Annotated in this window: 80 protein-coding genes (2 of these 80 running past the window's edge); 47 read left to right on the top strand and 33 right to left on the bottom strand. The window is 51.0% G+C overall.

Annotation, left to right across the window (positions count from 1 at the left end):
* From metE to HGH92_RS19945, 3 genes are all read left to right on the top strand, one after another.
* Nucleotides 1–1677: the 3' portion of a 5-methyltetrahydropteroyltriglutamate--homocysteine S-methyltransferase gene (metE, locus tag HGH92_RS19955; RefSeq protein ID WP_168872514.1), read on the top strand. It extends 648 nt beyond the left edge of the window; only the last 1677 of its 2325 coding nucleotides appear in the window; its start codon lies beyond the left edge, outside the window; the stop codon is at nt 1675–1677.
* Between the two features lie 203 nt (nt 1678–1880).
* Entirely contained in the window at nt 1881–2267 is a 387-nt protein-coding gene (locus HGH92_RS19950) for a VOC family protein (RefSeq protein ID WP_168872513.1), read from the top strand.
* A 139-nt stretch (nt 2268–2406) separates the two neighbouring features.
* On the top strand, nt 2407–4857 hold the full coding sequence (locus HGH92_RS19945; RefSeq protein ID WP_168872512.1) for a TonB-dependent receptor: 2451 nt from the start codon (nt 2407–2409) through the stop codon (nt 4855–4857).
* A gap of 61 nt (nt 4858–4918) precedes the next feature.
* Here HGH92_RS19945 and HGH92_RS19940 read toward each other — a convergent pair whose 3' ends face one another.
* Nucleotides 4919–5818 (bottom strand): Nif3-like dinuclear metal center hexameric protein, encoded by a 900-nt coding sequence (locus HGH92_RS19940; RefSeq protein ID WP_168872511.1) that lies wholly within the window; start codon nt 5816–5818, stop codon nt 4919–4921.
* A 264-nt stretch (nt 5819–6082) separates the two neighbouring features.
* On the opposite strand from HGH92_RS19940, the gene HGH92_RS19935 reads away from it, so the two are divergent.
* From HGH92_RS19935 to HGH92_RS19900, 8 genes are all read left to right on the top strand, one after another.
* Nucleotides 6083–6652, top strand: a complete 570-nt coding sequence (locus tag HGH92_RS19935) for an RNA polymerase sigma-70 factor (RefSeq protein ID WP_168872510.1) — start codon at nt 6083–6085, stop codon at nt 6650–6652.
* A gap of 137 nt (nt 6653–6789) precedes the next feature.
* Nucleotides 6790–7779, top strand: coding sequence for a FecR family protein (locus tag HGH92_RS19930; RefSeq protein WP_168872509.1), 990 nt, complete (start codon nt 6790–6792; stop codon nt 7777–7779).
* Nucleotides 7780–7826: 47 nt separating this feature from the next.
* A complete protein-coding gene (locus tag HGH92_RS19925) occupies nt 7827–11246 on the top strand; it encodes a SusC/RagA family TonB-linked outer membrane protein (protein WP_168872508.1) in 3420 nt (1139 codons plus the stop codon).
* A gap of 10 nt (nt 11247–11256) precedes the next feature.
* Nucleotides 11257–12717, top strand: a complete 1461-nt coding sequence (locus HGH92_RS19920; protein ID WP_168872507.1) for a SusD/RagB family nutrient-binding outer membrane lipoprotein — start codon at nt 11257–11259, stop codon at nt 12715–12717.
* A gap of 11 nt (nt 12718–12728) precedes the next feature.
* Nucleotides 12729–13958, top strand: coding sequence for an alkaline phosphatase family protein (locus tag HGH92_RS19915; RefSeq protein WP_168872506.1), 1230 nt, complete (start codon nt 12729–12731; stop codon nt 13956–13958).
* A 340-nt stretch (nt 13959–14298) separates the two neighbouring features.
* Nucleotides 14299–15360 carry a ribosome small subunit-dependent GTPase A gene (rsgA, locus tag HGH92_RS19910; protein WP_168872505.1) on the top strand — a complete coding sequence of 354 codons (1062 nt, stop codon included), beginning with the start codon at nt 14299–14301 and terminating at the stop codon, nt 15358–15360.
* 122 nt (nt 15361–15482) lie between these two features.
* Nucleotides 15483–16427 (top strand): SDR family NAD(P)-dependent oxidoreductase, encoded by a 945-nt coding sequence (locus HGH92_RS19905; RefSeq protein WP_168872504.1) that lies wholly within the window; start codon nt 15483–15485, stop codon nt 16425–16427.
* A 9-nt stretch (nt 16428–16436) separates the two neighbouring features.
* The gene (locus HGH92_RS19900; RefSeq protein ID WP_168872503.1) at nt 16437–17309 is read left to right on the top strand and encodes a helix-turn-helix domain-containing protein; all 873 of its coding nucleotides are present in this window, start codon (nt 16437–16439) and stop codon (nt 17307–17309) included.
* Between the two features lie 3 nt (nt 17310–17312).
* On the opposite strand, the gene HGH92_RS19895 is transcribed toward HGH92_RS19900, so the two are convergent.
* On the bottom strand, nt 17313–17744 hold the full coding sequence (locus HGH92_RS19895; protein ID WP_168872502.1) for an SRPBCC family protein: 432 nt from the start codon (nt 17742–17744) through the stop codon (nt 17313–17315).
* 226 nt (nt 17745–17970) lie between these two features.
* Between HGH92_RS19895 and HGH92_RS19890 the strand changes: the two genes are divergently transcribed.
* Nucleotides 17971–22296, top strand: a complete 4326-nt coding sequence (locus tag HGH92_RS19890) for a hypothetical protein (protein WP_168872501.1) — start codon at nt 17971–17973, stop codon at nt 22294–22296.
* A gap of 64 nt (nt 22297–22360) precedes the next feature.
* Here the strand turns inward: HGH92_RS19890 and HGH92_RS19885 are convergent, their stop codons facing one another.
* The 5 genes from HGH92_RS19885 to HGH92_RS19865 all read right to left on the bottom strand — a co-directional run bounded on the left by HGH92_RS19885 (nt 22361) and on the right by HGH92_RS19865 (nt 30493).
* Nucleotides 22361–23821 (bottom strand): redoxin domain-containing protein, encoded by a 1461-nt coding sequence (locus HGH92_RS19885; protein ID WP_168872500.1) that lies wholly within the window; start codon nt 23819–23821, stop codon nt 22361–22363.
* Nucleotides 23822–23841: 20 nt separating this feature from the next.
* A complete protein-coding gene (locus tag HGH92_RS19880; protein ID WP_168872499.1) occupies nt 23842–25272 on the bottom strand; it encodes a RagB/SusD family nutrient uptake outer membrane protein in 1431 nt (476 codons plus the stop codon).
* A 12-nt stretch (nt 25273–25284) separates the two neighbouring features.
* A complete protein-coding gene (locus tag HGH92_RS19875; RefSeq protein ID WP_168872498.1) occupies nt 25285–28596 on the bottom strand; it encodes a TonB-dependent receptor in 3312 nt (1103 codons plus the stop codon).
* Nucleotides 28597–28690: 94 nt separating this feature from the next.
* Nucleotides 28691–29824, bottom strand: a complete 1134-nt coding sequence (locus HGH92_RS19870; protein ID WP_168872497.1) for a FecR family protein — start codon at nt 29822–29824, stop codon at nt 28691–28693.
* Between the two features lie 81 nt (nt 29825–29905).
* Nucleotides 29906–30493: an RNA polymerase sigma-70 factor gene (locus HGH92_RS19865; protein WP_168872496.1), complete on the bottom strand. Its 588-nt coding sequence runs from the start codon at nt 30491–30493 to the stop codon at nt 29906–29908.
* A 115-nt stretch (nt 30494–30608) separates the two neighbouring features.
* On the opposite strand from HGH92_RS19865, the gene HGH92_RS19860 reads away from it, so the two are divergent.
* Nucleotides 30609–31451, top strand: coding sequence for an alpha/beta fold hydrolase (locus HGH92_RS19860; RefSeq protein WP_168872495.1), 843 nt, complete (start codon nt 30609–30611; stop codon nt 31449–31451).
* Nucleotides 31452–31455: 4 nt separating this feature from the next.
* Here the strand turns inward: HGH92_RS19860 and HGH92_RS19855 are convergent, their stop codons facing one another.
* The 3 genes from HGH92_RS19855 to HGH92_RS19845 all read right to left on the bottom strand — a co-directional run bounded on the left by HGH92_RS19855 (nt 31456) and on the right by HGH92_RS19845 (nt 35163).
* The gene (locus HGH92_RS19855; protein ID WP_168872494.1) at nt 31456–32976 is read right to left on the bottom strand and encodes an FAD-dependent oxidoreductase; all 1521 of its coding nucleotides are present in this window, start codon (nt 32974–32976) and stop codon (nt 31456–31458) included.
* Nucleotides 32977–33033: 57 nt separating this feature from the next.
* The gene (locus tag HGH92_RS19850; protein ID WP_168872493.1) at nt 33034–34371 is read right to left on the bottom strand and encodes a hypothetical protein; all 1338 of its coding nucleotides are present in this window, start codon (nt 34369–34371) and stop codon (nt 33034–33036) included.
* 96 nt (nt 34372–34467) lie between these two features.
* Entirely contained in the window at nt 34468–35163 is a 696-nt protein-coding gene (locus HGH92_RS19845; protein ID WP_168872492.1) for a DUF4304 domain-containing protein, read from the bottom strand.
* A gap of 73 nt (nt 35164–35236) precedes the next feature.
* Between HGH92_RS19845 and HGH92_RS19840 the strand changes: the two genes are divergently transcribed.
* The 11 genes from HGH92_RS19840 to HGH92_RS19790 all read left to right on the top strand — a co-directional run bounded on the left by HGH92_RS19840 (nt 35237) and on the right by HGH92_RS19790 (nt 49256).
* Complete coding sequence (locus HGH92_RS19840) at nt 35237–35662, top strand: hypothetical protein (protein ID WP_168872491.1); 426 nt, start codon at nt 35237–35239, stop codon at nt 35660–35662.
* Between the two features lie 67 nt (nt 35663–35729).
* Nucleotides 35730–36065, top strand: a complete 336-nt coding sequence (locus HGH92_RS19835; protein ID WP_168872490.1) for a hypothetical protein — start codon at nt 35730–35732, stop codon at nt 36063–36065.
* Between the two features lie 57 nt (nt 36066–36122).
* Complete coding sequence (locus tag HGH92_RS19830) at nt 36123–36833, top strand: ABC transporter ATP-binding protein (protein WP_168872489.1); 711 nt, start codon at nt 36123–36125, stop codon at nt 36831–36833.
* A gap of 13 nt (nt 36834–36846) precedes the next feature.
* Complete coding sequence (locus HGH92_RS19825; RefSeq protein ID WP_168872488.1) at nt 36847–38226, top strand: DUF3526 domain-containing protein; 1380 nt, start codon at nt 36847–36849, stop codon at nt 38224–38226.
* On the top strand, nt 38210–39655 hold the full coding sequence (locus tag HGH92_RS19820) for a DUF3526 domain-containing protein (RefSeq protein ID WP_168872487.1): 1446 nt from the start codon (nt 38210–38212) through the stop codon (nt 39653–39655). The genes HGH92_RS19825 and HGH92_RS19820 overlap by 17 nt, the downstream gene beginning before the upstream one ends.
* A 2-nt stretch (nt 39656–39657) precedes the next feature.
* Nucleotides 39658–41790, top strand: coding sequence for a TonB-dependent siderophore receptor (locus HGH92_RS19815; RefSeq protein WP_168872486.1), 2133 nt, complete (start codon nt 39658–39660; stop codon nt 41788–41790).
* Between the two features lie 77 nt (nt 41791–41867).
* Nucleotides 41868–42050 carry a pinensin family lanthipeptide gene (locus tag HGH92_RS19810; protein WP_168872485.1) on the top strand — a complete coding sequence of 61 codons (183 nt, stop codon included), beginning with the start codon at nt 41868–41870 and terminating at the stop codon, nt 42048–42050.
* Nucleotides 42051–42857: 807 nt separating this feature from the next.
* Entirely contained in the window at nt 42858–46025 is a 3168-nt protein-coding gene (locus HGH92_RS19805) for a SusC/RagA family TonB-linked outer membrane protein (RefSeq protein WP_168872484.1), read from the top strand.
* Between the two features lie 18 nt (nt 46026–46043).
* Nucleotides 46044–47549 (top strand): RagB/SusD family nutrient uptake outer membrane protein, encoded by a 1506-nt coding sequence (locus HGH92_RS19800; protein ID WP_168872483.1) that lies wholly within the window; start codon nt 46044–46046, stop codon nt 47547–47549.
* Between the two features lie 18 nt (nt 47550–47567).
* Nucleotides 47568–48260 carry a fasciclin domain-containing protein gene (locus HGH92_RS19795; RefSeq protein ID WP_168872482.1) on the top strand — a complete coding sequence of 231 codons (693 nt, stop codon included), beginning with the start codon at nt 47568–47570 and terminating at the stop codon, nt 48258–48260.
* Between the two features lie 9 nt (nt 48261–48269).
* A complete protein-coding gene (locus HGH92_RS19790; protein WP_168872481.1) occupies nt 48270–49256 on the top strand; it encodes a DUF5007 domain-containing protein in 987 nt (328 codons plus the stop codon).
* A gap of 51 nt (nt 49257–49307) precedes the next feature.
* On the opposite strand, the gene HGH92_RS19785 is transcribed toward HGH92_RS19790, so the two are convergent.
* The 4 genes from HGH92_RS19785 to HGH92_RS19770 are packed head-to-tail and all read right to left on the bottom strand — an operon-like array spanning nt 49308 to nt 56746.
* Nucleotides 49308–51140: a lanthionine synthetase LanC family protein gene (locus HGH92_RS19785; protein WP_168872480.1), complete on the bottom strand. Its 1833-nt coding sequence runs from the start codon at nt 51138–51140 to the stop codon at nt 49308–49310.
* Nucleotides 51124–51990 (bottom strand): thiopeptide-type bacteriocin biosynthesis protein, encoded by an 867-nt coding sequence (locus HGH92_RS19780; RefSeq protein ID WP_168872479.1) that lies wholly within the window; start codon nt 51988–51990, stop codon nt 51124–51126. Before HGH92_RS19780 ends, HGH92_RS19785 begins: the two co-directional genes overlap by 17 nt.
* A gap of 3 nt (nt 51991–51993) precedes the next feature.
* On the bottom strand, nt 51994–54528 hold the full coding sequence (locus tag HGH92_RS19775; protein WP_168872478.1) for a lantibiotic dehydratase: 2535 nt from the start codon (nt 54526–54528) through the stop codon (nt 51994–51996).
* A 7-nt stretch (nt 54529–54535) separates the two neighbouring features.
* Nucleotides 54536–56746: a peptidase domain-containing ABC transporter gene (locus tag HGH92_RS19770; protein ID WP_168872477.1), complete on the bottom strand. Its 2211-nt coding sequence runs from the start codon at nt 56744–56746 to the stop codon at nt 54536–54538.
* Between the two features lie 194 nt (nt 56747–56940).
* Here HGH92_RS19770 and HGH92_RS19765 point away from each other — a divergent pair, with 194 nt between their 5' ends.
* The gene (locus HGH92_RS19765; protein WP_168872476.1) at nt 56941–58434 is read left to right on the top strand and encodes a T9SS type A sorting domain-containing protein; all 1494 of its coding nucleotides are present in this window, start codon (nt 56941–56943) and stop codon (nt 58432–58434) included.
* A 46-nt stretch (nt 58435–58480) separates the two neighbouring features.
* On the opposite strand, the gene HGH92_RS19760 is transcribed toward HGH92_RS19765, so the two are convergent.
* On the bottom strand, nt 58481–59755 hold the full coding sequence (locus HGH92_RS19760; RefSeq protein WP_168872475.1) for a PQQ-binding-like beta-propeller repeat protein: 1275 nt from the start codon (nt 59753–59755) through the stop codon (nt 58481–58483).
* Nucleotides 59756–59854: 99 nt separating this feature from the next.
* On the opposite strand from HGH92_RS19760, the gene HGH92_RS19755 reads away from it, so the two are divergent.
* On the top strand, nt 59855–60238 hold the full coding sequence (locus HGH92_RS19755; protein ID WP_168872474.1) for a 5-carboxymethyl-2-hydroxymuconate Delta-isomerase: 384 nt from the start codon (nt 59855–59857) through the stop codon (nt 60236–60238).
* Nucleotides 60239–60277: 39 nt separating this feature from the next.
* On the opposite strand, the gene HGH92_RS19750 is transcribed toward HGH92_RS19755, so the two are convergent.
* The 9 genes from HGH92_RS19750 to HGH92_RS19710 all read right to left on the bottom strand — a co-directional run bounded on the left by HGH92_RS19750 (nt 60278) and on the right by HGH92_RS19710 (nt 78975).
* Entirely contained in the window at nt 60278–61690 is a 1413-nt protein-coding gene (locus HGH92_RS19750) for a SusD/RagB family nutrient-binding outer membrane lipoprotein (RefSeq protein ID WP_168872473.1), read from the bottom strand.
* 21 nt (nt 61691–61711) lie between these two features.
* On the bottom strand, nt 61712–64777 hold the full coding sequence (locus HGH92_RS19745; RefSeq protein ID WP_168872472.1) for a SusC/RagA family TonB-linked outer membrane protein: 3066 nt from the start codon (nt 64775–64777) through the stop codon (nt 61712–61714).
* Between the two features lie 458 nt (nt 64778–65235).
* Nucleotides 65236–67515 (bottom strand): FAD-dependent oxidoreductase, encoded by a 2280-nt coding sequence (locus tag HGH92_RS19740; protein ID WP_168872471.1) that lies wholly within the window; start codon nt 67513–67515, stop codon nt 65236–65238.
* A 143-nt stretch (nt 67516–67658) separates the two neighbouring features.
* Nucleotides 67659–69083, bottom strand: a complete 1425-nt coding sequence (locus tag HGH92_RS19735) for an SGNH/GDSL hydrolase family protein (protein ID WP_168872470.1) — start codon at nt 69081–69083, stop codon at nt 67659–67661.
* Entirely contained in the window at nt 69073–71673 is a 2601-nt protein-coding gene (locus tag HGH92_RS19730) for a glycerophosphoryl diester phosphodiesterase (RefSeq protein WP_168872469.1), read from the bottom strand. The genes HGH92_RS19735 and HGH92_RS19730 overlap by 11 nt, the downstream gene beginning before the upstream one ends.
* A 5-nt stretch (nt 71674–71678) precedes the next feature.
* Nucleotides 71679–73391, bottom strand: a complete 1713-nt coding sequence (locus HGH92_RS19725; protein WP_168872468.1) for a sodium:solute symporter family protein — start codon at nt 73389–73391, stop codon at nt 71679–71681.
* On the bottom strand, nt 73391–74278 hold the full coding sequence (locus tag HGH92_RS19720; RefSeq protein ID WP_168872467.1) for a DUF5017 domain-containing protein: 888 nt from the start codon (nt 74276–74278) through the stop codon (nt 73391–73393). Before HGH92_RS19720 ends, HGH92_RS19725 begins: the two co-directional genes overlap by 1 nt.
* Nucleotides 74279–74281: 3 nt before the next feature.
* Complete coding sequence (locus tag HGH92_RS19715; protein ID WP_168872466.1) at nt 74282–75868, bottom strand: RagB/SusD family nutrient uptake outer membrane protein; 1587 nt, start codon at nt 75866–75868, stop codon at nt 74282–74284.
* 20 nt (nt 75869–75888) lie between these two features.
* Nucleotides 75889–78975: a SusC/RagA family TonB-linked outer membrane protein gene (locus tag HGH92_RS19710; protein ID WP_211092678.1), complete on the bottom strand. Its 3087-nt coding sequence runs from the start codon at nt 78973–78975 to the stop codon at nt 75889–75891.
* A gap of 331 nt (nt 78976–79306) precedes the next feature.
* Here HGH92_RS19710 and HGH92_RS19705 point away from each other — a divergent pair, with 331 nt between their 5' ends.
* Together HGH92_RS19705 and HGH92_RS19700 are read left to right on the top strand one after the other, a co-directional pair.
* Nucleotides 79307–80320 carry a LacI family DNA-binding transcriptional regulator gene (locus tag HGH92_RS19705; protein ID WP_168872464.1) on the top strand — a complete coding sequence of 338 codons (1014 nt, stop codon included), beginning with the start codon at nt 79307–79309 and terminating at the stop codon, nt 80318–80320.
* Nucleotides 80321–80465: 145 nt separating this feature from the next.
* The gene (locus tag HGH92_RS19700) at nt 80466–82568 is read left to right on the top strand and encodes a right-handed parallel beta-helix repeat-containing protein (protein ID WP_168872463.1); all 2103 of its coding nucleotides are present in this window, start codon (nt 80466–80468) and stop codon (nt 82566–82568) included.
* A gap of 89 nt (nt 82569–82657) precedes the next feature.
* On the opposite strand, the gene HGH92_RS19695 is transcribed toward HGH92_RS19700, so the two are convergent.
* Both HGH92_RS19695 and HGH92_RS19690 read right to left on the bottom strand, forming a co-directional pair.
* Nucleotides 82658–83122, bottom strand: a complete 465-nt coding sequence (locus HGH92_RS19695) for an SRPBCC domain-containing protein (RefSeq protein ID WP_168872462.1) — start codon at nt 83120–83122, stop codon at nt 82658–82660.
* 10 nt (nt 83123–83132) lie between these two features.
* Nucleotides 83133–83459, bottom strand: a complete 327-nt coding sequence (locus HGH92_RS19690; RefSeq protein WP_168872461.1) for an ArsR/SmtB family transcription factor — start codon at nt 83457–83459, stop codon at nt 83133–83135.
* 551 nt (nt 83460–84010) lie between these two features.
* On the opposite strand from HGH92_RS19690, the gene HGH92_RS19685 reads away from it, so the two are divergent.
* The 4 genes from HGH92_RS19685 to HGH92_RS19670 are packed head-to-tail and all read left to right on the top strand — an operon-like array spanning nt 84011 to nt 89896.
* Nucleotides 84011–84397, top strand: coding sequence for a response regulator transcription factor (locus HGH92_RS19685; protein ID WP_168872460.1), 387 nt, complete (start codon nt 84011–84013; stop codon nt 84395–84397).
* A gap of 17 nt (nt 84398–84414) precedes the next feature.
* Nucleotides 84415–85563, top strand: a complete 1149-nt coding sequence (locus tag HGH92_RS19680) for a HEAT repeat domain-containing protein (RefSeq protein WP_168872459.1) — start codon at nt 84415–84417, stop codon at nt 85561–85563.
* A 2-nt stretch (nt 85564–85565) separates the two neighbouring features.
* Nucleotides 85566–87014 carry a glycosyltransferase family 2 protein gene (locus HGH92_RS19675; protein WP_168872458.1) on the top strand — a complete coding sequence of 483 codons (1449 nt, stop codon included), beginning with the start codon at nt 85566–85568 and terminating at the stop codon, nt 87012–87014.
* Between the two features lie 5 nt (nt 87015–87019).
* Nucleotides 87020–89896 (top strand): tetratricopeptide repeat protein, encoded by a 2877-nt coding sequence (locus tag HGH92_RS19670; RefSeq protein WP_168872457.1) that lies wholly within the window; start codon nt 87020–87022, stop codon nt 89894–89896.
* 144 nt (nt 89897–90040) lie between these two features.
* On the opposite strand, the gene HGH92_RS19665 is transcribed toward HGH92_RS19670, so the two are convergent.
* Nucleotides 90041–90796, bottom strand: coding sequence for an SDR family oxidoreductase (locus tag HGH92_RS19665; RefSeq protein ID WP_247654983.1), 756 nt, complete (start codon nt 90794–90796; stop codon nt 90041–90043).
* A gap of 170 nt (nt 90797–90966) precedes the next feature.
* Between HGH92_RS19665 and HGH92_RS19660 the strand changes: the two genes are divergently transcribed.
* From HGH92_RS19660 to HGH92_RS19635, 6 genes are all read left to right on the top strand, one after another.
* Nucleotides 90967–92433 carry a hypothetical protein gene (locus HGH92_RS19660; RefSeq protein ID WP_168872456.1) on the top strand — a complete coding sequence of 489 codons (1467 nt, stop codon included), beginning with the start codon at nt 90967–90969 and terminating at the stop codon, nt 92431–92433.
* A 64-nt stretch (nt 92434–92497) separates the two neighbouring features.
* Nucleotides 92498–93547 carry a glycoside hydrolase family 5 protein gene (locus HGH92_RS19655; RefSeq protein ID WP_168872455.1) on the top strand — a complete coding sequence of 350 codons (1050 nt, stop codon included), beginning with the start codon at nt 92498–92500 and terminating at the stop codon, nt 93545–93547.
* Between the two features lie 169 nt (nt 93548–93716).
* Nucleotides 93717–93917 (top strand): hypothetical protein, encoded by a 201-nt coding sequence (locus tag HGH92_RS19650; protein WP_168872454.1) that lies wholly within the window; start codon nt 93717–93719, stop codon nt 93915–93917.
* Between the two features lie 55 nt (nt 93918–93972).
* Nucleotides 93973–94170, top strand: coding sequence for a class I lanthipeptide (locus tag HGH92_RS19645; RefSeq protein ID WP_168872453.1), 198 nt, complete (start codon nt 93973–93975; stop codon nt 94168–94170).
* Between the two features lie 60 nt (nt 94171–94230).
* On the top strand, nt 94231–95433 hold the full coding sequence (locus HGH92_RS19640; protein WP_168872452.1) for a lanthionine synthetase LanC family protein: 1203 nt from the start codon (nt 94231–94233) through the stop codon (nt 95431–95433).
* A gap of 88 nt (nt 95434–95521) precedes the next feature.
* Nucleotides 95522–96970: an amino acid permease gene (locus tag HGH92_RS19635; RefSeq protein ID WP_211092677.1), complete on the top strand. Its 1449-nt coding sequence runs from the start codon at nt 95522–95524 to the stop codon at nt 96968–96970.
* A gap of 84 nt (nt 96971–97054) precedes the next feature.
* Here HGH92_RS19635 and HGH92_RS19630 read toward each other — a convergent pair whose 3' ends face one another.
* The 4 genes from HGH92_RS19630 to HGH92_RS19615 form a co-directional block, all read right to left on the bottom strand.
* On the bottom strand, nt 97055–98539 hold the full coding sequence (locus HGH92_RS19630) for a LamG-like jellyroll fold domain-containing protein (protein ID WP_168872451.1): 1485 nt from the start codon (nt 98537–98539) through the stop codon (nt 97055–97057).
* Nucleotides 98540–98602: 63 nt separating this feature from the next.
* A complete protein-coding gene (locus HGH92_RS19625) occupies nt 98603–99079 on the bottom strand; it encodes a YbaK/EbsC family protein (RefSeq protein WP_168872450.1) in 477 nt (158 codons plus the stop codon).
* Between the two features lie 62 nt (nt 99080–99141).
* Nucleotides 99142–101535, bottom strand: coding sequence for a phosphoenolpyruvate synthase (gene ppsA, locus HGH92_RS19620; protein ID WP_168872449.1), 2394 nt, complete (start codon nt 101533–101535; stop codon nt 99142–99144).
* Between the two features lie 12 nt (nt 101536–101547).
* Entirely contained in the window at nt 101548–102390 is an 843-nt protein-coding gene (locus HGH92_RS19615; RefSeq protein WP_168872448.1) for a universal stress protein, read from the bottom strand.
* Between the two features lie 197 nt (nt 102391–102587).
* On the opposite strand from HGH92_RS19615, the gene HGH92_RS19610 reads away from it, so the two are divergent.
* From HGH92_RS19610 to HGH92_RS19580, 7 genes are all read left to right on the top strand, one after another.
* Nucleotides 102588–103079, top strand: a complete 492-nt coding sequence (locus HGH92_RS19610) for a hypothetical protein (RefSeq protein ID WP_168872447.1) — start codon at nt 102588–102590, stop codon at nt 103077–103079.
* A gap of 98 nt (nt 103080–103177) precedes the next feature.
* Nucleotides 103178–104260: a linear amide C-N hydrolase gene (locus tag HGH92_RS19605; protein WP_168872446.1), complete on the top strand. Its 1083-nt coding sequence runs from the start codon at nt 103178–103180 to the stop codon at nt 104258–104260.
* Nucleotides 104261–104466: 206 nt separating this feature from the next.
* A complete protein-coding gene (locus tag HGH92_RS19600; protein ID WP_168872445.1) occupies nt 104467–105345 on the top strand; it encodes an AraC family transcriptional regulator in 879 nt (292 codons plus the stop codon).
* A gap of 242 nt (nt 105346–105587) precedes the next feature.
* A complete protein-coding gene (locus HGH92_RS19595; RefSeq protein WP_168872444.1) occupies nt 105588–106610 on the top strand; it encodes an efflux RND transporter periplasmic adaptor subunit in 1023 nt (340 codons plus the stop codon).
* Nucleotides 106611–106644: 34 nt separating this feature from the next.
* Nucleotides 106645–109764 (top strand): efflux RND transporter permease subunit, encoded by a 3120-nt coding sequence (locus HGH92_RS19590; protein WP_211092676.1) that lies wholly within the window; start codon nt 106645–106647, stop codon nt 109762–109764.
* A gap of 48 nt (nt 109765–109812) precedes the next feature.
* On the top strand, nt 109813–111096 hold the full coding sequence (locus tag HGH92_RS19585; RefSeq protein ID WP_168872443.1) for a TolC family protein: 1284 nt from the start codon (nt 109813–109815) through the stop codon (nt 111094–111096).
* A 19-nt stretch (nt 111097–111115) separates the two neighbouring features.
* Entirely contained in the window at nt 111116–111715 is a 600-nt protein-coding gene (locus HGH92_RS19580) for a TetR/AcrR family transcriptional regulator (protein WP_168872442.1), read from the top strand.
* A gap of 79 nt (nt 111716–111794) precedes the next feature.
* On the opposite strand, the gene HGH92_RS19575 is transcribed toward HGH92_RS19580, so the two are convergent.
* Together HGH92_RS19575 and HGH92_RS19570 are read right to left on the bottom strand one after the other, a co-directional pair.
* Entirely contained in the window at nt 111795–112418 is a 624-nt protein-coding gene (locus HGH92_RS19575) for a hypothetical protein (RefSeq protein ID WP_211092675.1), read from the bottom strand.
* Between the two features lie 376 nt (nt 112419–112794).
* Nucleotides 112795–113046 (bottom strand): hypothetical protein, encoded by a 252-nt coding sequence (locus HGH92_RS19570; protein ID WP_168872441.1) that lies wholly within the window; start codon nt 113044–113046, stop codon nt 112795–112797.
* A gap of 644 nt (nt 113047–113690) precedes the next feature.
* Here HGH92_RS19570 and HGH92_RS19565 point away from each other — a divergent pair.
* Complete coding sequence (locus HGH92_RS19565) at nt 113691–114941, top strand: TolC family protein (protein WP_168872440.1); 1251 nt, start codon at nt 113691–113693, stop codon at nt 114939–114941.
* Nucleotides 114942–114949: 8 nt separating this feature from the next.
* Nucleotides 114950–115343, top strand: the beginning of a protein-coding gene (locus HGH92_RS19560) for an efflux RND transporter periplasmic adaptor subunit (protein ID WP_168872439.1). Its footprint extends 662 nt past the window's final position; only the first 394 of its 1056 coding nucleotides appear in the window; it begins with the start codon at nt 114950–114952; its stop codon lies beyond the right edge, outside the window.

Below are 115343 nucleotides of genomic sequence, written 5' to 3'. Positions count from 1 at the left end.
AATCTGGCAGAAAAAGAAAGACAGGTGTTCAGCAGTGCCTATCACAACATAAAAGCGGCTTTCCCCGACCTGCATATCATATTGGCAAGCTATTTTGAATGTTATGGTGATAATCTTCCTACAGTCCTTCAACTGCCTGTTGACATCCTGCACCTTGATCTGGTGAGATGTCCGAGCCAACTGGGGGATATCCTTGCGTCCCCGTTACTGTCCGATACGATGCAACTGTCACTGGGACTGGTAGACGGAAGGAATATCTGGATCAATGACTACCGTCATTCCCTGTCACAGATATCGCAAGCCAGCAGTAAGCTCGGGGCCGGCAGGATATGGATCGCCCCTTCCTGTTCCCTGCTGCACTCCCCTTGTGACCTCAGCCTGGAGAGCCAGGAAAATACCCTGACGCCAGAAATCAAACAGTGGCTGGCCTTCGCCAAACAGAAAATCGAGGAAGTGGTAACATTACGGCAGTTGGCCTCCGCATCACCGGCAGCAGCCGCAACAGCCGGGCTGGAAGCAAATATCAGGGCTATAGAAAGCAGGAAAACATCTCCCCTGGTCCACGACCACAACGTAAAACAACGCACCGCTAAAATAACAGATGCCGATGCCCGCCGGCAGCACATCTTTGCAGAACGCAGGATACAGCAGCGGGCCGCGTTAAAACTGCCGCTGTTTCCCACTACCACCATCGGCTCTTTCCCACAGACCAAAGAAATACGCACCTGGCGCGCCGCACTCAAAAAACAGGAAATCACCCCGGAGCAGTACGATGCCCTGCTGAAAACAGAGACAGAGAAAGCTATCCGCTGGCAGGAAGAAATTGGCATCGATGTGCTGGTACATGGTGAATTTGAGCGTAACGATATGGTGGAATACTTCGGAGAACAGCTGTCAGGCTTCGTTTTCACAGAGAACGGCTGGGTGCAGAGTTATGGCTCCCGCTGTGTGAAACCACCGATCATCTATGGTGACGTACACCGCGAAACACCCATGACCGTGTACTGGTCCAGCTACGCCCAGTCGCTGACCCACAAACTGGTGAAAGGCATGCTGACCGGCCCGGTGACCATTCTTCAATGGAGTTTTGTCCGTAATGACCAGCCCCGCAGTGAAACCTGCACGCAGATTGCCTTAGCGATCAGGGATGAGGTGACAGACCTGGAAAAAGCCGGCATCAGGGTGATACAGATCGATGAACCGGCCATCCGCGAAGGACTGCCGTTAAGAAAAGAAAACTGGCAGGAGTATCTCCAGTGGGCCGTGCGCGCGTTTCGTATAGCCGCCAGCGGTGTAAAAGATGAAACACAGGTGCACACGCATATGTGTTATTCAGAGTTCAATGATATCATTCAACATATTGCCGATATGGATGCCGACGTGATCACCATCGAGTGTTCCCGTTCGCAGATGGAGCTGCTGGACGCATTCGCCGCCTTCCGCTATCCAAACGAGATCGGGCCCGGCGTATATGACATCCACTCTCCGCGGGTGCCTGCGGTAGATGAAATGACCGCGCTCATGGAAAAAGCCAGGGCTGTTATCCCGGCAGACCAGCTGTGGGTAAACCCCGACTGCGGCCTGAAGACACGTCACTGGGACGAAACACGGAAAGCGCTGATTGCCATGGTGGCCACGGCGCACGAGCTGCGCAAAACAGTAACAGCAGCAGTGTAACTTATGTTTTCATTTACTACCAGTTAACAACAAAGGACCGCTTTAGAGTGGTCCTTTTGTTTTGCGCTACACCGGACTCAGCATTCATGCAACCAGTCGGAAACAACCCGAAAAAGGTCGCAAAACACCACCCTTACGGATAAACTGATGGGCTATCTTTGAAGCTCGTTCAACAAAAAACATTTACCTTAAATCCATTAGTTATGAAACCAAAAAAAATCTGGGCCAATTTCGGCGTTCAGGATTTAGACCGGACCACAGCCTTCTATAAAGAACTTGGCTTTAAACACAATGGCGCATCAGATCAACTGACCAGCTTCTTCTTCGGCGATGACAATTTTGTGATCCATTTCTTTTTGAAGGATGTACTGGAACCTGCCATGAAGGGACCTATCATTGACACCAAAGCAGGGAATGAAATTATATTCACCATTTCCGCTGGTAGCAGAGACGAGGTAGACAGCTGGGAAAAAGAAATACGGCAGGCCGGCGGCACCATCGTCTCCCCGCCGGAAGCATTTGGACAGGGTTACTACGGTTTCGTGTTTGCCGACCCAGATGGTCATAAATTCAATGTGTTCCTTATGTAGGCAGCTATGCAACAGTGTTTCTCCCGGATTCTTTACCCGGGAGAAACAGGATTAATTTCCTGATCGCGTAAATTATTTTTCCTGATCCGACATCAACCGGCGGCCGGCAGTTCCCATTTTTGTGAAAAATTACAAAAGTATGGAACGCCGCTATGGCATTATATCTACGATAGTCACACAAGTATTGCTGCTATTATTTGTATTGCATGCATCTGCCCATGATCCGGAAACAGAAAAGACAGGCGGAATACGCGGTAAAGTACTCACTTCCGACGCACGCCCCGCAGCGGAAGTAATGATCGTGCTGGCAGAAGCCAATATCACCACCACTACCCAGACAGACGGTTCTTTTGCATTCCGCCACGTAACACCCGGCAACTATCACCTGCTGGTATCCGTGGCCGGTTACAGCACCATTACCAGGGAGGTGACGGTAGAACAAGGCAAGACCGCTACTGTTTCCCTTACGCTGGAAGCCTCCAGCAAGGCTTTGCAGGAGGTAGTCGTTACCGGCAGTCACCATAAACTATCCCGTAGCAACACCTATGATGTCGCTAAAATACCGCTTAAAAATATAGAGAACCCGCAGGTATATACCACAATCACGAAGGACCTGTTACAACAACAACAGGTATTTTCCGTAGATGATGCCATGCAAAACGCCACCGGCGTTACCAAGATGTGGGACGCCACCGGCCGCGGCGGCGATGGCGGCGGCTATTACAGCATGCGTGGTTTTGTAGTACAGAGCCAGCTGCGCAACGGTATAGCCGGCAACGTTACCTCCCGCATTGACGCCTCCAACCTGGAAAGGATTGAAGTCATCAAAGGGCCTTCGGCCACCCTGTTTGGCAGCACGCTGACCAGCTACGGCGGATTGATCAACCGCGTCACTAAAAAGCCGTATGATCATTTTGGCGGCGAAGTGGGCTTTGCGGCAGGCAGCTTCGGCTTCAACCGCTTCAGCGCCGATATCAACACACCCCTCGATAAAAACCGGGACGTGCTGATGCGCGTAAACGCCGCCTATAACTACGAAGGCTCCTTCCAGGACTACGGCTTCAGCAGAAACGTGGCCATAGCCCCCAGCCTTAGTTACCGTGTGAATGACCGCCTCTCCTTCAACTTCGACGCCGAATATATGGCCGGCCAGAACACCGGCCTCAGTGCGTTCTTTTTTTCTTCCGGACAACCCATCGCCAAACTGGGCACCAACCGGGCCGACGAGCTGAACATCGACTACAAACGCGCCTATGCGATGAATGACCTGTACCAGACATCCCGCAACACCAATTTATTCGGACAGATGACTTACCGCCTCTCTTCACAATGGAGCATGCAAACAAATGTTACGTCTACCAGCAGCTATTCTGACGGGCCTTCGCCCTATTTTTACCTGCTCACAGACGCAGAAGTGAAGAACGACCCCAACGCCACAGGCAACGGTTACATCTCCCGTAACGACCAGTTTACCAACAACAGCCACGATAACGTGATAGAAATACAACACAACTTCAACGGCGACTTTAACATCGGCAGCCTGAGAAACCGTTTCGTGGGCGGGATTGACTTTTTCCATCATAACTCCAACCAGTTCTTCGGCGGCAATACCTACGATACCATCTATGCAAAAGGCGATATCCCCACCTACCGGGATTTCAACCGCAGGAACCTGGACAAAGTATACGACACCAAAGGACTGGCGTTCACTTTCCCTTCACATTATATCGTGAACACTTACAGCGCCTACGTTTCCGACGTGCTGAACATTACCGACAACCTGCTGGTACAAGCCGGCCTGCGGATAGATTACTTCGACAACAAAGGAAATTACAACGACGTCAGTGGAAAATACGAGAACGGCTATACGCAAACGGCACTGTCTCCTAAGTTTGGTATCGTATATCAACCGGTAAAAGACAAGGTATCTCTCTTTGCCAACTATCAGAACGGGTTCACCAATAAGCCCACTTCCAACCCTTCCGGCAAACCTTTCAAACCGGAGCAGGCCAACCAGCTGGAAGGCGGCGTGAAGGTATCACTGCTCAACGATATGATCACCGGTACCATCAGCTATTATGATATCCAGGTGAAAGACATTATCCGCCCGAGCAATGTCCCCAACGTATCTATCCAGGACGGGACACAGTACAGCAAAGGCGTGGAAGTGGAAATCATTGCACATCCCGCACGCGGACTGGACGTGGTGGCAGGTTATGCCTATAATGACGCCAAATACGAAAAGACGGAGAAAAACCTGGAGGGACTGCGTCCGGCAACCGCCGGCTCCCCTACTGTGGCCAACCTGTGGGTGAGCTACCGCATTCAGCAGGGCGCTGTAAAAGGTCTGGGCTTCGGTGTAGGCGGCAACTACGCCAGCGATAACAAAGTGGTGAACGACAGGGCGCTGGGATATTTTTACCTGCCGGCATATACGGTCCTCAACGGCAGTATCTTCTACGAGAACGACCGTTTCCGTTTTGGCGTCAAATTAAATAACATCACCAACAAAGAATACTGGATCGGTTATTCTACCGTGAACCCGCAGAAGACGCGGAACTTCAGCGGCAGCATAGCTTTCAAATTCTGATGCCAGCCATTTGACCTGTATTGCCTTCGGCCGCGTTTAGCAGCTGAAGGCAAATTTATTTTCAGGCAAAAGATAAAGAACTGCCCGGATGAACGTGGGTGGCCTTCACCCCGGGGAAATGCTGTTTCATCCAGTCGGCCATAAAAATGGAACCCGGCTCTTCGCTGGCGATATGCCCCATCAGCACCAGTGACAACTTATCCCCTTTGGCGCGGGCGTCGCGCACGTATTCCGCCGTTTCCCATTCCGAGATTTCACCGCAGCAAACCACGTCAGGTTTGTATTTGCCGATCGCTTCTATCTGCGTTTTGCCGCCGTAGGCGCCCGGCAGCACCAGTATTTTCTGGCAACGCTGTTGCAGGTCGCCCACATAACGCATGGCCGGCACGTTCAGCTTCTTTTTAAAGAACGCTATCAGGCTTCCCAGCGACTGTGGGGCGGACAGGTGGTATACAGGTTCCCCTTTTACGGCCAGCTGCTGCCAGCCTAAAGCATCTTCGAGCCCTTTGCTGACCCCATCGGGGCGTATGGAATGTACGTAGTCATGATTGCGCCATACCGCAATCCCGTGTTTATCCAGCAAGTCTTTTTTATATTGATAGACATCATCCTGTTGCAGCCAGCTGACGTCATCGAGGTGATTATAAAAGGTAGGTTCATGGGCGATGATGAAATTGGCTTTCAGATCGATTGCTTTTCTGATGACCTCGATAGTAGCGAACATGGTAGTGACGACGCCCGTCACCTTTGTATCGCGGGAGCCGGCTTTCAGCGTATCCACCGTATTGGGAATAGCGCCGGAAGGTATTTGTGCAATAAAGGCATCGATGATCTGTCCTACGGTAGGAGGTTCCACAGCAAAAGTCCAGCCTTTGAGGGGACTGGCCGCCAGTACGGCTGATCCTGCGAAGACGGCGCCGGATGAAAGGAACATTCTCCGGCTGATTCCAGTTGATTTCATAACGCTGTCGTTTGGACTTAAAATAGCCAAAAAATGCCGCCCAACAAAGCTCCCCGGTGAGAATGCCCGGCCACAAGATAAAAAGGGGCGGATAAATTTTTCCCGGCAGATTATTCTTTTTTATACTAACTTGATCCCCGGTTAATTCTCCAAAAGCCAGGAAGCACCGAAAAATCACCAGAATCGCAGTAAACGTTTTGATTTTTTTATTGATCCTTAATATTCCGGTAATAAATAGTTCTGATTTTTGTAACTCATATTGTCATGAGTCAACTTGGAGTGGAATGTATATCTAAAATAAAAGATGGGGATGCTATCGCGTTTCAGGAGCTGTTCTATGCCTACAAGGACGCTCTTTTCGGATATGCCTGTAAGTTATGCCGCTCGCCCGAAATGGCCGAAGAGGCAGTACAGGAGGTATTCATGAAAATATGGATCAACCGGCAACAGCTCGACCCGTCCCTTTCTATCCGGGCCTATCTGCATACGGCCGTCAGGCACTGTATTTTCAATATTCTGAAGAAAGCCGCGCTGGATGCAAATCTCCGTCAGTCGGTATTCCATCACCAGCCCCTTGCCGCCAATACCACCGAAGACGCCGTGTATGCCGCAGACCTGCAGCGGGTAAAAAGCAGGGTGCTGGACATGCTGCCCCCACAACGTAAGCTCATCTTCTGCCTCAGCCGGATAGAAGGCCTGTCCCACGAGGAAATAGCCCTCCGTCTGGGCATCTCCAAAAACACGGTCAAAGACCAGATTGTAAAAGCCAGCCGTTTTCTGCGCCAGCAGATAGAACATTTGGCTATCTTTTTATTTGTTTATTTTTTCCTTTGATTGACGGATTTTCAGATTTCCTGATGTTAGCGTTTCAGAAAAGGGAGCATCCAATAGCCAAATAAAAAATAAAAAAATTTCCCTGTCGGATCGTCCTTTCCTTTTTTTCAATTGTATCATATAATAAAGCATACCGAATGTACCCGGACCCGGCATATATAAAAGCGTTGTTTATTAAGCATGCGAATGGTTCTATTACTCCACAGGAAACGGCCGAGCTGATCGCGTTTCTTCAGCAGGAAGATAATGAAGACCTGTTACCGCTGCCTGATGAGATAGCTGATATACCGGCCCCTGCTATGGACAACGCAGCTACCGCGCGGGTGTTGCAGCAGCTTGCTGCCGTAACAGCTCCCGCAGCACAGCCGGCACGACGCCGCAACTTACTGCGCAGGGTCATTACCGTTAGCGCCGCCGCAGCGGCCGTGGCCGCGGCAGTAGTGCTGTTGTACCGTCCCGGTGGACAAAAACCTGCGCTGGCGACCGTGGCCACCGGTTACGGCAGTATGAAAAAAGTAACGCTGCCCGATGGCACGACCGTCACCCTGAACGCCAACTCCACGTTGCAATACGACAGTACCGGATGGCAACCAGGCTCCCGGGAAGTATGGATAAACGGCCAGGCTTTCTTTGAAGTAGCACCCGATGCAGCCGGAAAATTTATGGTGCATGCAGGTGATAAACTGGCCGTACAGGTACTGGGCACCCGCTTTAATGTAGCCGCCCGGACCAAAGGCGTACAGGTGGTGCTGAACAGCGGCAAAGTAAAAGTAGGCCTGCCTGATAACAACAACGAACACACGCTGGTGCTGCAGCCGGGAGAAATGGCATATTACAATGCCGGTGACGGCCAACTGTCACGGCAACACGCAGATACCCTGCAGCTGACTTCCTGGAAAGACAATCAGAAAGTCTTCCGGGACGCCACACTGGCTGATATAGCCGCCTTTATTGAAGAACAATTTGGCGCAAAGGTCACCTTTGCCGCACCACAACTGTCGCATTTACAATTTACCGGCACCACGCCCGTCAACGATTTGGACGTGCTGCTGAATATTCTTACCAAATCACTTGATATCAGGATCGATAAACACAACAACCAGGTAACGATGATGCTGGCCAGATGATCGTTACCGCCTAAACGAACCCGGGACTTTTATTAAAACGCATTGTTATGCAACGAAAACTACTTATACATCATAAGGTAGTAGGGATCTTATTGTGCCTGATGCCCGCTGTGCCATTTACCACGCAAGCACAGGACGTCGCAGCAAAAGGAACCGTCAGACTCGCACGCGAAACCTATCTGTTGTCTGAGGTATTCCCTGTACTGGAAAATACACATAAAGTCAAATTCAGCTACAACAGCGCTATCCTCGCCGGTAAATCCGTCAGCGCGCAACAGTTCCGGAAAATGGAACAGGCGGACGTCGCCACCGGCCTGCCTGTCCTGTTGCGCCCTTACGGCCTCACCTGTGAGCCGATACAAGGCAACTACTACGCGGTAAAACCACTGCCATTTAACGGTTACGCCCAAACGCAGGTGACCGTAAAAGGTGTGGTCACCGATGCCAAAGACAACAGCCCGCTGCCCGGCGCTATCATCTCCGTAAAAGGAAAAACAAAGGGGGCCAACACCAACGCGACAGGCCACTACACCCTCGCCGGTGTGGAAGAAGGCGATATACTGCGCTTTTCCCTGGTGGGTTACAAACCACAGGAAATACCGGTGAACGGCCGCACGCAGATCGATATCTCCCTGCAACAGGACGTAGCCGGACTAAGTGAAGTGGTGGTGACCGCCCTCGGCATCCAGAAAGAAAAGAAATCGCTGGGCTATGCGGTACAAAGCGTCAAAGGCGACAACATGACAAAAGCCCGGGAACCAAACCTGATAGGCTCTCTTACCGGTCGTGTAGCCGGTCTCGTGATACGCAACTCCACCGATATGTTCCGCGATGCCAGCATACAGCTGCGCGGCCAGAAACCGCTGATCGTGATCGACGGTATCCCGGACCAGACAGCCGATATGTGGAAAGTGAACCCTGATGACGTAGAAAGCATCAACGTGCTCAAAGGCACTTCCGCCTCTGCCTTGTACGGTTCCATCGGCCAGTTCGGCGCACTGATGATCACCACCAAGAGAGGCAAGGGAAAAGAACTGTCAGTTGATGTGAACTCCTCTACCATGTTCCAGCCTTCTTTTATCCGTATCCCTGACGTGCAGACCACCTATGGCAACGGCGCCAAAGGCAAATACGCCTACGTGGACGGCTCCGGTGGCGGCACCGAAGGCTCCGGCTGGATATGGGGCCCCAAGCTGGACCAGAAAGATCCTTCCACGCCAAGCGGCTACTGGGAAACACCACAGTATAACAGCCCCGTAGACCCGGCCACCGGTAAACTGGTGCCCCTCCCCTTCGTCTCCCGCGGACGCAACAACGTACACAATTTCTTCCGGACAGGTGTTATTTCCACCAATAGCCTGAGCATCACCCAATCCAGCGACAAAGGCAATTTCAGGGCTTCCGCCTCACACATCTATCAGCTGGGCGTAGTACCCAATACACAACTCAATAACAGCTCCTTCAGCATCGCCGGTAACTATAACCTCACCGACAGGCTGAATGTAGACGCCCGTATCACCTATAACCGCCAGTACTCCGACAACTATCCGACTGTCGGTTACGGTCCTACGAACTACCTGTACAACCTCGTACTGTGGACCGGCTCCGACGTGGATATCCGCGACCTGCGCAATTACTGGGAACCGGGAAAGGAAAAACTGCAACAACGCAACTACAACACCTCCTGGTACAACAACCCCTATTTCCAGGCGTATGAACTGCTGACAGGCTATTATAAGAACAACACCTTCGGTTCCATGACGCTGGATTACAAGATCAACCGCGATTTCAGCGTAAAACTGCGGTCCGGCGTCAACGCCTTCGGACTGGTAGAAGATACAAAGGAACCGGCCAGCTACATCGGCTACAGCAGCAAGTCCCGCGGCAACTACGTGTCCCGCGCCCAAAACTACTTCGATATCGTGACAGACCTGATCGGCCGCTATGAACATTCCTTCAGCAAAAACTTCGCTGTACATGCCGAAGTGGGCGGTTCCAATTACTACCGCAACGACAAATACCAACGCAGCACCACCGACGGCCTTACCATCCCGGGCTTTTATAACCTGTCCAATTCCGCCAATCCCATCCTGGGCACCAACTTCATCGAAGAAAGAAGGACCAGCAGCATCTATGGTTTTGTGGACCTGGAGTTTATGCATGCTTTTTATCTGTCGCTTACCGGTCGCAATGACAAGATCTCTACCCTGCCTATCAACAACAATTCCTTCTTCTATCCTTCCGTATCAGGATCGGTGGTATTGTCTGAGCTGATGAAAATGCCGAAATGGGTCTCCTACCTGAAAGCCAGAGGCTCCTGGTCGCAGGTGTCCAGTGGCGTGCTCGCCACTGTGGCCAACGATTATACCTACTCGCACCTGTCTACCTACGACAAGGGCATCAAATGGAATGGCGTGCCTTCACTGAACTTCAGCGATATGCTGCGTAATCCCAATATACACCCGCAAACCACCAGCGCCTGGGAAACCGGCGTGGAAACCAAACTGTTTGATAATCGTTTAGGCCTCGATGTTACCTACTACCGTGCCCGCGACTATAACAATATCGTGAAACTGCCCGTAGCCATCAGCAGTGGTTATGGTTCCTACCTGGTGAACGGCAACCAGTTCCTGCGTACCGGCTGGGAGTTCATGCTTACCGGAACGCCTGTACGTAATACAGGTTTCCGTTGGGACGTGATGGTGAACTTCAGCAAATACAAAAGAGTATTAAAGGAGATCTATGGCGGCGCTGCCGAACTGGATAAAATCAGGGTAGGCGAACGCATGGACCGTATATTCGACAACGTATATGAGCATGACCCGTCAGGCAATATCGTATATGAAAGCAACGGTTTCCCCAAGAGCGATCCTTACAAGCGTTACATCGGCAATTCCGATCCGGACTGGACGTACGGCATGGAAAACACGTTCCGCTACAAACAGTTTACGCTGCGCTTCCTGGTGGACGGCCGTATCGGCGGGCTGATATACTCCACTACCAACGCCAAAATGTGGTGGGGCGGCACGCATCCCGGCACCGTCAATTCCTTCCGGGATGATGCCAACGCCGGTAAAAACACCTATGTAGGCCCCGGCGTGATTGTTACCTCCGGAGACATCCAGTACGACGCGGACGGCAATATCATCTCCGACAGCCGCAAGTTCGCCCCCAATACCAAAGCAGTGAACTATATCGACTATATGATCAACACCAGCAACAATGCCAACACCAACAACAACTACTACTCCCAGACTTTTCTGAAGCTGCGTGAAGTGAACTTCACCTGGCAGCTGCCCGGTAAATGGATGAGCAGAACGTTTATCAGAGACGCCTCTGTATCGCTTGTTGGCCGCAACCTGTTGTTGTTCTCCAAATTACCCAACGTTGATCCGGACACCGGGAAAGATGATTTACAGACACCATCATCCCGCAGCATGGGCTTCAACCTGAATTTAAAGTTCTAATCACAGAATCATGCGTACATCATCAATTATCATATTTTGTTTACTGGCAACAGCTTTCAGCAGTTGCAAGAAGTTTGAGTACTTCCAGACAGACCCGAACAAACCCACGCAGGCCACACCCGAACTGCTGCTGACCAATATAGAAACCGCCGCCTTTAATGACATCAGCACTTCGGGCGCATTCGCCTCCCGTTACCTGGTGAACACAGACGGAATAGACTCGTACCAGTATTACAACTGGCAACGGTCCGGCTTTGGTGAGTTTGGCAGCCTTCGCCAGGTGGTGAAGATGGAAGAAGAAGCCACCCGGATCAATCAGCCCGTTTACCTGGCGCTCGGTAAATTTTTCCGTGCCTGGTTTTTCATGAAACTGACGCTGGCCTTCGGCGATGTGCCTTATAGCGAGGCGCTGAAGGGGTCTTCAGAGATGTTCACGCCGGCATACGACCGGCAGGAAGACATCTTCCTGAATATCCTCAATGACCTCAAAGCTGCCGGCGACCAACTCGCATCAGCCGACGGCGATATCCGGGGCGATGTTATTTACGGCGGTAAAAAAGAACAGTGGAAACGCCTGATCAACAGCTTCTCCCTTCGGATATTAATGAGCCTGTCGCAGAAAGAAGGCAATGCCAAACTGAAAGTGAAGGAACGTTTTGCCGAGATCGTGAACAACCCGGCCAAATATCCGCTGCTGAGCGGCAGCGCCGACAACGGACAGCTGGTGTTCGCGGACCTGCAGGACAACCGCTATCCTTACTATAACAACAACAGCATGCAGACAGCTTTCTACCTGGAAGAGAATTTTGTCAACCTGCTGAAACAGTACCAAGATCCGCGGTTGTTCCGCTTTGCACAGAAAGCCACCAAATTCGCAGGGCTGCCGGACAACGACTTTAACGCTTACGGCGGGGCCAAAGGCAGCGCCACTATCGATGAGAACAACAGTCGCGTAGTAAACGGCGAAGTGTCCAAGATTGCCAAACGTTATTACAATGACCCTGTCAATGAGCCCAGCGTAGTGCTCGGATACCCTGAACTTCAGTTTGTACTGGCAGAAGCCGTGGTACGTGGCTGGATCAGCGGCGATGCCAGCGATTATTATAAAAAAGGCATACAGGCATCCATGGAATTTTGTAAAATAGCACCGGCAGATATTACGGCGTATCTTGCACAGCCGTCCGTACAGCTGGTATCCGGAAAAGAGCTGGAAGGTATTTTCAATCAGAAATATATCAGCTTCTTTATGAACTCCGGCTGGCAGGTGTTTTATGAACAGCGCCGTACAGGACTGCCGGTATTTGATGTTTCCGGCAACGGGGTGCTGAACAATAAAAAGGTGCCCAAACGCTGGATGTATCCTGAAACAGAACTTAATCTCAACAGGCAGCACGTAAGCGATGCCATCACCCGGCAATACCCGCAAGGTGATAACATCAACGGCGTTATGTGGTTGCTCGTAAAAGAATAAAAACGTGGCCCATGTTAAAAGCATTTATTTTTTCTATCGTTACTTTCTCCTGCACCACGCTGATAGTACAGGCACAAAAAAAGAAAGCCCTGTTTATTATCGTGGACGGTATCCCGGCGGATGTCATTGAAAAACAGCCGACGCCTAATCTGCGCGCCATCGCCAGGGTAGGTGGCTACACCCGCGCTTATGTAGGCGGTGAGAAAGACGGGTACTCCCAGACGCCCACCATCTCCGCAGTAGGCTATAACAGCCTGCTTACCGGCACCTGGGTAAACAAACACAATGTATGGGACAATGATATCGCAGCACAGAATTACAGCTACGGCAGCATCTTCCGCTTTTTCAAACAGGCATACCCGCAGAAGAAAACCGCTGTCTTCTCCTCCTGGCTCGACAACCGCACCAAACTGGTGGGTGACGGCCTGCCGCAAACCGGTAACCTGAAAATAGATTACCATGTGGACGGACTGGAGAAAGACACCGTTCGCTTCCCGCATGACAAAGACAGCTGGTACATGCACCTGATCGATGAAGCCGTAGTGGACAGCGCTGCAGACTATATCCGCAAACAGGCGCCTGACCTGTCATGGGTATACCTCGAATACACCGACGATATGGGACATCGTTATGGCGACAGTGAAAAATTCTATAACGCTATCAATATGATGGACGCCCAGGTAGGCCGCATCTGGAACGCGCTCGAATACCGCCGCAAAAACTTCGGCGAAGACTGGCAGCTGTTCATCACCACAGACCATGGCCGTACCGCCAGCAACGGCAAAGGCCACGGCGGACAGTCCGACCGCGAACGCACCACCTGGATGGTCACCAATGCCAAAGGCCTGAACGATTACTTCAGGACCGGTCAGCCAGGCATCGTGGACATTCTGCCAACCATGGCCCGTTTCCTCCAAATCAACATCCCACAGGCAGATGCCCGCGAACTGGACGGCGCGCCGCTGACAGGAAAAGTATCCCTGACACAGCCCGGCGCCACGCTGAACAATGACGCCCTGCACCTTACCTGGAAAGCCCGCGAAAAGAAAGGCAACGTGAAAGTATGGGTGACCACCACCAACAACTTCAAAACCGGCGGACAGGACACCTACAAACTGCTCGGCGAAGTGCCGCTACAGCAGGAACATGCCGAAATAAGCGTGAAAGACATGCCTTCCGGATTTTATAAAGTGGTGATGGAAGGGCCGGATAATACGGTTAACCGATGGGTAGGGAAATAGTGATGAATTCTTTTTTGCAACGGGGGACGTCTCAAAACTGAGACGTCCTCTTCTGTTTTAGGTATATTGATCTGATGTTGAACCCTTTCAGTCCTCTTCCGGGGACGGTCCGGACGTATTGCAACCGAAAACCAGTTTACAATTTAATATTTTCCTATCTTTGTGTCTTATGACACGCCAATCAACATATCACCTCTTGTCGATCATTGTTGCCTAACGCAGGCCCACAAAGCATTCCCGCTTTAATACTCCCCGGCTACCTGCGTTAAAAGTCTTCAATTAATTTATTGAAACAGGATTGCTATGCCTATCCGCATATGCAAGACAAAATTGTTATACCATGCCGATACTACAATTGTACGGTTGGAATGAGCATTTTATGCGTCATTTTGAAACAAACACATCTCAGGACCTCGAAGCTGCGAGAGTGCTGTCCATACAAGGATTTAAACATCTGCTGATCACCGAAACCGGCAACCTGGACGCGCAACTCGCCGGCGCACTTATCAACAGCTGTGAGCCTGAAGCCTATCCCAAAGCAGGCGATTGGGTGCTGGTGAAACGTTACGACGAGGAGGGCATCATTATCGGTACGCTGCCGCGCATCAACGAGCTTAGTCGTAAAGCCCCCGGTACGCAAAGCACTCGCCAGGTGCTCGCTGCTAACATCGATGCCGCGTTTATTGTGCAGGGGCTCGACCAAAATTATAATGCTATGCGTTTGCAACGTTACCTGCAACAGGTGGTGCAATGCAATATTTCGCCTATTGTCATTCTCAATAAAGCTGATCTCGTACCTGATGCGGAAAGGTACCGGCAAGCGGTACAGGAGCTGGGATACAACTGCCCGGTGGTGCTCACCAGCGCGCTGGATGAGGCACAGCAAAAAGAGTGGAGCAGTCAATACCTCGTGCCCCGGCACACCTACATCCTGCTGGGATCTTCAGGCGTAGGCAAAAGCACGCTGCTCAACAACCTGCTTGGCTACAGGCTACAGGAAGAAGGCGCCACCAGCAGCGCCAACAACAAAGGAAAACATACCACCACCGCCCGCCATCTTGTACTGCTTCCCAATGGCAGCATGATCATCGACTCGCCGGGAATGCGCGAGTTCGGCGTTACAGAAGAGAGCGAAGGCAAAGGCATACATCACCCACTGATAGATGAGCTGGCACAGCAATGCCGGTTTGGCGACTGCACCCATCAACACGAGCCAGGGTGCGCCGTCATAGCAGCTGTCCACCATGGTACATTGCCGGAGCCGGTATACCGCAGCTACCTGAAACTATTGCGTGAGCAATACCATTTCAAGACCAGTGAAGCAGACAGGAGGCGAAATGAAAAGCAGTTCTCCAAAATAGCCAGGCAGGTAGGTAAGCACCGCAAGGACAGCAAATATTGACGCTGTTTCCAAAAATCAAAGAAGCTGTCTCAAATCACTTTTGAGACAGCTTCTTTGTTTCCCATAACTATTGGTTTGATTTCCACAATTTTTCCCTTTCCCGATATCTTAATTTTGCGCAAATGGAAACCATACAACAACCCATCAGCTCTCCCTTCAACGCGGAAACCACCGCAGCAGCGGTAGCAGCTGGCCATGATTTACGCGGAAAAACAGCGATTGTCACCGGCGGTAATTCCGGTATCGGGCTGGAAATAGCCAGGGTATTAAGCCATGCAGGGGCGCAGGTGATCGTCGGCGCACGGGACGCGGGCAAAGCCACTGATGTACTGCAACAGCTGCGCAACGTTGCCTTTATTCCGCTGGACCTGGCTGATCCGGACAGTGTAGACAGCTTCGCGGAGCAGTTCCTTGTCCAATACGGTAAACCCGATTACCTATTCAACAACGCAGGCTTGTTCAACGTCCCGTCTTTTCAAACGGACAAACGGGGATATGAGCTGCAATTCGGGGTCAACCATCTCGGTCACTTTCAGTTGACCGGCAGGCTATGGCCAGCACTGAAACAGGCCGGCGCTGCAAGGATCATCAACACTTCTTCCATCGGGCACCGGCATATGGCGTGGCAACCCGATGACATCAACTTTGAAAAACATCCATTTGACACCAGGAAGGCCTATGGGCAGTCGAAAACCGCCAACGTGCTGTTTACCCTTGCGTTGGACCGTATTGGTCAACCGCATGGCGTCCGGGCCTTCGCCGTACATCCCGGCGCTGTGGCCACTGATATTTTCCGGTATATGAGCCGGGAGGAATACCGCAGGTGGGCGGAACCGGTCAAAGCGTTTAAAACGCCGCAGCAGGGCGCCGCCACGTTAGCCTGGTGCGCACTTAGTCCCCTGCTGGCCGGCATCGGAGGTGTTTATTGTGAAGACTGCAACATCGCAGAGCGTGTGCCCGCTGACGTTACCGTACCCTACGGCGTCCGGCCTCATGCGCTGGACCCTATACAGGCTGCCGCCTTATGGCAATTGAGTGAACATATTACAGGTGTCAGATTTTCGTAACTTAGGTACATGAAGTCACCGGAACAAATAGGACAGTTTTTCAGCAGAAGAAATCAACCGTATTCAGACTTACAGGACTTTTATGTTTTTTATGTGGGGGATGACCACCCGGGCGTTCCTTCACCTTTCGTTCGGCGTAACTATTATAAAATTTCGCTGATACTGGAAGGCGAAGTCCGGATCATGTATGCAGACCGCACCATCACGGTAAAAGACAAAGCTATCCTGTTCAGCAATCCGATGATCCCCTATTCCTGGAAACGTATTTCTGACAAGTTGCGTTACTATTTCTGTTTATTTACCGATTCCTTTGTGTACAATCTGGCGGCATCCACCGTCTTCAATATCAGGGGCGATCATGTACTGCTTCCGGATGAAGCCACCGCAGAGAAATTGGTCTTCATTTTTGAAATGATGATCAAAGAGCAGGAAGGGCACTATCAACAAAAAAATGATGTCATCAGGCATTATATTCAGTTGCTGCACCATGAAGCCGTGAAGATCACGTCCCCTGCCACCTGGCAGCTGCATAACTCAGCAAACAGGATCACCACACTGTTCCTGGAACTGCTGACCAAACAATGCGCCATTACCACCGTGCATGAGCAGGTACAGCTAAAAACCGCAACTGCTTTTGCAACACAGCTGTCTATACATGTGAACTACCTGAACAGGGCCGTTAAATCTGTCACCGGCAAAACCACCACCCAGGTGATCGCAGACCATCTCCTGAAGGAAGCCAAAACCCTGCTGCGCACCACGGACTGGAGTATCAGCGAGATAGCGTACTGTCTTGGCTTTGGACACCCTTCCAACTTCACTGTTTTTTTCCGGAAAATGAGCGGACAGAACCCGCATGATTTCCGGGGAACCAATCAATAGCGCTTATTCAAATTTGCTCTGGTCGGGATAAGGCTGCCCTTTCCCTGTCTGGCACAATCGTTTCAAGCTTCTCAAAAATATGGCCCAATCGTAGGTGCAGACAGCATAAGTCGGCGAATAGACTTTCCATCCATCATGATGAAAGAACAAGGTCGTGCCGAGGTTATGCGGCTCCAGGTCAAAGGTGATAGTCGTACCAATCCATTCATCCACAGCTTTGAGGCATTCCCATTTTACCTGTTTGGATGGCTCCAGCACCACCACCTTCATCTCTTTTGCATAGTCATCAAACGCAAAGCGTGCGATGCTGCCAATTTCCGGCTTTGCAACGGTGTCCGGTGTCCACCAGCCGGCAAGTCCTTCCTGTGTGGAAAGCGCCTTGTAAACTTGTTCCGGAGAAGCTTTAATGACTAGTCTGTGCCAAATATTGACCATCGTTATTGTTTTTGTTGAATAACAAATTTAACTGCTTGTTGTTGGTTATAAGAGATGTAAAAGAGACATTCTTGCAGGGTGATCCTGCCACTCGTCCGCTTGATAAAAAAATTCTCTATTTATCTCAAAAGCATACCATTCTCTTGCTGGCATTGTGTTATACAAGTAATCACAGCTGTTGCAAAGACAGCATTATTAAGAAAAAATTTAAATTATTTTTTTGTCTATGTCATTATCAATAGGTCAGCTTAGAAAATTATTAAAGCAGGACGATCGGTTTAACCCATTCTCAACATTATTTGATGGCGAAACACTTAGGAAGGCAGCGGGCAAACACGAAGACCAGGAACCCAAAGCGAAACATTTGCTCCACTATGTTTTACTGGCCAACGAGCTTTACAAAGAGTTAAGCGCCGGCATATATCGGGATTTCGAGAAACTTGGACTCAACAAAGATGGCTTGAGGGCATTCTTTTTCGCGTATTTTAATAAAATGCATCTGCAATGCTGCTCGCAGCTAAGCACACTTCAGGAGAAAGGTGCTGGCATTCAGGACCTCAGCATTATGGGAAAGGCGTTTGTATTTGAAGACGAAAATGGGCAAGCGCATGACGCGAGTGCTGTTATGGAAAACCATGTCGACCTGCTGGCATTGATACTACAGTTCATCGCGCAATGGCCGGGTCCCGCTGTAACAGATGGGGAAAAGAAGCACACCTCATTTGATAGTCACAAGATACTGGAAGCTGCTGGTGTCATCCTGGTTTTTAAAGAAATGATTTATTACAGACTGATGTTCGATCAATATTACATCATCTGGGGAGAGGGTAAAAAAATCACCCTTAAATCAGAAGATCTTCAGGTAGAACTAGTCAGAAAAACAGGGCTTATCCGAAACAGTACTCAGGTGATCCATCGCACAATTGAAATAGCATTGACGGAGAAATCCACGTACGAACCTCTCCTCTCGCTACTGGGCGCTGTAGCACCGGAAGGAGAAATTACCATCCAACCAGGATACTTGACAGACAGTCCGCAGAGAATTGCCATACAGATAGCACTGGAAGAATACCGTTACATCGATGATATGCCGTTGCCAGCCGTTGAAGGCGTTACACTTCGTCAACTAGGCACCATTTTTTTAACTTTGTTGAATCTCACCGCACATGTGAACACCGTTGCCGGCGAAGATCAAATCCCTCTTTATTATGACAAAGCAACGCTCGTCAAAGAACTAGCAACATTGCATGACCTTACGGAGGCCGCTGTCAACAGGTTTATTGAACTGCTCACCGCAGATTTGGAGCAACCGTACTTCTGGCGGTATCCATTTTATCTGATCGGCGATAAATTATTCATACACCTGACTACGCTCACCCAACCCAATATAACGCTCTATTTTGATAACTGGTTAAGAACAGGAGGCCTCTCAGAACAAATGATCAGACGTGCTTTTAAAGAATTTCTCATCAAAACACTGAACAAGAACACGCGACACCGGTTTGAGCATATACCGCTAGATGATAAAGAGCACTTCAACGACAACATTCTGTTTGAATTAGATTCCTGCGCGCTTTTAATAGAAGTCTTTACTTTCGACTTCACTGTTAAAGAACAAGAATACGAACATACTTTACAGCATCTGGCCGCCACTGCAGAAACATTGAAGGAAAAAACCGTATTGCTGGATGGCCAGCGTAAGTCCAATTCAAAAATAATAACATGCATTCTTACTAACCACCCGATATATTCAGGATTAAATCTCAATGACGTACCGATTGTAGATTACCGTCTTATCAATAACTATGTGAAGATAGGAGAATATAACAGCATGGCACTTCATCAGGGATCTGTAAATCTCGCTGCTAAAGCGATTGCTGCTATACCGTACTACAAAAACGCAGAGGAATTCAGTAACAATCTGGAGTTCTTTATTCAGTCTCCGACGCCTGTCATGATAAATCAAAATAAAATAAAACGTCTCACCGCCAATATAACACCACTGGCCACCAGGGAAATGGAGATCCTGCTGGAAACATTGGACCTAATGAACGATGATGAACTAAAGCAGCAAAACTCCGATACCGTTGACTGGGGGCTCTACTATAAACATTACATTTCACAGGAAAGGAACAAAGAGGCAGTAGATAATACTATCCAGTTTCACCTTTCCACCCTTTTCCACAAAACAGCACGGGCAGGATATATTCCTCCCGGCCAGCGGGAACAGCTGCTGGACGCAGTAATCAAATCAAGGTCCACCGGCATCAGCCACCTCAATCGGTATATTACCGAAAATCTGAATAAAATCGATTTAGACATCTCCGAGGACGATAAAACATTTGATGTACCACCGGAGGTTAATGGCACCAATATTACAGCGCTGCTTAAACGGGTGGAGGAATATCTGCAATATCAGATCTGTCTACCGGAAGTCAGATTACCGGAACTATTTACTCCCACTGAAGAAAAAGTACTTATCTCTTTTGCTGTATTCTGCGTACAAACCCAAAACTACCAGCAACTAAATTCTACAGAAATTCAGTACCTATTCCTATCGTTGGCCATTTTATATGGGCTGCGTGACAGACAGCCTACAATGGAAACGTTTTACAACTGTTGTGCAACCACCGTTATGTTGCTGAACTACTCTCATATGCATGAAAAAGCCAGGAATCTCTCTGAAGAGGTGTTGCAGATTGCGGTTACCCACCACCAGCATGCATATGCCTGGAATATCCTTTTTCATTGTTATACCATGCAGGAAAATATATATCAGGCCGCCATGTATGGTTGCCTCTACTTCACTGCACTGATGACATTTGAAAAAATATCCTATAGTCTGATGATAAACGGTTACTCCCATTTCCTTATTTATCTCAGAAATTTTGATCACTACGAAGAAGCCGTCACTTTTTTTAAATGGCTGAATCAATTAAAGCTCAAAGATATCGACAGATATAAGATAACAGGCATCTATTTCAACTTATTGCTAAAAAACGTTCATACCCACCCCGAAGCGCTTTCTGAAATATACATCTACCTGGATCAAGAGGTATACGCTATTGTCCGTTCAGGCATAGCACTCGCTCCCTGGCTCGCTATCCTTTACCAGATCTCTAAGCTCAGCGAACAAGGATACTGCTCTTCACACGAAAAGGTACCTGTCTTAATCAACATTCTGGAAGAGGCTTGCGAGCAGGATGAGCTGGATGCATTAAGAGACAAAATATACGGTGCTGAGGAAAGATCCAAATCTGTTTTTATTGAAGGTCTGATGCATACCATGGAAACCAGGAACGTTCAGGACTATACCTTCGAAGCCGCCCACATTACCTATCTGGCCAATCATATGATCCGCTATTGTCTGAAGACGGGAGATACGGAAGGCATATTATTATCCGGACTGGTTTTAAATGATCCTACGTTTTCCTATCCGGAAAAAGAACGACAGATGGGTAAAGTGTCAGTTGATTTCAATCCGGACCCGGAACTGAAATCCCGGCTTAATCACTATCAGTACTATGTTCTTTCCATGTTAACTTTAAAAAATGAACAATTACTATTATGGTTACTGAAGATTGATTCCGAGATTATTTGTCTGACAATAGACTCCAACAAACATATTGTCACTTATCGGCTTCCCAAATGGGACCTGGAAAAACTCACCCAATGGACATTCCACATCAGAAAATTCCACTTCAATGCCGATAAAATAAGGGACTACGATCTGGCAGAACAGGAAAAAGACTACGCAAAAACCGTTCAATTTTTTGCTTTCGCATCATTGCCAGAGCTACCTGCCTCCTGCACAGAAGTGTTGGTTTGCTTTAGTACTGACCTGGCTTCTATGCCGCATAACCTGCTAATAACAGGTAATCAGTTTGCCGGAAAGAAGTACGGACTCTGTAATATCATGTCTATCGAGAACCTGCTGCAGCACCATCGTACGGTAACGCTGTACAGTAACTGTACCATGGCGGCCTGGATACCCTCTGATGACGGCAATCATACCATCGCATGGGGACTGAGCCAGCTGGAACCTGTATTGCAACAATATGTTGCTGCAGTAACTACCACCCGTTATCCAGATATTCCCTTACACGCAGATATCAATATATTTCTGGCACATGGTATACGGGAATTCAACGGATTTAAAGTAGTATCAACCGGTGATAATCCGGAAAACATTATTGTGAATCCATCCAAAGTATTTGGGAAAGGGAGAATAGCAGTTTTATTTATCTGCAATTCCGGATCCTCTATGGAGGAAATGTATGGGCATCAAATCGTTTCTTTCAGTGGCGACCTGCTGAAGGCTGGCTATGACGCCGTAGTGGCTCCTTATTGGCCGTACGATGTCACCATGTCGCGCAACTGGTTACAGGCCTTTATCAATAGCCTGTATGAGGGCTATAATATCAACGAAAGCGTCTATCTCGCAAACCAAAAGCTTTCTACATATGATCCCGAAACATCGCAGGTGTTCTACGCACCTCAGGGCTGCCTGGCAATGCATCTGTATGGCAATCCCAATATCATCATAAAATAACAATGCAAAAGGCCCGGGAAATCCCGGGCCTTTCAGCATTCACGCTTTATCGCACCATCAACAGTCACTGGTTCGCCAGCGTCACCATCGCAGATACCTCCGCAACGGCTGCATCGTCCCCGCCGCTGAAGCCGGTGAACCGAAAACGGATATCACCCTTTCCGTCGATCACGAACTTGGTGGGTATGCCCTGTACTTTATAGCTGTCCACCACTTTGTTAATACCGGTGGCCGGATCTTTCAGGTCCATCAACACCTGGAAAGGATAACCATTACCGGTAATGAACTTTTTGGCACTCGCCGCGGCGTTCTCCTCTTTTTCCCAGGTATGCACAAACAGGAACTTTACATTCGGATCGTTCTTATATTTCTCCATGGCCTTTTTCATGGCCGGGAAAGAGGCTTTGCAGGGGCCGCACCAGGTGGCCCAGAAATCCAGCACGACGGTCTTTCCCTTATAGTCTGACAGCGATACAGTATTGCCGTCCACATCTTTCAGGGTGAATCCCGGCGCCGGTACCTTGATGATCTGTTTGGCGAATTCCGCCTTCATTTTGTCATCAAGACCGCCTTTCAGGGAGTCTATGTATTTCTCCAGCTGGTTGTCGCCACGCACTTTAGCATAGGTCTCTGCCAGTAACCCTCTGCTGCCCGCATTCAGCTGGCCTTGTGCAGCCACTTCGCTGAGGCGTACAAAAGCTTGTTGGTAGTCACCTTTGGCGATCAGCACTTTAGCATACATCTCATTCACCTGGGGGCGGACAGGCGTCTCCGCCTGTTCGGCGCGTTTCAGGTACACCAGCGCCGAATCATATTCTTTGTCGTTAAACAACAACTGCGCATAGGAACTGAGATAGCCGGGATACCCGGTGGCCGCGAACATGGCGCCTTCCTCATTTTTACGGGTGGTTTTGAATTCATAGGCGTCTTCGACTGCTTTTTTCAGCAGCACCTTAGCTTCCGCCGTATGACCGTGTTTGAGAATGCGTGCCGCTGTACCGGCCCATCCCTGCCCTTTCCAGAAGGGCGACATGATACTGTTGGCATATTCCAATGCTTTAGGCAGATTATCAGCGTCTGCATATGCCGTACCTATGCTATTAGCGGCGTAGTCATACACGATCATGTCCTTGCTTCGTTTATCCGGCGGGAATTTTTTAAGCCATGCTTTATAGAGCGCTTCTTTCTTCACCGGATCATTTTCATTATAGATGACTTCCACTGCGTTGTTGCGTGCTACAACCCCGGTGGGGAATTGTTTCGCGGCCACCTGCTGAATGGAATCGCTCACATTATTTTTTTTCAGCTGATAGAAGAAACGGGCGGCTGTAAGCCAGTCTGTTTCTTTTTTGCTTTTGGTCAATGCATACATTTTATCTGTCAGCAGTGCTTTATCTGCTTCGTCGCCTTTGGCAAGGCGGCTATAGTAGCGTACCAGCGAGTCGGCGCTGATCTTTGCCTGGCCGCTTGACTGACCGGCGGTCAGCAGGCAGCCACCAAGCAGGATTGGGAATACTTTCTTCATATAACAGGGTTGGTTTGATGTTAATTGTTATATCCGGGATTCTGTGTCAGCGCCGGGTTAGACACGCGTTGGGCGTCCGGGATGGGATACAGCACGTCTGTGCTTGTCCAGGTAGCAGGCCGCATACCGCCAATCACTTCATCAGCACGGGTTTTACCACCTCCGGAAACAGCCGGCGTACGTTTCAGGTCAAACCAGCGATGCCCCCATTCCCCGAACAGTTCCGCTTTCCTTTCTTTTTCGATGGCAAGCAACAGGTTGGCCAGTGAGATACTGTTGTCCAGTGCAGGCAGACCTGCCTTGTCACGGATGGCGTTCACGTCTGCGATGGCGCCGGGTATATTGCCCAGCTGCGCGCGTGCTTCCGCTCTGATGAGGTATTGTTCCGCCAGCCGCAGTATTACGCTGTATTCATTGCCCATGGTGCTGCCGGTGGCCAGTACCCGCAGTTTGTATTTGGTGATGACTTTGTAATTCTGTCCACCGATGTCCGTAGCCGCCACCCAGGCGGCTTTACGCTTATCGCCGGCTTCCATTGAGTTATACAGTGTATCCGTCAGCGTTACAGCCGGGACAGTACCTGCGGCGGCGGCGTAACTGCCGCCCTGCGCATCCCGGTTGGTCATGTAAATGGAAAGTCCTGTCAACGTTGCCAACTGCCAGATCACTTCATTGCTGCTGTTGCTGAAAGTAGTGTTCAGATCTTTATTGAGGCTGTATATGCCTGAATTGATCACGGCACTGGCAGCGGCTTCTGCTTTGGCCCAGTCTCTCTGGTAGAGGTAGGCCCTTGCCAGCAGGGCGTTCGCCGTCTGCCGGTTGATCCTCGTTCTCTGTGTGGCGGGATAAGCGTCGGTCAACAGTCCCTGTGCTTCGTTCAGATCGGTGATGAGCTGTGTCCATACCTGTGATGCCGGCGTACGTGCCAGCGTGGCATTGCCCAACGGATCATCCTTCAGCGGCAGCGGCACGTCATTGAACATACTCACGAGATAACCATAGATAAAAGCTCTCCACACTTTTGTTTCTCCCAATAACTGATTTTTGACCGCGGGAGAAAGCGCTGTACTGCGGTTAAGCCCATCCATCATGGCATTGGCCTGCGAAATGGTACCATAGGCCCCATACCATAGGTTGGGCACCAGTGTATTCGTGACCGTGATACTGTTCGTTTTAAACTCATCATACGCCGGACTGGAAACATTGTTCTGCAGCTCGTTCGCTGACAGGCCCGGCAACTCGCTCATGGGGAACATCCACTCCCGTATGGCCGAAGTATTATAGATGCCCACCACGGCACTGGTAGCAGTGGCTTCAGAGGCAAAAGCCTGGTCAAGTCCCACCTGCGTGGTAGGTGGACCTATCTCCACCAGTTTTTTGCAGGAAGAAAAAACACCACCTGTCAGTAACAGGGACAGCAACACTTTTTTATGAATATTAAAAGACAACATAACAATCAGGTTTTAGAATGAACAGTTAACACCAAACACAATCGTTCTCAGCGGCGGCATCGCGATCATGCCGGTACCAAGGCCCGGAGGGCCGCCAGGCACACTGGTTTCAGGGTCATAGATGTATTTGTTCTTCATCCAGGTGAACAGGTTCTGCCCTTCCGCATATGCTTTCAGGTTGGCGATATTGGCTTTCTTCAGCCATGCTTTCGGAAAGGAATAACTGAGGGAAGCAGAACGCAGTTTCAGGTAACTGGCATCTCCCCATAAAGCGGTGGAACTGCCGTACTGCGTATAGCCGAGATAAGCCGGCGTGCCCGGTGTGGTAGTGGCGGCAGGGTAAGTGGCGATGTCGCCGGGTTGCCGCCATCTGTCGAGCACGGAAGTGTTCTGGTTGCTCCTGCTGCTGCCGATAGGTGTACTGATATTTTTGGTACTGCCTTTCCGGTGGTGGAACTGTAGGAAGAAACTAAAATCCCAGTTCTTATACGAAAAGGTATTGTTCATCCCACCGAAGAAAGGATTGCCCGGAGGGATGACCTGCCGGTCGTTATTAAAATCGATCGACCCGTCACCGTTCAGGTCCGCGTATTGCGGGATACCGGTTTTAGGGTCATAACCGGTATAGAGATATCTTCTCACCATGTCTATCGGTTGACCGACCAGATAGCTGCTGGCATAGAAAGATTTTTCGATACCGGGGAAATCTATCAGCTTGTTGCGGTAGAACGTCACGTTGAAATCAGTCGTCCATCCGAAGTTCCAGGCTTTGAGGTTCAGCGTGGTAAGCTCCAGTTCCACGCCGCTGTTCTGCACCAGTGCAGGCATGTTCACCGTGTAACTGTTGTAGCCTGACTGTGTAGGCAACGCGGCAGACAGCAGCTGGTCAGTGGACCGGTTACGGTAATAATCTCCGGTGAATTTAATTCTGTCTTGCAGAAAGCCCAGTTCCAGCCCGACTTCCAGCTTACGGGTAGTTTCCCATTTGATACCAGGATTGGGCAGCGTAGCACGAAATAAGGCAGTCCCGCCCTGATATGGTCCGGCTGAAGATAACAGCGGCAGATACAGATAGTTGTTGATCTGATCATTGCCGGTGGTGCCGAAGCTGGCGCGCAACTTACCGAAATTCAGCCAGGGCAGGTTGTCCTGTACAAATGATTCTTCGGAGAACAACCAAGCGGCGCCTACTGCGCCGAAATTGCCCATTGCGTAGTCTGGCCCGAAGCGGGAAGAGGCATCGCGGCGGAAGGTCACGTTCAACAGGTATTTCTTTTTATAGTCGTAATTAACACGACCGAACAGCGACGCAAAACGATAATCGAAATACGAACTGGAATTCAGTACCAGCATACCGGCTCCAGTGAGGGAGCCCAGCAGCGCTTCGCTGCTATAGCTTCTGCCATCGATGCTTTGACCGGTAGAAAGGCTGCGTTGGTAAGTGCCGCCCACCATCAGGTTGATCCGGCCCTGTTTCCCTTCCATGGTGTAGTCCAGCGTAGGTTCCACGATATAGTTCTGTGAGCGTGTATTCGCAAACGTAGCCGACGACTGCGGATTATTGACCGGGTTCTGGGTGGATGCCGGCAGCGGGTTCACCTGGTCCAGCGTGGTGTTCGTATAGCCGAGGCTCACTTTAAAATTCAGGTCTTTGATAATAGAATACCGCAGGCTGGCGTTTGTCATCAGATTGCCGGTAGTGCTGGTATAACGGCGTTGCATCAATGCCACCGGGTTGCTAAATCCACTGGACCACAGCAGTTTGCCGGTACTGTCATACAAAGGCATGTTGGGCGGCAGGTTGTACATCGATATAAGGTCTGAGCCCGGCAATACCGTTTTGTCATTGGAGTAATTGGCCGTGATGGCTGCGTAGAATTTATCGTTCGCGGAGCGGTGGTCAACAGACAGGCGGCTGGTGAAGCGCTGGCTGTTGAAGTCACCTGGGTATACCGTCGTTTCCTTGTGATAGCCGCCGCTGAACAGGAAATGCGTTTTCCCTTCGCCGCCGGACACAGAAGCCTGCGCGTCAGTAGAGCGCGCAGTGCCGCCAACGAGGAAACGTTGCCAGTCGGTATAAGCGTTCTTGTCCCATACGGTGAGCTCCGGCGCATTTACGGTAGTGGGCGTGGCGCCGTCGTTTTTGAACGCTTCCCTTCTCAGGTCGAGGTACTGCTGCGTGTTCATCATAGGAATGAAGCGGTTGACCTTGCCCCATCCCGTATATACGTTTACGTTAGCCCTTGTTTTACCTGACTTCCCTTTTTTGGTGGTGATAAGGATAACACCGTTGGCGCCTCTGGCGCCGTAGATAGCCGTTGCATCAGCATCTTTGAGGATGTCCATTCTTTCGATGTCATCGGGGTTGATCATACTGAAAGGGCTGATGCCGCCGTTGGCCCCGGTGGTACCGAGTGAATTGAGATTATCTGTAGGCGGATAAGCGCCGCTGAAATTAGTATACGGTACACCATCTATCACATACAGCGGGATCGTACCGGAGTTCATAGAGCCTTGGCCGCGGATCTGCACTACCGCAGCGCTGCCTGGCAGGCCGTTCTGCTGTGTGATCTGCACACCGGGAATGCGGCCTGGCAGCGCCGCCAGCGGATTGGACACCGGTTGCATGTCAATATCCTTCGCGGTAATGCTGCTCACTGCGCCCGTGTTCATTCTGCGGGTAGTGGTACCGTAGCCGATCACTACGGCTTCATCGAGCGATTTCAGTTGCTCTTGCAGCACTATGTTTAGCGTAGTACGGCCGTTGACCGCAATCCGTTGCGCCTCGTAGGAAAGATAAGACACTACCACTACGGCGTTAGCCGGCACCCGGTTGATGGCATACTCGCCATTGTCGTTGGTCATGGCGCCGAAAGGGGTACCCGGTATTACCACGGATACAGCCGGAAGCGGGTTTCCTTTGGCGTCCGTGACCCTGCCACGGACAGTAATCCCCCCTTCCGCTGCTCCGGATTCGTTGGCTGGCGCGCTTTTCAAGCGTATGGCAATAAATTTTCCCGACAACGAATACGTGAATGGTTGGTTATTGAAAAGCATTTTCAGCACGTCATTCAGTTCCTGATTTTCCACAGTGATGTTGACAGGTGCAGCCTGACTAAGCTGGTTTTTTCCATAGATAAAGCTATATCCTGTTTGTTTTTCGATTTCCCGGAAGGCTTTTTCCAGCGAACCGGATTTCATGCTGATGGTCACTTTCTGTGCAAACAGCTGTGTAGTCATCAGCAGGGAGGCTGCCAGCAGGCAGGTCCTGTAGTAATTGACTCCCGAAAGGCATAGCGCTCTGATTAGCTTTCTGACAAGCATATCGTTTGGTTGATTTTTGGTAAATAATAAAATACACTCCCACCCTGTAAGATGGCCGGTCTTACAGGACAGTACAAAAGGACTGGTGTATGATCTACTTTATTACGGTTACTTTCCGTCCTTCAATTTTGAAATGCACGAGATTGGTCATCTCCAGCAGGTTCAGTAATCGGGATACCGGAACATCCCTCGGAATTTTAGCAACAAAGGCATCTTTAACATCTGTCTGATAGACGACGTCAATATCATAATATCGTTGTAACTCTGACATGATAGCGGTGATGTCAGCGCCATTAAAATAAAACATCCCGTCTTTCCAGGCAGTGGCCTGTTGCAGGTCGGCAGGGGAAAGCTGCACGGCGCCTTTTGTGTTGACGGCCGCCTGCTCACCCGGGTGCAGCAGCTGCGAGGCCTTGCCGGTATTGACTTTCACTGCGCCGCTAAGAAGGGCCACCTGCATATCGCTGCTATCGCGGAAGGCGCGTACGTTAAAGGTGGTGCCCAATACATCGATGGTGGTATTATTGGTGGTGGATGTTACACTGAAAGGCTGGTTGCTGTTGCGGGCCACTTCAAAATAAGCCTGTCCGGACACAAACACTTCCCGTTTGCCGCCATAAAAGGCCGTGGGGTATGTCAACACAGCACCCGCGTCCAGCCATACTTTGGTGCCGTCTGCCAGTATCACGGTGAGGGGCCTGCTTCCCGGCGGCAGCTGTAAGGTATTAAAGCTGCCGGCGTTGTCTGTGCCGGCATATACGATCTGACCGCTGGCATTTTTAGAGACCTGTACCTGTCCCTGCACGGCCAGCATACCGTTGCCTGCGCTGTCCAGCTGTATCTGCCGGCCGTTGCCCAATGTCAGTACAGCATGGTTGCCGGCCGGCGCCGGAATATCATTCCGGAAGCGGAGAGCCTGCGGTTGTAGCGGGCCCGCTTGCCGATGTTGCAGGAAATAATACCCGCTTCCCATCAGCAAGGCCACTACCGCAGCCGCGGCCCATTTATACCAGTATACTTTTTTCGCGGGACGACGGCGGTCAAGCACAGGTTGTAACCGCTGACGGATCAACTCCTCCAGCTGCTGCCTGTTGCCCAGCACCAACTCGTCCCAGTCGCCCTGCTCCTGAAAAGCGTTGAACAACTGGTTGTATTGCATCATCTCCGCGTCTGTAGCCGTACCGGATGCAATTTTTTCCGCTAATAATATGGCTTCCTCTTTTCTCATATATAGCCCGTCCTATACATAGGCACTTGCAAAAACACACACCCTTAAAAACAACTCAATTTTTTTTTTGAGATGGGCAAATTAATGACAGGTCACGATGGGAAGTAGTAACAAGGCGAGCAGGTGAGGGTCCACGGCTGCCCGGATGCGCTTCAGCGCGATGGTCTTTTGCGCTTCGACAGTTTTGATAGAAATATTCAATAAATCAGCTATCTGTTGATTTGTTAGCTGGCCATCCCGGCTCAGGAGAAAAATCTCCCGGCACTTTTCGGGAAGGCTGTTCACCACCTGCGTGATGATCACTTTCAGGTCATTCAGCTCCAGGAAGTCCTGCGGGCCGGGCGTTTCCGGCAGCGACAGGCCAGCCAGCGCGGTATAAAACTCGTCCCGGATTTTGCCGGAACGGATGTAATTGGCCACTTTAAAGCGGACAGCACTCCGCAGATATGAAGGAACAGTCTGTATTTCCAGCTCTTCCCGCTTTTCCCACAGCCAGGCAAAAATATCCTGTACAATGTCCATACAGGCATTCTGATCGCGCAGCAGGTAAAAAGCGGCCTGATACATGCCAGACCAGTGGCGGGAGTAAAGCAGATCAAAGGCCGCCACCTCTCCCCTCTTCAGCAGACTTATCAGCTCCAAATCACTATAGGCATCACTCCTTATCAAATTATTCCTTTTTTCAGGCACTAAAATAAAAAAAGCCCGCTAATTATTCACGTGTCTGTCAACAACCGGCAGGACAACGGCGTAAATTTTGTCGCAGCTTTTCTAAAGCGATTTTATGTTTGAACATCTGCATGTTAGTGTAAACGGCCGGGATATGCATGTGGTGGCGGCGGGGGAAAAATCATCACCCGCTGTGATGTTATTGCACGGCTATCCACAATCATGGTCTGCTTTTGAAGAAGTTATGAAACTGTTGTCAACCGATTACTACGTATTGGCCGTTGACCTTCCGGGCATTGGCAGCTCTGCGGACATAGGCGACTATTGCAAAAAGGCCATCGCTGCACATCTGGCCAAACTAATAACGTCGCTGGGTTTGTCACGCGTGGTACTGGCGGGACATGATATTGGCGGCATGGTCACCTTCTCTATGCTCCGTCATTTTCCACACCTGCTGGATGCCGCTGTTATTATGAGCACCGCTATCCCCGGCGTGGCGCCCTGGGAGGAAACAAAACGCAATCCCTATATCTGGCACTTTGCTTTCTTTGCAGTGCCTGATTTACCAGAAGCCATGATTGCCGGTCATGAACCGCAGTTGTGCAATTATTTCTATGATACCCTGGCTTACAACAAAGCTGCTATTACTCCGGAAAAAAGGCAACAATACGCCGGCATATATACCACACCAACTGCCCTGCACACGAGCCTTGGCTGGTACAGGGCATTTCCGGAAGATGAAAAAGAGCTGGCGCCTGTTCGTCCGATGGACGTTCCGGTGTTATATATCAGAGGCAACAAGGAACCAGGCATGGTTTCATCCTATATAGATGGTCTTCAAAAAAGTGGTTGCCTCAAGGCAACCAGCACATTGATTGAAAACAGCGGACATTTTACCCCTGAGGAAAATCCCTCAGGCGTTGCCCATGCCATCAGTTCGTGGCTGAAAGGGAGATAATTATTCAACCGATATCATGCGGATCGAGGTTTCTGCTGGTGGGAGCATTCAATACCTGCCCGTCTATACCGTAACGTGCACCGTGACAGGGGCAGTCCCACGATTTTTCTGCCTGGTTCCAGTGGACTTCACATCCCAGGTGTGTACAAATGGGATCTACCGCATGTAAGGCGCCCTGCTCATCTTTATACAAGGCGATCTTTGACCCTTCGTAACTGACCAGCTTTCCTTCTCCCGGCGCCAGTCCTGCGAGCTGCTCCAGCTTTTCTGCCGGCAGCAGCCGGCTGGCCAGCTGTTTGATCACGTCCGCGTTATGTGGCACAAAGGTGTTGAAGCCTGCTATGGGCTTGATACGGCTGGGATCAAACAGTTTGACGTATTCACTGTGAAGCCCCAGCATCAATCTCTTTAGCAACAACGCCGCAGCGGTGCCATATACCATACCGTTGCCACCAAAGCCGGTGGCCACATATATTTCACCGGTTTGTCCCGGCAGGCGGCCGATGTACGGCAGGCCATCTGCCGGCTCATAATATTGTGCCGACCAACGGTAACGGATATCTTCAATATTAAATGCCTCCCGCAGATGTGCTTCCAGCTTACGGAAGCAGGCCTCTGTATTTTCCTGATGCCCTGTTTTATGATCTTCCCCTCCTGCGATCAGGTAAGGCTGTCCGTCCATCACCTGTGTTCTGTAGTAATGAAAAGGCTGTTGCATATCGTAGCTCAGGTCTTCCGGATAATTGTTGTCAGCCAGGGTGGCCGCCAACACATAACTGCGGTAGGGCACGCAGCGCAGATGCAGCAGGTTTACCCCCGGCGGAATATGGGTAGCATATACGAACTGCCTGCAGCGGAATGCGCCCAGCGTGGTAACGATCAGCATGGGATCATTATCCTGGACAGCTGTTACACGGCACTGTTGCAGGATAGTACCGCCAATATGTTCAAAAGCGGCGGCCATACGCTGTATATAAGGCAACGGGCTGAATTTGGCCTGGCCCGTCACTTTAACAGCCTTCCGGAATGAAAACGGCACCGGTATTGTCGCTGCGCCTGACACATCCAGTCCGGCCAGTAGCATAGCTTCGGCAGTGTCTTTCAGCGCGGCCTCTTCCTTTTCCGTTTGGGCAAACAGATACGCATCTGCGTATTCAAATCCACACCGGATATCGAACCGGTCAATATGATGTTGTATCAGCTGAATGGCTTCGGCCGTGGCTTCTTTTACCTGCCGCGCCCCTTCTTTGCCGAAATGCTGTTGTATCGTATTATATGGTACATCTACCAGCGTATTCAGGTGGGCGGTGGTGCCGCCGGTAGTACCATAACCGAGGTTGGCGGCTTCTATCAACAGGCAGTTCTTACCGGCATTCTGCAGCAAAAAAGCGGTAGTGATCCCCGTTATACCGCCCCCTGCAATAATGACGTCATAAGTCTGCTGAGGGTCGGCCCGGTTGATTACATTATACCCTCCGGCATAATCCTGCCAGAGGCTGACAGTATGTGCATCGCGTAGTATCATGACCTTGCTGTTTTTATTAAAGGAGACTAAATTTTATGCCACCCGGGAGAATAATGGTCATAGCTTCATCAGGTCAGGATATATTCTCACATATACTTCGCCGGCCATCGGATTAATCCCATATAGGCTGTGCAGCGCTTTCTCATTAAAAAACACAGAGCATTGCGCGCCAACGGCCAGTCGTGTATGCGCTACCCGTAGCAGGTCATAACTAACGCCAGCGGTCAGTGCATGTACGGTAAACAATTGGTCAGCACCATACTGCGCCGGATCAAGATTCAGTTCCTCTGTTGATTTTTCTACCCATTCGTACCGGGTATAAACCGCAGTACGTTTCATATTCACGGCGCCTTCCAGGAGAACGGCATTTTCTCCCGGATGACTTTTGATTTTATTCAATCCCCAAAGGCCGGTTATATTCAGATGGTTATGTTGCGCGAAAGGCAGACTGAAAACAGCGGATGCCGTAGTGCGGTCAATATCTTCCTCCGGATGCAGCAGCTCCGGGCTCCTGATATGTCCATGTGACACCTGCAGCGCCCAGTTACGGGAAGGGTTATACGAAATACGGCCGCTCCACGAATCAAACCGCATCTTATCAAAGTTGTACCGGTTTTCATCCGGTTCCCTGCCGGTGAACACGCTGCCTTCCAGCTTAAAATCGTATAACCGGAAGCCCAGGGTAGCCACGCCGAAGGTGATGTGTGTGCCATCATTCCAGTGGTGACTGATGGGCGCGTCCGGGTTATTCATAGCGGAAGGCCGGTGCATAAACGCCACCGACCCCAGTGCAGGTTCACCCGGGTAACCGAAACTGGCATATATATCTGCATGTTTTGAAAGCGCATAGGCGTACCCGACAGACAGTCCGGAGAAAAGATCATGCGGATGCTGCCGGTCTACCAGCGGCTGACCTTTCCAACTCTCGCCCGACTGGAACAACAGCGGATAACCGGCCCCGCCTTCAGTGAGCCGGTCCAGGGAAACCATCACTTCATAGTGGAACAGACCTTTTTTACCAACGTTTCGTTGCGCCATGAGCATGAACCAGTTGGGCGCATCGAACTTATCGCCGCCACGGTCCCCTTTACGGCCGATATCCTGGTAGGTGTACCGCAGGAAAACATTGCCGTGTACCATGTACATCCATTTACGGGAATGGAACATATAGCCATACATGGGAGATGCGTCCGGCAGCCAGGAAGAACCGGAGCCATTCCTGTTCATGGGCAGATTCCTTGAAAAAGCATGGCTCATGGGCATTGACATATGCTCCATTCCATCCTTTTTCCCGGTAGAGTCCTTCATTTGCGCCATATTATGATGCTCATGCTGGGCAGTAACCGGCAAACAAAAGAAGCAAACACAGGCTGTCACCAAGAGGAAGGTTTTCATTACAGGCGCTTTTACCTGAACATCTCACAATAACAATGCCTCGCCACGGCCCTGTTACGAGCCCTGGCAGAAAAAGCGGCCATATGCTTTTGGCTGCTATGTATTTATTGTAAGGTGATTGCGATAAGCCGCCCGCATGGTGCTATCCGTTATATTTTTATTGACCGGCGGTTTCTGTGCGGCCATTTCCTCATAAACGCGTTTAGCCCCCGCTGTTAGTTTCTGTTGACGGAGATAGTTATCAAAGGCTGCCTGCGCCAGCTCCTGCGAACCGAAGCAACAGAGAAAATCTATGGGGAGGTTCTGGTGACGGGCATCAAAATGTGCATTAAAAGCCACGCCATTGGCTACCATGTCCTGCACTGCCAGGCCCGTATCCTCAAACTTATCGAACAACGGTAACGCATAAGTGATAATCAGCTCACATAACTGAGGGATTACATTCTCCTGGTTGCTGACAGCCATGTTCCAGTCCTGGTTCTTGTTTTTCAGTGGCGTCAGGTTCTCCAGGCGGGTGGCGAATATCATACCGGTGGCGTCTTTATCCTGATGCTGCTGTATTTGCCACTTTTTCAGTTCGCCGGAAGCGATGGTCAGATAAGGCCAGAGGGTAACGCCTCCGCTCCAGTTTTTAACGCTCGACTGAAAATGAATATCGAAATACACTTTTTTATTACGGGTGGTTTTTCTCAGTGTCTGCGCTTTCTGCATGGGCTTAAAGCCGTATGCGGACAGTCGCTCCGCGATCTTCGTACAGGCTGACAGAAATATTTCCCTGGTATTTGTCTCCATCGTTATTAATAAAAGTTGGGGGCTGTTTATATAAAAATACAGTAAAATCAACATAAAAAACTATATTGATAACATGACCATCTACACCACACTGCTTGACCAGACATTTGCTGAAACCATCCCTTTGGAAAACGTAACGGCCGTATTCAGCCGTCTTCGCCAGAAAGACCTGCAGGAAACCAACAGCGGTTATTTTGAATACCTGATGGACGAAGGCGCTGCCATCATCCTTTTCTTTATTATGCGGACGCCTGACGAAATTTCTTTCAGGTATGACTATAATGTCCCTGATGCCCGGCAGGGCACCTGTTGGTATAGCGTTACAGACACACATGATCGTAGCATCACAGATGCGGGCGATGAGCAATATGTGCCACAGGCGTCATTCGTAGACATGCCGGCCGCACTGGAAATTATTACACAGTTCTTTCAACGGCCGGAAGAAAAGCCGGCCCGTGTCAACTGGATGCCTGCCGATTTTTTCGAATGGCCGTATTAAATATCCCGGAGAATATATTTTTTGCAACATTGTTTCATTTCTGAAATACATATCCTATATTTGCTGCATGCACCCAAAACCATTTCACATCACCCGCAGATTACTGGCCTTCTTCCTGATGGCCCTGCTGGTTTTTGTGCAGATGGTAAAACTGCTCCATCACCATCCGGCTACCGGCCAGGGTTATACGACGTTCCATCACGGGCTGAACGACCAGCATATACAGGCATCTCATGCCTGCGACATCTGTGACTTTCAGCTGGCCAAAGATGCGACTGTTCCTGATGTCGTTTCTTCTCCACCGCTACTATCCACTCCATACATTACCTTCTCTTTCATTACAGCAAACTGGTACCCTGGCGCACAGCAAGTGCAGGCCGGCAGAGGTCCTCCTTCAGCGTGATTTACACTGAAGACCACTTTCCTATTCTGTTTCATTTTACCCGTATCGCTGTAACTTATGCTGCAAGCTATTGCGTTGACCAAAACATTTGGCCGGCATACCGCGCTGCACGCGCTCGACCTGTCTGTAGCCAAAGGTGAAATTTTCTGCCTGCTGGGACCTAACGGTGCCGGCAAAACCACCACCATCAGTTGTTTCCTGGGGTTCCTGACGCCCACGTCCGGAGAGGCGCTGGTAAACGGGATACCGGTATACGGCCGGCCACAGGAAGCACGGCGGCACCTCGCTTATATACCTGAGACCGTTACCCTCTACCCTTACCTGAGCGGGCTGGAGAACCTCACCTTTTTCCATTCGCTCACGGGTGAACAGCTTCCGAAAGATGCCGCCATCAAATTATTGCTGGACGCAGGCTTGCAGGAGTCAGCCCTTCATAGGCCGGTACAAAGTTATTCCAAGGGTATGCGGCAGAAAGTAGGCATCGCCATAGCCACTGCTAAAAACGCCGGCGCCCTGCTGCTGGACGAACCCACCTCCGGGCTGGACCCCGGCGCCAGCAATGAGTTCTCCGCATTGCTGCGGCGCTTCAGCCAGGAAGGCCGTGCCGTATTAATGGCAACCCATGATATCTACCGCGCCAAAGAAGTCGCCACCCGTATCGGTATTATGCGGGACGGCCATCTGCTGACCATCATGGACGCTGCGGCCACAGATCACTATACACTGGAAAACAGCTACATGGAATTTATGGAAACATCCACCTGGTAACAAACATTCCGATATGTTCAGCATAATTGCCATCAAAGAATGGCACATGGTGTCGCGTAATTACACCATGGCCATCACCCTGTTGTCTGCACTGGTGCTATCCGGTATCGCCGCCGCCGGCTCCCGCCTGCTGTACCGGCAGGAGGAGCAACAGCGTGAAGCTGCCAACCGGCAGTTCCGGCAGCAGTGGGAACAGTTGCGCGCCGATGATCCACACAGTGCCGCGCATTTCGGTACGTATATTTTCAAACCGCTCACTCCTCTGAGCCGGTTCGATAATGGACTGGACCCGTTCACCGGCAACGCCATGCGCATTGAAGCGCATGTACAGCACAACATGGCCACGCCGCCACTGCAGCCTGCTGATCTTTACCTGCGCTTTGGCGCGCTTACACCCGCAACGGTGCTGCAACTGTTTTTTCCGTTGTTTCTTTTCTTCCTGTGTTTCAACAGTTATACACAGGAGAAAAACAGCGGCACGCTGCGGTTACAGCTGGTACAGGGCGCCACTCTCCGCAGCATTATACACGGCAAGGCACTGCTATACCTAAGCGTGATGGCCGTTATGCTGTCACTCTCCATGTTGCTGTATTTCCCGATGATGGCCAGCGGCAGCGCTTGGCCGCACATATTACTATTGGTGGTTAGTTATGGCTGCTATGCCGGCATCTTTGTGTTGCTCGGCCTCTGGCTCTCTACAGTGGCCCGCCACGCCGGACAGTCGTTGTTACTGTTATGTGGCATCTGGTTATGCTGGCATATCCTGCTGCCCCGGCTGGCGGCTGCTACGGGAGAAGCGCTTTATCCGCTGCCATCCCAACCGGCAGTACAGGAAAAAATTGATCGGGCCATCAAATCGGGCATCGACGGCAACGATCCCAGAGATGCCCGTACCGCCCGCCTGGAACAGGCCACGCTACAGCAGTACAAAGTCAGCAGCATCGATCAGCTGCCCATAAATTTTGACGCTGTCCGGCTACAGGCAGACGAAGACTATGCGCAACGGGTATACGAAAAATATGCTGCCATGACTGACAGTCTGATACGGCTACAAAACAGCGTACAGCACAACCTGGCACTGGCAGATCCGTATCTCGCCATCCGTAGTATTTCCATGGCGCTGTGCGGCACCGACTATGAGCATCAGTATCATTTCAATCAGGCTGCAACACAGTACCGCAATATGTTCATCCGCCGGCTGAACAATGCCATGGCCTATGGCGGACAACAAGGCCATCAGCTGTACGGGCAGATGCCGGTTTTCCAATACCAGCCTCCGGCCACTGCACAGGTATTGCGAAAGCAGTGGTTGCCCGCCTTGTCTTTACTGTTATGGTTGATGATCACTATTTCACTTTTAAACCGTTCTGCCAGACATGCACCGATTCAATAAATATCTGTCCGTAGCGCAACAGGAATGGCGCTTATTATGCCGCACCAGGCTGCTGCCGGTAGTGGCGGCCATCCTGTTGCCCGCTGCAGTGGCGGCACTGTATTATGGTCATCATGTGTCTGCAAAACAACACGCGGCAGTGGACAGTCTGCAACAATATTATCAACAACAGCTGACCATGTTGCGCACACAGCTACATGCCGACACCAGCACGCCACAGGGCAAAGCCGCCTACATAGCCGCGAGCTGGCCTGTTGTGGCCGATCACAAGCTGCATGCCGTAGCATGGTATCCACCGGCGCCGGCAGCGGCATTGTCTGTCGGCATGAGCGACCTTGCCAAATATTATTATCCCATAGCTGTGAAAAGCAGCTATGCGCCTGCGGAAGAAAAAATCAGTAACCCGTTGCAACTGGCCACCGGCAATTTTGATACTGCCTTCCTGGTGATTTACCTGATGCCGTTACTATCAATCTGTATGAGCTGTCATCTGCTGTCACAGGAAAAAGAGCAAGGCACCTTGTCCCTGTTGATGGTGCAGCATGGCGCACTCACAGGCTTGCTCCTGCTACGGTTGCTGATACGGTACCTCATCCTGTTGTCAGGCATGCTGTTAACCGGAACGGTCGGCATGGCATTATCTGCCGCTACACATGGTTTTCCCTGGCTGGAGTGGGCTGCCTGGATGGGCATTACCGCCACCTGGTTATCGTTCTGGATGGGCCTCATCTGGTTTGTCATTGCATGGAACCGGCATACTACCACCAACCTGGTATTGCTTTTCAGCCTTTGGCTGTTACTGTTGATTGTATTGCCTGCGGGTTTCAGGTTGATGACCACCCGGCCACAGACCAATGATACCGCCGCCAATGCCGCCGTGCAGCGACAACTGGAATGGGACACCTGGGACCTTCCCAAACGGCAGCTGCTGGACAGCTTCTACCAGGCTTATCCTCAATACCGCAATGCGCAGGCCTACGATACCGGCGTACACAGCTCCCGCCATGCGGTAGCCTATTATTCGCTGGTAGACCAGCGCATGCAGCGCATTATAGCTACACAGGAGGTCAACAGGCATAAAGCCCAACAAACGCTGGCTGCTGCTGTAAGATATAACCCGGCCGTATACACGCAATGGCTGCTCAACAGTATCGCCCGCACAGATATCGCTGACTATGATCATTTCCGGGAAGAAACCCGCCGCTTCCGCGAGCAATGGAAACAGTTCTTCTACCAACGGCATTTTCAAGATAGACAGCTCACAGATGCCGACTACCAGTCGTTGCCGGTTTATATCCCGTCATATGATCCTGAAAGCCCCGCCCACTGGAGAAACGGCATGTTGTACCTGTTGGCGCTGACAGCCGCCGGGCTGGGCTCCGGGACACTGGTACTAAAAAGAAAATTGAATGATCTCAATAAAATATGAACATGCATAAAACATTACCTGCATTGATAGGTCTGAGTGCTATTTCCCTGTACAGTTATGGCCAGCATGATACCGACAGCCTGCGTAAACAACGGTTGCGGGAAATTATCGTACTGGATAAAAAGAAAACCATGAAAGCAGACAGCATGGCGTCCACTTTGCGACTGGAAGGCCGCCTGCTGGAGACGCCCCAAAATATCACCAGTGTGACCAGTGAACTGGTCCGCGAACAAGGCGGCCTGGAAATGAAAGACATCGCCCGTAATGCCAGTGGTGTAAAAATGAGTTACAACAGCTCTGTATTCGACGCTTCCACTACCATTATGGTCAGAGGTTTCGGTGCCATCACCTATGTTAACGGCATGCCGCAACGCAGCACCATGGGCGCGCTTATAGACGATGCCGCCATGATAGAACGGGTAGACTTTATCAAAGGCCCTGCCGGTTTCCTGCTCTCTTCCGGGGAGCCGGGCGGCAGCATTAATATCACCACTAAAACGCCCGGCCCGCAGCGTATCCGCCAGATAGAAGCCGCCGGTGGCAGCTTCGGGCTGCTGCGTGTGTCCGCCGACGTGGGTTCGGCTGTGCAGGCAAAAGGTTTTTCTTATCGCATCAATGCCGCCTATCAACAACAACAGAGCTTCCAGGATTTTATCAAAACCAGGAAATACATCGCTTCACCGGCCATACAATATAACTTCAAGCCCGGCACCTTCCTGCTGGCAGAGTATAACCTCATACGCATGACCGCCGACGGCGGCAGCAGCGTCACCCAAACAGGTACCGACGCTGATGTGCTGCAACACCGCATCGGCAACAATTACGCCGGCGATCCCAACCTGCCGCAATCCTATACCATGTCGCAAAGCGTGCGGCTGATGTTCGCGCATCGCTTTAACAACCGCTGGAAATTGACCATTCAGTCCAAATACACCGCCACGCCAAGCGCTACATGGTCGTTGCTTTCAGACAACTACTCCCCCGTCAACTTTGACAATACCAATATCACCAGGCGTATGTCACAGTATAGTAACGTCAACGGACGAGTGGCCGCCACACAGGCTTATATCAACGGCACATTCAACACAGGCCGCGTTGTCAGTCATCAGCTGGTGGCGGGCATCGACTATAACTATAGTAAAGATGATTTTTCCGTTGCCTATGGCCGGTACAAATTTACATTCGACCGTAACCATCCGCAGTACGGCTTACCCAAAGACAGCGTAGCCGAGCTGGGCAAACCAAGACTGATCGTCAGAGAAAATAACTGGTGGTCAGCCTTTGTTTACAATACCACCCGCGTACATCAACACTGGCTCTTCAACTATGGTGGCCGTTTCACCTTTAACATGCCCGTTACCACCAACGCTAAAACACCACTGCGAAATGAAACCGCTTTCTCCCCAAGGCTGGGCATCACCCGCCTGTTCGGTGAAAACACCAGCGTATATGCCGTATATGACCAGTCGTTCATTCCACAGGCCGGCGCCGACTTTGCCGGCAATAACTTCAAATCGTTGCGTGGCAACAGCTTCGAAGTGGGCGCTAAACGCGAATGGTTTCAGCGTAAGCTGATCACTACGCTGGCAGGCTACCATATCATCAAAAACAACCTGTTGGTATCCGATCTGCAACATCCCGGTTTCAGCCGGCAGATAGGACAAGCCACCAGTACAGGTGTGGAAGCGGATATCATCGGACGGTTGTCCGACCGTCTCACAATATCTGCCAATTACGCCTATACGTACGCGATCACCAGCAAAGATACCCGCCCGGAAAATGAAGGCACCAGGCTGGCCTTCACCCCGGAACAGATGATCAACACCTGGGTGCAGTATGCCATCCCGGTAACACCGAAGGCACGCCTGAGCATCAGCGCCGGACAAAGCACCGTTACCCGTACCGCCACCTATACACCGGACGTATACCTGAAAGGCTATACGAAACTGGACGCAGGCGTCGCCTGGGATGCCGGCCGCTGGTATGTGCGCGTGATCGCAGATAATCTCACCAACAAAAGATATTTCTCCAGTGGCGACATCCTCATCGGCTCTATTCATGAAGGCGTAAAAAGTTACTACTACATAGAAGGAGCGCCGGTTTCATTCAAAGCCTTCGCAGGCGTGAGACTATAGCCACCTAAGATATTGCGCAATAAGGGGATAAGCCGAAACCCCATAACAGTAGGCATCACTATCAAAAACACTATTTTATGAAAGATCAATCCATCAATCTCCAGTTGAGCATCGACGACCTGAAAATTGACAGCTTCGTCACCAGCCTTGACAACGAAATGAACATGCGCCTTGCCGGTGGCCTCGCGGGCCAGAGCCACCCAACGCATACCCTGCAGACAGATGACGAGGGCCATCTGTGCACCACTATCATCTGCTAAGGTTATACGAGCAGAAAAGTAAGAAGGCTGGACCAAAAGCAGATGCTGCTTTTGGTCAGCCTTCTTTTTTTGCTCCAAAAAAGCACAATATTTGCATACTCTTTACCAATAACTGCAAGATAATTTAAGGCTTTGTAAACAAATTGTCAGAAAACAATCCAACGCAGCCTCCGTAGGGATTTAAGCCCTAATTTACTAGACAAATTGAAAGCCGTTACACAACGAATGAAAGCATGAGCTATTGAAGTAAACTGAACATTGAAAAAACGTTGTAATTCTATCCTTGATTTGTTAGTCGCGGGCCTCGTGTAGTCAGCTTCTTATTTTTTATGTCAACCAAAATTTAAAATTGATTTAACCGTACTGCTCACTTAACACTGATAACATATTGTTCTGAAAATCTTTTTCCGTGCCCGGAATCAAGCTGTCTTTTCCCTGAAAAGGAAAGGAGATACGGCTGCTTCATGCACAGGACCTAACCGCTAAATAGTGAAACACAGGTTATGCACAGGTCGTGCGTAACATCTTCCCATCAACCAAAAATCGATAACATGTCTACACTTCTTTTCCAGGACCACATCCGTGGCAGCTAAGCCGTATCTGCACGGCATGCAGATGTAATTTTTATGAACGATAGTTTGCTACCCCTTGCCCTGTCACCACGGGGCCTGGCCGTTTATTGCCCGCTGCGTTCATAAAATCCTTCACCTGACAAGCCTGTTTGTATACAGGCAAAAGGCGCTGCTATAGCAGGGCCAGGCCGTGCCATGCCTATTATCAACCACTTTCATCAAAAAAAACATTACAATGATCAAGCGACTTTTACATGCTTTCAGTTTGTTGTGTCTCGCGCTATCAGTGCAGGCGCAAGACCTGAAGATAACGGGTATCGTCAGGGACGAAACCGGCTCACCGCTTCCGGGAGTTACCATCATTGAGAAAGGCCTTTCTTCCAATGGCACCACCTCCGCAAGCAATGGTATCTTTACCATCACCTTAAAGGGACCATCCAAAACACTTCAATTCTCTTTTGTTGGTTATTTGTCACGCGAAATCAATGTCAGCAATAAGAACAATGTAAACATCACCCTGTCGGCAGATTCAAAATCACTCAAAGACGTAGTGGTGATCGGCTACCAGGAAGTATCGCGGAAGAAAAACACTGCAGCCATTTCCAGCGTAAAGGGCGATGTGATCAAAGACATACCTGCGCCCAGCTTTGACATGTTACTGCAGGGCCGTGTTGCCGGCGTAAACGTGCAGAACTTTTCCGGCGAACCGGGAGTTCGCAATACTTTTGTGGTAAGGGGCAACACCTCCGTGCTCAGAGGCTATGATGCCGCCAGGGCCGTCAGTTCCCCGCTCTTCGTGATCGACGGCATCCCCACCACTACCGACGACATCAGCCAGATGACATATGGCCAGGGCACCAATACCAACCTGCTGGCCGGCCTGAACCCAAACGACATAGAATCCATTGACGTACTGAAAGACGCTTCTGCCGCCGCCATATATGGTTCCAGGGGCTCCAACGGCGTAATTATCATTAAAACAAGAAAAGCACATGCCGGAAAAGCACAATTCAATTTCAGCACCTACCATGGCGTGTCAGAACAACGTAAGCTCACCGAACTGGTGACCGGGGCGGAAGAACGAAGAATGAAACTGGATGTGCTCAACCAGTACAACCAATGGGAAGACAATTACAAACTGCCGCAGATGCTTACCGACAGCCTCAATCCAACCTTCAACAACAACACCGACTGGCAAGGGCTTTTCTATCAGCGAGGCATGATCCACAATTATGACATGTCTATCTCCGGCGGCACAGAGCTGGTCAACTACCGCGTGAGCCTCGGTCACTACAACGAAGAAGGCATCCTGAAAAATACCGGGTTCAAAAGATACAGCATGATCTCCAACGTAAGCATACAGATCACGCCCAAACTCAGTAACCGCACCATCTTCCGGTTATACAGAACAGACCGGCCGCGCTCTGTCAATGAACGTACCGGCGGTAACTTCTCCTTCAGCAGCGACGCACTGCCCTCATCCTTCTACAAACTCACCGATGCCGGTGAAGAGTTCCTGGTGGGCAACGGCCGCAAGATGGACAAGAACATCAACAACAGCCTGCAGCTGAGCACAGTCTTTAACTATGCCGTGCTGCCATCACTGATGTTCAATACCACCGTATCATACGAGGCCTCCAATTCCAACCGTGATTACTATTCACCCAGCGTAGTGAGAGACAACGGTTTCGGCTTTGCCTCTTCCTTTGCAGACAAATCCGAACACCTCACCGTCTTTAACACCCTTGAATACACGAAAAAGCTGGGCCAGCATACGGTGAACCTGATCGGTGGCCAGAACATGGAGTACAATGCTTACCGCAATACTTATGCAGATGCAGACTTCATTGCGAGCGACTATGTCAATACCGTTAACACGGCCAACAAAAATTTCAGCACCGCCAGTTCCGCGTTCCAGGAATACGGTCTTCAGAGCCTCTTTGCAAGGATGAACTATGACTTCAAAGGTAGATACCTGCTGTCTGCCGTTTTTAATGCCGATGCCTCTTCCAAGTTTGGCAAAAACAACCGCTGGGGCTATTTCCCTTCTGTATCGGCAGGCTGGATCATCAGTGATGAAGCATTTATGCAAAGCAGCAGCAACTGGCTCAGTTACCTGAAAATACGCGGCAGCTATGGCATTACCGGAAGTCAGCCGCAGGACAACTACCTCGGCTACAACACTTACACGGTAAATGCCGCCAAATTCGGCGATAAGAGCAACTCACCCGCCACCACCTACAACGGAGGCTCCGTGATCATCCCTAACTATTCAAGCGGCATCGCGCAGAAAAACCTTTCCTGGGAACAATCCATCCAAAGCAACATCGGACTGGAGGCCACTTTCTTCAAAGACCGCATCCGCCTCACCGTAGACGCCTATTCCCGTGGCACCAGCCGCGGTTTCTTCGACTACAAACTGCCGATCTACAGCGGCTATGACCTCGCCAAGACAAATGCCATCGGCATCCGCAATGCCGGCGTGGAACTGATGATCAACAGTAAAAACCTGTCAGAGAAAAGCGCGGTACAATGGTTCACCGACTTCAATATTTCCTACAACCAGAACGTGATCACCAGCCTGCCTAACGGCGGCAGAAGCCTTATTGTGTCGTATAACGGCGGCGCCTATGGTTTTGACTATCTGCTTGACGTAGGTAAACCCGTTAACCAGATGTTCGTGTTTGAAAACAGGGGCGTTTATTCCAAAGATTCCGATGTGCCCTTTAACCTCCTTACAGGGCAGCCGTTGAAAAACGTGGTGGGCGTGGCTTACAAGGCCGGCGACCCGATCATCGTGGACCAGGTAGGCAACTTCAATATCAAAGGCCCCATGGACCAGATCGTGGGCGGCGATCCCAACCCAAAATATACCGGTGGTATTAATAATACCATTTCCTATAAAGGGTTTTCATTTTCGTTCTTTCTCACTTTCACCCTCGGACGCCAGATATTGAACTCCTATATGATCCGCCGTTATGTCAACCTGTTCGACGGCAGTGGCGACGATGGCGAAACCAAGCTGGCCAAAGGCGCGCTCTTCGACCTGAGCAAGGTGAACTACTGGAAAAAGCCGGGAGATATCGCTGATATTCCCTCGCTCTCCCTGCGTTCAGCCGACCGGGACTATCACTACGCCTGGCTGGATGGCTCCACCATGTATATCCAGAACGGCTCCTACTGCCGTCTGAAGAACATCAGCGTTAACTACTCCTTTAATCCGCGGGTACTGAAAACACTAAGGCTCAACCGGCTCCGTGTATACGGCATCATGGATAACGTGTTCACGCTGCAGCGGTCCTCCATTCCGGATGCGGAAGCCGTAAATGCCTATGGCATTTATGACGGCGACGGGTACCCTATCCCGACAAAATTCACACTGGGAATTGATCTGGGCTTTTAACGTTAAAAACTAAAAGATATGAAACGAATACATATAATTGTCTGCCTTCTGTGCATGGCCAGCATGCTGGGGATGTCCTGTAAAAAAGTGCTGGAACTGAATCCCCGGGAAACACCGTCCAGCGGTGTTTATTGGCAGAATGAAAACGATGCGCTGGCCGGCCTGCTCGGCGGCTACTCGCTCCTCCGCGATGCACTCACCGATGAAAACCGCTACTACGTATACGGCGATGTTCCGTGTAACACGTTCCTCATCACCTATGGCAGTGACTACGCCATACACCAGTTGCGTGACGGCTCCTTTGATGGTTCCTACTACGGTTACCTGGAAAACCTTCAGGACTGGACACCCTTCTACAAAGCGATCGCACAGGCCAATCTGCTGATCAAAAAAATACCGGCCATTCCTGTCAGTGCATTTAAAGTACAGGACAGAAAAAACTATTTTCTCGGCGAAGCATACTACCTCCGTGCATTCAACTATTTCTTCATTTCGAAGGTATGGGGAGATGTGCCGCTTGTTACTGAGGCCGTAGAAGATGTGTCGGAAGCTAAAAACTATGGCCGTGAGGCCCAGCAGAAAGTGCTGGAACAAGCCATCGCCGACCTGGAACAGGCCAAAAAACTATTGCCGGTAACGACAGAAAACACCGGTGACCGCGGCATCAGGGCCAGCCTTGCCACCGCCCTGGCACTGGAAGCACACATCTATGCCTGGATGGGCAACTATGCCAAATGTGAAGAGAACACCCGTGAGATCGTGAACAATCCCGGCAAATTTAACCTCACGTTCATCACCGACTCCGCCACCTACGTGAAGATGACCCTCGGACATTCCACGGAGAGCATCTTCGAAATCAATATCAACTACAATCAGAATGAAGGCTCCAAAAAAGGTATCGCCGAAAGAACGCTGTACGACCCGTTCCTGGCTACCCGTAAACCAGTAAATACCGATGATGTTCCCTGGCTCGTGAATATGGAGACTATCGACAAAATCTATGACCGCTTCGGTAGCGACACCACCGATCTGCGTTTCAAAGTATGGTACTATGCGCTTGATGGCAGATGGCCCATGCTCAGGAAATATTCCAGCGTCATCTATAAAGATGGCGACATCAAACGGGACCCCTGGTTTTCCAATAATATCCTGGTCTCCCGTTTGTCAGATATTATACTGCTCCGCGCAGAAGCGCTCTTCAAACTGGGTGATGAACCGGGCGCACGCGCACTGGTGGACAAGATCCGGCAACGCGCCGGAGTAACGCCAACCGACCCGTCCCTCACCGGTGACGACCTCTTTACTTTCATCGTATACGAAAGAGTAAGAGAGTTATATGCCGAAGGACAGACCTACTGGGACCTCTGCCGCACTAAAAAGCTGGGGGACTTCAACGACAAACTCTCCGGCTCATTCACCCAGGGAAACGCCAACTACGGCAGGACCTACTGGCCTATCAACAGGGACATCTTCAAAGACAACCCTCTGATGAAACAAACACCTTACTGGAACGGAAGACTGTAACCATCTAAAAAAAAGATCATGAAAAAGATCACCCACTATATCTTTCTTGGCTGTATACTGCTGGTGGCATTCCAGTCCTGCAAAAAGGATTATATCGTTGGCGGGAACCTTCATTCCGCCAAATTCAACGGAAGTACGTACGAATACCTCCATACTAACCACCTGTTTGATACGCTTATCCTCCTGATTGACAAGACAGGATTAAAAGACGAAGTAAATGCCAACAATACCACTTTCTTTGCTCCGACCAACTATTGCATTAATAATTATGTAAAAAAAGTGGTACAGACTAGGCTGCAATTGCAGACCGGCGATGAAAACCTGGTATTCAACTTCGACCAGCTGGATTTTCCCGGCCTGAAAGACTCCCTGCGGGCTTATATCTTCCAGGGAAACATTACGCGTGACTCCCTGAATAAGTACGGGACCATGTATTCGGCCAAAGACGGAGAACAACGCCTCATCACCCTGGAGGAAGACCCCAGCAATACATATGTGAACGCCGGCTTCACGGAACGTCCGAAATATATTTATATCACCAAAATCTTTGGCACCAGGGACCCGGTAGATCCGGACTCGCTGGCCGCTTTGCCGGAATCACAGCGGGATGTAAAAGACATCATCCAGTCGTCTGGCATCATTACCAACAATGGGGTGGTGCATGTAATAGGCAACTCCCATATTTTCACTTTCGCCAAGCAACCAAAATAAAGTCAGACTATGAAATCAATCCAACGCATATACGAAAAAGGACTGCTGATACTGCTGGTCATCGCAGCGTTCATGTCCTGCAAAAAAATCGTCCCCGGCTATATCAGCGATCAGATCAGATACGTGGACGACACTTTCCGTGTACCCAAAGGCACCTACTTTACCGCAGATGCACGTTCTTTCCAGGGCGATGGCACCAGCTATCCGCTAAGCGTAAAGCTGGTCGACATCCGTGACCTCGCCACCGGTAAATCCATTAAGGCCTTTACCGATTCACAGGAAATACTGGTATTTACCAAACTGTTCGATCCCAACAGGGACACTACTGTGGAGCAATTGAATGCTATCCGGACCAAACAGCGCGTTCCACCTTTGCAGATAGTAGAGAAATCGGGCCAGCTGATCATTAACAATGGCTCTATCAATATTCCCAATGGCAACTATACTTTCGATATCAGCGTGGCCAACGAAAGAGGCATCAAGATATTCAAGAATATATCCGTGATTCAATTGTACCTGCTGGAGTTCCAGGACATCAGCAAAGGCTGCGCCTGGTTCAAGAACAATACCACCACCAGCGGCGATATCGGTTCACCGGATATGACGTACAAAAAATTATCCAACGATGGTTTCCGGGTGATCCTGAAAGTCACGGACAAAAACGGCACGCCGTTTAACCCGAAAGCAGGAGAGCTTATCAAACGTGGCGACAGGCCGTTATTTGAAAGCTACTCGCGCTTCCACCCGGTACAGTATACCGATTCCAGCATGATCTGTGATTTTGAGGTAACTCCTTTCCCGCTGAAGGAAGTTACGGGATACGGATACCTCATGTATTACAGGATACCGAGCGACTTTGTGAAAATAGATCCGGGCGTAGCCCCTACCACCGATCCTGTCTATAGCGTAAACCCCCGGTTTTCGTTCAGACTGTTTGTCCCGGGCACTTATGAAGTGACCGTTAAGGTGCCCAAAGTCACCAGGAAGAGCGTCTAATAACTGAAAAAGGCCGCCCCGGAAGTAGTTTTTACTTTCGGGGCGGCCACTTCAGCTAACCGGTTGAATGAAACCCTGCCGCCGCATGGAGAGCGTTTGTGCCACGAGCGCCGACAATGCCTGCTCCCGGTCGGCCGTATTAAAACAGCGGAGTAATATTTCTTCCAGCGTGTAACCTCCCTGAAGATGATCAAAAATGGCAGCTGTCAGTTTACCAACAGGATAAACCGCCACACCATATTCGTAAGCCTGTAGCAGATAATAATACTCCCCCGCCTCGCCGGATCTTTCCTGTTGGTCCCACTGCCATTGTGTACGGCACAACAGCACTTGTTCCACAACCGTCCACTTTAGCTGCAACACCTTATCCGGAGCAGCTTCCGGCAGACCCCCGAAAATTTCTTTCCGCCTCGTGTAATATAACAGTCCTTTATGTTCCCGCCACAAGGAAGTCAGCTGCTGCTCAAACGCAAAACAGTCCGTCACCCGCACACGGCTTTCTCCCGGCAGCGTATTTATAGCATGCTGTAGATGATCTTCCAGGGTATTTATGTTTTCTGTATCCGGCAATGTCCACCCATGTGTTTTCAACAGTGCAAACGTATGAGGATAGTACCTGGCAAACAGCTGCTGTTTGACTGCGCCAGGCGCATACAAAGGACTTGCCTGCCGGTTAATACCGATGACCGGATGCAGTACCGCATCCTCGTTATAGGGCATCAATACAGATGCCAGCAAATACCCTACGCCGGCAAGGCCGGAGAACAGTCCAGGGTCCTGCATCATCGTAGGCACGTAGCTGTTATAAGTGCCGTGCACCTCCCGGTAACGAACAGCTGCTGACGCTATTACCTGCGCTGTTTGCCGCAATGCCGGCCTTCCCAATACTTGCGCTGCCTGCAACAGCAGCAAAACAATACCACCGTAGCCACTGCACAGCGTGAAGTCACCGCGTTGCAGCAACTGTGCGTCTTTCAGTGACCGTTGCAGGGCATCCTCCACCTGTTGCAGATACTCTGGCCGGGACGTTTGCCTGTGCGCGAACAATCGGGCAACACCAATGCCTGCTGCGCCATGGGCCCAGGTATTCGTATCAGCGGCATCTTCCCGGAAACGCCGGATGTCCCAGTGGAAAAAGTCTTCCCGCTCCAGGCAGGTACTGGTCAGGCGTAGGTCCAGCCAGTTGCCGGCGGCGGCGTCATAGTACTGCATTTCATATTCCAGTGCCTGTTCCGCCAGATATTGCAATCCTTCGTCCCTGAAGTATGCACCCACCTGCATCAGTGCATAAGCGATGCCGGAAGCGCCATGGGAGAAACCGGTCAGGCTGTCATAACTCATCTTCACATGGCCCCATCTCCATCCTTTCAGCGCCGGCCGTGCCTGTTGGATCAGTTTGTCCGTCAGCGACCGGATGACCGGCAGCAGCGTTTCTTCCTGCGTATATGCATGCAGGTAAGTGAGCATAAACATATTGCCGGCATGGCCGCTCAGCCAGTCGTCCTGCAATACGCCCTCTGATATGTCATCTTTGAAATGCGCTGTCAGTTCCAGCGCGCGGTCCAGGTAACGCTGATATGTAGTGGCTTCGTACATTTTGACACACAGGTACAACAGTCCTGTGGCGCCGGTGTACAGCGTATAGTACTGTTGTTGCAATACCTTTGGATGCCAGAGCAGTGTATCCGATGCTGTTATACAAACGTCCAGGTAATGCTGTTGTTTGTAATAGTCATATAGCCGCAGATAAAAAAGGATAATACCGGCGCTGCCGTTGAACAGGTCCGTCTTTTCGGCGATGGTTTCCTTTTGCAGGCCAGGCAGTACCAGTTGTGCAATACGGGCCAATTCCGTTTCTATGATCTTTTTATCCGGGGATTCCATAGATATGTTCCAGGCATTTACAGGTGAAATACATAATATAGGCTTCATCAAGATTGGAAACACCGAGACGGTTGTGCCCCATGTGCAGGAAACTGCCCGCCACGGCTGCCAGTTGTTCATCTCCGAAGCCTTGCTGCCGGTACTGTGCAAAAACATCACGATTGCCTTCTGTAAAGGTTTGTAATGCCGGTGGCGCGTTTCCCTGCTCCATTCCCTGCCATAGCTCCGCTGCGGCAGGTGCCAACACCGGGGCATAAGCCAGAAACTTTTCGTGCATTCGTTGCAGGTAATGGTCATGCTGTTGTTGCCGGTCTTGTTCCGGAAGAAACAGCCGCGGCAGCCACGCGGCTATAAAACGGCGACAGACTTGCAGCGTGTGCAAGGGCGTCAGTTGCAATGCCTGCAACAGCGCCAGGTTCAACCGGATGGCCTGCATCAGGGCGCCAGCCGGGTTGAGCGACTGTAACACACAGGCCGAAGAAAGATGAAACTGCTGTTCTGCCAGCGGCACCGTGTATACGTTACCGTAACGCCCTGTCTCCGGCACATAGGGTATGTACTGCCAGGAATCATTCGGCAGCAGCCGTTGCGATGGGTAAGCACTATCCTGCCGGCTGGATGGATAAGCGGCAAAATAAGCCCGGGCCTGATCCTCCAGTAAGCGCTTTATTTCCGTTTGCCGTTCATCGGCTACGTGTAACCGCAGGCGTATATGCGGCCCGCCCTCCCAATAACGAATAAAGAAATAAGGACAGCCCGCCTGCTGCACTGCCGGCGTGACCAGCAGTTGCAGCAGCCTGTCATGGTCACCGCCATGGAAAAAGTGTACAGACAGCCAGGTACTTTGCATAAGTTAGTATTTATACCAGTGAAGCATATGTTCTGTTACCGTACCGCTTTGGGAAGCATCCGGGAGTACTTCTTCCAGGTAGAGGTATTCACCTGCCCGCGAAAGCATCTTCCTAAAAACATTCACCAACAAGGGCTGCGCGAAACTGATATATTGTGGTTTATAATCATCCCGTTGCAGCTGTCCTTTGGCGGCTGTAGCCGGTATATATGGCGATTTCAGAAAAACAAACACCTGCTGCGGCAGCTGTTGCGCTACCAGCCAGCATTGCAAACGGAGGAAATAGTCTGCTTCCGTTTCTGTATTGGCCTGGACCGGAATGGCCGTTTTAGTGATCAACCAGCCTTTTCTTCTCAATACCAACCGGTCTTCGAAAACGATACGCGGCAGCAGCTGCACCGGGCCTGCTGCGCCGGACAACGAAGTATATCGTCGGTCCGACGCCGCAATAAAACTCCGGAGCGGCACTCTTGGTTCCGGATTAAAATGCGCCAGCAGCCGGTAAAAATGTGACCGGTTGTAAAAAGATTCCAGGCACAGGTCAAATGCGTACACCCGTTTTCCGGTGATGGCATGCCTTAGCTCCAACTGTGCTGATGCAGGTTCATACCGCACAATGATATCCTTCAGGGATACACGCTTTTCTGCGGGATAGTTGTTGCTGCCGCCGGGTATAGTGATTTCGTGGTGCAGCAGCGGCGGATGGATATTGGCGTTAAAAACAGAGCCATCGTTCAGTTCCAGCATCATATCCCCGGGATGTAGTGCCGTATTCCATGTTTTAAAATCCGCGATGGCAATGGGACCGAAGAGATGCAAAAAACGGCCGGCCACTTTGCCCATGCCCGGCAACAAGGCATTTACCACGCCCATCAACGGGGCGGCATCATCCGGACGGAAAAACTGCACAAACATACCACGGGCTACGGGCACAGTGCTGTCTACAGGCTGGCCGGTAATGTCAACCTGTTCTTTACCTATGGAGAGCTGCATTGTTTCCGGTATATCCATGACCGTTATCCTGCCGGTATTGGGTTGCTCCTTTTTTACCTGCAGATAATAAGCCTGATAAAAGTTTGTCACCGGCACTTGTTGCGCCGTATCATACTGTTGCAGGAAAAAATCACACATGCGGTTTCTTTCTTCCTGTAGCAGGTCAAAAGGCGCCAACAACGCACATAATCTCTCCGCCTTTGCCACCAGCGTTTCCGCGTCGGCAGGTAAGACAGCTGTCTGCCTGGTACAAGTATCTTCATAAAAAATATCAGACGGCTGAAAACTTCTGGGCGTAAAATGATGGACCGCAAAAGCAGTAGCGGCTGAAGGCATAGTAGCTACATCCGGCAGTGCTGCCTCATCTTTCAACCGTTCCAGTACCGCATTGAGCATGGTGGCGGTGGTATCCAGCAATTGAGCACGGCCGGCCGCGTTGGCAGCCGCATAGCTGTGCCGGCTGGCTTGCAATGATCGCAGCAGGTCCTGTAATGCATCGACAGACGCATGTTGTTGCGGACTATTTGCCAGGAAATTAATGCATGCATGGTCCCATTCGGGATCAATACCCGAGCAACCGATGCCCAGCTCCAACAACCCGCTGGCAGATAGCTTCAGCAGGAAATCCTTGATCTGGCCACGTGCGGTGCCGGGCATTTCCGTGGCGAGCGTGTCAATGAGGGTAGCCAGCCGGCATGGGGTTTTCAGCCGGTGAAACAGCCACAGGGCCACACTGCGGGCAGGCAGGCTTTGAAACGCTTCCACGTTAAAATAATTCACCAGGAAATGCAGGTGTGTTTCGTTCACTGTGGCAGTATCGTTCAGTTTCACCTCCATGACCTCGTTGAGCACCGGATGATGTACCAGCAGGCTGCGCAGGTAGGTGAATAAACTGTTATTGAGCCGGATGCTGCTGATCACGGTATCCGGCAAAGTGGCGGGCGACTGCTGCAACGTGGCAATGCCGGTATAGGTAAACGTACTGAAAGGAGATGTTTTAGCCGCCATGCGGGTGATATAACGGAGCAGGCTATATTCATTTTTCAGTTCCCTGGCCCTGAAGGCCGCAGGGTCGGCGGCAGCAAAATTGTTCAGCTGCGCATACAGCACCGGGCTGGAAAGTAACACGCCTTTCCTCAGCGCTTCCTCCCGAGACCAGGCCTGTAGTTGCCGCCGGTGTTGTTGCAGCTGTGCATGGTAATGCACCTGCCAGTCGGCATGCTGCTGTTGCCGTTGATGCAGTAACCGGCAATAGTGCTGCAGCGGCGCTTGTAGGTCCGCCGGCATTTCTTCCGGTGGCTTACGGCCGTTGAAGACGGCACGTTTCCATCGCAGCAGCAGTTGACGGGCATTATCATCTGCGGCAGCCTGTATGGCAGTGTACAACAGTTCACACAGGTGTGACTGATACTGCCGGAAATCCTGCTCCAGTGTCATGGCAGCAGATAGACGTGTATTCACCTCCGTTATATCCATATCTTTTAACGAGGTGAATGCCATACCCGCATAACGGACCAGTGCGTGAGGAAAAAGTTTCAGTGTCATGTAACGTTTATTTTCCCAGCTCCAGCTGGTTTTTTACCAATTGATAATAGGCCCCGCCGCTGGCCGACAGTCCGGCGTGGGTGCCGCTTTCCACGATAGCGCCTTTGTCCATCACCAGTATCTGGTCGGCATGTTTAACGGTGCTCAGGCGATGTGCCACGACTATGACGGTCTTGCCGGCAAAGAACTGTTCCAGGTTACGGAGGATAGCGCGCTCGTTGTGCGCATCGAGGGAGTTGGTGGCTTCGTCCAGGAGCACGATGGAAGGATTGCGGTAGATAAGCCGTGCCAGCAGGAGGCGTTGTGTTTGTCCTTCACTGAGGCCGTAGCCGTCTTTCCCGATCATTGTTTCATAGCCAAAAGGCAGCGATGCGAAGAAGTCGTGTATGCAGGCCATGCGGCATGCTTCGTATAGCCGTTCATAGTCTTTTTTCGTATCACCCGCGAAGATGTTGCCGGCAATCGTATCGCGGAACACGTGACCGTCCTGCATCACCACGCCGCAGTGCCTGCGCCAGGAGCGGGCGGAGAGCTCTTCCAGCGGTTCATCTCCCAGGAGTATCGTTCCTTCCTGTGGTGAATAGAATTTCAGCAGCAGTTTCAGCAGCGTGGTTTTACCGCTGCCGCTCATGCCTACAATGGCGGTCACCTTACCGGCAGGGACCAACAAACTGATGTTACGCAGCACCCAGGGAGAATGCCGGTGACCATAACGGAAAGAGAGGTTATGCAGGCGTATATCCTTTCCTGTTATATCGGCGGAAGGAAGCTGTTTTAACTGCGGCGTATCTTCTTCCGCTTCGTGGTGTACTTCCGCCATCCGACGGAGGCTGAAGCGGGTGTTCTGCATGGCGCGGATAAAATCCGTAAGCTGCGATACCGGTGCGCTTAGCTGGCCACAGGTATAGGTTACCGCCAGCATGGCCCCCAGCGTCAACTGACCGTTGACTACCAGCAGGGCCGCGAAGCAGGTCACCAGTACGTTGCGTGTTTCGTTGATCAACAACGACACGCCTTGCACCAGCTGGTCCAGCCGCAGGCTTTCCAGCTTTACGGCAATGGCCTGTTCCTGGATATCCTCCCACTGCCCTGTTTTTTTGGCCTCGCTGCCGGTAAGTTTTATCTCCTGCATGGCGCCAAACATTTCCAGCAGCATGTCCTGGTTGGCCGCCAATATGCCAAAGCGTTTCTGGTCCAGCCGCCCGCGCCGCCCGCGGAAGGCATGGTTCCATAATATGCCTGCCGCGCCGCCCAGCATAAACAAGGCAAACACCTGCCAGTGATAATAGAGCAACATGCTGCCCAGCACCAGTATCGTTACCACTGACAAGGCAAAGCCGACCAGTGATACCGTCAGAAAGTCTTCCACCCGCTGGTTGTCTGTCACCCGTTGCATGTTATCTCCTGCCTGGCGGTTATCGAAAAAAGAGAGCGGCAAGCGCAGGAGCTTATGCAGGAAGTCTTTCAGCATGGCCGTGCTAACCCGGGCGCCTATCCGCAGCAACAGCCTCGCGCGGACAAATTCCGCCAGCATACGGCCCAGGAACAGCGCCAGCTGGCCGGTACAGATCAATAGTATCAGCGATATCTGCTGATTACGGACACCCTTGTCTACAATGGCCTGTGTCAACAGCGGCGTGAGCACAGCGAAGCCACTGGCCAGCAGTAATGTCAGCAATACCGGCAATAGGTTCTTTCGGTGCAATTGCAGATAGGGCCAGAGAGAACGTAATGACGCTTTTGTTTCCTCCACCGGCGGCGCTGTATAAAATGCCGGTGTGGGTTCCAGGAAGAGCGCGCGGCCATAGCCGGTGCCGGCATCTGATTGCCAGGCCGCCATGAATTCCGGCAGCGAGTAACGGCTTTGCCGCCCCAGCGCCGGGTCTGCGATATATACAGCCGTCTCCGTGATACGGTACAGCACCACAAAATGTTGTTTGTTCCAGTGCAGGATACAGGGCAACGGCGCTTTTTTGGCCAATACCGTAAAAGGTAACTCCGCGGGTAATGTCTTCAACCCCAGCTCCTCAGCTGCAGCCATCATGTCCGCAAAAGTGACGCCCTGCCGTGATATGCGGCAGGCGTTGCGGAGGTACTGCAACGGGTATACGCGGCCGTGACGGGCCGCTATCATCTTCAGACAGGCAGGGCCGCAGTCCATGGCGTCCGACTGCCGGTAAAAAGGGAAATCATCTTTCTTAAACACTTTTTGAAACATTGTTGCAAATTTAAAGATAGAAAATAATTGCAACAATGTTTCAAAATAAGACAAATAAAAAACGCCGGCCGTGAGTCACAACCGGCGCTTGTCAACAGAGACGGGGTTTCTCGCCCGGCAGGGACGCGGTGAGATGTCTGCGTTATTTTGTACATCCAGGATAAGATATTGTAAACCATACCCTCAAAATACATATGGAAAACTATCCTCTACCCCGCTGTAGCCGCCTGCCGGCGTTGATCTTCTGTCAATTGCTTTTTATATGCTGTTTTGCCTGGTCGGATGTCCGTTCCCAGCCGACTATTCCTGTTTACCGCGAATTTGCCGTCAGTGAAACAAACCAGGTATCAGGTATTTGCCTGGGATGCGTGATAGAGAACCCTCAGGGGGCCGTGGGCAACAACACGCAGGACTATTCAACCTTTAAAATGGGACTGGCCGTGCTGGGCAGCCTGCAACAAACACTGATATTCCAGCACCGCACCATTGACCGGTTCACCAAACTCACGGTTAAAATCGGTACCGGGCACACACGGCTTTCTGTTCGCCTGCTGGGCCAATTGTACATAGAAACCCTCTCCGGCGACACCTCCAATAATGACCTCAGGCCCGTAGATGCCCAGATGCTGAAGATATGGGAAGACTCCACACAGGGAGAGCTTGAATTTATCACCTCAAAACCCTATGACCGTGTCAGGATAACATTGAACGGCGGACTGGTTGACATCAACGATGAACTGCGGATCTACTACACCGATCAGACCTACGGTGATTTCTCTCTTTGCGACGTTCCTCACTTCGCCGGCGAAATACTGTACTACTCTTTCGACGGAAATACCAACGAACTGATTTCCGGCCAGGACCTGACAAGCACGTTAGTACCCGTGTACAAAGACCATATGGTATGCGGCAGGCAGGCACTCAGTTTTTTGCCCTGTCTCGAAAATACTTTGTCACGTACACAAAATACCTGGAGCCTCGGCGACACGGCCACCGTCGGATTCTGGGCCCGTATTGACAGCCAGGCCTACTGCACCGTGCCTCCCAGGCTTCATATAGAAATACCGCCGCTGATGTTTACTGTCACCGCCGACTCCATCACCGCCTGCAAGCCGGGCGTCGGCTGTAAAACCGCTCCGCTGACCAACCTCGGAAGGTCCAACCTGTATGTGGTCACTACCAGCACTACGGCTGGCAACCAGCTACGCTTGTTTATCAACGGAACAGAGGTGCCTGTCCCCCTGGAGCCGCGCCAGGTGCAGCCCCCGGACGGTCATATAAAAGTTTCGCTGAACCAGGTACAGCTGGATGAGATGATCGCCTATAAGAAAGTGCAGTCTTTCCGTACCATCAGAAGCTGGTATTATGATAACTGCTTAAGGTGTGTAACATCGCTCATGTCTGTTGATAATGCCCGGTTAGGACACCCCGCTGAAATGCAGCAGGAAAAGAAAAACCTGCGCCTTTATCCCAACCCTACCACAGGCAGGATCAGTATCGGAGAAGACATAACCGTAAATGACCTGGACGTCTCTGTAAAAAATCCTTCAGGCACGGAAGTATACCGGACACGCATCAACGTCAGGAACATTGAACTGCCGTCGTCCCTGCCAAACGGGGTTTATATCATCACCCTGACCACAAGGGAACAGGCAGTTCAGACTTATAAAATAGTGCTTTCAAGATAACAGCAGCGGGGGCGCCACAAAGCCGTCCCCCCGTTATTTTAACCAGCTATTTTTCTTTTTGGGTTAGTTCAATAGCGTACAACCGGCCAGTAGCCGTTACTGCATATACGATGTTATTTTCTATGACAGGCGTGGTCGCAAAAGGTTCCAGCTGATACAACTTGTCCATCACCGCCACCGTGGCGGAAAACAACGCCGGGTCAGCGCCTGCGGCCAGATGGCGGAAGCGGATACGGCCCGCGCTGTCCAGGTGCTGCGCTGCCAGTTGTTTCCGGCCCGGCGTATCAAAACTATCTATCTGTTGCGGATGGTCTCTGTTCACCAGGAACAGCCGGCCTGTGAAATCACCGTAGCACAGTGCTGTGCCTGACAACGCCGGTGCCCCGAAAACGTAACCGCCGCCTTTGTGGCGATGCAGTTCTTTCCCGGTGGCGGCATCCAGGCCCACCATCAGGTAACTGTCGGACGTGCCCACATATACGTGCCCGTTAGCTACTGCTGCCGCTCCTACTATCCAGGCGTCACCGGCGCTGTACTCCCACTGTTTGCTGCCGGTGTGAAGGTCCAGCGCATACAACCGGGCGTCCCTGGCACCGATATATACTGTATTGCCGGCCACCACAGGCGCGGCCTGTATGCCTTCCAGCACATGATGGTACTTCACGTCTTCCATTGTTTTGAATTTCCACAGCAGTTTGCCCGAAGCTACCTCCAACGCGTATACGTAAGTATCCCAGCTGCCTGCCAGCACAATGCCCTGCGAACAGGCGGCGCCGCCATGTACCGGTCCGTTGGTATGAAATTTCCAGCGCAGCTTACCGCTATTTTTATCAAGGGCGTAGATGCAGCTGTCACTGCTGCCAAAGTAAACAGCCGTCTCGTCTGTAGCGGGGGAAGACAGATAAAGGTCATACTGATCTTCCATATACATGGTATCGGGCTTCATTTCCCACAGTCCTTTGGCGCCGATCATGCGTTCGCCACCGGTGCGGAATTTCCAGACCTGCTTTCCGTTACGGGCGTCAAAAGCGTAATAATGACCGTCATAACTGCCGGCAAAGACCGTGTTGCCGGACACGGTCAGCCCCGTAGCAATACCCTTCTTTACCGCAGCAGTCCATTTTACGGCGCCTGTCTTCTTGTTGACCGCGTACAGACGACCGTTCATACCCGCTACGAGTATCGATTCACCATAGACAGCAGGGGTGGCAAAAACCTTATCATCTACCTTAAAAAGCTGGCGGGAAGCGCCAAATTGATGCTGGGCAAACATGGTATGACTTACCATCATCAGCAGAAAAGCTGTTAAACAATATTTCATGAGGTTGTAGGTTGTTTATAACGTTTGGCATTTAAAATAATAAAATCCGTCAATTAAAGGCTTACCGTTAAATTTGAATATCACCAAACCATGCTTCATATGCCACATTTTGTGATAGAATGTTCCCAAAACGTACTGGACATGCAACCTGCGGAAGTTATCATGGACACCGTTTACAAGGCGGCGGAATCAACAGGTCTTTTCGCTGAAAATGATATCAAGGTACGGTTACGGCCCTACGAACTTTATCAATTGGGAACAGACAAAGACAGCTTCCTGCACATCTTTGGCAGTATCATGGGCGGACGCACCACCGCGGAACAGGCCGGTCTTTCCAGGACGATCACCAGCCAGCTGGCCCCCTTGCTGCCGGACGTGTCGTTTCTATCTGTCAACATAGATGAATTCGAGCGGGCCACCTACAGCAACAGATCACTGATTGATCCGCGCAACACAACCGGGGACCGGTTTTTCGGGCAATAAAAAGGCCGGCTAAACAGCCGGCCTTGTCCATTTTTCCTTCTAGTTATTCGTATCCCACCAGACACGATCGTTGATGGTTGCCTTTTGATCTGGTTGAGGATTGGTCAGTTCTTCTACTGCCGGGTACGGCCATCTTCTGGGAATACCCTTTGAAGTGCTGCCGGTATATGGCTTCAGCTGTGGATACCCGGTACGCCGCCAGTCGTTGTATGCTTCCGGCGACAGGAAATCAGCTATGTACTTTTCAGTGATAATCTGCTGTATCGCATTGGCAGCATCAAGCGCCGGCCTTGAAGCGATGTATGCCTGCTGCGCCGCAGGCTCTACGCCCAGCATAGACATATGGGCGGCAATGGCATCCCGGTAGACAGGTTCCGCAGCAGCAGCGCCCTGTTTGATAAACGTGGCTTCCGCTTTCAGGAACAATGCCTCGCTATATGTCATCAGAAACAGTTTCGCTGTAGCGCCGGCGTAAAAACTGTTGATAGTGGACAACATTTTCAGGTCGGACACCGGGGCGTCGTTTACATTACGGCCTACATACTCCCCGTTGCTGTTTTTAGTGGCGATGATCGGTAACCTCGGGTCCTTGCGGATCTTCAGGGAATCCACAAATGACTGGCCCAGTACCACGCCGCCGGAAGCAGCCCTGGTGATGGCATACCATGGATTGGAAGTGTTGCCGGTGCCGGGATAAGGCACGGCGGCATTGTCAATATTACCGCCAAAACCTTTCGCCAGCGCGGCGAGAGCATTGTCCGCCTGTTGGGCGGCGATATGTCCCGGGGCTTTTGTCAGCCGCAGATAATAGCGGGCCTTGAGGGTGTACACCAGCTTTCTCCACTGGTCCATATCACCCTGGTAGATGAAATCATCTTCACCCGGAGCGATCTTGCTCGCCGGCTGGTCCATGTAATACAAGGCGCTGTCCAACATCTGCTGGATAACATTGTATATCGATTCCTGGCTGTCGTATTTAGGCTTGGTCACCTGTGGCATTTTGAATGCCTCGGAATACGGAATGTTATTCCATAAGTCGGTGGTGAAGGCCAGGTTGTAGGCAAACAGGGTTTTTCCGATAGCCACGTACTGATAACGTTTCGCGGCAGTAGCCTGGTTGTTCATCACCTGCAGGTTCTGGAAGATGGTCGTGTACAGCGTATAACTCCAGGCATTATTTACATCCACACTGGTCATAAAATAAGACTCCAGGTTGGGCGATTGCTGGTTTAATGACAGGTGCTGCATCCAGTAGGAGATGACTTCGGTGCTGGAGTTGCCGGCGCCGCCCATTACCATGCTGGCGGTGGCTACTTCCACCGGTGATAACATCAACGATTCATTTACCGTCAGCGGGTTGTTCGGATCATTGTTGATATCCAGGAATTTTTTACACCCGGTGGTCAGGAGCACTGCGCAACCCATAAAGGCGAGTGTTCTAATTATTTTCATGTAGCTAGCTTTAAATATTCATTAAAAGGACACTTTCAAACCTACCACCACACTGCGGTTGGAAGGCACGTTGAAATTGGAGAAACCCTGACCGTTGCCGGCGCCGTCGAGGCTCACTTCCGGGTCAGAGCCGGTATAGTTTTTATGCAGGATGAAGTTGGTGCCGGTAACAGATAACACCAGTGAACGGAAACCTTTGTTCTTCAGCAGTGAAGCGGCAAGGTCATAGCTCAGGGACACCTGGCGCAGCTTCAGGAATGATCCGTCTTCCACACTGCTTTCGCTCACTTTGGAGTATGAGTTCCTGTAGTAGGTTTCATCCAGTTTAATGGCGACGTCGTTCGGTTTGCCGTCAGATTGTTTTACACCTGGCAATACAACTGTTTCGCCGCGGTTTTCCGTCGCTTTGGCGGTGCCATAAAAATAGAGATAGGAATTGTCGAGGTTGATCACGTCACCACCATGGCGATGGTCCAGTACAAAGGAGAAAGTAAGGCCTTTGTAGTTCAGGGAGCTGGAAACGCCGCCCAGCCATTTCGGCGTGGCATTGCCAATCGGACCGAGGTCTGTGCTGATAATAGGATATCCATTATCGTCAATGATCAGCTGATGGTTTTCATTGCGCAGGTAGTAGTTGCCATAAATCACACCATAAGGCTGGTTGGCATAGGCAAATATGCCAGGGCTGGTGAAGCCGGCAAACTGAATGTAGTTCACGCCGTCGGCCAGACTAAGCACCTTGTTGGTAATTTTTGTATAGTTGACGTTGATGTTCCAGGTAAGGTTAGCGGTTTTAACCGGCGTGATGCCCAGTGTAACCTCTACCCCTTTGTTCTGCATAGCGCCTGCATTCAGGGAAGCGCCGGTGAAGCCGGTGGCGGGCGAAACAGGTGAACCGGGCGTTAACAGGTCAGTGCTCTTTTTATCGAAGTAAGACACTTCCAGCGACGCCCTGTTACGGAAAAATTTGGTCTCCAGTCCCACTTCAAATTCTTTCAGCTTTTCGTTGCGCAGCGGGAAACCGTAGGTGCTGGTAAGCGTATAGCCGTTCTGTCCGAAGAACGGGAAGTTAGCACCCGGAGAAGCCCTGTAATAGGGATTGCTGAGGGCGTAAGGACCTACGTTATCGTTACCCACGGCGGAATAGGACACTCTTACTTTACCGAAATTGAAAACGGGATTATCTGCCATTTTCAGCGGCTCTGTAAATACGAAGCCTACGCTGGCCGATCCGTAAGGGTAAAACTGATTGTCTTTAGACAGTACGGAACTGCCGTCATAACGACCGGTGAGCGCGAGGGTCAGCATCCGTTTATATTCCAGGTTGGCCTGTGCATAGAAACCTACTTTCCGTGTGCGGTAGTAGTTATAGGCGGAAGTGACCTCTGCAAAGTTGGTGATGTTATACAGCTTCTCTACGGAGATGCCCACGCCCTGCACGTAATTATTATCGTTGTAGTTGACCAGGATGTTGTTACCCAGCAGCAGGCTGGCGAACAGGCCGTTGTTAAACTCCTTCTTAGCCTCCACCATCAGGTCATGGTTGAGCTGCTGGCTTTTGATATCGCGTTTGTACATCTGGCCGTTAACGGGTGTGCTGCCGTTGTTGCCCCATCCGATGGCGCCGGGCGCCTCGTGGTAGTCGGTAGTGGTCACATACATATCGGAACCTATCCGTTCTGTGACGGTAAGCCATGACAGCGGCGTGTAGCTGAGGGTAACCACGGGGATGATGCGATTGTTACGATCGCGCAGGCCGGTATTGTCCAGTATCCAGTAAGGGTTGTTGCGCGAGCCGCGGTATAAACGCTGCGAACCGTCTTCGTTCACGGTCGGGAACGGGTCCCAGGAGATGGGCGCGCCGTATACGGTCCACAACGGGTTCACGAAGTTGTTGCCTTCCAGGTAACGATGGTTGTCTGACTGGATATAGTTGAACTGGGTGGACAGTTGCAGGTTGTCCAGCAGTTTCACGCCATATTTCACAAACAGCGAATGACGGCTGTAATCCGTATTGGGTATGGTGCCGTTGGTCTTCAGGTAAGAATAGGACACCATATAGTTGGAACGGTCCGTATAGCCGGACACGTTAATATTGTTATCAGAGGTATGACCGGTCCTGAAAAACTCTTTTGCGGGGTCATGTTTTTTCACCGGCACGCCGTTTACCTTCAGGGTGTCAATAGCTGGTCCCCAGGAGGAGGAGTTCAGCACGCCGGCGTTACCATCGCTGTATTTGCCGTTATTGCCTTGTGCGTATTTGTCCTGGAACTTCGGCAGGATAGGATTCTGAAAGGAATAGCTGCTGCTGAAAGTCAGGTTGGGTTTTCCCTGCTGGCCTTTTCCGCTGCCGTTTTTGGTAGTGATCAACACCGCGCCCCTGGCAGCGGCAGAACCGTACAACGCGGTAGCAGCGGCGCCTTTCAGCACGGTCATGCTTTCGATGATATTAGGATCGATATCACCGCCACGGTTTACTGTACCGCCGGAATACATGGAGCCGTTAGGGTTGCCTGCTTCGCTGTTGTCCATCGGTACCCCGTCAATCACAAACAACGCCTGGTTGTTGCCCACCAGCGAAGTAGCCCCGCGTATCACGATCCTGGCAGAGCTGCCCGGCACACCACTGGAGCTGGTGACCTGCACGCCGGACACCTTACCGGCGAGGGCACTCACTACGTTGTCCTGTTTGGCGTCTACCAGCGCGGCGCCTTTTACTTCTTCAACGCTGTAGGTGAGCATCCGCTTATCACGTTTAATGCCCAACGCTGTCACCAGTACTTCGTTGATCTGACGGGAGTTTTCATCCAATGTGATATTGATCACCGCATTTTTTTCTACTTTGATCTCGGCAGTGCTGTAGCCGATGGCTGTCACCAGCAGCACATCACCCTCTTTGGCGGTGATGTGGAAGGAACCATCTGCTGTAGCTGCTGCACCGGTATTGACGCCTTTAACGCGGACAGAAGCGCCCGGCACCGGCGCCCCGTCCTTACTGGTAATTTTGCCCGATATGACCGGGGCTTGCGCATAGGCAACGGATAGCGCCAATAGCAGCAGGACTGCTATCAAAAATTGTCTTTTCATAAGTGTTATATTGATAGAATGATCAGCCGGCCATATATCCGCCGGTGCTTGTAAGCGATTTCATTGAGACAGCTATAGATCTGTTTTTTGTATACGTGAATTACCGCGTGCCGTCATTAACAGCACACCTTGTTGTGTTCTTTTAAAGCGATCAAAAAATTACCGGCACAGTTTTATACTGCCACCTGTTTTGTGGTTGATATCCTCTCGGCGCAATAACAATATTTTTCAGTTTCCTGATGATGGGTTGAAATTAGGTCACATCGGGGTAGGTGATTACATTATATTTAACCAGTTCTTTACTAAAATTAACTTGGATAAAAAAAAACCGCAAACAGCAGACATCTCTCAAAAGCAATACAGAAAAGGGTTACAGGAATAAAAAGACAGGGCTAACTATTCTAGCTACAGCAAAATAAGACAACATCTTAGCCCCGGGGCTAAGATGTTGTTAATGTTCAGGCATAGCAGCGTACCGCAAATACAGCAGCCGGAACGTCGGCGGAAGGATGGTCTATTTCCAGTATCAGCTGATCAGTAGTGAGTGGCTGTTGTAACTGTAGCTGGTTATGCGTTTGATAGTTGCCGGTCACCTCGGCCAGCACAAGACCTACGGCATTTTTTATCCGGTAGCTGCGCACGCAGAAAGGCATCACCGTTTCAGGATGTGTCATCAGCACCGATTCCATCGGATGGTCATAGTCTGCGTCAAAGAAAAGGTCGATACGGCTGATGGTCACCGGAGCATCCCAGCGTAACGTGAGCTGCGGCGCAGGGTCTGTCCAATCGGCCACCCAGGCATTGGGACTGCTGACAGGCCTGTCTGTTCCGTTGCGGATATTCTCTGCCTGAAAAAGCGGAATACCAGCTTCATATTTCAGATCAATATTATGCCCTTCCGGACGGCGCTGTGGGCACCAGAATTCAAATGCCTCCATGCCAATATCTTCGGGCGGCGTTTGTTTACCGTAGTTGGAAACCGCTTTGTTGACAGTATTAAAAACAGACAACACGCCGGTAAGCCTTTTGGTGGTACGATGTAGCTGTACCAACGGATTTTTATGGAAGATGATAAACGCGTAACCATCGTTTTCCAGTATGGTGCCGAACTGCAACCGCACACAGTTCCTTCCCGGATGCAGTGCAATAACCTGTTTCTCCAAAGTCACGTCCGGTGTATGATTACCGCTCCTGCTGGTGATACGCAGCTCCACTTCCAGTGTGGTATCTTCGGTAGCATCAGCATGAAACACTATCGGGCCGATGTCGCCTTTCGGTAAAGGCAGCAGCTGCGCCACAGACAACTGTAACGGCTGTACGAAGGATGTCCCGGGGAAACCGGTAAATACCAGTTCACTGGAAGCATGGATAGTGGCGGCTTGCACCAGGTCGTCGGTATCCCGTAGCTGCAGCCCGGGTATATGCTGGCCTGTTTGCTGCAATCGTTTTTGCAGCAGCGGCACCAGTCCTTTATAAAAAATATCACCCGGCAATACCTGCTGCTCTTTGCAGATAACCGCCGCCATGGCTGCGGCCTGTGTGGCATAGGCTGCCGTGGCCATCACACGGGTGGAGGCAAAGGCCACATGGGAAGCGCTGATGATGCGGCCGCCGAGGAACAGGTTACGGATATTACGGCTGTAGAGACTGCGGTAAGGTATCTGGTAAATGCCTTTGCTGTGCCACTGGTTACAGCCGGGCTTCTCGCTGAAAACACCATCAGCAGGGTGCAGGTCCACGGACCAGCCGCCGAAGGCCACTGCGTCTGTATGCCTGCGTTGTGCTATGATGTCCTGTTGCACCATCATATAGTCACCTTCAAAACGGCGGCTCTCTCTTTTGCCTGGTATCATACCCACCCATTCCAGGGTAAGCGTCTCGGCTTCGGGGAAGTTGCCGGAATTCTTGATATAATCCCACACGCCGTATATCACCTTCCATAATTCCCATTTGATTTTTTCCGTATCGTGTACGGTGTCCAGCCGTCCGCCATATTCTATCCACCACAGCTTACAGCCGAAATCGCCGGCGTTGAAGGATTTAAAACGGGGTATGGTGGTAATGTCTTTCAGCGCAAAAGCAGGCGGGGTGTACTTCACCGGCCGACCGGTGTCTTTGCTGTAGAAATAAAGGGAGTGTCCCAGCAGTTCACCGTATTCGGCGGAAGGCGCAAACATCTCCCCGAATTCGTCCCGGCTTTCGGCGCCCATGCGGAAAGCAGCGCCGGCCAGGAAGCCAACCACACCGTCACCGGAGGCATCGCAAAACAAGGGGGCCGTTAAGTTATAGGTAGTTTGATTTTGGCTGCAAAAGGCCTTCAGCGCATCGATGGTGACTTCGTCCTTTTTCTCCGCTGCATAAACGGCAGTGTTCAGCAACAGGGTGATATTGGGTTCCTGTGTGACTTTGTCCAGCAGGACCATATCAAAAATCACCGGATTGCCTTCCGGGTTACGGAAAGTGTTCTCCACGAGTATTTCATTTACCAGTCCGCCTTCACGGGCCCAGCGATTGTTGTTGCCCATATGGGAAGTGGCGCCCAGTATCCATAAACGTACTTCACTGCTTGCGTTGCCGCCCAGCACGGGGCGGTCTTGCACCAGCACCACTTTCAGTCCCTGCCGGGCAGCGGTGATGGCGCCGCATACGCCTGACAGTCCGCCGCCAGTGATCACCAGGTCTGCGTTGATGTCCACTGTCGGGAAAGCACGGTCTCCTGTTGTTCCGGATGTAATCATGATTCTTCAGTTATAGTTTTAGTAGTGTGCAAGTCAAATTAACAACCCGTGCCCGGCAACGGCAAACGTTGCGGCCACAAAAAATAACGGGAACATTCCCATTTACCGGGAATGTTCCCAACAAGCTGCACCGGGGTTATGCATTACCTGCCGGGTTTTCCCCGCAATAAAATCTTACCGATATAAACGACGGTATGGTCATATTTCTCCGGATGAAGCGTAATATCCTCCTGCTGCGCAGGGCCCAGTATGGTGCGTTTGTCTGCCTTATCGGCCGACAGGCGCAGGGTGACGGTATGTTTGCCCGGCGGCAGGATGATCATCTCATACTGGCCCCTGTAGCGGTTATTACAAAAACTATTGAACCGGTTGATGGTAAAGCTGCCGCTGCTGTCGGTCTCCTCCGCTCCGCTCAGAAAACGCGTCCCTTTGGAGGAGCGGCTGACCAGTTTCATTCGCCGGCCGTCTACTTCTGCTTCCAGCTGGCCCATTTCCGGACCGCCGATATCGAAGATGCCGAACATGGTGCCGGTGAAATGAAACGTGAAAGCCGCACCGGGCCGTTCAGCTGCCATCACATAAGGAAACCAGCCGTGGAACTGCTTTAGCGGCAGCTGGTCCGTAGGCGTCTTTGTAAAGCCATCGCTGAAGGTCGCTATCTGCAAGGGATCGTACATGCCTGCATCTTCCCAGTTGTCTGCCAGCAACGGCGCGGGTAACGCCGCCGGCTGTACGCTTTCTGCAGCCTGTATTTTGCGCATGCCCCTCGCTATAGCGGCGGCATATAAATTGCCACCTGCTATCACGGGATGCAGGCCATCACGGGAGTAAACGATCTTTCCGGGCACGTCTGTTGCGCTTTTCCACACCAGCTTTCCTGCCTGCAGCAGCGCGACAGGTTCCATACCGAGGTGAATGGAGGGCAACGCATAATGCGCTGCCAGTTGCTCCAGCAGCTGTATATGTTCCGGTACCCGGCCTTCAGCATAGGCTTTCGTATGCCCGATATTGACCGTATAAATCAGACAGATGTCTGTCTGTGGCGATGTTTTTCTGATCTGGCGGATAATGCCCTCCATGCCGTCAGGCCAGGCGCCGTTCACCGCAAACTCTACAAACACCAGGTCAGGCCGGTATTGCATCAGCTGGTCATACAGGCGGCAGGCCCCGAGGTCTGTTCCCGTTCCGGATACACCGGCATTGATGCCTTTCATGGCCGCAGCCGGAAACATGGACTGTATGTACCGCGCTGCCTGCGGACGGTAACACTGGCTGCCCTGCGTGATACTACCGCCAATGAAGCCGATGGTGAGCGGCTGGCCAGCTGCCGCTTTACGAAAGAAATGCGGCAGGCCGCCACGCACGGTACATTCATTATTGTTATAAAAGCCACCGGTGCTGACGAGCGGTACGGTGGCATCTCCCGGATTAAAATACAAGGGTGAAGCGCCTGCCTGAGAAGCAGCAATGAGCCGTGCCTCCTCGGCCTCTTCCCTGCCCTGGCAATACGCGGATGTCAGCAGCAGCAGGCCGCCGGAAAGTATTGTAAAAAAACGTTTATAGTTCATAGTTAATAGCAATTACACTTAGTCCATAAGGCGCTATCGCTAACGGAAACGCCTGTATTACATTGGCGGCCTGCTGTGTTCCTTTATGGAGATAAACAGCATTCTTCGGCCGCAACAGCTTACCCGGCAGCACTTTGTCATAGTTCACCCGAAGGGTATCTTTCAAAGGAAGATGACTATTGTTCAACAGCAACAGGAAAAGCTTCTTCTCTTTACGGCTGATAGCGCAGTAATAATCGAGGTAGGGACCGGCGCCCTGTAACATATCCTCGCGCAGCAACAGGTCCGCCATAGTGCCATACACCTTTCCCGGTGCGAAACCGTATGTCTGGTGCGGTCCCACCTTCGGCGTGATGAACCCATGCGGGAAAGTAACGTTACCGGCAGCACGCAGTTGTATTTCGGACAACAGATAATCGGTGATCCATCCCACCTGCCACCAGGCATGATGCGGATAGGGGCCGGCACCCTTATTCATGGCGTCCCAGTAATAAGACGCCACACTGGTAGCGCTGTCTACAAAAGCATCTCTGCCAAGGGCCGCTGCACGGGCCATGTTGAGAAACAAAGAATCGCGGGTGAGGCCAAACATCCGGACAAACAAGCCTGCGTGACTGGCCAGCGCAATAGGCCCGCGGTGGTTGGCAGAACCCATAATACCGCCGTGTTCAAAGCTCAGTCCGGCCTGACTGATTTCCCAATCTTCGCGCTGACGGCCATTCACCAGCTTTTTCTCCACAGAAGGTACCGGTTGCGTATATACGGAGGTGGTATACAATTTCGCCGTCTGGATAGCGGCGGCGCGGTACCGGGCGTCTTTGGTCGTCTCATACAGCTCCAGCAGCGCGCCTGCGCTCTGGCCTGTGGCAAAGTCGGGCACAAACCGCGCATCTCCGCATACGCCAAGGAAACAGCCTTTTTCTGTGGCGTTGGCAATGTACCAGTCCGCCCCCTTCTTTGCTGCATACAGGTATTTTTTATCACCCAACATCTTATACGCTATCAGCAAACCATAAAAAGTAGGCCGCAGGTCTTCCACTTCTGTAAACATCGGTTTACCGCTGGCATGATCGTACGCCACCGCCCAGTTACCACCAGGCCCCATCCACGCCAGCAGCCTGTCGGCCGCGGTACGCAGCGCCCTTTGCAACGTAGTATCGTGCGGGTTAAACAGCAGCACATTGCCTATGTCCATCATCATGTAATAGGTAGTCCCGATTGGCTCTACATAAGGCCCCCACTCTTCAGTGAAGCGGCGGCTTTTAGACAGGTAGTACTGGCCTGCAGCGGCGCCCTGGAAAAAACCGGGTTGCTGCTCCTGCTGCATCAGTTTAAAATTACGCGCATAAGGCAGGCGGGTACGCTGCAATACGCTGTCCTGAGTGATATTGGCCAGCATCCACATGGCACCGTAATCGGAATTTTTAAAGGCGTCTTTTTCAGCACCATATACACCGCCCAGGTAAGCCTGTGCGCCGATGTTCACCCCTTTATAGTTTTCTACCTTCCACATGGAGGTGCTGTCATCCACGAGGTAATGATGCATCCGAAGGATACGGCTGGTGAGGGACTGTTTGGTTTTCTTCAGCGACAGGGAACCGGGAAAGCGATAAATGTCATTCACCGCATGTTTATACACCGTGTACCAGTCCGCCGGCTGCAGGCTGTAACGGAATACAAAACTTACGGTATCCCCTTTTTGCAGGTAAGATCCTTTTTCACCCAGTACCGGATGGTAAGCTGTTGGTGTCAGCGCCGCTTTGCGGTTCATCAGCGAGAGGCCCAGTTGCCAGTTGCTGTTGCTGCGCTGGTCTTTCTCCCACGGATCGCGGGCGGTGCCCGGCGCCGGTATCACGGCCAGCGTCAGCTGCCCGCGGGTAGAGATAAAAGGCGCAAGTGTGGTAGCGGTCCGTTCCCGCACAATAACAGGCTTGTCCGGAATGCCCTGCATATACGCATAGGCTTTGATGAAATCTTTCTCTATATGATTACTCTGAAAATAACCGGGGATGCCCGCCCACTGCAAGTCCTGCTCTTCCATGGTGGCCAGCGTGGGCGTCGCCAGCGAATAGTAACCGGTAGCCTTCGCACGCAAAAGCATGGTTACACAGATGTCGCCGGGAAACGCAGCATCGAAGCCCCAGCGGGCAGTGAGTACAGCGGTACTGTTCTCACCGGTAAACGACAGCGAGCCGTCCACCGCTTTGGTAACGGCAGCAGGATAAAAGTGAAGCGCCGTACCGGCCGTATTCATCGGCACCGGGGACAAAGCCGATTCCCACACGGGGATGATGTACCGGTATTGCGGCTCCGGGAAAACGAGTGGTTTCCCGGATTTATCATATAGGGGCAGGGGTTTGTTGTCCGGCTTCGTTGCACTGTACAACAGCGTATATTCTCCGCTGGCATGAGGCAACGACTGCCACCGCTGTTGGCGGTTCACGGCAATATGTGCCAGCTGCCAGCCCGTGGCGCCGTTCTTCCACGACAACCGGAGCGCGCTGTTGTTCATCGTTACAACAGCTGGCTGGCCTGTAACCGCCAGTACAACTAATAGGCAGCCAATAAGGGTGAATACGGTTTTTCTCATGTCGTTTAAATACTTTCTACCGGTTCCGGTTTAGCGGTGATCTTCGTTTTTCGTGCAGCCCTCAGCGGTATGATCGATACAATGAGGACCGTAGTGGCAATGGCAGCCACCACAGTGGTGCTCTTTTGTGAGAAGAAACACAGTCCGTATAACAACAGGGCAATGAAGGCAAGCGAGAAAGCGATCACCTTTAAGCCGAACTGGTTTTGTTTTTGTATTTCGATGGCTTCTTCTGTGCTGACTTCCTGTATTTCCGCTTTGCGCTGCGCGCGATGGCGTTGCAGCCGAACGTACTCGTCGCTGGCAGCGCCCCTGCTGCGCTGGTACCATTCGTACAGCGCCAGCAACACAAAAGGCAGCCCAACGCCGAGCAGCATTTCACCGGCACGGTCAAGCTTTACGCCTGCTGTCAGCGGCAGGACCATTTTAAACACCAGGTTCACCAGTAAACTGACCATCGTAATATACAGGGTAGCCTTGCCCGTTAGCCTTCTGGAAAACAATGCCCAGATAGGCGGCGCCAGCAGCGGCCCTCCAGTGATGGCCCCAATGCTCAGCGTAAATTCCACAATGCCTCCGATATAAGGCACTATCAGCGCAATGGCAATCATACCCAGCCCGAAAAACCAGGAAGATACCCTTGCCACGCGCATCAGTGTTTTATCGGACGCACCGGGATTAATAGAACCTTTGTAGATATCGTTCGTAAAAACGGCGGACACTACATTCAATGCTGTATTGGCGGAAGCAGAGGTGGAAAAATACATGCCGGTCAGTATCAGCCCCATCAGACCTGCCGGCAGCACATGCTTGCAGATCATGAGATAGGCATTCTCCGTTTCGAGGCCATGCAGCCCCGGGTTGATGCCTTTGTACAACATCGGCGGCAACATCCACAGCACAGGGCTGATGATGTACAGCGCGGCGAAAAGATACGCCACCTTAGAGGCGGACTTCGGCGTGTCTACGCTGGTGTAACGTTGTACGAAGGTCCAGTTGCCACCGATATAGAACACATGGTACAAGGCAAACGCCAGGATGAAGCCCCAGGTATACTCGCCATTCACCACACTGAAAAAACCTTCCGGGGAAAAATGCAGAAAATGCTGTACGCCGCCTGCGGCATCAAAAGCCAGCGGGATAATGATCAGCACCGCTGCGGTCAGCACCACAAATTGAAGAATATCTGTTACCATCACGGCCCACAGGCCGCCCACGGCGGTATACGCGATCATAAAAAGCCCCAGCGCCACGGTGGAAGGCATCAGCGGCAATCCCAATGAAGCGCTTACCAGCCGTGCCACGGAATACAACACAGAGCCCTTGATCAGCAAAGACACCAGCATAAAGATATAGATGTAGGCTTTCTGCACGCGTTCTCCCAACCGCTCCCGGATGAACTCCGCCGCGGTAAGATTGCCGGTAGCTTTCCAGCGCGGCGCCAGGTACAGCCCTGTCACCAGCGCGCCAATACACATGGTCCACTGGATAGTGATGGCCACCCATCCGTATTGATAGGCAATGGAACCCCATGCTACAAAAGTGCCGGCGGAAAAGAAACTCATAAAAAGGGACAATCCGCCAATAAACCAGGGCACGGCCTCTCCGGCTGCAAAAAAGGATTTGAGGTTCCTCCCTGTCCTGGAAAAGGAAAAGCCCACCAGCATGATAAACAGGGAAAAAACTACAATAACGGCGGTATCTATGGTTGCGTTCATCAGGGTGTAATCGTTAAGGTTAGTTCTCTGGTAATATGTTTCTCTCCGTTATAACGCACGGCAGACGCCTCAAATACCACCCGGTAGGTACCCGGACGGGCAAACACATATTTATATCCCGCCAGGGTGTTGCTGATATTCTTCAAGGCCACGCCCTGGTCAGGTTTTACGGCAGTAGGGTCAAATCCTTTGGAGATCACCCAGTCTTCGTTGTCATCTGTATTTTTACTGTTGGGCATCAATAGCTGTGCCGATGTAATGGTCCACCCAAACGCCGGATTTCTGAAGTCTACCGCCTTCCAGCCTGCGGTGGCCATGGTGGCCAGCGGCGTCACTACCTTGTCCGCCGATACGCTGTTGGCGGTGAAGGTACGCACTACCCAACGGTTCTGCCCCTCTGGCTTATTGGTGTCGGCATACCGGAAAGCGATATAGATCAGCGGATGCCGGGACGAATCGGCAAATTCCTTGAGGCTGACCACCCCGGAAGGTGTATTGTCCTGCCCGGTGGAAAACACCGCTTTGGCTGACAAGTCCTTCCACGTGGCGGCTTTCACATGCTCCACATCTGCTATGCCTGTAAAATCGTTGGACACCATCAGCTGCAGATTAGGATATATCCTGCCAAACTGCACCAATGTACTGAAGTCTACCTGCAAATCATTATCTGCGGTGGTGCGGCGGCGGTATTCGTACTGCCGTCCGGGTTCGCCGGAATAAAAAGTGATATTGTCCGGATTGCCCCGGAAAACAAACGCCACGGTATCACCGGCTTTAAAGGTAGTGCCACTGGTAGTCACCTCCAGCGCCGGCGTAGTCACCTTTTCTTTGGCGCAGCCGCAAAAAGCGGCGATGATCATCAGGTATATAAAAGGTCGTATCGTCATATTTTACCAGCCGGGATTTTGAGTGATAAGACGGTTGATGGTGATTTCAGTATTAGGAACGGGGAACAGCACATTCCGCGCCGTGGTGTTCTTACCGGCGCTGCCGGCGTATTTCCAGGCAGCAGGCGCTGTGTTGTTCACTTCTGTGGCGAGGGACTGCATCTTGCTAACGTACAGGCCCCAACGAATCAGATCATGTTTGCGCATACCCTCAAAACACAGCTCCCGTGCTCTTTCGTCCTGCAACCGTTGCAGGAAGTCCGTGCTGGCCAGCCCTGCCGGCAGGTCCACCGCAGGATCTGCAGCATTCAAAGCTTTGCCATACCCCCTTCTTCTCACCTGGTTGATGGCGTTATACGCTGCGGCCACCGGGCCGCTGACGGCATTCTCCGCTTCAGCTTTCATAAGCAGCACATCGGCGTAGCGTATCACGGGGAAATTAGTGGAGTTATACAACCGGTTTTTAGGCACCTGTGTTTCATATTCCCGGCGCCATTTGCCGGCAGTGCGGTCATATACCTGCGCAGCGGTGTAAAACGATTTGGACACAACGCCTGCGGTGACCACATATTTGTAAGGCGCAATGGCCCAGTCACGGCGCTGGTCAGCGGCTTCAAACAAGTTAAACAGCCGCGCCGTAGGATGCACCGCACCGCCGGAATAACCGATATTGTCGTCCGGGCATTCAAGCCCGTTTTCGATGCCCACCCCACCGGCTATTTGCGCGGTGCCCTGCTGGTTACCGTACATCCCTATCTCCCAGAGGCACTCCTGTGGCTCATTGACATCTTTGGAATGATTGATAAAAATATTGCTGTAAGAAGGATTCAGTGAATGTTTACCTGAATTGATCACCTTATCGGCATAGGTCAGCGCATCAGCATATTTCGACACATCTTTCAACGGCTCCCCGGCCATGGTAAGATACACCCGCGCCAGCATGGCCTGTACCACGGTGGTGGTTACACGCTCATTATTTGTATAAGTGCTGATATCATTCACTAATGGCTCCGCTGCTTTCATGTCCGCCACGATGGCCGCATACACCTCGGCCACGGAAGCACGCGGCAGGTTAGACGCTGTAGGAGATGTGGTGGATGAAAGTTTCAACGGCACGCCGCCATAATTGTCTGCCAACACGAAATAAAAATACGCCCGCAGGAAAAGTGCCTGCCCCTTGATCGCGTTTCTTTTAGCTTCATCCATTTTCGGTTTGTTCACATTTTCGAGCAACAGGTTGGCACGGTCAATGCCCTGATAGGCTACCTCCCATAATTTGCCCACGTCCAGCTGCCCGGCGTCAAAGTCCAGCACACGGAGGTTATTGACCGATACATTTTTGTAAAAGAACTCATCACTGATGGACAGGAAACTGTAAAGCCCGCGGGAATACATTCTTCCGTAAGTATCGATCAACCGGTTGTACACGCCGTTCAGCGCACGGTCCAGGTCTGCATCGGTATTGAAATAGTTTTCCGGTGTCACAAAATCTTCCGGCCTGGTGTCCAGGAATTTGTTGCAGGCGCTGAACAGGGAACCTGCCAGCACGCAGCACATCACGATATATGTTTTGATATTGTCAATTTTCATCTTCACAACTTTTAAGGTCACTAAAAGGTTACGTCTAATCCGAAAGTAACCGTGCGTGCCTTGGGATAGGCCGACCAGTCAAACCCCGGTGTGAGCGCAGAATTCCGCACAGATACTTCCGGATCAAGGCCGGAGTAGTTTGTCCAGGTGAGCAGGTTCTGCGCGGAAGCATATACCCGCAGCGTCTTTATCTTCGCGGCTTTGAGTGTTTTCGCCGGCAGCGTATAGCCGAGGGCGACAGTCTTCAGCCGCAGGTAAGAACCGTCTTCTATCGTTCGGGATGAATATACCAGCGGTCCCTGCCCACCTACTTTATAGAGACTGTTGCTCTGGTTCTCCGGTGTCCAGCGGTCCGCATAAGTAGCGAACATATTCAGGAAATTGCGGGTCACGTCACCATTTTCAAATTCAATGCGGTTGGCATTGAGCAGGTCATTGCCATAGCTCCATTGCAGGAAAATGTTCAGGTCAAAATTGCGGTAGGTGAAATTGTTGGACAGCCCGCCGATATGCTTCGGATTAGGGTTCCCGATGATGGTCAGGTCATTGTTGTCCACTTTGCCGTCACCGTTGATGTCCCTGAATTTGATATAGCCAGGCTGAATACTGCTGGCAGGATTACCGTTGTTCGGCACTTCGTTTTTCAACACATAAGAGCCATCACCCAGCTTATTAAAATCACTGTACTGGTAGATGCCATCAAACAGAAAGCCATAGAATAACGCAATAGGGTGGCCGGGAACAGCGATATACGGGTAGGCATTGTTGAAATTGCCCCAGGTAATACGGCTGGCGTAGCTGGGCTCCCCTTCATTGAGCTGTAGTACCTTGTTGCGGTTAAAGGAAATATTAAAACCGGTGGACCAGCTAAAGTTCTTTCGTTGGATATTGGTACTGTTGATCGTAATTTCAAGTCCTTCGTTAGATACCTTGCCGATATTGCGGATGCCGCTGAGGTAACCCATAGAAGGCGCCAGGGTGGCGTTCAGCAGCAGGTCACGCGTATTCTTTTTATAGTAGTCGGCCGACAGGGTGATCCTGTTTTGCAGGAAACCAACGTCAACGCCTATATCTGTTTGTGCGGTGGTTTCCCATCTCAGTTCAGGATAACCGAGGTTATTGGGCACAATGCCCTGCACCGGTGAATTGCCGAAAGCATAGCCCGAATACGGGAACAGCTGCAACGCCGTGAGGTAAGCGAAATCCGGCACCCGGTTGTTGCCGGTGGTGCCATAACCTACGCGGACTTTGGCATCCGACAGCACGCGGACATTCTTCATAAACGGTTCTTCGATAATACGCCATGCCAGCGCGCCGGAGGGAAAGTAGGCCCAGCGGTTGCTGACAGGGAATTTGGAGGAACCGTCCGCCCTGAACGAAAGCGTGAGCAGGTAACGGGATTTATAACCGTAATTTACTCTTCCCAGGAAAGACATCAGCGTATTGGCAGAGCGGGCCGTAGGCGCTGCAGTAATAATCCCTTCATCGAGACCGCTCATGCCCAGCGATTCGTTAGGCACCTGGGAAGCGCTGAAGCCATAACTATACGTTTGTGTTTTCTGCATGCTCATGCCACCCATCACGTTCAGGTTATGGTCTTTGTTAAAAACACGTGCATACGTGAGCGTGTTTTCATTGAGCCAGCTGTTACGTTCCGCATTGCTCACCGAACCGTTGACGCCCAGGGCGCTGCTTTTCGCATTGCCCAGCCGGGTATTGGAATTGTTGAACACGTCTTTTCGTACAGCCTCCCGCGTAATACCGCCGCTTATGCGCAGGGTAAAGTACCTGGCCGGTTTATATTCCACATAGGCATTGCCGATCAGGGTATTGTTAAACGCCGGATTGTATTCGTTGCGGTTGGAGATAATCGGGTTCATGCGGTATTCGCTTAGCGGGTCCACATCGGGGTCAAACGGTTCATCGATCAGTGAACCGCCATTGGTGGAATCGCCGGTTACCGGGCGATAGCCCCATACGCTGTACATAAGGCTGGACGTGGGCCCTGTATTGGTGGTGGAAGCAAAGGCGCCGTATGTTTTGGTAGCGGTATAGTTAAGGTTGATGCCTGCCTTTATTTTATTGCTCACCTGCTGGTCCAGCACCATGCGGCCCTGGTAACGTTTAAATCCGCTGTTGATGATGATCCCGTCCTGATCAAGCAGGGAGCCGGACAGCGCATATTTTGTTTTATCGTTGCCGCCTCTCATAGACAGGCTGTGGTTTTGCATGAAAGCGTTGCGCAACACCTGGTCCTGCCAGTCGACGCCTTTCACATGGCGGTAGTCTTCCAGTGTTTTACCATTTTTCAGGTAGATGGGCGTATAGAGGGTACTGTTTTGTTCCAGCTGGAATTTGACGAACTCGTACGGGTCCATCATTTTTTGTTTCTTCAGATTTTGTTGGAACCCCATCCAGGTTTGATAAGAGAGTACAGGAGCGCCTGTTTTTCCTTTTTTGGTGGTGATGAGAATGACGCCGTTAGCGCCACGGGCGCCATAGATGGCGGTGGCCGATGCATCTTTCAGCACTTCAATGGAGGCGATTTCTTCGGGGTTAAAAATATTGTTGGAGGGGTTTTCCATCGGGAAACCGTCTACCACATAGAGGGGAGAATTTTCCTGGGTGACAGAGTTGTTGCCGCGGATGACGATATTGAGCGGGGCTCCCGGTTGCCCGTCGCTGGCGGAGACCTGCACCCCTGCCACACGGCCGCCGAGCGCTTCTTCAAAGGAAGGCACCGGTGCTTTGGCCATGTCCGCCATTTTCACTTCTCCAACGGAACCGGTGAGGTCTTTGCGTTTCACCGTGCCGTAACCTATTACCACCACATCGTTAAGGCCTTTCACAGCTGGCTCCAGGGTGATGTTGTAGGTTGTTCTGCCGGCAGTCAGTTTCACTTCGCGGCTGACATACCCGATGTAGGAATACAGGAGAATAGTGCCGGGAACGCTGTTTACTTTGATGTTGTAAATACCTTCTTCATTGGTAACGGCCGATATGTTACCGCCTTTAACGCGGACAGTTACGCCAGGCAGCGGCGTGCCGGAAGCTTCGGTGATTTTGCCCGTCACCGCCGGGGTTGGTTGCTGCGCAGTACTGTTCATCCAAATACAGATGATAAAAAACGGGAGTATCCAATACCCCGTTAACGTGAAACTCATTTTTTGCATTCCCCTTGCTGTTTTTTTAATGACTAGTTTTTCTGCTTCTACCGGGAAGTGGCGCTGTGGAAATAATCAGGTATAGCTTGCCCACTCATAAAGTTGTCGACAACAGTTCTTCCATACGTGTGAATTTGTTATCCAAAGATGTAAACAAACAGGCACAGATGCTACAAAAAAGGTCCGCTTTTAAATTGGGAACATTCCCAATCTATGGGAATGTTCCCAATTTAAAGGTTATTTCGTTTCTTTGGCCTCATACAATTTGCGAGTTATGAAACGACACCAGGTGACCATCGTCGACATTGCCAAAGCGCTACAGCTTTCCAAGTCAACTGTCTCCCGCGCGCTGACGGGCCATCCCAGCGTGAAAGCCGATACCCGGCAGGCGGTATTGGAGCTGGCGGAGAAAATGGACTATCAACGGAACATGCTGGCCATCAGCCTCATCACCCGGAAAACCAATACCATCGGGATAATTGTCCCTGAATTCACCAGTTCCTATTTTCCCAATGTGACCATCGGGGCACAGGAAGTGGCCAGCAAAGCAGGATACAATACCGTCATCTGCCAGTCCAACGAAAGCTATGAAACGGAAGTGGCCAACACAAAGGTGATGCTGGCCAACCAGGTAGACGGTATTCTGGTATCGCTCAGTAAAGAGACCCGGAATTTCGATCACCTGAAGATCTTCCAGCGCAAGGGTATTCCCATTGTTTTTTTTAACCGGGTATGCGATGATATGGATGTGCCTAAAGTTATCGTGGACGATTTTGAGGGCGCCTACAAGGCGGTCAGCCACCTGTTGGAAAGAGGCCGTAAAAGGATCGCGCACCTGTCGGGCCCCACCTCGCTGCGCATCAGCGAAAAGAGACTGAACGGCTACAAGGCGGCGCTGAAGAAACACAACGTACCTTATGATGAAAACCTCGTCATTCCTTACGACCTCAACACAGATATGGTGCATATCTATGTGACGCACCTGCTCAGCCTTCCACAGCCGCCGGACGCTATCTTCGCCATCAGCGACCCTACGGCCATTGAAATTATCCAGGTCATCAAAAAGAAAGGGCTCAGGGTACCGGAAGACATGGCGGTAGTAGGATTCAGCAACGACTTTGCCTCCGGCCTGATACATCCGTCGCTCACTACCGTGGCGCAACCGGTAAAAGAGATCGGCAGAACGGCCGCGCAGCTGCTGATTGACCAGATCAACCGCGACCTGTCTGACTGGAAAAGCATTATCCGTGTGCTTAAAACCGAACTGATCGTCCGCGAGTCCAGCTGATCTCTACTTTTTTGTATGGGAACATTCCCGCAGAAAGGGAATGTTCCCATACGAAAAACGTCGTGTATTTTTTGCGGGTATGCGGTGAGGAAAGAATCTTTGGAGTGATATGACCATGTCAACTGCTCACCAAAATTATTCACGTATGAAAAAGATCAGTATGTTTTTTGCCCTGTTGTTTGTTGGCTCCCAGTCCCTGTACGCGCAAACCGTTCCTGTACCCGCCACGCCGCTGAATGGCAGCTCCGGCTATATGCCCCACCCTGGTTTTACCTGGAGCGCTGTTCCCGAAGCCGGCAGTTACGATATCATGATCGCAGCCGATACCGGTTTTACCAACATACTCGCACAACGTGCAAGCTTGCCCGTTACCCGTTATGTGCCACTTCAGCCACTCCCCGCCGGGAAACTCTATTGGCGGGTCAAAGCGGTCGATGCCAGTGGCAACGGCAGCCCATGGTCTGCCCGTTACAGCTATACGGTCGCCACTATCGCCAACGTATACACGGTGCCGGACAACAGTACCTATGCCCAGGTGAAAGCTATTCTTGACACCGCCGTCAAACATACGCCGGCCACGGTGCAGTTTGCAGCCAACGGCCATTATGCCCTGGACCCCGGCGCCGCCGGCAGTTTTATGTTCTCTTACACCGGCGTCAACGATCTGATCGTCGATGGCAACCAGGCAACAATTACGGTCATGAACCACCCGGAAACAGGTTTTCTGAACTTCCGCAATTCCAACCGTATCACGGTCAAAGGGTTTACGGTTGACTGGGACCCGCTGCCCCATTCACTCCTGGACATCATCCAGGTAGATACCAGTAATCCCAATACGCTCAATGTACGGGCGAGGCTTCGCGGCGTAGCCGGACAAACATCACCCTACTACCCTGCCATCACCAATAACCCGTCGTTCACCACACACTGGTCATGGGCCTACCTGCTGGACCCTGCGCACCCCGGTGCAGTAAAACCCGGCATAGGCAATGCTTTCGGGCTGGTGCCCGGTGACGCTGCGTATATTGCCGGCACCAGTCCCGCAGAGTACAACATTGTGCATCCCGGTTCCACTTCCGGCAAATACTTCGCCACAGGCGATATCCTCACTATCCTGTGCCGCACCAATATGGGCTCGTTTATCAGCACCACCAACTGCACCGATCTCACTTTCAGCAACATCACCAACTACGCCAGCCCGATGGGATGTTACTACGCTTTTGATGGCGGGGACATGAAAGTGCTCAATTGCCATTCCGCTCTAAAAGACAATACCCGCTTCGTCTCTGCCAATGCCGACGGGGTACATTGCCGTGGCAATACCATCGGTCCTTGGGTGGAAAATTCCTCCTTTACCGGCAACGGCGACGATGGCGTGGCACTCTATAACAAAGGCATGGTGATCACTGCTAAAAACGCGACTAACAGCCTCACTGTAAAAAGCGATTACATGAACCTCAAAACAGGTGACCGCTTCGATATCTATATTCCGAAAACAGGCAATATCATCTCCCAAAACTTCACCGTCACCAGCGTACAAGCCAATACAGGACAGGGCACTTTCACCGTGCAGTTCACGCCTGCTATTGCAGACAGCAGCTATGCGGCCATGACAGATATCAATCTATCAGACCAGCAACAGAACGCACAACTATACAACAGCACTCGTCGCAATGAACTGTTTTATGTGTACAACAACCAGTTCACGGTCCGTGGCCGCGGTGTGATCCTGCGTGCTGCCAATGGTGCGGTTGACAGCAATCGTCTGTATAATTGTTCCTCTCCCGCTGTAGCCTTGTACAACGAGGCCGCACAGTGGATCAATGGCCTGTACAGCAGCAAGGTCAGTATTTTACGCAATAACATCCGTGACTGTGCCTATGATAACCTGGGTGCAGATGAAGGCGCCATTACCGTAAAATTTAAGAAGATCGTTTTACAGGGTAGCCGTTATATAGATGCCATCGCGCCTTCCCGGCCCCACCAAGGCATCCTGATCAATAATAATACAATAGAAAACTTTGCGCAGCATGGTATCACTTTGTTCAATGCCACAGGCAGCAAGGTGGGACATAATACTTTCAACAGTAATGTCAGCGGGTTTATCCAGCCGGGGCTGCATTATGGCATTTATCTGAACACGACAGACAGTTGCACCATCAGCGGGAATAACTTCTCCGCAGAAACGCGGCCATTAACAGCTGTGATACAACAGACTAATTCCACCAATGTGGTGATAGTTCCCTAATCGGCATGCCACCAAACAGCCGGGAGTGTTTAATTTCCTCCGGGTGTTTGATCTGTATTTGAGCCCCCGGCTTACGCCCCGGGGGTTATTTATTTGGCTTTCTTCCGTTGCAGATAATCATGCAGCAACCCGATCATATAAGTCCATCCTTCTTCCGTACGGTCTGCATAAGCTGACCATTTAAGGTCCATATCATGTTCCAGTTGCAGGAGGCTACCAGTGGCGGTAGGCGCAATGCGGATGGTCACCACGCTTTCCTCTGCCGGTTCAATATCTACGCCCCACGTGAATACCAGCAGGTAAGGACGTTTTACTTCCAGGTAAGCACCGATGTGGTTGAGTATCTCGTTGCCACGTTTCACCTGGTAGCTGAAGCGGCCTCCCGGGCGTGGGTCATTGGTGAGGTTCAGAATTTCCTCGTTGCGCACAGCGGGACCAAACATCCAGTGGCTGAGCATTTCTATATCCAGCCAGGCATCGAAAATAGTTTCGGCGGGCTCGTCAAAAGTCTTTTCCACCTGAACAAAAACGCGTTTTTCGGTTACTTTTTTCATATGGTTAAGCTTATTTTTTTCTGGTACGTTGTTTTTTCAGGAATTCATCCAAGGCGTCGAGGCTGTCAGCCCAGAAGTCTTTATAGGTCTTCATCCACGCCTCCACTTCCTTTAATGGCTGAGGGTTGGCGATACAATAACGTTCACGTCCCTCCTGTTTAATGATCACCATCCCGCATTCCGTCAATACCTTAATATGCCGGGAAATGGCCGGGCGGCTGATGTCGAACCGGTCCGCCACGGCGTTCAGGTTCATCTTCTTTCCTGCCAGCATATGCAGGATAGCGCGCCGGGTAGGGTCAGCGATGGCATGAAAAACATCTCGTCTCGTCTCCATAACTTGTAACAATCTTGTTACAAATCTACAGGTAACAATCTTGTTACGCAAATCTATTTCCAGGACGTGTTGTTCAGATAATACCTGCCGTTTAAAACTACCGCAGCTATTGTGCCATCGGCTTACCGGGAGGGCAAACAAGGGATAATTGTCAGGGCGGCAGGTGTGCGGCAAGAGGTTGAAAACCACGGAATGAAATGGTTGAAATATTTAATTTATTCTATTTTCAATTCATATTAATTTCTTCCCCATAGTAAACGTATTGTTAATGTTTACGTATTTGGCACAGAATATGCATATCTTTGCTAGACAAGAAGTTCGAGTTTTGAGTCACTAAAAAAATGCCATCTTTTTATTGAAGTTAACCTGCTTGTTATTACCATGAAACCTCGTTGAACCCCTTAAGAGCAAGGGATGGGCTAACTCCTGTTTTTATTTATAGTATCTAATCACTGTGCAATTGCATGCGGCTATCCATGCGATCAGGGCCGGTTATTGTCATGCAACTATCTAAAAAAAGGATTTTTTTAATCAATCAAAAACAATCACTTATGTATAGTGTTCTCTTAGTGGAAGATGATGAATTTGTTTGTAAGGCAATTGAAATCATTTTAAGAAAACAGGATTATATCATCAGTATCGCCAGAAACGGGCAAGATGCGATGCAGTATCTCCAAAAATCCAAATTTGACCTGGTTATCACAGACCTGATGTTACCATACGCCAATGGCATGGAACTGGTCAGTAAAATGCGTAACGAGCTTCATCTCGATATTCCGATATTGGTTTTATCTGCAGTTACACACGAAAAAACCATCACGGAAGGCTTCGACATCGGCGTGGATGATTATCTGAAAAAGCCGTTTAATCCGGCAGAACTTTCTTCACGAGTAAAACGTCTGATTCAACAAAAAGAAAAAAACCATTTGATTCATTAGTTATTAACTACCCCTTAATGGATACCACAACATCGCTCCGGGAGTGGTTGGACGATCTTTTCTATTATTTCGCCTACTTCCCGCTGGTGATTCAGATAGCTATCATTGTTAGCGTGCTGGCCGTTACCGGTACTATCGCGGCATATGTGTACATGATTCTTTTCCGGTGGCGAAAACAGCGCCGCGCAAAGAAAGAAAGGCCGATGCGCGAGCAGGTGAACGACCTATTGCTGGAACACATTATCTACAAGGCTGTAGGTGATCCGGACGCTCCGGTAGTATTGCCACTGGACGCATTCAGGGCGCTCCCGCTGCATAAAAAGTGGGTGGCCGGCGTACTGATCGACCAGTTGCTGGAATATCGCAATAACTTCACCGGCGATATTCCACAACTGCTCCGGCAGCTCTACCTCGACCTGGGACTGCACCACAAATCCGCGGTAGCCCTGAGGTCCGGCCAGCGTAAAGCGGTCACCAACGCCCTGGTGGAATTATCCGGCATGGGCGTGCTGCTCGAAAAAGAACATGTACTGGCCCTCACCCAGAGCCCCGACCGGTACATCCGCGAATTAGCATGTTCCTATTGGGTACAATGCTCCCCTGATGCACCGTTTGAATTTTTCAGTCATGTAAAAGAACCACTGCTGGCATGGGAACAGTTTGAACTGTTCCGGATTATTTCCCTCCGGAAAGACATCCCCATGCCCTCCTTCGCTCAATGGATCGACACACGGTACCATCCCAGTGTTATCTCTTTGTGCCTTAAGCTGGCAGCTTATTTCCAGCAGCCGGAGGCCATTCCGGCGATGATTAAAATGCTGGACACCCCCGACGAACAACTGCGGGCGCTGACCATCAACAACCTCGGCAAACTGATGGCACTGGAAGCTGAACCAATACTGGTGAAGATGTACCCCCAACAACCGGACAGTTGTAAACTGGAAATACTGAAAGCCCTGGGCCGTATCGGCTCCGGAGACTTCATTGATTTCCTCCGGCAGGAACTGGAACAGACAGAAGATTTTCTATTGATGAAACACGCCGCGCATTCCATTGTAGCACACAAAGCACTCGCCAGTGGCCTGATAGCCCGGTTACAGGAATCGCTCACCGGCACCAGGCAACAGGTACTGCAACACAGTCTGAACCCCCTGATTAAATATTAATCATGCAAACTGCGATACTCAAACACATAACCGATTTCTACGAAAGCGCGATATTCATCTATTGTGCCGGGTTATTCCTCTTTTACATCCTGCTGGCCGTGTTGTCACTCATCGCCATCCGCCGCAGCCTGTGGAAAAATAAAATAAGAGGCCAGCAAATGCTGGTGGCCTCTCCCCTGACGCCCGGCATATCGGTGATCGCACCGGCCTACAATGAAGGCGTCACCATCATCGCCAACGTACGGTCACTGCTGGCGCTCAACTACCCCCGGTTTGAGGTGGTCATCGTAAACGATGGCAGCAAAGACGATACCCTGCAAAAACTAATCGACGAATTTGAACTGACAGAAGTCAACTTCGCCTACCGTCAACAGATCCCCAGTCAGGCCGTAAAACGTTTCTTTAAATCCACCAACCCGGCTTATTCCAAATTGCTGGTGTTGGATAAGGTCAATGGCAAAAGCAAGGCCGATGCGGTGAACGCCGGCATCAACGCCTCTTCTTTCGACTATTTCCTGAATACTGACGTAGATTGTATCCTGGCCCGCGACACCCTGCTGAAACTGATCAAACCCTTCATGGACGATCCGCAAAGAGTGATTGCCACCGGCGCCCCTTTGCGTGCGGCCAACTCCTGCGATGTGGAAGCCGGCGTGATCACCCGCGTACGGGTGCCCAGGTCGTTGCTGCCCCGCTTCCAGGAAATGGAATATATCCGTTCCTACCTGCTGGGCAAAATGGGCTGGACCTTCATCAACGCCGTTCCCAACGTGTCCGGCGGCCTTGGTTTATTTGACAAGGACATCGTGATCAAATCCGGCGGTTATGATCCCGGCTCTTTCGGCGAAGACATGGACATGGTGGTACGCATGTGCCGGTACATGTGCGAACAGGACCTGCCCTACCGCATCCACTATATCCCTGAAACACTTTGCTGGACGGAAGTTCCGGCCACCTACAAAATATTCTTCCGGCAACGGGTACGCTGGGCCAGAGGCCTCGCACAAATTTTCGGCAAACACAGAAAAGTATTGTTCAACCCGAAATACAAAAAATTAGGGCTGATCATCTTCCCCTATAACTTCTTCTTTGAGCTCCTGGCCCCCCTGATCGAGTTTGCAGGTATCATCTATTACATCTACATTATAGTAAACCACCTGATCAACTGGGACTACGCGATCATTCTCCTCGTGTTTATCTATACTTTCTCGATATTGATCACTTCCCTCTCTATGTTGTGGGACCAGCTGATTTTCCGCTACTACCAAAGCTGGAAAGAAGTATGCCAGCTCTGTATTCTCGCACTGGCAGAGCCTTTCATATATCACCCGACGGTACTCTTTTGCGCCATCAGAGGATATTTTAATCAGCTCACCGGTAAAAAACATACCTGGGGAAATATGCAGCGGCAAGGATTCAATCAATCTCCAAACCTTCAAAAAACCATCTAAAGATCATGTTACAGCGGAGTGTGGAAAAGAGTTGTATTGTATTCTTCTTCTCCTTGTTATTAATATACTCAGGACTGAGCGCACAACGCAGCGGCCTCGTTTCTTCCGACGTGTTGTATAAACTTGCTTTAAAAGCACGCAACGAAGAAAAAGATTATCCCAAAGCGATTAAATTCTGTAAAAAGGCTTTGTCCCAAAGCCCGGACTATACAGACATCCGCCTCCTGCTGGGTAAATTATACCAGGAAACCGGTCAGCCCGTGGCTGCCGCCTTTGAATGGAACGCAGTACTCAGAAAAGATCCTGACAATAGTGACGCCCTGCATTCACTGGTCAACCTTTACTACAGCCAGGGCAATGCTTCCGAAGCAGCCTGTTATGTGGACATGTTGCTGGCGAAGACACCGCTCGACAAAGACCTGCTGCTCAAAAAATACGGACTGGCACAGGAAAGCGGCGATGTGGTCACACAGGCGACCACCATGGGACTGTTACGCAGCCACTATATATCAGATCCCAAAGTAGCATCCCTGCTGGAAGACTATCAGATGCAGGCCGCCCGCCGCGGCCGTAAATCCGGCGACCTGGGCGGATCTGAGAAAATGTACGCGCAGGTATTGCTGAAAGACAAAAACAATATCGAAGCATTACAGGGAATGGCCTCTATTATGGAAAGAGAAGGCCGCCCGCGGGAAGCGATCTCCTATTACAGTCAATTATCGGCCCTGCAGCCGGACAGCGCGCTGTGGCGACTGAAACGCTCTGCTATACAACTGGCCGGCGGTAACTATACCGCTGCGCTGGAAGACGCCAAATGGCTGCACAAACGCTATCCCGGTCAGGCGCTGTACAAACAACACCTGGCAGACGTATACACGGCCCTGGCACGACAGTCAGACACCACAACCGTATACACCGAACAGCTGCTGAAACTTCAGCCAGACAATAAAGCTTTATACATCCAACTGATCAATCAGGCCGATCAGCGCGGCGACTATACTGCCGCCAACGATTGGTGCAATAAAGCATTACAGGCATTTCCCGGTGATGTCGACATCCTGAGAAAACAGATCGGCATACAGGAGAAAATGCAGGACCACAGCACGGCCACCGCCACAGCCGGCAAGCTGTTGCAGCTTCATCCCGGAGCGACGCATGAGCAAATCTATACCGACCTGCAACTCTCACGCGCCAACAGGCTGGTACAAATGCAGAAACCGGAAGAAGCTGCTGCCGTCCTGCAAGCGGCCCTCAAACAAGTGCCTGGCAGGAGCGAGCTGCTGCTACTACTGGCCAATATAAAAACCGGCCTGGGTGAACCACAGACAGCCTTGTCCCTCGTTGACCAGGTGCTGGCCAAACAGCCGGCCGACACCGCTTTGCTGTTTAAAAAATCAGGCCTCCTGGAAGCCACCCAACATTACGACGAAGCGGCGGCCATCAGCGAAAGACTCATGGCCCGCTACCCCGCCGTAACACGTTACCGTCAGGCGTATATAGATCAAACCATGCTGGCAGCCAGAAATGCCATGGCACAAAAGCAATATAATACCGCAGAGCCATTACTGTTGAAAGTGTTGCAATATGCGCCGGTCAACAAGGACGCCTGGATGTACCTGATCAATATGAAAAACGGGCAGCAGCAAACGGCACAGGCACTGGATTATACCACCCGCGCATTACATCAGTTTAACAACGACTCCCTGCTGCTGCAAAAGAAATCCGCTCTGTTACAACAGGCCGGTCAGTATACCGCGGCCAGCACGATCGCTGCTGACCTGCACCGCCAGTACCCCGCAGATACCGCACTGCGGCAAATGTACCTCGACCAGCTGCTGGCATATGGTAAACAATTGCGCGAAAAACAACAATGGGACAGCGCCTGGACATTATACCAAACCGCCTATGCCCTGGCACCAGCCGATACCAACGTGCTGTACGACCTCACCGCCACCGCTACGGCCCGTAAACAGTACGACTCCGTGCTGGTATATGCCAACAAAGGCCTGGCTTTAAATGCCAGCCAGCCGGCGCTGCTGTCGCAGAAAGCCAATGCACTGGAGCAACTGCACCGCTATGCGGATGCGGCACTCGTAGCAGGACAGCTGCGTAAACTACAACCCGGTGAAAAAAAATGGCAACAATACGCAGACCACCTCAACGGCTATACGTATAAAAACCAGATCGGCGTGATCCATCTGCAATCTGTTTACAGCAGAGACCTGGAGCCGGCCAGTATCACTTCCCTGCAATACCTGCACCGTTTTCAGCGGGGCACCATCACCGGAAGGGTTAACTATGGTACCAGGGAAGCCGGCAACGGTATCCAGCTGGAAGCAGAAACCTACTATACCCACAATCCCCGGTACTATTCCTACGGATTGTTCGGATGGTCCAACTCCGACGTGTTCCCTACCGTCCGCGCCGGTTATTCCCTCTTCCGGAATTTCAATAAAGGCTGGGAAGGTGAGCTGGGTGCGCGTTACGTAAAAAGCGACAGTATCAATACTTATTCTGCCGTGGCCTCCGTAGCAAAATATTTCGGCAACTACTGGGTGAACCTGCGTGGTTTCTTCACCAACGACGAACATCAATGGTACCAGGCGTATACGCTGACCAACCGTTTTTACTTCAATGACCAGAAGGACTTCATCGCCCTGATCGGTAATATCGGCGCCTCTCCGGACGACCGCAGCCGTAACTTCCAATTCGGTAAAGTGGCAGGGTTCACCTCCACATCGCTTACCGCAGGGTTTCAGAAAACCATCCGGGCAAGGGCCACCATCGGCGCCTACGGCACCTGGACAAGGCAGCAAATACCACAGCAATCATATCTGCATCAATTTGATACCTATTTGTTATTCCTCTGGAATTTCAAATAAAGAGAAACAAAGAAAAGGAGGGCCTTCGTGCCCTCCTTACACGTATCCGTGTTAACTCATTCACTTGTATTTTACCGCTTCTTATTCCTATTAATCATCTCACAGACCGTATTCACTGTACATGATGGACAGACTGCTACCGGACTATTTCGCATTCGACAGCCCGCCGTCCACCAGTATTTCAGCGCCATGAATATATCCCGCATCAGGCGAGGCCAGGAACAAGACGGTCTTCGCTATTTCCCACGGCTCTCCGAAACGTTTATACGGTAACGTTGGTATCACACTGTCAACTGCTCCCCTGATCTCTTCAGCTGACAAACCGGTATTGTTAAAAATGTTGGTCCTGATATATCCCGGACTGATACCATTGACCCGTATACCTCTGGCGGTGCACTCCATAGAAAAGGTTTTAATGAAAGACTGCACAGCCGCTTTGGCCGCAGTGTACACAGAGAAGTGCTGTATACCAAAGGACGTTACAAAAGACGTGTTCAGGATAATGGCACCCCCGGATGTCATCATCGGCAACAGCTGCTGTACGGTAAAGAAAGTTCCCTTCACCAGTATATCGAACAACTCATCAAAATGTGCTTCGTTCACCTGTTCAATGGGGGCGAACTTTCCATATCCGGCATTAACGAACAGTACATCGACAGTAGCCGTATGTTGCCGTAGCTGCGCCGGCAGCGCAAGGATGTCTGTCATCTTTCCCGCGTCGGAGACGATGCCGGCAGCCATTGGCCCCAGTGCTGCCACTGCTTTATCTACCGTTTCCCGGCTTCTGCCTGTAATGATCACACGGGCGCCGGCCCCTATAAATTCCTGTGCGGTGGCAAAGCCCATTCCATTGGTGCCTCCTGTTATGAAGACCACCTTTCCGTTAAATTGCTGCATCATATTATCAGTAAATTATACTGCAAAGGTGCTGATGGACTCTCAGCCTGAAAACCCGATTATTGCTGTATTTCCGCAGCAGAAAGATAATAATTTCTTAACCTGCCAACCCCTCAACTGTCAGTAGGAAAGCAGTCATTGTAATTAATATTAGTAACAAATAAAGTTGTGCTATGCCCTATTTCCCTCAAACGTTCCGGCAATATGTACTGAAGAACCCTTTCAACCGCCAGTACCTAAAGATTGCGGCTATTGCCATCCTGGTACAGCTGGTGATTTTTAAGGTCCTTTATCCGTATGGTGATTTTTTTTCAGACTCCTATAGTTACATCTATGCCGCCATCCTCAAACAGGAGGTGAACCTCTGGCCTATCGGCTATACTGTTTTTCTGCGGCTCTTCCACGTGATCAGTCATTCAGATACCGCGCTGGTGGCTTTTCAGTATATACTGGCACAATGTGCTGCGCTCTACCTGTTTTTTACGGTGAGTTACTGGCTACAACCCGGAGAGCAAACAAGAAAGGTGATTTTTTATGTGTTGTTGTTCAATCCGCTGATCCTCTATATCTGCAACTATATTTCCAGCGACGGGTTGTTCCTTGCGCTGAGCCTCATCTGGTTCGCCCAGTTGTTATGGCTGATATACCGTCCTTCCTGGCTTTTGTTGCTGGCACACGCCATCATCATCGCCATAGCGTTTACCGTCCGGTACAATGCCATGTATTATCCGCTGATCACTGCGCTGGTGTTGTTGCGGTGCCGGCAGAAAATTTCCTTTAAGCTGGTGGGCATCATAGCGCCGCTGGTATTGATAGCGGGATTTATCAAATTTACAGAGCAGGCCACCCGTAAGGTGACCGGCACTGCCCAGTTCTCTGTTTTCGGTGGCTGGCAGATGGCCAACAACGCCCTGTACATGTTTCCCTACCTGAAAGATTATCCGGAGCCACCGGCAGGCTGCGAAGCATTCCATAAGGAGGTGGTACATTTCTTCCGTGATATTGTTCCTAAAGGAGGTGCAATTCCTTCTCCTATCGATGGAGCCGTTTACCTCAAACACCCCCAGGCGCCGCTAAAAAAATATATGGAGATGACCTATGGCCCGAAAGACGATTCCACCGGCGGTATTCAGTCATGGGGCAGTGTGTCGCCGGTATACGGAAAATACGGCAGTTACATGATCCGGCAACATCCCTTTTATTTTGCACGTTATTTCCTGTTGCCCAATACCCTGAATTATTTTGTGCCGCCGCTGGAGAAATTATCGGAGTATAACCTTGGTAGTTATCATGTGTCCGGCACGGCGGTATACTGGTTTCATTATCCCTCTAAAGAGTTGAGCTCAGTGGCTTCTATCAATGCCCAAAAAGCATTGTTGTTTTTCTTTCCTTTTATCTTCGGACTGTTGAACCTGGCGTTTTTGGGGTTGATCGTTAAATGGGCCGTGTCCGCCACACGCAAGGCTGCTGACCGGCCATACCGTGACAGCCTGCTGCTGGTGTTTGTAACGCTGTTGGTCAATGCAGGGTTTGGCATTCTCGCCTCTCCGATCGTTTTCCGTTACCAAGTATTCCCGATGATCCTCTGTTTCCTGTTTATCAGTGTACTGATCGATAAACTTAAACCAGAGTTGCAGTAAAGATGAATTAACATTGTTGAATGGAAAGGATAGTAGATATTTGACAGCATTATTAAATGCTATCATGAAATATCCTGCCCGTTTTTTGTTCCTCATTGTATTGTTTTGTCGTTTTTCAGCCAGTGCCCAGTCCCCATGGCCTGCAGAAAAAGCCGCTGCCTGGTATCAGCAGCAGGGCTGGCTGCTCGGGGCCAATTTTATTCCTTCTACGGCTGTCAATCAACTGGAGATGTGGCAGGCAGCTACTTTTGACACGGCCACCATCAACAGGGAGCTGGGTTACGCTGCTGAAACCGGGTTTAACATCATGCGGGTATATCTGCACCACCTGGCATGGCAACAGGACCGCGAAGGTTTCAAACAACGGGTCAGCCAATACCTCGATATTGCCTCCCGCCATCATATAGGCACCATGTTCGTTTTCTTTGACGACTGCTGGCGAGATACCTACCAGCCAGGCCCGCAGCCTGCGCCTGTTCCCGGCGTGCATAACAGCGGCTGGCTCAAGGACCCCGGCGGACTGATAGACCGCGATTCCACACTGATGGACACCCTCCGTGTATATGTGCAGGATATCATCCGTACTTTTAAACAGGACCAGCGGGTCACCATCTGGGACCTGTACAATGAACCAGGGCATTTTAAACACGGCGCCAAAAGCTGGCCGCTGTTGAAAAATGTAGTCGCCTGGGCACGCGCAGAGGCGCCTCTCCAACCCCTCACGATCGGCATATGGAACGCGGAATTCACCGACTTCAACCAATACCAGCTCGAACAATCAGATATTATCACGTTTCATAATTATCGTGACAGCACTTCCATGCAGGGCGCCATCGACACACTGTTGCGGTACAACAGGCCCATTATCTGCTCCGAGTATATGAAGCGGCCCAACAACAGCACTTTCGCCACACATCTTCCTATGATGAAAAAAGCCGGCATCGGGGCCATCAACTGGGGATTGGTGGCTGGTAAAACGCAAACCAACTATCCACAGGGAAACAAAGGCGGAGAGCCGGAACCAGCCATCTGGTATCATGATATTTTCCGGGCAGACGGCACGCCTTTCGATGCAAAGGAAACAGCGTTCATCCGGGAAATAAGCGGGAAATAACCACCCTCATTGCGGTTATATCGCATGCGGACATATCCACGTATGTCCGTAAAACTTTCCATGTCTAATTTTTCGTTACGCCCCCTGCCAACGAACAAAATAAAAGGTTTACATTTAATATACCTGTAAATGATTCCCGCTGCTTTTTTAACCCGTAAACGATAAATCTATGCATCCGGAAAAATTATCCCTCGACAGAAAACTCTTCCTGCAAAAAGAAACAGTTGCCGTTATGAACCCGGTGGAGGTGGTCCAGAGTCCACAGGCCATCAGCGCCCCTTACAATACAGCGCTTTCCATGGACTCACCGGCACGTTGTTTCCCATGTTGCGATGCGCCCCCGATTACTTTTGTTACCTGTCGTAATTAAGCAAGTGCTGCTGTAAATATTCCCTCAGCTTTTCTTAACCTGTAAACCATAATTTATGCAACCGGAAAAACTGTCCCTCGACAAAAAACTCTTCCTTCAGAAAGAGACCATCGCTGTGATGAACGAAACAGACGTGATCGATTCACCACAGGCGGTGAGTGCTCCTTTCCGTACTGCTCTTTCCATGGACTCCCCATTGCGGTGCTGGCCCTGCTGTGCCCAGCCTAACACCCAGGCAGGCTGTCCTAATTGATTTTCATTTTGACAAAGCATGGCAGCCGTTGTGCTGTCATGCTTTTTTAATTCCGTATGTATGACAACCAGCTCTGTGCTGACCCGGATTTACCAGGACCATCTGCGGTTACTGGCCTCCAAAACCTATGACCCGTATTCTGCAGAGAGCCTTTTAAAAGGGCCCTGGGGGGTATTACTGTATCTTTTTTATTATGAGAGATATGTAGACAACAGTGCGCCCTGTGCGGGCAGCTGGTTACAACAACTGTACAGTACCCTCCAGCCGCAGCCGGTGGCCGGCTACTCCTACTGTAACGGTACCACAGGCCCGTTCTGGCTACTGCATCATCTGCATAAACATCATTTTATTGATATTGATATCAACGGGTTAGCCGAAGGTTATATTCCGGCGGCCATCGCAGAAAGTGAAAAGTGCCTGTCAGTACAGAACTTTGATTTTCTGCATGGCAGCGCCGGCATCTGCCATCATCTGCTGGACTATACCCACCATGAAGCGGTACGACTGCACCTGGAGAAATTTGTGACAGCCTTGGCTGCGGCCAGCAGGATGACCGCCAACGGCCGCAGCCTGCCGGTATTTGTGCTCTTTGAAAAACCAGTTGACGCGGGAGTGGACACCTTCAGCCTGGCGCACGGCACCTGTAGCCTGCTGATATTGCTGTCGCGGGCGTGTATCGCCGGCATAGCCCCAGACACCTGCCGGCAGCTGATCAGAGAGTGTATCGACTTTATGTGGCATCATCAGAATCCACGGCAGCCGGATACGCCTCATGCATTGTTTCCCGGCATCCTCGATGGACGGGCGCCCTACAGCCGCCTGTCATGGTGCTACGGCGATTTTAACGTGGCCCTCGCATTATGGCAATGTGGCAAAACATTACAGGAAAACACCTGGCAGGAGCATGCGCTGGACGTTATGCATTATACGCTGCGGCGGAATACCGACCAGGCCGCAGGTATCGTCGATGCCTGCCTGTGCCACGGCTCCGCAGGTATCGCTGCTTTTTACCGCCGCTTCTGGTATGAAACCGGTGAACCAGCCTTCCGGACCGCAGCAGACCACTGGCACCAAAATACCTTGCAGAAGGTCGTCTTCTCTGACCAACCCGGCATCTACGGCATCCGTGGCTGGGAAGGGACCGACAAACAATGGGAATACTGCTGGGACCTGCTGGACGGCAGCAGTGGCATCGGCCTGTCCCTCTTGTCCCATATAACCGGCAACCCCCTGCCCTGGGACGAGGCTTTCCTGCTGTCCTGATATAATTTACTTTTCTAATAAGTGAAATATTATTAGTTTACATTTTTCAGAAATTACGCATCTTGCAACCTTACCCACCGTTTTTACCTTGGAAGAACTGATACAAACCAAAGAACAACCAACTCCGCAGAAGCTTAAAAGAGGCCTGCAAAACAGACACATTCAACTGATTGCACTGGGCGGCGCTATCGGCACCGGCCTGTTTCTGGGCATAGGCCCCGCCGCTGTACTGGCCGGTCCTTCTGTTATCCTCGGATATGCGATGGCAGGTGTTATCGCCTTCTTTATCATGCGCCAGCTGGGCGAAATGGTGGTGGAAGAACCCGTGTCCGGCAGCTTCAGCCACTTTGCCTATAAATACTGGGGCACCTTTGCGGGCTTCGCTTCCGGCTGGAACTACTGGATACTCTACATCCTGGTGAGCATGTCCGAACTGACGGCCATCGGCGTATACGTGCATTTCTGGTGGCCGGAAATACCGCTATGGACTTCCAGCCTGTTCTTTTTTGTGGCCATCAACGCCCTGAACCTCAGTTCCGTAAAAGTATACGGCGAAGCAGAATTCTGGTTCTCCATTGTAAAAGTGATCGCCATTATCTCGATGATCGTTTTTGGCGTTTACCTGCTCTTTAGCGGCAGTGGCGGTACACAGGCCAGCGTAGAAAATCTCTGGAATGACGGAGGCTTCTTCCCGAAAGGATTACTGGAAAAAGGTGCCGACGGTAAATACCAGGGCCTCTTTGCTGCCATCGCCATGATCATGTTCTCCTTCGGTGGACTGGAACTGATCGGCATTACGGCCGCGGAAGCCGACAAACCGGAGAAAACCATCCCCAAGGCCACCAACCAGGTGATCTACCGTATCCTCATCTTTTATGTAGGCGCGCTGATTATCCTCTTCTCCCTATCTCCCTGGAAAAGCATCACCACAGACAGCAGCCCGTTTGTAATGGTATTTGAAAGCCTTAAGGGATTTGAATTCACCCTTTTCGGTAAAACCATCTACTTCACCAGCCTGATCGCCAATGTGCTGAATCTCATTGTGCTCACAGCAGCCCTGTCGGTATACAACAGTTGCGTATACAGCAACAGCCGCATGTTGTACGGCCTTGCGCAGCAAGGCAATGCCCCGGCTTTTTTATCGCAGCTCAATAAAAACCATGTGCCGGTAAAAGCCACGCTGGTATCCGCGTTGTTTGCCGCTATCTGCATTGTGGTCAACAAACTCATACCAGAACAGGCGCTGGAAGTACTGATGTCACTCGTGGTATCCGCCCTGATCATCAACTGGATCATGATCAGCGTGGTACACATCAAATTCAGGCAACAGAAGAACCTGGAACAGCTGCCTACCAAATTCCCGTCGTTCATCTATCCGTTGTCTAACTATATCTGCCTGATATTCCTGGTGGGTATTTTAGTATTGATGTGGATCACCGGAATGAAGCTGCCGGTGGAAATGATCCCGATATGGCTGGTTTTCCTGTATGTCTGCTATGCTATTTTAAACAGAAACAAAACTGCGCAGGCGGGTTAGCACCCTGCGCATTGATATAAAAACATGACGGCCGTCTGCGGAACTTTCCACAGACGGCCGCTTTATTTCGGGAATGGCTATACTTTAATTGATCTTAAATACAGTCACCATCGCTGCATGGTCCGATGGGTAACGCACCGGATGCGTGGTAATGGCAAAGGACTGTAACGGCTGCAGTTTACTTCCTTTGTAATAAATATAATCAATGCGGTCTTTGAAGGCATGCAGCAGCATAGGGCTCCAGGTAATGCCTCTGTCTTTCAGCGGATCGGGGTGCAACTGCCGGTAGCTGTCCTTAAAGCCGGCGTCCTGCATGATGCGGCTCTGCGGGAAAGGCATCACATATCCTCCGTTCAGATGACGCGTGCTTTCCACCCAGTCCAGGTGAGATCCACTGTTAAAATCGCCACAGAAGATGACCGGTATTTTATCCGCATCGGCCACCGGTTGACGGATAGCCTGCAGGTTCTCTTTCAGTTGAGCGGCATTCACCCGGTCCATGGCTGCCAGCAGGGTATCCGGCAAAGGTTCTTTTTTCTCCAGCAGGTCCCAATAATCCAACGGATAATTCAACCAGTTGGTGATGAAAGCCACCTGCTGATGATCATTTAACCGGATATAGGCTCCTCCGTTGCAAAAAGGCTTGGCGCCGTTGAGCGTTTCCGCAATCGGATAACGGCTCATGATGCTGAGGTTAGTGCTGCGCAGGTAAAAATAGTACCCCAGCGCGTCCGCTATTTTTTCGCCGGAGCCATAGGTTTCCTGCATGGAAACGATATCGGCGCCCGACTGGCGGATGATGTCCACCACGCGCTGCGGACCGGTGCCTTTGCCGGTTTCGTTGCCGCCATGATAGATATTGAAGTTCATCACTGTAAGCGGTTCTCCTGCGGGCATTACAGGGGTAGCTGGTGCCTTAAAGTAACGGGCGTAGGAAGCATGCACCTGTTGTGGAGAGAGCACTGATTTATATAAAGTCACTTCATCCAGCGCACCGTTGAACGTGTTCCATTCCTGCAAGTCACCTGAAGGCCGGCCGCCGGCGAAGAGCGTATCTGCCATGTTCGCCACAGGAAGCGCCGGCACATGATAGATGGCCACCTGCAAGCCGTCGTAATAAAGGGCTGCTTCCATTTTTGCAGCATCATAGCTGTAGGTCAACTGGTGCCATTTCCGGTCGCGGATACTTTGTCTTTGTGGCGTAGGGTAGTACGTATAACGTGCACGGCTATTCACCGTTTGCCAATACCAGGCGCCGTTGGCCTGTACGCCCAGCTCCCAGCCTTCGTTGTTGCCGGTGGCGGAAAGCAGCACATACGAGGCATCGTCAGGTGCAGCCTTTGCCCAGCACTGGGCGGTGAAAGAGCCGCCATATGGCCCGGAAAAACCGGTCAGCGGCACCGGATGGCGAACCGCCACCTGGTTATCAAGATTAAGCGCGGTGCCCTCCACGCCGGCACAGGTTTGCCAGGATGGACTTTTGTCAAATGACTGGCGGTAGTCGGGCGATTGAGCGGAAAGCGCCATGGCAGACAGCCCGAAGGCTGCTGTCAGGAGAATATTTTTCATTGTTCGTGTTTTAGGATAGGGCAACAAAATACAGGAAGACAGGCAATTTTCCTTTTTTTTTCGTCAACGGTCCTGCGGTTTGGTCACATCCACCCATTTCACAAGGCCGGTCATCTCCTCCATTTCAGCAATGGTCATTTTAATCGCAGAATTGCTGCTGCCGCATGCAGGGTATACGTTATCAAAAGCTTTCAGGGATTCATCGAGGTATACTTTAACGCCAGCTTTCACGCCGAACGGACATACGCCGCCCACCGCATGTCCGATCATCGGTTCCACTTCTTCAAAAGATAACATGCGGGCTTTAAAACCAAATTCATCCTTAAACTTTTTACTGTCAATTTTATGGTACCCGGAAGCAATGATCAACAATGCACCTCCGTTTGCATCATGCAGGGAGATGGATTTCGCGATTTGCGCACCATCCACGCCCAACGCCTGGCCGGCCAGTTCCACTGTAGCACTGGAAGTGGCCAGCTCAATAATATCCTTGTCACGGTTCCATTTCCGAAGATGTTCTCTTACCTTTTCTATAGCCATCGCATAATCTTTTGGTAAGAGATAAAAATAAAAAAGACTGGCAATAAAAAAGACCCCAATCTTTAAAAAGCGGAAGACACCGCACCATTCTTTTCTGCCTCCCTGATATTGGTGATCCCGTTGATCAAGGCATCCGGATTAAATGAAATACTGTTAATGCCTTCTTTCACCAGGAATGCGGCAAAGTCAGGAAAATCACTGGGTGCCTGCCCGCAGAGCCCAATCCGTACCCCTGCTTTTCGTGCGGCCTGTATCATCATGGCTATCATTTTTTTGGGAGCAGGGTCTTCTTCACTGAAAAGATCAGCTACCAGGGCCGAATCACGGTCCAGCCCTAATGTCAGCTGTGTCAGGTCGTTAGAGCCGATGGAAAAACCGTCGAATATTTCTGCAAAAGCTTCCGCTTCCAATACATTGGATGGAATTTCAGCCATCACATATACTTCAAGGCCAGCTGCCCGGGAGAGGCCATAGGCGGCCATTACAGACAACACTTTTTTGCCTTCTGCCACGGTGCGGCAAAATGGTATCATTACTTTCACGTTCGTCAGTCCCATTTCTTCCCGTACTTTTTTTATCGCTGCACATTCCAGTCCAAATCCTTCCCGGTATAACGGGTTATAGTAACGGGAGGCTCCCCGGAAGCCTAACATGGGGTTTTCTTCCAACGGTTCAAAATCCTTACCACCCAGCAATTGCGCATACTCATTGGTTTTGAAATCACTCATGCGCACGATCACATCTTTTGGATAGAAGGCAGCCGCAATAGTGGCAATGCCCTGTGATAACTTGTCTATGAAAAACTGTTGTTTGTCTGCATACTGACCGGTTAAAGCTGCTATCATTGATTTTTCCCTTTCATCCTTCAGCTGGTCAAAATGTACGAGCGCCATGGGGTGTATCCGGACAGCGTGCGTGATAATAAATTCCATCCTCAGTAGCCCTACCCCATCGTTAGGATAAAACGACAGCCGGAAGGCCTGGTCAGGATCACTGATAATGAGTGATGCCTCTGTACTTTCCGGCATGGTAATATCTGATAATGCTATTTCTTTCTTTTCATAGTCCAGCTTACCGGCGTACACGTAACCGGTTTTCCCTTCGCAGCAGGACACTGTAATCACTTCTCCATCACGGACGGCAGCAGTAGCGCCAACAGCGCCGACAATAGCCGGCACGCCCAGCTCCCTTGCCACGATGGCTGCATGGCTTGTCCGGCCCCCGCTGTCGGTGACGATAGCCGCTACCTTCTTTAACACAGGGTCCCAGTCCGGGCTTGTATTACCGGTGATCACAATATCACCCTCCTGCAGTTTTTCCGCTTCCAGGGGAGAATCGAGCAGCCGTGCGGTACCGGTGGCCACTTTTTCACCGACAGCATCTCCTTTCACCAGTACAGGGCCTTTTTCTCTCAGCAGATACTGTTGCTGGCTGGCCATTGTTTTGCGGGAATGCACTGTTTCCGGACGTGCCTGTAACAGGAACAATTCTCCACTGGTCCCATCTTTCGCCCATTCAATATCCATTGGGCAATGATAGTGCGTTTCTATCTCCAATGCCCAGGACGCCAGTTTCAGCACTTCTTCGTCGTTCAGTACAAAACGCCGGCGGTCTTCTTCCTTAGTGGGTTTGTTGATGACCGGTGAAGTGGCGCCCGGCGTATCGTCCATACAGAGCGTCCACGCTTTATCGCCCAGTTTCTTTTGCAGGATGGCATTTTTTCCCGCACGCAGCGTAGGTTTAAAGACATAAAAGTCATCCGGCATGACCTTTCCCTGTACTATATTTTCACCCAGGCCCCAAATACCGGACAACAATATCACATCGCGGAAACCTGATTCCGGTTCAAGTGTAAAACCCACCCCTGAGCAGCCGTTATCTGTTTGCACCATCTCCTGGACACCGGCAGACAGGGCTATTTTTCCATGTTCAAACCCGTTGTCTTCACGGTATTTAATTGCCCTGTCGGTGTACAGGGAGGTAAAACAACGATGCACGGCCAGTAACACTGCCTGTTCGCCGGAAATATTCAGATAAGATTCGTGTTGCCCGGCAAAGCTGGCTTCCGGCATATCTTCTGCCGTGGCGCTGCTTCTTACGGCGACGGCCAGGTCTCCTTCTTTTTTCAGCCGATGATAAGCAGCCACTATCTCCGTTTTCAGTTTATCCGGCAAAGCGGCATTCTGCATGAGCTTTCGGGCAGCAGCTCCTATTTCAGCGAGATTGGAAAAGCTGCTCCGGTCCAGTTGTTGCATCAGCGTGGCCAACGGGTCACGGAGAGCATTGGCGTCCATAAAAGCCCAGAAAGCTGCTGCTGTAGTGGCAAATCCGGCCGGCACCCGGATGCCTTTGTCTGCCAGCGCGGTGGTCATTTCCCCCAGGGAAGCGTTTTTCCCTCCCACAATAGCCACATCTGATAAACGGACAGTCGAAAAATCCCTGATGAAGTGGTCCATAGTAAAAAGATTTTATTTGTTATGCGCAATAAACAAAGGCAGGTCCACCTCCGACATCAATACATCTGCCATACTTTCCCGGAACCAGCGCGACACAGCTCCCCGTCGGTAGGCGCCCAATACCACCAGGGTGCCCTTAGGCCGGTTCTTCAGATACCGGATAATTTCTGTTTCGGGATCACCGTCCACCACATGATAGGCGGCAGCCGGAAAACGACTGTGAATAAAATCCCGGATCAGTTGTTTGTTCTGCAAATGATTACCTTCTGCATTGACAGACAGCACAGTGACCGTAACAGGAAATTGTAATGTGAGCAGGTAGCTGTACATTTTAATGGCATATACCGAGGACGGTTCACCGTCATACAGCAGCACCACATCAGACCAGTCGGCCATCAGCGGCGATTTGCCGGAGGGTGTTAACAACACGGGGCACTGCACATCTGTTAACAGGTCCCGGATAAAACGGGTGGGCGTCTTTGCCGGTTCATGGGTGAATGTCTCTTTCCGGTCAACCACCAACAGGTCTGCATAGATACTCGTTTCCAGTGCTTCCGGCAGCGATACATTGCGATGGCGGTGTATGCTGTAAGCCACGCCTGCTTTCTGACAGGCAGCCTCAAAAGTAACTGCTGCGGCTTTCCTGCTGGCTTCGTCCGCAGCCTCCAGCCGGCTGATGGTGGCCGGGTCCGCGCCGGACTTCAGTACCTGGTACATACCGAAACTGTTATAGGTAAAATCTTCCGGTAACACCCCGGTAACGTGTGCCTGCTGATGCTGCGCTATCATCAGCGCATATTGTTGTACGTTCTCAGAGTACTTCAGGCCATCCAGTATGGCAGCAATTCTGATCATAGTGTAGCATTTATCTAAAGTTCGCCAGAAGTATGTCCCTGACATATGACCATTGTTACCCCTCCGGTTGATTCCTGTCACATTCCGGGAAAGCTGACCACTATCAAACCGGCATATGACTGGCATCATTTCAGGGCCTGGCGGTTCCTGTTAACTTCAATATGTGAATAATTTTTACTCATTAAATACCTACTGTTATGCATGCCAATATATTTTCCGCCACTTACTTCATCGCCAATGGCACAAGCCTGGTAATCCTGGCATTTGCCATTTTCCGGCCGGTAGTGGCACAACTACTGTTATCGCTGTTGTTTATAGGGGCAGGCGTTTTTAATGGAGCAATGGCCATTATACATCCGGAACTTTTTATGGCTTATGGCGCAATGACACCCTTTGCCACATACGAACAATTTATTTACGGTGCTTTCAGTCATAACGTTACCGCCATAGTGGTGGCAATTTCCCTGTGTCAACTGGCAATGGGGGCTTTCATCAGTTACAAAAAACCACTGTTACAGATAGGTCTGGGGGCCGCTATTCTCTTTTTATTGGCCATAACACCCCTGGGGGCCGGTTCCGCGTTTCCATCCACCCTTATCCTGGTGGCCGCAGCGACTACGGTACTGTATAAACAGCGTTCTCCGGAGGCGCATGACCTTTATGATACCTTACATCATTTCAGGGGATAACATTTTATTTCAAACAATCAGGAATCCGCACTTGTTGTAACCCTTGCCGGTGTTTACCGGACCAATACCTTTGATTTATTCACCCCAATAACATTGCAATGAAAACCGGATTATTTAAAACCCTGTGTTACTCCCTCGGTATTTCGCTGTTGGCCTCCCCTATCACCGTTCCGGCCTGTACAGGTATCCAGCTGAGGGCAAGAGATGGCGCTGTGATCTGCGCCCGTACCCTGGAATTTTACAATGACCTGCAGGCGCAGGTTGTCGTGTATCCAAGGAATTATCCCTTTAACGCCGTTAGTCCCGGCGGTGCCAATAAAGGGCTGTACTGGAAAGCCCGGTACGCCATTGTTGGTATCAATTCCATGGGCAAAGACGCTATCGCGGACGGCATGAACGAAAAAGGCCTGGCCGTGGGTCTGTACTATTTACCCGGATACGCTGGTTATATGAATGTTCCGCCCAAGAAAATCGCCAAATCGCTCAGCTCTACCGACGTATCAGCGTGGCTGCTATCCAATTTCGCCACGGTTGACCAGGTGAAACACGCTATAGACAGCGGTATTCTGATCAACAAAGGCATCCCCCTGTACGTCAACGGCGGCATTCCCTTCCCGCTGCATTACAGTGTACACGACGCGGAGGGCAAGTCGCTCGTGATAGAATGTGTGAATGGAAAGCTGTATAGTTACAACAACCCGCTGGGCGTGCTGACCAATTCACCCACCTTCGACTGGCATATGGCCAACCTGCAGCAGTACCTGAATTCCCGCCCTTCCGATGCGTGCCTGAAAATGGGAGAAGACACCATCCGTTCATTCGGACAAGGTAATGGACTGGTAGGCATCCCCGGCGATTTTACGCCTTCTTCCCGCTTTGTACGCGCCGTGGCCTATACCCAGAGCATGGACCCGTCGCCTTCCGCAGACGAGGCCGTGACGCAGGCTTTCCAGATCCTCAACGCCTTTGATATCCCCAAGGGGGTCATCAAAGACCGCGCACACCCCGGCAATAACGTATATACGCTGTGGACCTGCGCCAATGACCTGAAAAACAAACGGCTCTACTTCCATACCGTCAACAACAGGACCCTCCATATGATTGACCTCATGAGATATATCAACACCGATAAGGTGCTCTTCTTCCCGATGGACGATCCCATGGAAGTAGTCCAAAACTGACCCCGGTTTTTATCGTTTATATACTCCCGTGATCTTATTTTCAGTAGATTGCGGGGGTATTTTTTTTATAGGTGCAACCGACTTTCTGACCAGATTTACCGACTAATCAACCTTTGATAACCGCACAGATAGATTGACCTTTGCCCTGTCCGAAAAACAGCACTGCGAACAGCTATATGACACAACGGAAAGAACACGGAGGAATAATGAAACAGGCGGAATTTATTCGCAGCGCCGGACTGGAGGACCCGTTGGGTATAGGGCTCTTTGTTTCTGTCGATATAAACATGATCGAATATGATCATATTAAATCCAATTTCCGGTCAGACTTCACCAGCATCCTTCTCATACAACAAGGCAGGATGCAGGGCAACCTGGACAGAAAAGTATATCACCTGGAAGCCAACGACCTGCTGCTGATCCCACCACATACCATGAAAAAATCAGTGGCGGTAGACAAATCCTGTATCATCTCCGGCCTGAATTTCACCCTGGACTTTATGGTGGAAATAGGGTTGCCCGCCAATAAAATGGAGCTGTACGATTATTTTACGTCGAAGTATTCCCCGCATTGGAAACTCTCTCCGGCAGACGCACAGCTGATGCTCTCCCATTTCCGGCAACTGGCGGCCCGCATGGAGGATATGAAGGAAAAACAACCTTTTGCCAGAGAGAAGCTACAGCATACCTTTCTGTTGTTCCTCTATGAAATGGCAGCCCTCAGCACAAGGTATACGGAGTTAATAAACCCGGCGGTCTCCCGGAAAGAAAGCCTGGTGATCCGCTTCACCAACCTGGTGCAGGCACATTTCAAGAGTCAGCGCAATGTGCAGCAATATGCAGAGCAGCTGTTCGTCACCGCCAAGTACCTGACCGAAACAGTAAAAGAATTTACCGGTAAAAGCGCCGGCGAAATCATCGATGACTATGTAGTACTGGAAGCAAAACTGCTGCTCGACAATCCCAAACTTAGCATTGCCGAGATCACCGAAATCCTGCACTTCAGCGACCAGTCTTTTTTCGGTAAATATTTCAAACGCCATACCGGCTACTCTCCCAAGGCTTTCCGGGCATTAGGGCAATAAAATGTTCCCCCTGAAAATTCTTGTTACTAACAGTGTAACAGTTGTAGGTTTTAATTACAGGCCGAAGCACTCCTGCTCCGGCCTTATTTTCGTATAGTCGTTTTAGTTATACCTGAAAAACAAACCGACATTCTGACCAGATTTCCCGATGTATCAACCTTTTCCCGCCGCTGTACCGCCCCTAATTTTGTTGCGCGAAAAACAATTTGTATTCAATCATACTATAAAATAAGATTATGCCGATGACGTACAGACCCGTTTCCTTTTTGATCATCACCACCCTGCTGGCCGCCTGCGGCAGCAAGGAAGTGCAGCAGGAGCAACAGGCGCCGGTAAAAGTGACCGCAACAAAAGTCAGCCTCAATGATATGCCGCAAACCTTCACCTACTCCGGCACCATAGAGCCTGACAACACCGCCGATATTGGCTTTGCCGTACCGGGCGTGGTGAACGGCATTCTTGTGGAAGAAGGACAGCTGGTCCGGCAGGGGCAATTACTGGCCACCCTCGACGCTACAGAATACAGCAATGCGCTCACCATCGCCAACGCAGGACTGGACCAGGCGGAAGATATGTACCGCCGCCTGAATGACCTGTATCAGAAAGGCAGTCTGCCGGCGAAAGACTACATCGACATAAAGACCAAACTGGCACAGGCCAAAGCCAATAAAGAAATCAGCGCCAAACATATCGCGGACAGCAGATTGTACGCACCTATCACCGGTATCGTCAGCGCCCGTAAAATAGAAAGAGGCAGCGCCGCAGCTCCCGGCGTACCGGCGTTCACCATTGTAAAAACCGACATGGTGTATGCCCGGGCCTCCGTTCCGGAAAGTGAGGTAGGCGCCATCCCCCATGGTGGCAGCGCACTGGTCTACATCCCCACGCTACAGGACAGCGCAGCAGGAAAAATCACCATCATCAACCCACAGGCCGACGCCACTTCACGCACCTATAACATCAAAATAAAATTATCCAATAACAACGGACGCCTGCTTCCCGGCATGCTCACTGAAATCCGCCTCAACACCGGCAGAAGTGCCAACAACCTGACAGTGCCCGCCACGGCCGTAGTACGCGATGCGGACGACCTGACCTACGTCTTCATCACCAACGCACAACATCAGGCTGTACGCAAAAGAGTGACCGTAGGCGCCCTCACCGGCAAAAATGAAGTGGTGATCACCACCGGCCTGCAAGGCGGTGAACAGGTGATCACCTCCGGGCTCACCAACATCAAAGACGGCACCGCCGTGAGCCTCTAACAGCCATTATTCAGCATGACCAACAAACGGAAGCATGAAAAAAAATAAAATCAGTTTCATAGAAGCGGCCATGCAGTTCAAACAAGTCACCATCGTAGTAGTGGTGCTGTTACTGCTGCTGGGGCTCTATTCCCTCCTGAACATGCCCAGGGCGGAAAACCCGAAGATAGATATGCCAACAGCCATGGTATATGCTTTCTACCCCGGCGCCGATGAAGTACAAATGGAAAAACAGGTGACCAATAAAATTGAACAATACCTGTTTTCCTTTGAAGAAGTGAACAAAGAGAAGACCAAGTCACAAACCAAAGACGGACAGGTTTTCATCACCGTAGAACTGCATACCAGCGTAAAAGACCGCAAGAAGTTCTGGAGCACCCTGCAGCACGGCCTCAACAGCGCTGCGCCGCAGATACTGCCACAGGGCGTTATAGGCCCCATTGTGAACAGCAACTTCGGCGACGTGACAGCACAGATCATCACCGTATCATCACCCCAACGCAGCTACGCAGAAATAGAAAAATACCTGGATAAAATAGAAGACGGGCTCAAGACCATTCCGGAAGTGTCCAAAATAAACCGGTCCGGTGGCCAAAAGCAACAGCTCTATGTTACAATCGACGATCAAAAAATGCAGCAGTATGGTTTTGACCTGTCTACTATTATCCGGACATTGCAGATGCAGAATATTACCGGTTACTCCGGCGAGATGACCATTTCTTCCAATACCTTTCCGGTATTTACCAACAGCCGCTATAAAACAGCCGATGACCTGGGCAACCAGATCATCTACACCACGCCACAAGGCACCGTGGTGCGCCTGCGCGATGTGGCACGCATAGAACGGCGTTATGAAGAATTGTCTTCGTTTATCCGTATCGATGATGACAAGGTAATGATGCTCGCCATCGAGATGCAGCCAGGCAACAACATTGTACAATTCGGCCACCTGGTGGAAGACAGGTTGAAGTCGCTGGGACAGGAATTACCGCCTGATGTGAAAATCAAGACCATCGTCAACCAGCCGGAGGTGGTAGATGAAAGTATCCGGCACTTCATGAAAGAGTTCGGGATGGCAATCGCCTCAGTGATCATCGTGGTGATGTTGCTGCTGCCTTTCCGTGTGGCCGCCGTGTCCTCCCTGGCAGCGCCCATCTCCATCCTGATTACCTTTGGCCTGATCAACATCATGGGAATAGAGCTGCACCAGGTAACGCTGGCCGCGCTGATCATCGTCCTGGGCATGGTAGTGGACAATGCTATTGTGGTGGTGGACAACTACATCGAAAAACTTGATGAAGGCATTACGCCGTGGACGGCCGCCTGGCAGGCAGCCAAACAGTTGTCACTGCCCATTTTCACCGCCACGCTGGCCATTATCTTCGCCTTTGCGCCGCTGGCCCTCTTTATGAACGGCATATCCAAAGACTTCATTGCCGCCCTGCCGGTGACCGTGGCCGTAGCGCTGATCACCTCCATGGCCGTGGCTTTGCTGCTCACACCTTATACCTGCTATGTGTTCATCAAAAAAGGACTGAAACATAAAGTCAGCACCACCAAAAAAGGTAAAAGCCTGCTTGACAGGTTACAGCATGCTTTTAACATCGCGGCGGAAGCAGCCTTCAGTTATCCGAAAACAACCGTCGGCGTGGCCGTGGCAGCTGTTGTGCTGGCGATCGTGCTGGCAGGCAAAGTAAAGCAGGAGTTTTTCCCGCTGAGCGAAAGCAAACAATTCAATGCCGAAATATGGATGGCCAATGGCACATCCCTGGAAGAAACAGAGCGGGTAGTGAAACTGGTGGAAAAAGAACTGCAGAAAGACAAGCGGGTGACCGGCATCGCCAGCTTCGTGGGCTCCAGTTCACCCCGCTTTAATGTGACCTATGCTCCCGAAATGCCGCGGCGCAACTTTGCACAGGTATTTATCACCACCACCGGCAGTGACGCCACCAACGAACTGGTGAAGGAATACCTTCCCCGGTTTGAGAATTTTGTTCCCAATGGATACGTGCGCCTGCGCCAGCTGAGCATGCAGGAAGGTTCACCGCTGGCTGTCCGCGTTATCGGCGAAAACATGAGCGACCAGAAAAAGGTGGCAGAGCAGATCAAAGAGATACTGCAACATACCGCCGGCACCAACTGGGTACGGACAGATTATGAAGATGATTATCTGGGCGTAAGCCTTAACATTAAGGAAGATGCAGCAGCACGACTGGGCGTGCCCAATCAGCTGATCACCCAAACGATGGGCGCCGGCCTGAAAGGTTTTGCCGTATCCCAGCTATGGGAAGGCGATAAACCGGTAGATATCTTCCTTCGTATGGAAGCCGGCAACCGGAAGGACTTCAACGATCTGGGCAACCTGCACCTGAACAGTCTCTATGGCGCCAAAGTGCCGTTGAAAGAAGTGGCCGGCCTCACACCTTCCTGGCATACCGGCGTGATCGCGCACCGTAACGGCCTGCGTACCCTCACCGTACTGTCTGAAGCGCAGAAAGGCATCATGGCCTCCGAGATCCTGAAAAAGGCCCGGCCGCAGATTGAAAAACTGCAGCTGCCGGCAGGCATCCGTATTCAATATGGCGGCGACGCTGAATCATCCGCCGAAAATGCGCCGGGCATGGGCAAAGCACTGGGCACCAGCCTGATACTGATCCTGATCACATTGTTGTTCCAGTTCAAAACCTTTGGTAAAACACTGATCATCCTGGCCACCTTCCCGCTTAGCCTGCTGGGCGCCTTCCTGGGCCTGTACCTCACCGGCAACCCGATGGGCATGACCGCCTTCATGGGCATCATCAGCCTGATAGGCATTGTGGTGCGCAATGGTATCATCCTCGTTGACTATGCCGATGAGCTGATCCGCGACCACGGCTATACGATAAAAGCCGCCGCGCTCAGCGCCGCCAAGCGCCGTATGCGCCCCATCTTCCTGACATCGGCAGCCGCCGCCATCGGCGTGGTGCCCATGATCATCGGCAAATCACCGCTGTGGGCGCCATTGGGCAGCGTACTGGCCTCCGGCCTGATCGTGTCCATGATACTGACGCTGTTTGTTGTGCCCGTGCTGTATTACCTGTTTGTACGCCCGGCACCGGAACCGGTTACAGCACCGGACCATGATACAGAGATCATGTACAAACCCGCTCATTAATTTATCCGCAGGCGGCCATAGCGCCGCCTGCCTGTAAAAAAGACAATCATGAATTTCAGAGTTATATGCACGCTGGCAGCAGCCATGGCTGTTCAACAGGCTTTCGCGCAGGCGCCCGTGCTCACCGTCGCCGACTGCCAGCAGATGGCGATCACACAAAATAAAAAGATCAAAGCCGCACAATACCAGATAGATGCCGCCAATGCCGCCGTGCAGTCGGCCAACGCCATGGCTTATCCGTCGATCGACGGTTCAGTGATGGGCGTATATCTCGGCAAACCGATCGGCGGAGCGCTTAACGGCATGATACCGGAATACTTCGGCAGCGCCTCCGTGTCTGTCACCCAGCCCGTTTACGCCGGTGGCAAAATACAGCTGGGCAAAGCTGCCGCTGCCAAAGGCGTGAGCATACAGCGGGAACAAAAAGCGCTCTCAGAGGCGGATGTGTTGTTCAATGTTAACAAAGCCTACTGGCAGGTAGTGCAGGTGAAAGAAAAAATCATCCTCGCCCAAAAGTACCAGGAGATGTTACAAGGCCTGCAGCGTGAGTTGAAAAACGCTTATGACGCAGGGCTTATTTATAAGAATGACCTGTTACGGGTGGAAGTGAACCTGAACGAAGCCTCGCTGCAGCTCAACCAGGCGCATGACGGACTGGTGATGGCAAAGTTGGCATTGGCCCAGGTGACAGGCATGGCCGGGCAGACAGATTTTAATGTAGCTGATTCCGTTAGTGGCGACTTTCCCGAACAGGCGGCGCCGGACCTCACCGCCGCGGCAGAGAACAGGCCCGAGATACGGCTGTTGAACCGCGTGTTGGAAGCAGAACAGCTACAACGCAAAATGCTGAAAGCTGATTTCCTGCCCACCTTCGGCGTAACAGCCGCGGGGATGGGCGCGGCCGGTAAAGGAGTGAATATCAGCAACGGCAAAGACCTGATGGCTTCATGGTATGGACTGGCCAACATCAGCGTACCCATTTTCGACTGGGGCAAAAAAGCCGGGAAAGTAAAAGAGCAAACGTTGAAGATCGCTGCCCGCCAGCAGGAACTGGACAATACCAAAGAGTTACTGGGCCTGGAAGTACAGCAGGCCTACCTGGCCCTGAACCAGTCCGTGAAAAAGATCCATACATCACGCCTTTCCCTGGAGCAGGCCGCAGAAAACCTCAAACTGGCCAATGACCGCCTGAAAGCAGGCACTATTACCGGTAAAGACGTGCTGGAAGCACAAACGATATGGCAACAGGCGTACAGCAGCACCATTGACAGTAAAGTAGAATACAGGATACAGGAAGCAGCATACAGGAAAGCAACCGGCACTTTGCATTAACCTACATAAAACATGTTGTATGAAAGAAGAATGGCATCAGCTGCTGGACAGCGGCACCACCCTTTTTGCCCGGAAAGGCATCCGGGCCACCAGCACCGATGAAATTGCCCGGCAATGCGGGCTGCACAAACGATGCTTCTATGAACATTTCAACAGCAAAGAAAGCCTGGTAGCCCATATCATCGGCAGGTGGCTGGAAAAAACCGACCGGTACCTGTCATTCAACCGGCACATCTCTTCCAATGCGATTATCGAGATGAGTAACTTTTTCCGTATAGCCGAAAGGGTGATACTGACGACACAGCCGGTCTTTTTCCGGGACCTGCGGGATATGTACCCTGACATCTGGGCCGGCGTGAGGCAGTTCCGTGAAAACCAGCTGGCCACTTTCCTCAGGCTGAATATCCGCAGAGGACTGGAGGAAGATATCTATCGGCACAATCTGGACCAGACGCTACTGGAAAAGTTGTATTTCACGCCGCTGGAACTGGTCATGAACGACAGGATTCCGCCGGAATGCCCTGTCTACCGCGCCTGTAGGGAGCTGAATATCATTTATCTCCATGGACTGGTGAACCTGAAGGGAATGAAACTCATCTATGAAAAACAGGTAAATTAAACCCCGGGGCACTGGTATCCACCGGTGCAACGAATAAACAAAAAACCGCTGTAGCATCCTGCCACAGCGGTTTCCAGTATCACCACTGCTCCTCCTCCCGCGGAATAAAATATCCTTTAATACAGTTGGGGTTCCGGATACAAATCTGGATGTGTGTTTTGTCGTAGAAGCCGGCGTCTTCGTAGATGGGAGTGCCTTCGATGAAAACGCCTCTGACGGAGTCGTAAGGTTTTACGCCCTCCTGTCGCATTCTTTCATGAAGAAATTCAATTACATGGCAATCTAATTCACGGATCACTTTGTCCATAGGGTTGTCGGCACCATGCTTATTCCGGTTACAAGGTAAATTACCTCCTCTCAACTTTATTGCATGTTCCATCATTTCAAACGTTGTCCGTAACTGCCTAATATATTTTGTATCCAAGAGGTCCAGACAATGTTCAAGACTTAAGACAGCACCAAGCACGGCTGGATGAACTATTTTTCTTCCATCCGGTGGATGAGTCACAAAGTCCATTGCGCGCTCATAATTATTCTGCCAGAAATAAATTCCATGTCCCAGCCACTCATACTTACCTGTGCTGAAACGAAGTTTTCTTCCTTCACTAATGATATCATCCCTTAAGGAACGTTCGCAACCATGAAAGCCGATGATTAGTCCGGGCACGGCGGCATACATCGAATCGGAGATTATTCGGGTCATTTTTCAAACAATGGTTTTAGGGTTCAAACAATTATCTACGTTGCCTTAGCCGCTTTAGTTGTGCAGCATCTTTCTGTTTACGCCTCTCGCTCTTTTTACGCCATGGACTTCGTCTTTTAGGTCCCACTAACAAATGGTAGACTCCTGCATCCTTTAAATACTGCAATGCCTCATCCTTAGTAAAAGTGGCAATACGTTTCCTCTCCTCTTCAAACATTTCCATCACCTGCTCGAAATGCTCACCCGGGCTTCCTACGTACCGGTATCTAGGTCTTTCTATCATAACAAGTATTTTAAAATGGTTAAATAAAAAGTTTGCAATAAACGAGAACAACATTGTACACATCTGTTGAAGTTCTATGGGAAAACCGCCAAGTTACCCATGGAGCCTTCGTCTTTTTAATTTAGCGGCATCCTTCGCCTTTCGACGCGTACTCTTTGTGCGCCAGGGCGTTCTTCTTTTGGGGCGAACCAATAAATGATAAACGCCTGCATCTTTGAGGTACTGGTCTGCTTCTTCTCTCGTAAAAGCGGCAATGCGTTTCCTTTCCTTCTCAAACATTTCATCCATCTGTTGAAAATGCTCTGCCATCGTTCCGAAATATTTGTATTGTGGTCTTTCTATCATAACATCTTTTTAAATAGTTAATAAAAAAGTTTACAAGAAATACATATCCATTCCCCATTATACATGGCGTGAGAGATGGGGCTTAAAAAATACTTAAACGGAATAAGGATGTTGCCTTTGGCTGCTTTTTCACTTTTCGTCACATGGGACTGCCTTCAGATGGCACAATATGGCACTTCTTCCCGGTAAAAATGGCGGTCTGCCACCGGTTTGCTGAAAGTGTTCAGCCTGGCTTCCCGGATAACAATATGTCTCTCTTTCCATCGTAACGCTTTAAATTATGAATAATAAATATTTACAAAAAGTAAAAACAAATACTAATCAAAGCTTTAAACATGCAGCGAAACGATAAAATATCAATATAATTACTTACAAATATGGTTACCATACAAATATACAGGATTAACTATTACACCCAAAAAATTTGCACATTTTCCTATATCCGTTCCCGTTTTCACTAAATTGTTTAAGCTAATTTTAATGTTCACCTGTCTGCTACATCCTTCGATATTCCCTATCTTGCCCCCCGATTTAGCGACAGGCCATGTGAACGAACCCCTTACCGGCAAGGTAATATTACCGGTGATTTGAACAAAAACCGCAACACAACAGTAATTATCTATAGCAAACAGCACAAATCAGGAATGCGTTACGCCATTTTACTTATCTTCTCGTGTACGGTAGGCCTGCCTCTGATATCGGAGGCCCAGACTACCCTTACCTTACCAGGTGCCTTACATGCCGCCAGAAACAACAACCCTTTCCTTAAACCGGCCAGCCTGAACACGGCCATCGCCCAAAGCGATGTGGTCACGGCACGCCTCAGGCCCAACCCGGTACTGAACAACCAGACGCTGCATATGACCAACTCCAGTCAGTGGGCGCCGGACACTAAGTTCCTGGACGGAAAGAACAACCAGTACTGGTGGCAGCTCACCAAACAGTTCCAGCTGGCAGGCCAGCGGAAATACAAACAACAATACGCCGCCGGCAACGTGTCCGTCACTGAAAAAGCCTATGCAGACACGGAAAGGGGCGTACTCACGGAAACGGGCAACAAATGGCTGGATGTCTGGTACAATAAGGTCAACCTGGAACTGATCCTCGAAGCGAAAGAAAACGTCGACAGCCTCGTCAAAACCCAGGAAATCCGGCTCAAAAACCAGGTCATCAGCTCCAGCGAACTGGCACGTACCCAACTGCTGCTGGAACAATACCAGATCCAGTACAAAAATGCAGCGCAGAGCTATCGCAATGAACTTCAAAACCTGAAACTGCTCACCGGTCAAACCGATAGCGTCACCATCGATGACCAGGACCCGGTCATGTCCCTGGAAATGACACAGCAGCTGGACAGCCTGCTCGCCCTTTCCCTGGCCAAACGCCCGGACGTGCAACAGGCACAGGCCATGATCACCGCCGCCAAAAGCAATATTTCCCTGCAAAAGTCACTGGCAATACCCTCTCCTGAACTGGGCTTTATCTGGAACCCCCAGAACAGGGTCCCTTACTTCGGTTTGTACGCTACGATTGAACTGCCTTTCTTCAGCCGCAACCAGGGCGAGATCAGAAAGTCTAAAATAGTATTGCAACAATCACAACAGTCACTGTCGGCCCTGCAACAACAGGTAAACACCGAAGTGCAGTCCACCTGGCATACCTACCAGGTAAACAGGGAAACAGTGGACAAATACAAAAACATCCTGCCTAAAGCGGAAAACATCCTGCAGTCAGTAAGGTATGCCTATACAAAAGGCGGTACCACCATCATAGATTTTCTGGACGCACAACGGACCTGGTTCGATACCCAGAAGATGTATTATGACGCACTGTACAACTACCGTAAAAGCTACCTGCAATTATTACAGGTAACCGGATTGATTAATCAACTATAATTTAACAGATGACAAAGACCGCCTTTGGCTTATCAATAGCAAGCATCGCATGGCTGGCTATGTCTTGCGGACAGCACCATGAAAACAAGCCCGCCCCTGCCACCAAAACCGTAGTGGAAGACAGTGGACGCACCATTAAACTGCCCCCCGACAGCCTTACCCTGCACTTCTTTAAAACTCAGGAAGCCACCCAGAGCGACCTGAACGCAGAACTGATGGCCCCGGCACATGTGGCCGCCACCGTAGTACGTTCCAACGGCAACGCCTCACAAAACATCGTACTGTTCGACAATCCGGACATCACTGCCAGCTACACCGAAATGTTGCAACACATCATCAACATCCGGGAAAAAGGCAATATCATCCGGCAGAAAAAAGCCATCGCCGCCCAGAAACAAATAG

This window comes from Chitinophaga varians (assembly GCF_012641275.1).
Lineage (GTDB): Bacteria > Bacteroidota > Bacteroidia > Chitinophagales > Chitinophagaceae > Chitinophaga > Chitinophaga varians_A.
This window is presented reverse-complemented; position numbering and strand designations above follow the sequence as displayed.

Bases quoted from the DNA above. Each gene is read 5' to 3' on its own strand.
- HGH92_RS19895 (WP_168872502.1), bottom strand. From the start codon at position 17,744: ATGGTCAATATTTGGCACAGACTAGTCATTAAAGCTTCTCCGGAACAA.
- HGH92_RS19750 (WP_168872473.1), bottom strand. From the start codon at position 61,690: ATGAAAATAATTAGAACACTCGCCTTTATGGGTTGCGCAGTGCTCCTG.
- HGH92_RS19685 (WP_168872460.1), top strand. From the start codon at position 84,011: ATGTATAGTGTTCTCTTAGTGGAAGATGATGAATTTGTTTGTAAGGCA.
- HGH92_RS19835 (WP_168872490.1), top strand. From the start codon at position 35,730: ATGCACCCAAAACCATTTCACATCACCCGCAGATTACTGGCCTTCTTC.
- HGH92_RS19615 (WP_168872448.1), bottom strand. From the start codon at position 102,390: ATGATCAGAATTGCTGCCATACTGGATGGCCTGAAGTACTCTGAGAAC.
- HGH92_RS19920 (WP_168872507.1), top strand. From the start codon at position 11,257: ATGCGTACATCATCAATTATCATATTTTGTTTACTGGCAACAGCTTTC.
- HGH92_RS19820 (WP_168872487.1), top strand. From the start codon at position 38,210: ATGCACCGATTCAATAAATATCTGTCCGTAGCGCAACAGGAATGGCGC.
- HGH92_RS19785 (WP_168872480.1), bottom strand. From the start codon at position 51,140: ATGGAATCCCCGGATAAAAAGATCATAGAAACGGAATTGGCCCGTATT.
- HGH92_RS19870 (WP_168872497.1), bottom strand. From the start codon at position 29,824: ATGAGAAAAGAGGAAGCCATATTATTAGCGGAAAAAATTGCATCCGGT.
- HGH92_RS19880 (WP_168872499.1), bottom strand. From the start codon at position 25,272: ATGTTGTCTTTTAATATTCATAAAAAAGTGTTGCTGTCCCTGTTACTG.
- HGH92_RS19800 (WP_168872483.1), top strand. From the start codon at position 46,044: ATGAAACGAATACATATAATTGTCTGCCTTCTGTGCATGGCCAGCATG.
- HGH92_RS19675 (WP_168872458.1), top strand. From the start codon at position 85,566: ATGCAAACTGCGATACTCAAACACATAACCGATTTCTACGAAAGCGCG.
- HGH92_RS19780 (WP_168872479.1), bottom strand. From the start codon at position 51,990: ATGCAAAGTACCTGGCTGTCTGTACACTTTTTCCATGGCGGTGACCAT.
- HGH92_RS19580 (WP_168872442.1), top strand. From the start codon at position 111,116: ATGAAAGAAGAATGGCATCAGCTGCTGGACAGCGGCACCACCCTTTTT.
- HGH92_RS19745 (WP_168872472.1), bottom strand. From the start codon at position 64,777: ATGAAAAGACAATTTTTGATAGCAGTCCTGCTGCTATTGGCGCTATCC.
- HGH92_RS19665 (WP_247654983.1), bottom strand. From the start codon at position 90,796: ATGATGCAGCAATTTAACGGAAAGGTGGTCTTCATAACAGGAGGCACC.
- HGH92_RS19605 (WP_168872446.1), top strand. From the start codon at position 103,178: ATGAAAACCGGATTATTTAAAACCCTGTGTTACTCCCTCGGTATTTCG.
- HGH92_RS19585 (WP_168872443.1), top strand. From the start codon at position 109,813: ATGAATTTCAGAGTTATATGCACGCTGGCAGCAGCCATGGCTGTTCAA.
- HGH92_RS19600 (WP_168872445.1), top strand. From the start codon at position 104,467: ATGAAACAGGCGGAATTTATTCGCAGCGCCGGACTGGAGGACCCGTTG.
- HGH92_RS19700 (WP_168872463.1), top strand. From the start codon at position 80,466: ATGAAAAAGATCAGTATGTTTTTTGCCCTGTTGTTTGTTGGCTCCCAG.
- HGH92_RS19625 (WP_168872450.1), bottom strand. From the start codon at position 99,079: ATGGCTATAGAAAAGGTAAGAGAACATCTTCGGAAATGGAACCGTGAC.
- HGH92_RS19840 (WP_168872491.1), top strand. From the start codon at position 35,237: ATGACCATCTACACCACACTGCTTGACCAGACATTTGCTGAAACCATC.
- HGH92_RS19575 (WP_211092675.1), bottom strand. From the start codon at position 112,418: ATGACCCGAATAATCTCCGATTCGATGTATGCCGCCGTGCCCGGACTA.
- HGH92_RS19885 (WP_168872500.1), bottom strand. From the start codon at position 23,821: ATGAAGAAAGTATTCCCAATCCTGCTTGGTGGCTGCCTGCTGACCGCC.
- HGH92_RS19650 (WP_168872454.1), top strand. From the start codon at position 93,717: ATGCATCCGGAAAAATTATCCCTCGACAGAAAACTCTTCCTGCAAAAA.
- HGH92_RS19815 (WP_168872486.1), top strand. From the start codon at position 39,658: ATGCATAAAACATTACCTGCATTGATAGGTCTGAGTGCTATTTCCCTG.
- HGH92_RS19590 (WP_211092676.1), top strand. From the start codon at position 106,645: ATGAAAAAAAATAAAATCAGTTTCATAGAAGCGGCCATGCAGTTCAAA.
- HGH92_RS19945 (WP_168872512.1), top strand. From the start codon at position 2,407: ATGGAACGCCGCTATGGCATTATATCTACGATAGTCACACAAGTATTG.
- HGH92_RS19570 (WP_168872441.1), bottom strand. From the start codon at position 113,046: ATGATAGAAAGACCACAATACAAATATTTCGGAACGATGGCAGAGCAT.
- ppsA (WP_168872449.1), bottom strand. From the start codon at position 101,535: ATGGACCACTTCATCAGGGATTTTTCGACTGTCCGTTTATCAGATGTG.
- HGH92_RS19725 (WP_168872468.1), bottom strand. From the start codon at position 73,391: ATGAACGCAACCATAGATACCGCCGTTATTGTAGTTTTTTCCCTGTTT.
- HGH92_RS19795 (WP_168872482.1), top strand. From the start codon at position 47,568: ATGAAAAAGATCACCCACTATATCTTTCTTGGCTGTATACTGCTGGTG.
- HGH92_RS19915 (WP_168872506.1), top strand. From the start codon at position 12,729: ATGTTAAAAGCATTTATTTTTTCTATCGTTACTTTCTCCTGCACCACG.
- HGH92_RS19765 (WP_168872476.1), top strand. From the start codon at position 56,941: ATGGAAAACTATCCTCTACCCCGCTGTAGCCGCCTGCCGGCGTTGATC.
- HGH92_RS19930 (WP_168872509.1), top strand. From the start codon at position 6,790: ATGTACCCGGACCCGGCATATATAAAAGCGTTGTTTATTAAGCATGCG.
- HGH92_RS19630 (WP_168872451.1), bottom strand. From the start codon at position 98,539: ATGAAAAATATTCTCCTGACAGCAGCCTTCGGGCTGTCTGCCATGGCG.
- HGH92_RS19565 (WP_168872440.1), top strand. From the start codon at position 113,691: ATGCGTTACGCCATTTTACTTATCTTCTCGTGTACGGTAGGCCTGCCT.
- HGH92_RS19805 (WP_168872484.1), top strand. From the start codon at position 42,858: ATGATCAAGCGACTTTTACATGCTTTCAGTTTGTTGTGTCTCGCGCTA.
- HGH92_RS19660 (WP_168872456.1), top strand. From the start codon at position 90,967: ATGCCCTATTTCCCTCAAACGTTCCGGCAATATGTACTGAAGAACCCT.
- HGH92_RS19890 (WP_168872501.1), top strand. From the start codon at position 17,971: ATGTCATTATCAATAGGTCAGCTTAGAAAATTATTAAAGCAGGACGAT.
- HGH92_RS19855 (WP_168872494.1), bottom strand. From the start codon at position 32,976: ATGATACTACGCGATGCACATACTGTCAGCCTCTGGCAGGATTATGCC.
- HGH92_RS19595 (WP_168872444.1), top strand. From the start codon at position 105,588: ATGACGTACAGACCCGTTTCCTTTTTGATCATCACCACCCTGCTGGCC.
- HGH92_RS19775 (WP_168872478.1), bottom strand. From the start codon at position 54,528: ATGACACTGAAACTTTTTCCTCACGCACTGGTCCGTTATGCGGGTATG.
- HGH92_RS19715 (WP_168872466.1), bottom strand. From the start codon at position 75,868: ATGAAAATTGACAATATCAAAACATATATCGTGATGTGCTGCGTGCTG.
- HGH92_RS19720 (WP_168872467.1), bottom strand. From the start codon at position 74,278: ATGACGATACGACCTTTTATATACCTGATGATCATCGCCGCTTTTTGC.
- HGH92_RS19900 (WP_168872503.1), top strand. From the start codon at position 16,437: ATGAAGTCACCGGAACAAATAGGACAGTTTTTCAGCAGAAGAAATCAA.
- HGH92_RS19760 (WP_168872475.1), bottom strand. From the start codon at position 59,755: ATGAAATATTGTTTAACAGCTTTTCTGCTGATGATGGTAAGTCATACC.
- HGH92_RS19640 (WP_168872452.1), top strand. From the start codon at position 94,231: ATGACAACCAGCTCTGTGCTGACCCGGATTTACCAGGACCATCTGCGG.
- HGH92_RS19860 (WP_168872495.1), top strand. From the start codon at position 30,609: ATGTTTGAACATCTGCATGTTAGTGTAAACGGCCGGGATATGCATGTG.
- HGH92_RS19770 (WP_168872477.1), bottom strand. From the start codon at position 56,746: ATGTTTCAAAAAGTGTTTAAGAAAGATGATTTCCCTTTTTACCGGCAG.
- HGH92_RS19790 (WP_168872481.1), top strand. From the start codon at position 48,270: ATGAAATCAATCCAACGCATATACGAAAAAGGACTGCTGATACTGCTG.
- HGH92_RS19610 (WP_168872447.1), top strand. From the start codon at position 102,588: ATGCATGCCAATATATTTTCCGCCACTTACTTCATCGCCAATGGCACA.
- HGH92_RS19710 (WP_211092678.1), bottom strand. From the start codon at position 78,975: ATGAACAGTACTGCGCAGCAACCAACCCCGGCGGTGACGGGCAAAATC.
- HGH92_RS19730 (WP_168872469.1), bottom strand. From the start codon at position 71,673: ATGAGAAAAACCGTATTCACCCTTATTGGCTGCCTATTAGTTGTACTG.
- HGH92_RS19935 (WP_168872510.1), top strand. From the start codon at position 6,083: ATGAGTCAACTTGGAGTGGAATGTATATCTAAAATAAAAGATGGGGAT.
- HGH92_RS19905 (WP_168872504.1), top strand. From the start codon at position 15,483: ATGGAAACCATACAACAACCCATCAGCTCTCCCTTCAACGCGGAAACC.
- HGH92_RS19845 (WP_168872492.1), bottom strand. From the start codon at position 35,163: ATGGAGACAAATACCAGGGAAATATTTCTGTCAGCCTGTACGAAGATC.
- HGH92_RS19875 (WP_168872498.1), bottom strand. From the start codon at position 28,596: ATGCTTGTCAGAAAGCTAATCAGAGCGCTATGCCTTTCGGGAGTCAAT.
- rsgA (WP_168872505.1), top strand. From the start codon at position 14,299: ATGCCGATACTACAATTGTACGGTTGGAATGAGCATTTTATGCGTCAT.
- HGH92_RS19740 (WP_168872471.1), bottom strand. From the start codon at position 67,515: ATGATTACATCCGGAACAACAGGAGACCGTGCTTTCCCGACAGTGGAC.
- HGH92_RS19735 (WP_168872470.1), bottom strand. From the start codon at position 69,083: ATGAACTATAAACGTTTTTTTACAATACTTTCCGGCGGCCTGCTGCTG.
- HGH92_RS19810 (WP_168872485.1), top strand. From the start codon at position 41,868: ATGAAAGATCAATCCATCAATCTCCAGTTGAGCATCGACGACCTGAAA.
- HGH92_RS19950 (WP_168872513.1), top strand. From the start codon at position 1,881: ATGAAACCAAAAAAAATCTGGGCCAATTTCGGCGTTCAGGATTTAGAC.
- HGH92_RS19850 (WP_168872493.1), bottom strand. From the start codon at position 34,371: ATGAAAACCTTCCTCTTGGTGACAGCCTGTGTTTGCTTCTTTTGTTTG.
- HGH92_RS19755 (WP_168872474.1), top strand. From the start codon at position 59,855: ATGCCACATTTTGTGATAGAATGTTCCCAAAACGTACTGGACATGCAA.
- HGH92_RS19680 (WP_168872459.1), top strand. From the start codon at position 84,415: ATGGATACCACAACATCGCTCCGGGAGTGGTTGGACGATCTTTTCTAT.
- HGH92_RS19645 (WP_168872453.1), top strand. From the start codon at position 93,973: ATGCAACCGGAAAAACTGTCCCTCGACAAAAAACTCTTCCTTCAGAAA.
- HGH92_RS19655 (WP_168872455.1), top strand. From the start codon at position 92,498: ATGAAATATCCTGCCCGTTTTTTGTTCCTCATTGTATTGTTTTGTCGT.
- HGH92_RS19830 (WP_168872489.1), top strand. From the start codon at position 36,123: ATGCTGCAAGCTATTGCGTTGACCAAAACATTTGGCCGGCATACCGCG.
- HGH92_RS19705 (WP_168872464.1), top strand. From the start codon at position 79,307: ATGAAACGACACCAGGTGACCATCGTCGACATTGCCAAAGCGCTACAG.
- HGH92_RS19695 (WP_168872462.1), bottom strand. From the start codon at position 83,122: ATGAAAAAAGTAACCGAAAAACGCGTTTTTGTTCAGGTGGAAAAGACT.
- HGH92_RS19690 (WP_168872461.1), bottom strand. From the start codon at position 83,459: ATGGAGACGAGACGAGATGTTTTTCATGCCATCGCTGACCCTACCCGG.
- HGH92_RS19825 (WP_168872488.1), top strand. From the start codon at position 36,847: ATGTTCAGCATAATTGCCATCAAAGAATGGCACATGGTGTCGCGTAAT.
- HGH92_RS19670 (WP_168872457.1), top strand. From the start codon at position 87,020: ATGTTACAGCGGAGTGTGGAAAAGAGTTGTATTGTATTCTTCTTCTCC.
- HGH92_RS19940 (WP_168872511.1), bottom strand. From the start codon at position 5,818: ATGAAATCAACTGGAATCAGCCGGAGAATGTTCCTTTCATCCGGCGCC.
- HGH92_RS19925 (WP_168872508.1), top strand. From the start codon at position 7,827: ATGCAACGAAAACTACTTATACATCATAAGGTAGTAGGGATCTTATTG.